Annotated in this window: 112 protein-coding genes, 7 tRNA genes and 2 riboswitches (1 of these 121 running past the window's edge); of the genes, 17 read left to right on the forward strand and 102 right to left on the reverse strand. The window is 30.7% G+C overall.

Annotation, left to right across the window (positions count from 1 at the left end; all coding sequences use genetic code 11):
• From KPL37_RS05800 to KPL37_RS05810, 3 genes are all read right to left on the reverse strand, one after another.
• A partial coding sequence (locus KPL37_RS05800; protein WP_216146480.1) for an acyl-CoA dehydrogenase family protein occupies positions 1-190 on the reverse strand: 190 nt, incomplete at its 3' end.
• A gap of 104 nt (positions 191-294) precedes the next feature.
• Positions 295-1,074, reverse strand: coding sequence for a short-chain-enoyl-CoA hydratase (locus KPL37_RS05805; protein ID WP_216146482.1), 780 nt, complete (start codon positions 1,072-1,074; stop codon positions 295-297).
• 144 nt (positions 1,075-1,218) lie between these two features.
• Positions 1,219-1,857, reverse strand: a complete 639-nt coding sequence (locus KPL37_RS05810; protein WP_216146484.1) for a redox-sensing transcriptional repressor Rex — start codon at positions 1,855-1,857, stop codon at positions 1,219-1,221.
• A gap of 274 nt (positions 1,858-2,131) precedes the next feature.
• On the opposite strand from KPL37_RS05810, the gene abc-f reads away from it, so the two are divergent.
• On the forward strand, positions 2,132-4,057 hold the full coding sequence (abc-f, locus tag KPL37_RS05815) for a ribosomal protection-like ABC-F family protein (protein WP_216146492.1): 1,926 nt from the start codon (positions 2,132-2,134) through the stop codon (positions 4,055-4,057).
• A 96-nt stretch (positions 4,058-4,153) separates the two neighbouring features.
• Here abc-f and KPL37_RS05820 read toward each other — a convergent pair whose 3' ends face one another.
• The 5 genes from KPL37_RS05820 to KPL37_RS05840 form a co-directional block, all read right to left on the reverse strand.
• Positions 4,154-5,425, reverse strand: a complete 1,272-nt coding sequence (locus KPL37_RS05820; protein ID WP_216146494.1) for a M14 family metallopeptidase — start codon at positions 5,423-5,425, stop codon at positions 4,154-4,156.
• 139 nt (positions 5,426-5,564) lie between these two features.
• Positions 5,565-6,815, reverse strand: a complete 1,251-nt coding sequence (kamA, locus tag KPL37_RS05825; protein WP_216146503.1) for a lysine 2,3-aminomutase — start codon at positions 6,813-6,815, stop codon at positions 5,565-5,567.
• A gap of 252 nt (positions 6,816-7,067) precedes the next feature.
• Positions 7,068-7,319, reverse strand: coding sequence for a cysteine-rich small domain-containing protein (locus KPL37_RS05830; protein WP_216146512.1), 252 nt, complete (start codon positions 7,317-7,319; stop codon positions 7,068-7,070).
• A 12-nt stretch (positions 7,320-7,331) separates the two neighbouring features.
• Positions 7,332-7,739, reverse strand: coding sequence for a hypothetical protein (locus KPL37_RS05835; RefSeq protein ID WP_216146514.1), 408 nt, complete (start codon positions 7,737-7,739; stop codon positions 7,332-7,334).
• A gap of 133 nt (positions 7,740-7,872) precedes the next feature.
• Positions 7,873-8,961, reverse strand: coding sequence for a hypothetical protein (locus KPL37_RS05840; RefSeq protein ID WP_216146516.1), 1,089 nt, complete (start codon positions 8,959-8,961; stop codon positions 7,873-7,875).
• A 369-nt stretch (positions 8,962-9,330) separates the two neighbouring features.
• On the opposite strand from KPL37_RS05840, the gene KPL37_RS05845 reads away from it, so the two are divergent.
• Complete coding sequence (locus KPL37_RS05845; protein ID WP_216146518.1) at positions 9,331-9,630, forward strand: hypothetical protein; 300 nt, start codon at positions 9,331-9,333, stop codon at positions 9,628-9,630.
• A gap of 69 nt (positions 9,631-9,699) precedes the next feature.
• Here KPL37_RS05845 and KPL37_RS05850 read toward each other — a convergent pair whose 3' ends face one another.
• Together KPL37_RS05850 and tsaD are read right to left on the reverse strand one after the other, a co-directional pair.
• Positions 9,700-10,407 carry a YoaK family protein gene (locus tag KPL37_RS05850; protein WP_246578149.1) on the reverse strand — a complete coding sequence of 236 codons (708 nt, stop codon included), beginning with the start codon at positions 10,405-10,407 and terminating at the stop codon, positions 9,700-9,702.
• 18 nt (positions 10,408-10,425) lie between these two features.
• Positions 10,426-11,448: a tRNA (adenosine(37)-N6)-threonylcarbamoyltransferase complex transferase subunit TsaD gene (tsaD, locus tag KPL37_RS05855; RefSeq protein ID WP_216146520.1), complete on the reverse strand. Its 1,023-nt coding sequence runs from the start codon at positions 11,446-11,448 to the stop codon at positions 10,426-10,428.
• Between the two features lie 291 nt (positions 11,449-11,739).
• Here tsaD and KPL37_RS05860 point away from each other — a divergent pair, with 291 nt between their 5' ends.
• Both KPL37_RS05860 and KPL37_RS05865 read left to right on the forward strand, forming a co-directional pair.
• Positions 11,740-12,372, forward strand: a complete 633-nt coding sequence (locus tag KPL37_RS05860; protein WP_216146522.1) for a RusA family crossover junction endodeoxyribonuclease — start codon at positions 11,740-11,742, stop codon at positions 12,370-12,372.
• 211 nt (positions 12,373-12,583) lie between these two features.
• Positions 12,584-13,612 (forward strand): branched-chain amino acid aminotransferase, encoded by a 1,029-nt coding sequence (locus tag KPL37_RS05865; RefSeq protein ID WP_216146524.1) that lies wholly within the window; start codon positions 12,584-12,586, stop codon positions 13,610-13,612.
• Between the two features lie 100 nt (positions 13,613-13,712).
• On the opposite strand, the gene glgP is transcribed toward KPL37_RS05865, so the two are convergent.
• From glgP to KPL37_RS05915, 10 genes are all read right to left on the reverse strand, one after another.
• Positions 13,713-15,332, reverse strand: a complete 1,620-nt coding sequence (gene glgP, locus KPL37_RS05870; protein ID WP_281418631.1) for an alpha-glucan family phosphorylase — start codon at positions 15,330-15,332, stop codon at positions 13,713-13,715.
• 263 nt (positions 15,333-15,595) lie between these two features.
• Complete coding sequence (locus KPL37_RS05875) at positions 15,596-16,330, reverse strand: NADH-quinone oxidoreductase subunit B family protein (RefSeq protein WP_216146527.1); 735 nt, start codon at positions 16,328-16,330, stop codon at positions 15,596-15,598.
• Positions 16,331-16,341: 11 nt separating this feature from the next.
• Positions 16,342-17,799: a hydrogenase large subunit gene (locus KPL37_RS05880; RefSeq protein WP_216146529.1), complete on the reverse strand. Its 1,458-nt coding sequence runs from the start codon at positions 17,797-17,799 to the stop codon at positions 16,342-16,344.
• A gap of 11 nt (positions 17,800-17,810) precedes the next feature.
• On the reverse strand, positions 17,811-19,271 hold the full coding sequence (locus KPL37_RS05885; protein ID WP_216146531.1) for a proton-conducting transporter transmembrane domain-containing protein: 1,461 nt from the start codon (positions 19,269-19,271) through the stop codon (positions 17,811-17,813).
• A gap of 11 nt (positions 19,272-19,282) precedes the next feature.
• Positions 19,283-19,894, reverse strand: coding sequence for a hydrogenase (locus KPL37_RS05890; RefSeq protein WP_216146533.1), 612 nt, complete (start codon positions 19,892-19,894; stop codon positions 19,283-19,285).
• A 12-nt stretch (positions 19,895-19,906) separates the two neighbouring features.
• Positions 19,907-20,836, reverse strand: a complete 930-nt coding sequence (locus tag KPL37_RS05895; RefSeq protein ID WP_216146536.1) for a respiratory chain complex I subunit 1 family protein — start codon at positions 20,834-20,836, stop codon at positions 19,907-19,909.
• 12 nt (positions 20,837-20,848) lie between these two features.
• Positions 20,849-22,624, reverse strand: coding sequence for a proton-conducting transporter transmembrane domain-containing protein (locus KPL37_RS05900; RefSeq protein ID WP_343216217.1), 1,776 nt, complete (start codon positions 22,622-22,624; stop codon positions 20,849-20,851).
• Between the two features lie 315 nt (positions 22,625-22,939).
• A complete protein-coding gene (locus KPL37_RS05905) occupies positions 22,940-23,734 on the reverse strand; it encodes a TPM domain-containing protein (RefSeq protein ID WP_216146835.1) in 795 nt (264 codons plus the stop codon).
• A gap of 94 nt (positions 23,735-23,828) precedes the next feature.
• The gene (locus tag KPL37_RS05910; protein ID WP_216146538.1) at positions 23,829-24,398 is read right to left on the reverse strand and encodes a LemA family protein; all 570 of its coding nucleotides are present in this window, start codon (positions 24,396-24,398) and stop codon (positions 23,829-23,831) included.
• A gap of 277 nt (positions 24,399-24,675) precedes the next feature.
• Positions 24,676-25,692: a MarR family winged helix-turn-helix transcriptional regulator gene (locus tag KPL37_RS05915; protein ID WP_216146540.1), complete on the reverse strand. Its 1,017-nt coding sequence runs from the start codon at positions 25,690-25,692 to the stop codon at positions 24,676-24,678.
• Positions 25,693-25,994: 302 nt separating this feature from the next.
• Between KPL37_RS05915 and KPL37_RS05920 the strand changes: the two genes are divergently transcribed.
• Entirely contained in the window at positions 25,995-27,986 is a 1,992-nt protein-coding gene (locus KPL37_RS05920; protein WP_216146549.1) for a fructose-1,6-bisphosphatase, read from the forward strand.
• Between the two features lie 180 nt (positions 27,987-28,166).
• On the opposite strand, the gene KPL37_RS05925 is transcribed toward KPL37_RS05920, so the two are convergent.
• From KPL37_RS05925 to KPL37_RS05980, 12 genes are all read right to left on the reverse strand, one after another.
• Complete coding sequence (locus tag KPL37_RS05925; RefSeq protein WP_216146557.1) at positions 28,167-28,358, reverse strand: hypothetical protein; 192 nt, start codon at positions 28,356-28,358, stop codon at positions 28,167-28,169.
• A gap of 131 nt (positions 28,359-28,489) precedes the next feature.
• The gene (locus KPL37_RS05930) at positions 28,490-29,833 is read right to left on the reverse strand and encodes a S1C family serine protease (RefSeq protein ID WP_216146559.1); all 1,344 of its coding nucleotides are present in this window, start codon (positions 29,831-29,833) and stop codon (positions 28,490-28,492) included.
• 203 nt (positions 29,834-30,036) lie between these two features.
• Positions 30,037-31,263 carry a peptidase T gene (pepT, locus tag KPL37_RS05935; protein ID WP_216146561.1) on the reverse strand — a complete coding sequence of 409 codons (1,227 nt, stop codon included), beginning with the start codon at positions 31,261-31,263 and terminating at the stop codon, positions 30,037-30,039.
• A gap of 30 nt (positions 31,264-31,293) precedes the next feature.
• Entirely contained in the window at positions 31,294-31,884 is a 591-nt protein-coding gene (locus tag KPL37_RS05940; protein WP_216146563.1) for a DUF1836 domain-containing protein, read from the reverse strand.
• A 160-nt stretch (positions 31,885-32,044) separates the two neighbouring features.
• Entirely contained in the window at positions 32,045-32,686 is a 642-nt protein-coding gene (gene nth / locus KPL37_RS05945; protein WP_216146844.1) for an endonuclease III, read from the reverse strand.
• Positions 32,687-32,730: 44 nt separating this feature from the next.
• Positions 32,731-33,441, reverse strand: a complete 711-nt coding sequence (locus KPL37_RS05950; RefSeq protein ID WP_216146564.1) for a lysophospholipid acyltransferase family protein — start codon at positions 33,439-33,441, stop codon at positions 32,731-32,733.
• A gap of 38 nt (positions 33,442-33,479) precedes the next feature.
• Positions 33,480-34,472 carry a tRNA epoxyqueuosine(34) reductase QueG gene (gene queG / locus KPL37_RS05955; protein WP_216146566.1) on the reverse strand — a complete coding sequence of 331 codons (993 nt, stop codon included), beginning with the start codon at positions 34,470-34,472 and terminating at the stop codon, positions 33,480-33,482.
• A gap of 13 nt (positions 34,473-34,485) precedes the next feature.
• Entirely contained in the window at positions 34,486-35,070 is a 585-nt protein-coding gene (gene epsC, locus KPL37_RS05960; RefSeq protein WP_216146569.1) for a serine O-acetyltransferase EpsC, read from the reverse strand.
• Between the two features lie 151 nt (positions 35,071-35,221).
• A complete protein-coding gene (cysK, locus tag KPL37_RS05965; RefSeq protein ID WP_216146571.1) occupies positions 35,222-36,133 on the reverse strand; it encodes a cysteine synthase A in 912 nt (303 codons plus the stop codon).
• Positions 36,134-36,672: 539 nt separating this feature from the next.
• Entirely contained in the window at positions 36,673-37,653 is a 981-nt protein-coding gene (locus KPL37_RS05970) for an NAD(P)/FAD-dependent oxidoreductase (protein ID WP_216146573.1), read from the reverse strand.
• 123 nt (positions 37,654-37,776) lie between these two features.
• Positions 37,777-37,852, reverse strand: a tRNA-Trp gene (locus KPL37_RS05975).
• 44 nt (positions 37,853-37,896) lie between these two features.
• Positions 37,897-37,972 (reverse strand) — tRNA-Trp (locus KPL37_RS05980).
• 205 nt (positions 37,973-38,177) lie between these two features.
• Here KPL37_RS05980 and tsaE point away from each other — a divergent pair.
• The 3 genes from tsaE to rimI are packed head-to-tail and all read left to right on the forward strand — an operon-like array spanning position 38,178 to position 39,788.
• Positions 38,178-38,636 carry a tRNA (adenosine(37)-N6)-threonylcarbamoyltransferase complex ATPase subunit type 1 TsaE gene (gene tsaE / locus KPL37_RS05985; protein ID WP_216146580.1) on the forward strand — a complete coding sequence of 153 codons (459 nt, stop codon included), beginning with the start codon at positions 38,178-38,180 and terminating at the stop codon, positions 38,634-38,636.
• Entirely contained in the window at positions 38,633-39,346 is a 714-nt protein-coding gene (tsaB, locus tag KPL37_RS05990; protein ID WP_216146582.1) for a tRNA (adenosine(37)-N6)-threonylcarbamoyltransferase complex dimerization subunit type 1 TsaB, read from the forward strand. Before tsaE ends, tsaB begins: the two co-directional genes overlap by 4 nt.
• Positions 39,339-39,788, forward strand: a complete 450-nt coding sequence (rimI, locus tag KPL37_RS05995; protein ID WP_216146584.1) for a ribosomal protein S18-alanine N-acetyltransferase — start codon at positions 39,339-39,341, stop codon at positions 39,786-39,788. Before tsaB ends, rimI begins: the two co-directional genes overlap by 8 nt.
• A gap of 214 nt (positions 39,789-40,002) precedes the next feature.
• Here the strand turns inward: rimI and KPL37_RS06000 are convergent, their stop codons facing one another.
• From KPL37_RS06000 to KPL37_RS06010, 3 genes are all read right to left on the reverse strand, one after another.
• Entirely contained in the window at positions 40,003-40,200 is a 198-nt protein-coding gene (locus tag KPL37_RS06000; RefSeq protein WP_216146586.1) for a hypothetical protein, read from the reverse strand.
• A 37-nt stretch (positions 40,201-40,237) separates the two neighbouring features.
• Positions 40,238-40,867, reverse strand: a complete 630-nt coding sequence (locus KPL37_RS06005) for an ECF transporter S component (RefSeq protein WP_216146589.1) — start codon at positions 40,865-40,867, stop codon at positions 40,238-40,240.
• An 88-nt stretch (positions 40,868-40,955) separates the two neighbouring features.
• A riboswitch (FMN riboswitch) is annotated at positions 40,956-41,134 on the reverse strand.
• A gap of 57 nt (positions 41,135-41,191) precedes the next feature.
• The gene (locus tag KPL37_RS06010) at positions 41,192-43,354 is read right to left on the reverse strand and encodes a Tex family protein (RefSeq protein ID WP_216146591.1); all 2,163 of its coding nucleotides are present in this window, start codon (positions 43,352-43,354) and stop codon (positions 41,192-41,194) included.
• A gap of 198 nt (positions 43,355-43,552) precedes the next feature.
• Between KPL37_RS06010 and KPL37_RS06015 the strand changes: the two genes are divergently transcribed.
• The 3 genes from KPL37_RS06015 (at position 43,553) to dhaS (ending at position 47,322) form a co-directional block, all read left to right on the forward strand.
• On the forward strand, positions 43,553-44,896 hold the full coding sequence (locus KPL37_RS06015) for a M28 family metallopeptidase (RefSeq protein ID WP_216146593.1): 1,344 nt from the start codon (positions 43,553-43,555) through the stop codon (positions 44,894-44,896).
• 253 nt (positions 44,897-45,149) lie between these two features.
• Positions 45,150-46,586 carry a proline--tRNA ligase gene (gene proS / locus KPL37_RS06020; RefSeq protein WP_216146595.1) on the forward strand — a complete coding sequence of 479 codons (1,437 nt, stop codon included), beginning with the start codon at positions 45,150-45,152 and terminating at the stop codon, positions 46,584-46,586.
• Between the two features lie 166 nt (positions 46,587-46,752).
• Positions 46,753-47,322 (forward strand): dihydroxyacetone kinase transcriptional activator DhaS, encoded by a 570-nt coding sequence (gene dhaS, locus KPL37_RS06025; protein ID WP_216146597.1) that lies wholly within the window; start codon positions 46,753-46,755, stop codon positions 47,320-47,322.
• A 98-nt stretch (positions 47,323-47,420) separates the two neighbouring features.
• Here dhaS and prfB read toward each other — a convergent pair.
• The 13 genes from prfB to KPL37_RS06090 form a co-directional block, all read right to left on the reverse strand.
• Positions 47,421-48,528 (reverse strand): peptide chain release factor 2 gene (gene prfB, locus KPL37_RS06030; protein WP_246578154.1). Its coding sequence is split into 2 segments (ribosomal slippage): positions 47,421-48,449 and positions 48,451-48,528, totalling 1,107 coding nucleotides; the frame shifts between segments, so codons are not numbered across the junction.
• 206 nt (positions 48,529-48,734) lie between these two features.
• Positions 48,735-51,233: a preprotein translocase subunit SecA gene (gene secA, locus KPL37_RS06035; protein ID WP_246578150.1), complete on the reverse strand. Its 2,499-nt coding sequence runs from the start codon at positions 51,231-51,233 to the stop codon at positions 48,735-48,737.
• Positions 51,234-51,439: 206 nt separating this feature from the next.
• The gene (gene hpf, locus KPL37_RS06040; protein ID WP_216146603.1) at positions 51,440-51,991 is read right to left on the reverse strand and encodes a ribosome hibernation-promoting factor, HPF/YfiA family; all 552 of its coding nucleotides are present in this window, start codon (positions 51,989-51,991) and stop codon (positions 51,440-51,442) included.
• A 496-nt stretch (positions 51,992-52,487) separates the two neighbouring features.
• The gene (locus KPL37_RS06045) at positions 52,488-53,168 is read right to left on the reverse strand and encodes a ComF family protein (RefSeq protein WP_216146605.1); all 681 of its coding nucleotides are present in this window, start codon (positions 53,166-53,168) and stop codon (positions 52,488-52,490) included.
• Positions 53,141-54,169 carry a hypothetical protein gene (locus KPL37_RS06050; RefSeq protein ID WP_216146607.1) on the reverse strand — a complete coding sequence of 343 codons (1,029 nt, stop codon included), beginning with the start codon at positions 54,167-54,169 and terminating at the stop codon, positions 53,141-53,143. Before KPL37_RS06050 ends, KPL37_RS06045 begins: the two co-directional genes overlap by 28 nt.
• A 49-nt stretch (positions 54,170-54,218) precedes the next feature.
• The gene (gene recD2, locus KPL37_RS06055) at positions 54,219-56,444 is read right to left on the reverse strand and encodes an SF1B family DNA helicase RecD2 (RefSeq protein ID WP_216146609.1); all 2,226 of its coding nucleotides are present in this window, start codon (positions 56,442-56,444) and stop codon (positions 54,219-54,221) included.
• 230 nt (positions 56,445-56,674) lie between these two features.
• Positions 56,675-57,850 (reverse strand): methionine adenosyltransferase, encoded by a 1,176-nt coding sequence (gene metK / locus KPL37_RS06060; RefSeq protein WP_216146611.1) that lies wholly within the window; start codon positions 57,848-57,850, stop codon positions 56,675-56,677.
• Positions 57,851-57,936: 86 nt separating this feature from the next.
• Positions 57,937-58,039: riboswitch (SAM riboswitch) on the reverse strand.
• A 108-nt stretch (positions 58,040-58,147) separates the two neighbouring features.
• Positions 58,148-58,232 (reverse strand) — tRNA-Tyr (locus tag KPL37_RS06065).
• A 5-nt stretch (positions 58,233-58,237) separates the two neighbouring features.
• A tRNA-Thr gene (locus KPL37_RS06070) sits at positions 58,238-58,312 on the reverse strand.
• A gap of 32 nt (positions 58,313-58,344) precedes the next feature.
• Positions 58,345-58,420: transfer RNA gene (locus tag KPL37_RS06075), tRNA-Val, on the reverse strand.
• Positions 58,421-58,443: 23 nt separating this feature from the next.
• A tRNA-Tyr gene (locus tag KPL37_RS06080) sits at positions 58,444-58,528 on the reverse strand.
• 5 nt (positions 58,529-58,533) lie between these two features.
• A tRNA-Thr gene (locus KPL37_RS06085) sits at positions 58,534-58,608 on the reverse strand.
• Positions 58,609-58,809: 201 nt separating this feature from the next.
• A complete protein-coding gene (locus KPL37_RS06090; RefSeq protein WP_216146618.1) occupies positions 58,810-59,409 on the reverse strand; it encodes a hypothetical protein in 600 nt (199 codons plus the stop codon).
• A gap of 162 nt (positions 59,410-59,571) precedes the next feature.
• Here KPL37_RS06090 and yyaC point away from each other — a divergent pair, with 162 nt between their 5' ends.
• Positions 59,572-60,135 carry a spore protease YyaC gene (yyaC, locus tag KPL37_RS06095; RefSeq protein ID WP_216146627.1) on the forward strand — a complete coding sequence of 188 codons (564 nt, stop codon included), beginning with the start codon at positions 59,572-59,574 and terminating at the stop codon, positions 60,133-60,135.
• Positions 60,136-60,251: 116 nt separating this feature from the next.
• On the opposite strand, the gene mreB is transcribed toward yyaC, so the two are convergent.
• The 19 genes from mreB to KPL37_RS06190 all read right to left on the reverse strand — a co-directional run bounded on the left by mreB (position 60,252) and on the right by KPL37_RS06190 (position 77,747).
• Entirely contained in the window at positions 60,252-61,286 is a 1,035-nt protein-coding gene (gene mreB / locus KPL37_RS06100; RefSeq protein WP_216146629.1) for a rod shape-determining protein, read from the reverse strand.
• Between the two features lie 125 nt (positions 61,287-61,411).
• Positions 61,412-61,666 (reverse strand): sporulation transcriptional regulator SpoIIID, encoded by a 255-nt coding sequence (gene spoIIID, locus KPL37_RS06105; protein ID WP_216146631.1) that lies wholly within the window; start codon positions 61,664-61,666, stop codon positions 61,412-61,414.
• 123 nt (positions 61,667-61,789) lie between these two features.
• Positions 61,790-62,554: a M23 family metallopeptidase gene (locus tag KPL37_RS06110; protein ID WP_216146633.1), complete on the reverse strand. Its 765-nt coding sequence runs from the start codon at positions 62,552-62,554 to the stop codon at positions 61,790-61,792.
• Between the two features lie 232 nt (positions 62,555-62,786).
• Positions 62,787-63,845, reverse strand: a complete 1,059-nt coding sequence (spoIID, locus tag KPL37_RS06115) for a stage II sporulation protein D (protein WP_216146635.1) — start codon at positions 63,843-63,845, stop codon at positions 62,787-62,789.
• Positions 63,846-64,083: 238 nt separating this feature from the next.
• A complete protein-coding gene (murA, locus tag KPL37_RS06120) occupies positions 64,084-65,349 on the reverse strand; it encodes a UDP-N-acetylglucosamine 1-carboxyvinyltransferase (protein WP_216146645.1) in 1,266 nt (421 codons plus the stop codon).
• Positions 65,350-65,376: 27 nt separating this feature from the next.
• A complete protein-coding gene (locus tag KPL37_RS06125) occupies positions 65,377-66,096 on the reverse strand; it encodes a YwmB family TATA-box binding protein (RefSeq protein WP_216146648.1) in 720 nt (239 codons plus the stop codon).
• Positions 66,097-66,454: 358 nt separating this feature from the next.
• Positions 66,455-66,856: an ATP synthase F1 subunit epsilon gene (gene atpC, locus KPL37_RS06130; RefSeq protein ID WP_216146650.1), complete on the reverse strand. Its 402-nt coding sequence runs from the start codon at positions 66,854-66,856 to the stop codon at positions 66,455-66,457.
• A gap of 111 nt (positions 66,857-66,967) precedes the next feature.
• Positions 66,968-68,365, reverse strand: coding sequence for a F0F1 ATP synthase subunit beta (gene atpD / locus KPL37_RS06135; protein WP_216146652.1), 1,398 nt, complete (start codon positions 68,363-68,365; stop codon positions 66,968-66,970).
• Positions 68,366-68,380: 15 nt separating this feature from the next.
• Positions 68,381-69,235: an ATP synthase F1 subunit gamma gene (gene atpG, locus KPL37_RS06140; RefSeq protein ID WP_216146654.1), complete on the reverse strand. Its 855-nt coding sequence runs from the start codon at positions 69,233-69,235 to the stop codon at positions 68,381-68,383.
• A 169-nt stretch (positions 69,236-69,404) separates the two neighbouring features.
• The gene (gene atpA / locus KPL37_RS06145) at positions 69,405-70,922 is read right to left on the reverse strand and encodes a F0F1 ATP synthase subunit alpha (RefSeq protein ID WP_216146656.1); all 1,518 of its coding nucleotides are present in this window, start codon (positions 70,920-70,922) and stop codon (positions 69,405-69,407) included.
• A 16-nt stretch (positions 70,923-70,938) separates the two neighbouring features.
• Complete coding sequence (locus tag KPL37_RS06150) at positions 70,939-71,472, reverse strand: F0F1 ATP synthase subunit delta (protein WP_216146658.1); 534 nt, start codon at positions 71,470-71,472, stop codon at positions 70,939-70,941.
• Position 71,473: 1 nt separating this feature from the next.
• A complete protein-coding gene (locus KPL37_RS06155; protein ID WP_216146660.1) occupies positions 71,474-71,959 on the reverse strand; it encodes a F0F1 ATP synthase subunit B in 486 nt (161 codons plus the stop codon).
• A gap of 60 nt (positions 71,960-72,019) precedes the next feature.
• The gene (atpE, locus tag KPL37_RS06160) at positions 72,020-72,262 is read right to left on the reverse strand and encodes an ATP synthase F0 subunit C (RefSeq protein WP_216146662.1); all 243 of its coding nucleotides are present in this window, start codon (positions 72,260-72,262) and stop codon (positions 72,020-72,022) included.
• A gap of 33 nt (positions 72,263-72,295) precedes the next feature.
• Positions 72,296-72,976 carry a F0F1 ATP synthase subunit A gene (locus KPL37_RS06165; RefSeq protein WP_216146664.1) on the reverse strand — a complete coding sequence of 227 codons (681 nt, stop codon included), beginning with the start codon at positions 72,974-72,976 and terminating at the stop codon, positions 72,296-72,298.
• A 4-nt stretch (positions 72,977-72,980) separates the two neighbouring features.
• Positions 72,981-73,355 (reverse strand): ATP synthase subunit I, encoded by a 375-nt coding sequence (locus KPL37_RS06170; protein ID WP_216146673.1) that lies wholly within the window; start codon positions 73,353-73,355, stop codon positions 72,981-72,983.
• Positions 73,356-74,013: 658 nt separating this feature from the next.
• A complete protein-coding gene (gene wecB / locus KPL37_RS06175; RefSeq protein ID WP_216146846.1) occupies positions 74,014-75,141 on the reverse strand; it encodes a non-hydrolyzing UDP-N-acetylglucosamine 2-epimerase in 1,128 nt (375 codons plus the stop codon).
• Positions 75,142-75,228: 87 nt separating this feature from the next.
• Positions 75,229-76,257, reverse strand: coding sequence for an MraY family glycosyltransferase (locus tag KPL37_RS06180; RefSeq protein ID WP_216146675.1), 1,029 nt, complete (start codon positions 76,255-76,257; stop codon positions 75,229-75,231).
• A gap of 2 nt (positions 76,258-76,259) precedes the next feature.
• The gene (locus KPL37_RS06185; RefSeq protein ID WP_216146677.1) at positions 76,260-76,748 is read right to left on the reverse strand and encodes a deoxycytidylate deaminase; all 489 of its coding nucleotides are present in this window, start codon (positions 76,746-76,748) and stop codon (positions 76,260-76,262) included.
• A gap of 258 nt (positions 76,749-77,006) precedes the next feature.
• Positions 77,007-77,747, reverse strand: a complete 741-nt coding sequence (locus KPL37_RS06190; protein WP_216146680.1) for an ATP-binding protein — start codon at positions 77,745-77,747, stop codon at positions 77,007-77,009.
• Between the two features lie 134 nt (positions 77,748-77,881).
• On the opposite strand from KPL37_RS06190, the gene KPL37_RS06195 reads away from it, so the two are divergent.
• Entirely contained in the window at positions 77,882-78,577 is a 696-nt protein-coding gene (locus tag KPL37_RS06195; RefSeq protein ID WP_216146682.1) for a Crp/Fnr family transcriptional regulator, read from the forward strand.
• Between the two features lie 202 nt (positions 78,578-78,779).
• Positions 78,780-79,325, forward strand: a complete 546-nt coding sequence (locus KPL37_RS06200) for an NADH peroxidase (RefSeq protein WP_216146684.1) — start codon at positions 78,780-78,782, stop codon at positions 79,323-79,325.
• 66 nt (positions 79,326-79,391) lie between these two features.
• On the opposite strand, the gene upp is transcribed toward KPL37_RS06200, so the two are convergent.
• The 9 genes from upp to KPL37_RS06245 all read right to left on the reverse strand — a co-directional run bounded on the left by upp (position 79,392) and on the right by KPL37_RS06245 (position 86,086).
• Positions 79,392-80,021 carry a uracil phosphoribosyltransferase gene (gene upp / locus KPL37_RS06205; protein WP_216146686.1) on the reverse strand — a complete coding sequence of 210 codons (630 nt, stop codon included), beginning with the start codon at positions 80,019-80,021 and terminating at the stop codon, positions 79,392-79,394.
• A 21-nt stretch (positions 80,022-80,042) separates the two neighbouring features.
• The gene (gene rpiB / locus KPL37_RS06210; RefSeq protein ID WP_216146688.1) at positions 80,043-80,492 is read right to left on the reverse strand and encodes a ribose 5-phosphate isomerase B; all 450 of its coding nucleotides are present in this window, start codon (positions 80,490-80,492) and stop codon (positions 80,043-80,045) included.
• A gap of 75 nt (positions 80,493-80,567) precedes the next feature.
• Positions 80,568-80,765: a hypothetical protein gene (locus KPL37_RS06215; protein WP_216146690.1), complete on the reverse strand. Its 198-nt coding sequence runs from the start codon at positions 80,763-80,765 to the stop codon at positions 80,568-80,570.
• 21 nt (positions 80,766-80,786) lie between these two features.
• Positions 80,787-81,833, reverse strand: coding sequence for an L-threonylcarbamoyladenylate synthase (locus tag KPL37_RS06220; protein WP_216146704.1), 1,047 nt, complete (start codon positions 81,831-81,833; stop codon positions 80,787-80,789).
• A gap of 27 nt (positions 81,834-81,860) precedes the next feature.
• Entirely contained in the window at positions 81,861-82,436 is a 576-nt protein-coding gene (locus KPL37_RS06225; RefSeq protein ID WP_216146706.1) for a hypothetical protein, read from the reverse strand.
• Between the two features lie 28 nt (positions 82,437-82,464).
• Positions 82,465-83,544, reverse strand: coding sequence for a peptide chain release factor 1 (gene prfA, locus KPL37_RS06230; protein WP_216146714.1), 1,080 nt, complete (start codon positions 83,542-83,544; stop codon positions 82,465-82,467).
• Between the two features lie 116 nt (positions 83,545-83,660).
• Positions 83,661-84,539, reverse strand: coding sequence for a peptide chain release factor N(5)-glutamine methyltransferase (prmC, locus tag KPL37_RS06235; RefSeq protein ID WP_343216220.1), 879 nt, complete (start codon positions 84,537-84,539; stop codon positions 83,661-83,663).
• 54 nt (positions 84,540-84,593) lie between these two features.
• Positions 84,594-85,499 carry a DUF1385 domain-containing protein gene (locus KPL37_RS06240; RefSeq protein WP_216146717.1) on the reverse strand — a complete coding sequence of 302 codons (906 nt, stop codon included), beginning with the start codon at positions 85,497-85,499 and terminating at the stop codon, positions 84,594-84,596.
• Positions 85,500-85,501: 2 nt separating this feature from the next.
• Positions 85,502-86,086, reverse strand: coding sequence for a thymidine kinase (locus KPL37_RS06245; protein WP_216146719.1), 585 nt, complete (start codon positions 86,084-86,086; stop codon positions 85,502-85,504).
• Positions 86,087-86,291: 205 nt separating this feature from the next.
• Here KPL37_RS06245 and rpmE point away from each other — a divergent pair, with 205 nt between their 5' ends.
• Positions 86,292-86,510, forward strand: coding sequence for a 50S ribosomal protein L31 (gene rpmE / locus KPL37_RS06250; protein WP_216146728.1), 219 nt, complete (start codon positions 86,292-86,294; stop codon positions 86,508-86,510).
• Between the two features lie 190 nt (positions 86,511-86,700).
• Here rpmE and rho read toward each other — a convergent pair whose 3' ends face one another.
• The 18 genes from rho to KPL37_RS06340 form a co-directional block, all read right to left on the reverse strand.
• Positions 86,701-88,170 (reverse strand): transcription termination factor Rho, encoded by a 1,470-nt coding sequence (rho, locus tag KPL37_RS06255; RefSeq protein ID WP_216146730.1) that lies wholly within the window; start codon positions 88,168-88,170, stop codon positions 86,701-86,703.
• A 239-nt stretch (positions 88,171-88,409) separates the two neighbouring features.
• Complete coding sequence (pyrG, locus tag KPL37_RS06260; protein ID WP_216146732.1) at positions 88,410-90,017, reverse strand: CTP synthase; 1,608 nt, start codon at positions 90,015-90,017, stop codon at positions 88,410-88,412.
• A 346-nt stretch (positions 90,018-90,363) separates the two neighbouring features.
• Entirely contained in the window at positions 90,364-90,651 is a 288-nt protein-coding gene (locus KPL37_RS06265) for a ribose-5-phosphate isomerase (protein ID WP_216146734.1), read from the reverse strand.
• Between the two features lie 126 nt (positions 90,652-90,777).
• Positions 90,778-91,218: a YwiB family protein gene (locus KPL37_RS06270; protein ID WP_425514029.1), complete on the reverse strand. Its 441-nt coding sequence runs from the start codon at positions 91,216-91,218 to the stop codon at positions 90,778-90,780.
• 14 nt (positions 91,219-91,232) lie between these two features.
• Positions 91,233-92,216, reverse strand: a complete 984-nt coding sequence (locus KPL37_RS06275) for a tRNA 4-thiouridine(8) synthase ThiI (protein ID WP_216146850.1) — start codon at positions 92,214-92,216, stop codon at positions 91,233-91,235.
• 103 nt (positions 92,217-92,319) lie between these two features.
• Positions 92,320-93,351: a D-alanine--D-alanine ligase family protein gene (locus tag KPL37_RS06280; protein ID WP_216146736.1), complete on the reverse strand. Its 1,032-nt coding sequence runs from the start codon at positions 93,349-93,351 to the stop codon at positions 92,320-92,322.
• 137 nt (positions 93,352-93,488) lie between these two features.
• Positions 93,489-93,755 carry a hypothetical protein gene (locus tag KPL37_RS06285; RefSeq protein WP_216146739.1) on the reverse strand — a complete coding sequence of 89 codons (267 nt, stop codon included), beginning with the start codon at positions 93,753-93,755 and terminating at the stop codon, positions 93,489-93,491.
• A 26-nt stretch (positions 93,756-93,781) separates the two neighbouring features.
• Entirely contained in the window at positions 93,782-95,152 is a 1,371-nt protein-coding gene (gene ypeB, locus KPL37_RS06290) for a germination protein YpeB (protein ID WP_216146747.1), read from the reverse strand.
• An 81-nt stretch (positions 95,153-95,233) separates the two neighbouring features.
• Positions 95,234-95,863: a stage II sporulation protein R gene (gene spoIIR, locus KPL37_RS06295; protein ID WP_216146757.1), complete on the reverse strand. Its 630-nt coding sequence runs from the start codon at positions 95,861-95,863 to the stop codon at positions 95,234-95,236.
• A 62-nt stretch (positions 95,864-95,925) separates the two neighbouring features.
• Entirely contained in the window at positions 95,926-97,095 is a 1,170-nt protein-coding gene (locus tag KPL37_RS06300; protein ID WP_216146760.1) for a Ger(x)C family spore germination protein, read from the reverse strand.
• Complete coding sequence (locus KPL37_RS06305) at positions 97,085-98,200, reverse strand: GerAB/ArcD/ProY family transporter (RefSeq protein WP_216146762.1); 1,116 nt, start codon at positions 98,198-98,200, stop codon at positions 97,085-97,087. Before KPL37_RS06305 ends, KPL37_RS06300 begins: the two co-directional genes overlap by 11 nt.
• Before the next feature lie 37 nt (positions 98,201-98,237).
• Positions 98,238-99,698, reverse strand: a complete 1,461-nt coding sequence (locus KPL37_RS06310; RefSeq protein ID WP_216146764.1) for a spore germination protein — start codon at positions 99,696-99,698, stop codon at positions 98,238-98,240.
• 34 nt (positions 99,699-99,732) lie between these two features.
• Positions 99,733-99,933 carry a CLC_0170 family protein gene (locus KPL37_RS06315; RefSeq protein WP_216146779.1) on the reverse strand — a complete coding sequence of 67 codons (201 nt, stop codon included), beginning with the start codon at positions 99,931-99,933 and terminating at the stop codon, positions 99,733-99,735.
• Between the two features lie 202 nt (positions 99,934-100,135).
• Positions 100,136-100,978 carry a 4-(cytidine 5'-diphospho)-2-C-methyl-D-erythritol kinase gene (gene ispE, locus KPL37_RS06320; protein WP_216146781.1) on the reverse strand — a complete coding sequence of 281 codons (843 nt, stop codon included), beginning with the start codon at positions 100,976-100,978 and terminating at the stop codon, positions 100,136-100,138.
• A gap of 211 nt (positions 100,979-101,189) precedes the next feature.
• Complete coding sequence (locus tag KPL37_RS06325; RefSeq protein ID WP_216146783.1) at positions 101,190-102,752, reverse strand: DUF3794 and LysM peptidoglycan-binding domain-containing protein; 1,563 nt, start codon at positions 102,750-102,752, stop codon at positions 101,190-101,192.
• A 280-nt stretch (positions 102,753-103,032) separates the two neighbouring features.
• A complete protein-coding gene (locus KPL37_RS06330; RefSeq protein WP_216146852.1) occupies positions 103,033-103,305 on the reverse strand; it encodes a Veg family protein in 273 nt (90 codons plus the stop codon).
• 221 nt (positions 103,306-103,526) lie between these two features.
• Positions 103,527-104,441 (reverse strand): sporulation peptidase YabG, encoded by a 915-nt coding sequence (gene yabG, locus KPL37_RS06335; RefSeq protein ID WP_216146793.1) that lies wholly within the window; start codon positions 104,439-104,441, stop codon positions 103,527-103,529.
• A 119-nt stretch (positions 104,442-104,560) separates the two neighbouring features.
• A complete protein-coding gene (locus KPL37_RS06340; RefSeq protein WP_216146795.1) occupies positions 104,561-105,565 on the reverse strand; it encodes a CotS family spore coat protein in 1,005 nt (334 codons plus the stop codon).
• A gap of 139 nt (positions 105,566-105,704) precedes the next feature.
• Between KPL37_RS06340 and KPL37_RS06345 the strand changes: the two genes are divergently transcribed.
• Complete coding sequence (locus KPL37_RS06345; protein ID WP_216146797.1) at positions 105,705-106,838, forward strand: glycosyltransferase family 4 protein; 1,134 nt, start codon at positions 105,705-105,707, stop codon at positions 106,836-106,838.
• 85 nt (positions 106,839-106,923) lie between these two features.
• On the opposite strand, the gene KPL37_RS06350 is transcribed toward KPL37_RS06345, so the two are convergent.
• The 4 genes from KPL37_RS06350 to KPL37_RS06365 all read right to left on the reverse strand — a co-directional run bounded on the left by KPL37_RS06350 (position 106,924) and on the right by KPL37_RS06365 (position 110,085).
• Complete coding sequence (locus tag KPL37_RS06350) at positions 106,924-107,979, reverse strand: CotS family spore coat protein (protein WP_216146799.1); 1,056 nt, start codon at positions 107,977-107,979, stop codon at positions 106,924-106,926.
• A 32-nt stretch (positions 107,980-108,011) separates the two neighbouring features.
• Positions 108,012-108,776 (reverse strand): hypothetical protein, encoded by a 765-nt coding sequence (locus KPL37_RS06355; protein WP_216146801.1) that lies wholly within the window; start codon positions 108,774-108,776, stop codon positions 108,012-108,014.
• A gap of 69 nt (positions 108,777-108,845) precedes the next feature.
• A complete protein-coding gene (locus KPL37_RS06360) occupies positions 108,846-109,070 on the reverse strand; it encodes a hypothetical protein (RefSeq protein WP_216146803.1) in 225 nt (74 codons plus the stop codon).
• A 4-nt stretch (positions 109,071-109,074) separates the two neighbouring features.
• The gene (locus KPL37_RS06365) at positions 109,075-110,085 is read right to left on the reverse strand and encodes a CotS family spore coat protein (protein WP_216146805.1); all 1,011 of its coding nucleotides are present in this window, start codon (positions 110,083-110,085) and stop codon (positions 109,075-109,077) included.
• A gap of 180 nt (positions 110,086-110,265) precedes the next feature.
• Here KPL37_RS06365 and KPL37_RS06370 point away from each other — a divergent pair, with 180 nt between their 5' ends.
• Positions 110,266-111,396: a glycosyltransferase family 4 protein gene (locus tag KPL37_RS06370; protein ID WP_216146807.1), complete on the forward strand. Its 1,131-nt coding sequence runs from the start codon at positions 110,266-110,268 to the stop codon at positions 111,394-111,396.
• A 189-nt stretch (positions 111,397-111,585) separates the two neighbouring features.
• Here the strand turns inward: KPL37_RS06370 and larB are convergent, their stop codons facing one another.
• The 4 genes from larB to KPL37_RS06390 form a co-directional block, all read right to left on the reverse strand.
• A complete protein-coding gene (gene larB, locus KPL37_RS06375; protein ID WP_216146815.1) occupies positions 111,586-112,332 on the reverse strand; it encodes a nickel pincer cofactor biosynthesis protein LarB in 747 nt (248 codons plus the stop codon).
• Between the two features lie 37 nt (positions 112,333-112,369).
• Complete coding sequence (larC, locus tag KPL37_RS06380) at positions 112,370-113,770, reverse strand: nickel pincer cofactor biosynthesis protein LarC (RefSeq protein ID WP_216146816.1); 1,401 nt, start codon at positions 113,768-113,770, stop codon at positions 112,370-112,372.
• 129 nt (positions 113,771-113,899) lie between these two features.
• Complete coding sequence (locus KPL37_RS06385) at positions 113,900-115,084, reverse strand: glycosyltransferase family 4 protein (RefSeq protein WP_216146817.1); 1,185 nt, start codon at positions 115,082-115,084, stop codon at positions 113,900-113,902.
• Between the two features lie 195 nt (positions 115,085-115,279).
• Positions 115,280-115,343, reverse strand: the 3' portion of a protein-coding gene (locus KPL37_RS06390; RefSeq protein WP_216146818.1) for a glycosyltransferase family 4 protein. The gene runs 968 nt beyond the window's last position; the window shows 64 of its 1,032 coding nt (coding positions 969-1,032); its start codon lies off the right edge, out of view; it ends in the stop codon at positions 115,280-115,282.

The raw sequence follows: 115,343 nt of genomic DNA on the forward strand, positions 1-115,343 counted from the left end.
CGCCAGCTCCACCATATTTAGTAGCAATTGGAATACCCATCATATTGTATTTAGCCATTTTTTCTACAGTTTCGCTAGGAAATCTTTCTGTAACATCTATTTCCGCAGCTAAGGGTTTAACTTCGTTTAATGCGAATTCACTTACCATTTTTTGTACAAATTCTTGTTCTTTTGTCAATGTAAAATTCATGAACCTTCCTCCTCGTTATTCTGTAAAGTAGCTTAGCTAATTGTTTTTTAACTCTTAAAAGAATAGGCAGCTAAGCTACCTATTCTTTTAACATAGTACTTAAATTACTTATTTTTAAAGCATTTTTCGGTTTTTTCAAGAAATGCTGTCATTCCACTGCTTTGGTCCTCAGTCGAGAAACATTCTCCGAATATTTCTGATTCATATGAAAGTGCTGAGTCTATGTCTAATTGCATTCCCTTATTAATTGCTGCTTTACAAAGACTTACAGCAATAGGTGCTTGTCCTGCAATTGTATTTGCAAGTGCTTTAGCTTCTACTAAAAGATCTTCAAGCGCAACTACCTTATTAACAAGTCCAATTCTTAATGCTTCTTCTGCATTAATAATTTTAGCTGTGTATATTAATTCTTTAGCCATTCCAAGTCCTACAAGTCTAGAAAGTCTTTGAGTACCTCCAAAACCAGGAGTTATTCCAAGGCCTACCTCAGGTTGACCAAATTTTGCTTTTACAGATGCTATTCTGATATCGCAAGCCATAGAAAGCTCACAACCTCCACCTAAAGCAAAACCATTTACTGCAGCTATTACGGGTTTTTCTAGTGTTTCTAATTTTCTAAACACTTTATTTCCTAGATTTCCAAATCTTCTACCACCCAATACATCAAGATCCTTCATCTCAGAAATATCAGCACCTGCAACAAATGCTTTTCCAGCTCCTGTTATAATTACTGCGTAAATCTTGTCATCATTAGCAATTTCATCTATTGCTAAGTCTAGCTCTTTTAATGTTTCTGAATTTAATGCATTTAGAGCCTTTGGTCTACTAATTGTAAGTACTGCAACTTTGTCTTCCTTTTGAAGAACAATATTTTTGTATTCCATAACAATCCACTCCTTACGAATTAATCTATAAATCAGCTATTTGTTAATAATATAACAAATAAAACTAAATATACCATGAGGCCATCCACCTCAATTACATTATATATCTTTGAGGTAATTATATCAACAAGAAATAATTGTTTTTTATAAGTAGGTCCTATCATTCATTAAACAACTAAGCGTTAAGAGGCTCTCACTCAAATGTACATTTTCAACAATTATTTCTTTAGGTACATCTAAATCCACAGGTGCGAAATTCCATATACCCTTAACCCCATTTTCTACCATCATGTCACAAACTGTTTGAGCACTGTTTTCTGAAACACAGATTACCCCTATATCTATTGGCGTAGTCTTAAGTAAACCTACTAATTCATCTATGTCGATTACTTCAACGTCTCTAATTTTAAGGCCTATAAGCTTTGGATTAACATCAAAAATAGCCGTCAAATTAAAAGCTAACCTTTCAAAATTGGTATAATTGGCAATAGCCTGCCCAATGTTACCAGCACCTATTATTATCATTTTATATTCTTTTGCTAATCCCAATATGCCATTAATTTCATTTAATAATTCTTTAACATTATAACCGTATCCCTGCTGTCCAAAATCTCCAAAGCAGTTCAAGTCTTGTCTAATTTGAGATGCTGTAAATCCAATTCTCTCACCTAACTCTTTTGAGGATATTCTATCTACATCGGTTCTTAAAAGTTCTTTTAAATATCTATTGTATTTAGGCAATCTTCTAATAACTGCCATCGATATATTCTTTTTTCTTTCCACGACTTACACTCCTCTGTTAATATCATAAATTTCATGAATTTCATATTATCAATTTTAACACACATTATAGGTCAATATCACCTTTTGTTTCAAATTTAATAGATATTATGAAATATTCACCATTTATACTTCTTTTATACTATCACTAAAAATTAATGTTATATATATTTGCTTTTTACTACAATAACTTTAATATAAATAGTACAATAATATATGAAGGTCTTTAATTAATATTTATTAATTTTAAGACTACGCTACAGGGAAGGTGAAAATAATGATAGTTCTAAGTTGCAAAGATATTCACAAAAGTTATGGTATAGATGTTATTTTAGACAAAATAACTTTAAGTATAAATGAAGGTGAAAGAATTGGTTTTATTGGTGCTAATGGAGCTGGCAAGTCTACACTTTTCAAAATACTTACCTCACAATTGGACCATGATGCTGGTGAATTATTTATAGATAAAAATAAAAAGCTAGGTTATTTATCCCAAAATTTATCATTAGATATAACTAATACTATATATGAGGAAACACTTTTAGTATTCGACAATTTGCTAAAGCTCGAAAAAAGTCTTAAAGCTCTAGAAATAAAAATGAGTTTACCTTATGACGCTAGCAAAGAAGATTATCAAAATAAGATAATCAAAGAATATACATTAACTTCTGAACTTTACAATAATCGCGGCGGTTACAGCTATAAAGCTAAGATAAGTAGAGTTCTTAAAGGCCTTGGCTTTTTAGAAGATGATTATGATAAACCAATAAACATATTAAGTGGAGGTCAAAAAACTAGGGTAGCACTTTGTAAATTATTACTTAAAAATCCTGATATACTATTACTCGATGAGCCTACTAACCATTTAGACCTCGATGCTATAGAGTGGCTCGAAGATTACCTTAAATCTTATAAAGGCACTATGTTTATAATTTCTCATGATAGATTCTTTTTAGATACCATTACCAATAAAACTTTTGAACTTATTAATGGACATGTAGATTGTTATAATGGAAGTTATACGAGTTTTATTGAATTAAAAAAGATAAATTATGAAATTCAATTGAAAGCATACCATGTGCAACAATCAGAAATAAAAAGACAAGAAGATATTATAACTAAATATAGATCTTTTAATAGAGAAAAAAGTGTAAGGGCTGCTGATAGCAGACAAAAATCTTTAGACAAAGTTGAACGAATTCACACTCCAGATAAAGATCCGCGCGACACTAGAATTAAATTTGAAACAGAAATTAAAAGTGGAAACGATGTTCTTCATATAGAAGACTTATCAAAACGATTTGGAGACAACCTTTTGTTTGAGCATCTAAATTTAGACATAAAAAGATCAGAAAAATTCGCTCTTATTGGTGAAAATGGACGAGGTAAAACCACACTTTTTAAAATTATAATGGATCAAATCCCCAGTGATACAGGCATAAAAATTTTGGGTAAAAACATATTTGTAGGATATTATGACCAAGAACAGTCAAACTTAAGCCCTAAAAAAACTATAATAGATGAAGTTTGGGATGAGTTCCCAAAACTTACTACCACAGAGGTTCGTACAGCGCTCGCTGCCTTTCTATTCATAGGAGAAGATGTGTTTAAAATTATTGAAACATTAAGTGGTGGCGAACGATGTAGAATTAATCTTTTAAAAATCATGTTATCTAAAGCAAACTTCTTATTATTAGATGAACCAACAAATCACTTAGATATTATGTCCCGTGAAGCCCTAGAAGATTCAATACTAGGATATGATGGCACCGTTGTTGTAATTTCACATGATAGATACTTTTTAAACAAAGTAATTACTAGAATACTTGAATTAAATCAAGACGGCCTCAAAGAGTATTTAGGAAATTATAGTTATTATATAGAAAAAAAGAAAAACCCTTTAAGATTTAAGTTAGAAGAAGAACAAGAAGGAATGTCAAAAACTAAAATTAACTTTGATAAGAAAAAGAAGCGAGAAGAAGATAAACTTGAGAAACAAAAGAAACTTGATTTTAAAGAACTAGAAGATAAAATTGCATCACTAGAAAAAGAAATAGAAAAATTAAACAATGACCTTTGCCTTGAAGAAGTTTATTCAAGTCCAAGTAGAAGTGTTGACACAAATAATCAACTAATAAGTGTAAAAAAAGAACTTGAAGAACTTTACGTAAGCTGGGAAGTCGCTGTATCAAAAGAAGAATAAAACATAATAACTAATGAAAGTTCAGCATGTAGGCCTTAAACAAGTATTAATTGTTTAACCTCCAACATGCTGAACTTTTATGATTACATATAGTGACTAAATCGTTGACCCTTCTAATAATACTTTAATGTTGTCACTATAAATCTTATCAAACTGACTTATTGGAAGAGGGTTTTGTCCAAGTCCAACTTCAATGGTGTAACCTGGTCTTCTAAATTTTTCAATAAACCAGTCTTTATATCCTGCATAGCTCGTAATCCCAGTGGTTTCTCCTAGATTATACCTGCTTAGTTGTGAAAATATTACTGCTATTGCTTTAGCTTCAGGACTTGCTAAATTTTGAAAATTCCAGTATATTATTTCACCTTGAGTATGATATGCTATTACTAATCTAAAGTTATTACTTCTTGTAAAATTCGCTACGGCTTTAGACTCTTTTTCTGATTCTGGCGCCGTACCTGAGTATCTTGTGGGACCTGGTCCATATACTCCATAACTTTCTTCTGCATTCTTTGATTCTTGCCACATAGCATCATAGTTATGATTAAGATCTACGCCTCGAATATTAGCACTCCAATTTTTAGAAAAATCTAAACTTCCATTATTCCACTTAATTAAATCATTATAATACGGATTACTTCTCTCTAGACCATTAAGAACTAAATCTACTCCGTCTGGATTAACCATTGGCATAACATATATAGTACTTTTACGAAATATATCACGAATATTATAACCTTCTATATTCTGGCTCGTTGCATAGGCTTTAGCAAAGTTCTCAATAAATTTCATTAAAAGTACAGAAGTTATCCATTCAATAGCATGGTGAGAGCCATTATAAAATACTTTGTTGGGTCCATTACCTAATTTCGCATAATAAAGTTCTTTTCCAAGCTCACTCCTACCAGCACTCTCAACTTCAATAAATGGATATCTAGCTTTTAATCCTTCTAAATCTTTTTTCATAATTTCATAAGTGTAATCAATATTTGTATAAACCACATCCAGCGAGTATGGAACTATGATTACTTCACCAACTCTCAAACTATTAGCATTTATTTGAGGATTTGCAGTAATTATACTTGTAAGTGGCGTGTAATAACGTTTTGCTATAAGGTATAAAGTGTCACCCGCTTTAATTCTATAAGTATCATAACCTAATAAAAATCTATTCATAAGTTTATAAGTATCAGCATCCACTTCACCTGTAGGTAATAATCCAAAATATTTCTGAAACTTTTTTACTGCACCTGCAGTTTGTGGTCCATAAATCCCATCTATCATTCCAACATCATAACCTAACTTGTTAAGTAATGCTTGTATTTCTGATACCTTCGTTCCTTTTGAACCTATTTTTAGGGTTCCCAAATTTACCCTCCTAAAATTTCTTATGATACCATCCTATTCAATTGAATAGGAGATGTTACAGCTTAACGAGATAAATGTAAAAAATAATAAGCCTAGAGAAATTAATCTCGAGGCTTATTATTAATATATTTTAGTTTTACTATTCTTGTCCTCTTAGATTTCTCTCAAGTCCAACTGGTTCCATCGCCATCTTCTCATTATTTAATAAACCGGCAACTCCTACTCTGTGAACCTTTTTCTTGCCTTCACAAACATCACAGTGACAGCCTGAAGTATAGCTAGTTGGTTGCTCATATGTAGTTATAACTCCTTCAAAGTTTCTAAGTACTACTTTTTCAGGACTTTGAGATATAATATATCCTGGCATTACTGGGATTTTTCCACCACCGCCTGGCGCATCAACAACAAATGTCGGTACACAAAATCCTGAAGTATGACCTCTTAAACCCTCAATTATTTCTATTCCTTTAGATACAGGTGTTCTAAAGTGTTCAAGTCCCATTGAAAGGTCGCATTGATATATGTAATAAGGCCTTACTCTTATTTTAACAAGTTCCTGCACAAGCTCCATCATTATGTGTGTACAGTCATTAACTCCTCTTAGAAGAACTGATTGATTTCCTAAAGGAACTCCTGCATTTGCAAGTCTTTCGCAAGCAATCTTTGATTCCTGTGTAATTTCATTTGGATGATTAAAATGTGTATTTAACCAAATCGGATGATATTTTTTTAACATTTCAACTAATTTAGGAGTAATTCTTTGCGGAAGAACTACGGGTGCTCTTGAACCTATTCTTATTATTTCAACATGCGGAATTTCTCTTAATTTTTTTATTATATATTCTAATTTATCGTCTGTTACGAGTAGAGCATCCCCGCCTGATAATAATACATCTCTAACTTGCACCGTATTTCTTATATACTCAATTGCTTTATCTATTTTTTCAATTGCCATAGAATTATCATTTTGACCTGCAAATCTTCTTCTTGTACAATGCCTACAGTACATTGAGCACATATCAGTTATTAGTAGCAATACTCTGTCTGGGTATCTATGAGTAAGCCCAGGCACTGGAGAATCCGTATCTTCATGCAGTGGATCCAATAAATCAGCATCCGCTTTGTGTAATTCAAGAGCTGTTGGTATAGCTTGTTTCCTTATTGGGTCATATGGGTCATTCGGGTCTATTAACGATAAGTAATATGGAGTAATTGCCATCCTCAATGTTTGAAGACATTTTTTTGCTCCCTCTTCTTCTTCAATAGTTAATGGTATATATTTTTTTAGCTCTTCCACAGTTTCGATTCTGTTTTGAACTTGCCATTCCCAATCATCCCACTCTTTATCTGTTACATTTTTAAATAATTCTAATCTTCTATTTACTTTCACATTTGTACCTCCGCATTGTATTATTTTTAAGAAAAACTTATATCAACATAATTTAGGGTAAAAAAAAGGCGCTGAATTGACAGTGCCATTTTTTACAGACTTATTTTTTTATGTTAAGTTATTAACTTTTTTAATTAATACTTTAATTATAACCCATAAGTGCTTTAAATACAATCTTGTCATCAGCGAATAATAGTTCTTCATAGGTTATTATAATTTTATATGAACAATAATAGCTTATTTTGATAGTTGCTATTTTCTTTTTATTTTATTTACTTCCCTTATTTTACCTACAATATATTCATAACCATTTTCAGAATGTGGTATCAAACAAGATGAACAATCTTTAATTCCATTCACAAATTTTCCATTTCCCCCACACTGCTTAAGAAAATATAAGGGGCAATAGCAAAATAAGCAATTGAATTTTTCATTATTTTCAACCTCATGACAAGGAAAATATTCACATTCTTTATTTCTAAAAAACTTATAATTATTATCCATATTTAATACTCCTTACCCAATTAATTTATAAATACCTTGTCCTAAATAAGTTATTAATATAATTATTAACATTGATAATACCACTTGAAGCGTTCCTTTCTTTAGAGAGAAAGAAAAGTTTATTTTATGTTTTTTGTAAACTATATTTTTTTTACTACCTACTTTATCACCCTTATGTACTACTTTAGGATGAGGATACATAATTTCACTTTTCAAGTATGCAGCTATGCTTATAATTAAGATAAATATTGATAGAATTCTTGTAATAGAGAAAAAGTTCAACTTCATAGCATAGGCTATCAATATAGATATTGGTATAATACAACCTAGTAACATAAGTAATTTACTAACTATTAATTCTGGTATCGTCTTCACATGAATTTTCGTTTTCTGAAGCCTATAAGAATTTTCCTTTTTCATAATAACCCTTCTTCCATAATTTTTCATAAACATAAGGTTATTATACCAAATTTTTAAATATTTGTTAACAAGATTTTAACAAATTTCATAAATAAAAATTATATTTTACTAATTCCTATATTTGTTTTAAGTCCTAAAAAGCTACCATATTATATATATCTATATCTTCTAATACTGTTTGATCTGAAATAGTCTCTTTAGGAAATTGTTTAGCCAAAGTTTGTCTAAACTCTTTAAGTTGAAGCGCCGAAAGTTCTTTTTGCTTTGGCAGCGTATTTCCCTCCTTAATAATCTTTCCATCTTTTAATTTATATATGAATTTTTCATCAATAATACTTAAATTATTTTCATCATCAAATTTTAATTCGCCAGCTATATCACCACTTATAATTATCTTCTTTAGATCGTTTATCTCATTTGTGTTACTACTAATTTTAGCTACGTTAAGATATGAGCTTACTTTACCATTTAAATTCTTTTCACCTGTCACCCCACTTCTAAATGCAATTGTTTTGCCATCTTTAGATATTACACCATCAAATATTTGTTCCTTATCATTATTAATTTCAAAAACTTTCTTACCATTAATATATAAATTAGCTTTTGGTCCTGGGAATATATGGGGTGTGTTGCTATAAACAATGTTTTTTTTACCTAAACTAACATCCCGTATGGTTCCAACGCAGGAAATTAACTCTGCTTTGCTTTTTATATTATATACTGTATAACCTGAAACTGAAGGATTAATGTGCCCTGTAACCAAAATGTTTTCATTATCTATCCATTTAAGCTCGACAATTTGTTGTACATTTTTATTATTAATAACAATATCTGTTAGCTTCTCATCTTTAATGTTATAAATAATTACATGAGGCGGATATATAGGTTGACCTTCATTAAAATACCTAAATACAATTTTCTTTTTATCTGGAGAAAGTTCCAATAAATCCTTTGATTTTGAACTATCTCCAAGTGACTTAATCTGCCTATTTATTTCATCATAAAGATACACACTATTACCTTTTAAAAATGCTATTTTAGTTAACTTGATGTTTTTTATATTTTGATTTGTACCATTAATATCAGTACCTTTATTAGACGTATTATCTTTGTTTTCATTTCTATTTGAATAAGATATCACTGTAAATATGCCTAGAAATAAACAAATTGTCACAATGAGCAGCTTAAATAATTTTTTTGTCATTTTGGGATGGGTTATCATAATATTGCTCCTCGTTTAAATTCGTAAGAATAATCGTTATTTTAAATCATTGAAACTCAGATAATTATACTCTACTTATATTATTGTATCAACTGGCAACATTCACTTTTGTAGTTATTTTCTATAATTATATTTAATTGTTTTACATATATAAATATAAAAAATGGCATCAGATTATTTAACCTAATGCCCTATAATTATTTAAAAACTTTTTTATTTATTAAAAGGTTAACTTACAGCTTTTAAAATCATATCATCAGTTAAGTATGATAATTTCACATGATACTTATAATAATGTTAAAATATAATCTACACAACATTTGATAAATGAATATACTATAATATATCAATATTCAAATGAGGTATTATATGAAAAAACTAGAAGAATACAGCCCTACTGAATTGGCTACAATAGCTACAATCCTAGGAATTATTATTGCATCTAAGTTCGACGTTGACCAACAAAATGTAGTAGCCAATTTTTTATTCAGTGTGGCTCAAAGCATTTTTATAATTGCAGCTCAACTTTCTAATCTTCAAGCAAAAGAAGAAGCTCAAAATGCAAGTAATGTAAATACTGTTTCAAACAGTACAAATAGGGATTTGCAAAAACAGATAGATGAACTTAAGAATCTTATGAAAGACTTTGGAGATAATACCATTCTTTAAGCTATTACGCAAAATGGAGGTGTACATGTAATTTTACAATATTAATAATTCATAAATATTGAAATATATTTATGAATTATTAATATTGTATAATACCAAAGCCCCTATTATTATAATCGCAGCACCCCATATTGCTTTAACACCAACATTTAATGTTAATATTCCGCCTAATAATGCTCCCAATAAAAATGAAGAAACAATTGTAAAAAGACGAATAGTACGAATAGCCGCATCATGATCTTTTTGGGTGAAAGCAATATATGCCTCCCTTGCAGCTGATCGTAAATTACCTGTGGACATAGTTGAGCTATATGGAGAGTCCGCAATTTTAGAAAATGAACATACTTGAATCGAAGCAACAAACGATACTATAACATTTACAATAAGATTAGGAATGGTACTAGGTATAAATCCTATTGCAAAAAGGACTATAATTTCAAAAATTAAAACTGCCCGTGGCCAGTCATTTATAAATAACCGTGATGAATCATTTTTTATTGATTGAACAACAATTACTCCGATTACGAAAGCTACTATAGCTGGAATATTAGCAAACGCTTGCACCCATTCTCCTTTTGCAGCATATATGGCAACAAGTACAATATTACCAGTTTGAGCATTAGCAAAAACTCCTCCTCTTCCTATGAAGGTATAAGAGTCCAAAAATCCTCCTGCAATTGCAAGAAGGATTCCAAATCTAAATGACTCATGTATAACATGTTGTGAATGTAATTTTCTAATTCTTCTTTTCATTATTCTTAAATTAACTTTGATCAAATTTAAAGACTCCTTTTACTATCTTTCACCAAGCTTTAGATTTGGTATTGCATTTAAAGTTAACGGTGAAACTCTTCCTTTTATTAATTCAAAGTAGGCTGCGCTTCCAATCATTGCAGCATTATCAGTGCAGAGTATCATCTCTGGGAACATAACTTTTATATTTTTCTTTTGCCCTTCTTTTAGCATTGTCTCTCTAAGACAAGAGTTTGAAGCTACTCCACCTGCTATTGTTATTTTATCTACCCCTTTAATTTTACATGCCTCAAAGGCGTTTTCTACCAAAACATTAACAACTGCCTTTTGAAAAGATGCAGCCACATCCGGTACACTAATTGGCTCATTTTTCATGTTCATTTTGTTTAAATAATTTAACACCGAAGATTTAACTCCACTAAATGAAAAATCTAAAGTAACATCATGGAATTTAGCTTTTGGAAACTTTATAGCATCTGCATTGCCAGTCTTTGCTATTTTATCTATTTTAGGTCCACCTGGATACCCAAGACCTATTGCACGCGCTACCTTATCGAAGGCTTCTCCCGCTGCATCATCTCTAGTTTGGGCCATAACTTCAAAATCACCATGGTCCTTCATGTATACAATAAATGTATGTCCACCTGAAACTACCAAACACATAAATGGTGGCTCAAGCTCCTTATATTGAATAAAATTAGCACTTATATGCCCTTCTATATGATTAACTCCAATTAGCGGTTTATGAGTTGCATATGCAAGTCCTTTAGCATATTGAACGCCTACAAGCAGTGCCCCAACGAGCCCAGGTCCATAGGTTACTCCTATTGCATCTATATCATCTAATGTAACTTTAGCTTCATCTAGTGCCTCTTGAACCACTGCACTTATTGCTTCTATATGCTTTCTAGATGCTACTTCTGGAACAACACCCCCAAATTTTACATGTGTGTCTATTTGAGATGCAATTATGTTAGATAAAACATCCCTACCATTCATGACAACTGAAGCTGCCGTCTCATCACAACTTGATTCTATTGCAAGTATTTTAATATCCTTTTCCATTGTTTTTACCCACCTTTAACATAGTCTATATGATTTTTTTCAATATATTCATAAAAATATTATAAGAATTTATTTTTCTATTCTAAAAAAGCTAACATCTACTAATAATACATATTAATTATACTTTATTAGCTTTGTCATATCAAATTTATATATACCTATTCTAGTTGTTCACGATTAGACATGTATCATTATATGATATAATTATATGTGAATGTTTATTATAGAAAAAAAAGATTAAAATATATTTAATAATAATCATCTGTTTAATATAGATCCTAGGGGGAACATATGAGTAACACTTATGCAAAAGTCATTATAAAGGGTTCACCTATTTCAAAATCCAATTTTAAACTTTTCAATACAAATGGTCGAGCTATTTTACCCTATAATTCTGGAAAATACCACGATAGATATGCTTTATATGAAGAAGAAATTGCTTATCAATGTAGGAGCCAAAATCCCAGTATTTTTTTAACGGAATCGCTTATTGCCGTTTTAAAGGTATATTATAAAAGTTTCAAAAGACATCCTGATACAAACAACATAACAAAAAGTATTTTTGATGGTATAGAAAAAAGTGGTCTTATAGTTAATGATGCTCAAGTTACAAGACTTATTATTGAGGAATTTTACAGTAAGGAGAATCCCAGATTCGAACTAGAACTTTTTGGTGAAAGTACATATGCAATGAAATATTCAATAGTTGAAAAAGAAGAAAAACAACCACCTATAAATTATGATCCACCATCAAATAAAAAAAATACTATGGGTTCTAAACTAAATAAAACAAAATCTAATAATAAATGTAAAACAACTTTAATTTGTGAAGTATGTGGTAAAGTAGTACAAAGCGATGGCTGTATTTCAGCTAACAAGGGTAAAACCTCTTTATGTAAACAATGCTTTAAGAAATTATTTTAATAAACTTTTTTATTCGTTATAAATTTATTTTGAATTCAATTTATTAAAATACTGATAATATCATTGTTATACATATTATATGTTATAATAGAACTTATATCTTGTATTGTACGAATTTTTACAACATTTAGAATATAATGTCATCTTTCTAATATTGTATAAAATATATTTTAATTATAATACGGTTTTTAAAATAATAGGAGGGATAAATATGAGCACAAATGTTAACATCGATTGGAACAAATTAGGCTTTGCTTATAGCAAAACAGATCTTAGGTACATATCAATATGGAAAAATGGTAAATGGGATGATGGAAAATTAGTTAAAGATAACAATCTTTCTATAAGTGAAGCTTCAACATCTCTTCATTATGGTCAACAGTGTTTCGAAGGTTTAAAAGCTTATCGCACAAAGGACGGTAGCATTCAATTATTTAGACCACTAGAGAATGCAAAACGTTTGAGAAACAGTTGTTCACGTGTTTTAATACCTGAAATTTCAGATGAAAAATTTCTTGATGCATGTTTGCAGGTAGTTAAAGCAAATGAAGCTTTTGTTGCACCATATGGAACTGGGGCGACACTTTATCTAAGACCTTATGTAATAGGAATTGGTGACAACCTCGGAGTAGGACCAGCACCAGAATTTTTATTTGGTCTATTCTGTTGTCCAGTCGGTGCTTATTTTAAATCCGGGCTATCTCCTGTAAACTTTATGACATCAGATGAATATGATAGAGCTGCACCATTTGGTACCGGTGATGTAAAGGTTGGAGGAAACTATGCAGCAAGTCTTCTTGCTCATGAACATGCTGCATCAAAAGGTTTTGCAGACTGTATATACCTTGATCCTGCAACACACACTAAAATTGAAGAGGTTGGTGCTGCAAATTTCTTTGGTATTACAAAAGATAATATATTTGTAACTCCAAAATCACCATCAATACTTCCTAGTATAACTAAAAAGTCATTGATTTATATTGCAAAAGAGTATTTGAAAATGGAAGTACAAGAAAGAGATGTTCCAATAGATAGCCTAACAGACTTTAAAGAAACAGGTGCCTGTGGAACTGCAGCTGTAATTACACCTATTGGTGGCATTGAACATAAAGGTAAACTTCATGTTTTCCACAGTGAAACAGAAGTAGGCCCAGTTACTAAAAAACTTTATGATACTCTTTACGGAATTCAATTTGGAGATGTATCAGCACCAGAAGGTTGGATTATAAAAGTTAAATAAATCAATTGCAAAAATTTTTATATAATAAAAACAACTTCAAAATTTATATTTTGAAGTTGTTTTATTTTCCTTGTATTTATAATTGGTATATAAACTACAATTATTTTATATACATTTTGTTATAGTATTCATCAAGCATTCTCTCAACTGAGAACTCATAACTTGTAGTTCTAATACTCTCTCTCATCATTTCTACCCACTTTTCTCTATTCCCATAATAAGTAGCCATAACTCTATTAATTAAAGTATCATAAAGAGCAAGCGTATCATGTTTATCTAATTCTACTTCTGTTAAATCGTCAAGGCCTACCCCGTCTCCAAATTGCCATCCATTTACACCATCGTTGCAAGCCTCTGGCCACCATCCGTCTAAAATAGAACAGTTTAGTACAGCATTCATCGCAGCTTTCATTCCTGATGTTCCACTAGCCTCAAGAGGTCTTCTAGGATTGTTTAGCCAAATGTCTGAACCTCTGGTTAGCATCCTTCCTATATTCATATCATAATTTTCAAGGAATACTACGCTATTTGGATACTTTTTCATCATTCTTATAAGTTTTGCTACTATTTCTTTTCCTGTATCATCAAGTGGATGAGCTTTTCCAGAGAATACTATTTGAACTTTACCACTTTTAAGTAAAGGTGAAATAATCTCCTCATTCGTAAATATTAAGTCACTTCTCTTATATGGTGCAGCCCTTCTTGAAAATCCAATAAGTAACTTATCGACGCAAAGCGTAGTCCCCGTTCTTTCTTTAATAAAATCTATTAGTTCTTTTTTAATAGTTGTGTGAGTTTCAAAAAGATCTCCATTATTATCGTAAGCCTTCGTCATTCGGTCGTCAACCCAGGTTGGTTTATGAATTCCATTAGTTATACCAATAATTTCAGGTCTTCCAGCAACAGTTTTCCACATTTTATTTGCAGTTTCCATATGAAGTTGTGCCACAGCATTTGCTTTTCTTGATAGCCTAAGCCCCGCTACAGTCATATTAAATGGTTCTCCACCTAGTCTGACCATTTGCTGCCTAGTCAATTCATTAAATGCTCCCATATACTCTAATTTGTCAATAGAATGTGATTCATTACCTTCAACTATTGGAGTATGTGTTGTAAATACTACTTCATCCCGAGTTTTCACCCAGCTATCTTCAAAACTATATCCAGATTGCATTTTTTCTTTTATAAGCTCTGTAGCCGCAAGTATAGCATGGCCTTCATTAAAGTGATATACATCTATTGGTATATTTAAAGCTCTTAAAGCTTTTACACCGCCAATACCTAACACCATTTCTTGAGCAATTCTTTCTTCTCCAAACCAACCATATAATTGTCCTGTTATCCACCTATCACCATTTTCCGGTATATCAGTATCTAAAAGATATATTGGATTATTACCAAACTCTTCTAACTTCCAAACCTTACATACCACTTTTAAATTTCTGATATCAACAGTTACTTTTACCCCTGTATCTTTTAAAAATTCATAATGATAATTATGATATGTATCATATACTTCACCATTTTCATCTATAATCTGTTCAGTATACCCTTGTTTCCATTTAAGCCCTATTCCAATAAGTGGTAAATTTAAATCCTTTGCCCCTTTCAAATGATCGCCTGCAAGTATTCCTAACCCCCCTGCATAAGCTTTAAAATCTGAGCTTAGTCCATACTCCATACAAAAATAAGCAACTCTTGGAAGATTATTAGTATCCAATATATTCCCCTCCTATATTTTTTGTTAATAGAAAATAATTAACAATTGTATTGTTTGATAATTTAAACTTTCACATTTTATTATAATTTCACCTTTTATGTTTATTATACATAATTATCTAGTTTAATGCAAGCGTTTGCACAAACATATTTATCTAAAATTATTTTATTAATATTTGATTAGTAGATAAAAAAGTGCCCGTAAGAAGTGCTTGTACTCAAACAAACACTTCTTACGGACACTTAAATTTTGCTTATTGATTATTAATCTATTTTTTTAATTTTATCCATTATTTTAAGAAGTCCAAAAATAATTGCCTGCGGAGATGGAGGGCAACCTGGAATTACAAGATCTACTGGCAATATATCGTGAAGTGTCCCATAGACCCCATCTCCCTCTTTAAATATTCCGCCATTATAAGCACAACTACCAACAGCTATTACTATTTTAGGTTCGGCCATTGCCTGGTAAGTCTTCTCTAAAGCCTCTTTCATATTTATAGTAACTGGTCCAGTTACCACTAGTCCATCTGCATGTCTTGGAGATGGGGATACATTAATTCCAAATCTTGAAATATCATAAAAAGTATTTGAAAGTGCATTAAGCTCTGACATACAAGCATTGCATGAACCAGTATCGACTACTCTTAGTACAAGCGATCTCCTAAAGGTCTTATATATTTTTTCCCTAAGTTTATCACCTGCAAGTTCCAATTCTGACATTTTATAATTGGATGTCATTTTCAAAACAGATTTTGGACAAATATCAACGCAATCTCTACAATAAATACATTTTTTATCATCTACACTTACTAGATGCTCTGCATTTGTAATAGTATTTATCTTTATGGCATTCACAAGGCATACCTTCATGCACTTTCCACAATTATCACATACATTTTGCTCTGCAACAATTTTCCCATAAGAAAATTCATTATTTTCAAGTGGATCTTTTACTGTTTCTGTTCCATATTTTATTCTATCAATTATATTATTCATTTTAATACTCCCTACTTGTCATTCTCAGAATAAGACATATTAAAGCTTTTATTAATAAGAGGAAAATCAGGAATAATTTCTCCAAGAACCGCTTCACTCATACCTGTCCAATTAGTAAAAGAAGGAGTTTTAAAGTAGATTCTGTCAAACTTATTATCTTTTCCTGTTAACCCATAAACTACAAGTTCTCCCTTTACTGTTTCAACTGAAGTTATTGCCTCTAACCCCTCTTTTAAACAAAATTCCTGTTTTTCTCTTTTTATATCAATATTTATATATGACATTGCTTTTTCTATAAAAGCAAAAGCATCTTTAAGCTCCTGGGCTTTTAATTTATACCTTTCAAAAACTCCGCCCTTTGTTTCTATATTTATATCTCTTTTTATTTCCTTATATAGCTCATACGGGAAGGAAACTCTAACATCATATTTCAAATTACAAGCCCTTGCTACAACGCCTGTCATACATAATTTCTTAGCCATAACGCGACTAACCATCCCTGAATCTTCTACCCTATCTAAAAATGAAACTGAATTTTCACTCATTTTTATTATGCTAAAAACCCTTGATTTAAGACTTTTTAAAGTATCTAAAATATCTTTCTTTTTCTTTTCATCAAAATCTATATTTATTCCGAGAGGAACAATAGAATTTCTAATATACCTGCTTCCACTTATCCTCTCACATAGCTGATGCACTACTTCTGAAAAATAACCAAATTTTTTAGCTACATAACTATAACCTATATCGTTGCCTACTCCACCCAAATCATCCATATAATTATACATTCGTTCAAGCTCTAAAAGAACTACTCTAAACGCTTTTATCTCGATGCTAACATCAGCGCCTAAAAGTTTTTCTACAAGAATAGCATAAACTTCACCATAAGCTACACTTGATTCTCCAGAGATTCGCTCAACCATAAGATTCAATGTATTTGCATTTATATCTTGACATAGATTTTCTATTCCCCTATATTTGTACATAAGTTTTATTTCAAGATTTTCTATTGGTTCTCCCATAACACTAAACCTAAAATGACCCGGTTCAATAATTCCTGCATGTACGGGACCTACTGCAACTTGATATGCACCTGTACCTGATACTTCTTTAATCTTGTAATCATATTCTTTATTAATTTCTCTTTGAAATAATTTGCTTTGATAAATTATATTACTAAGATTAATTGGTTTTTTATCAGTAACATAACTACATATTACATAATAACCTTGCTTACTATTTGAAAATACACAATTTATTGTAGTTTCTTTATCTTTTAATGATGTTTCTTTTTCAACTACAGAAAACTCACAAATATAATTAAATTTATATAAATCAACGCAAATAAGCACAATTTTCCTTATTTGATCTGATTTTACTCTAACATATAACTCATTTTTATTCTTAACTTCATATTTTAAATCAAAATTCAATTCTTGTAAACTATTTATAACATCTGTTATTTTCATATTTTCACTTCCTAATCACATATAATTAAAACTGCATTATTTATCATATTTGACAAATAACCATTCATAGTTAAACTCATAATAACAATTGAAACTAAACATAAAGCGAGTGGCAATATATTTTTTTTATCTTCTTTCATTCTAACATATTTTACGCCAGGTTCCGTGTTGAAAACTATCTTAATGAATACTCGTAGAAACCCTGCGAAAACTAATAGGAGACAAAAAGTATAGAGTGCAGTGACAATGTAATTTCCACTCTCAACAGTTCCTACAATTATATAGTATTCACTAAAAAAAGCTGGGAATGGAGGTGCTCCGGTAATAACAAGCATACCTATAATAAAAAATACTGCATTTATTGGCATAGTCTTTATTAAAGCATCAATCTTGTCTATACGTTTTGTTTTATATGCACTTAATAAATTTCCTGCAGTTAAAAACAACATAGACTTTCCAAAGGCATGTACTAACGAATGAAGTATTGCACCAAACACTGCAATTTTACTTCCAACTCCAAGTCCCAGTGCTATAATACCCATATTTTCAACAGACGAGAATGCAAGCAATCTTTTATAATTAAGTTGTCTTAAAATACTAAATGATGAAATTATAAGTGATACACAACCAAAAACTATAAACAACCACTTGGTATTTTCAAGGCCCGGTATATGTTTTGTTATAATGTAAAATCTTAAAATTACATATAATGCAAGGTTTAAAAGGACACCCGACATCATCGCACTAACTGGTGATGGCGCCTCACTATGAGCATCAGGAAGCCATGTGTGCATAGGCGCAAGGCCTGCTTTGGTACCAATCCCAACAAATATTAATGTAAAAGCTATTTTAATAGCATATGTACTTTGTGGATTTTGGTTATTTACAAGATGAGACCATTTTAGTATTTGGTCAGTATCTTGATTACTATAAGCATTGACGAAAATTAGTATACCGATTAAACCTATACCTATACCAATTGAACAAATAATAATATACTTCCAAGCGGATTCTAAGGAATTTTTATTAATGTTAAATCCAATTAGAAATGCAGTTGTAAGTGTTGTCCCTTCAAGGCCAATCCACATTGCTACAATATTATTAGTTAGTGCGATAAATAGCATGAAAAATACAAAGAAATTAAATAAGAAATAATAAAATTTTCCCATTTTAAGAGTGATTGTTTTCTCCTCTACCTCATCTATGATATACCTATATGAGTAAATACTCACAATTATATTTATACAAGATATAATCAAAAGTTGCACAATACTCAAACTATCAATATAAAAAAATTCATTAAAATAACTAAGGGAATACCCTCCTGAAACCATCGTAATAATTTTTAGTACAATACCCAAAACTAACACAGCTCCAAATATTGTAACAAGTCCAGTGGTTTTTATGTTTTTAAAAAGTAAGGGTGTAACTATTAAAAATAAGAACAAAATACCAAGTACTGTAATATACATTATTTCACCAACTATTCTTTTAGATTTTCAAAAAAGTCTGTATTTATTGAATCAAAAGTTTTATTAATACGGAAAATCATTATACCCATAATAAGTGCAAGCATTAATGTTTCAAAAACTATTCCCGCCTCTATTACAAGAGACATTTTAGATAGAGACGTTTCAAAGAGCACAATACCATTTTCAAATATTAAAAATCCTATCATTTGAGTAATAGCTTTTTTTCTTGCAACCATTAATAAAATGCCTATAATAAATAGTGCAATTCCAGTCTTTAAAAAGTTATCTTGGCTCTTGTTTAAAAGGCCAAAAGCTATCATTATCCCAAGTCCTGTTATAAGATAAGAAACAAAAGCATTTACTATTAACTCCATTTCTCTTTTTATCTTTAATTTTTCTACAGATCTATTTATTATTATTGGTATTATAATAACTTTAGTAACTATTGTTAAAATTCCCAGAATATAATAATCCACTTTTCCGGTCTGATACCCAAGCTTTAAAACTATAAGCCCAATAGCCGCTGACTGAAATATAAATCCTGCTGTAATAAGTTTTATTCTTCTTACTCCAGACATAAATATGCTAGATATTAATATAATTGTAAGTAAAGCTTCTATCATAATCTCTCTCCTTTATAAAATATAAATTAATGTAATTGCGACTATTCCTAGAGATATCATAGCTGGAAACAATTCTGCCCCTTTGAATAACCTAGATTTAGCGAAAGTTGTTTCTATTATAGCGATTCCGAATAAACAAATTAAAAGTTTAAATATAAATGTTACGAGTCCTATAAAAATCGCTGAAACGGTAAGCGTTGTTGCAATTCCAATAGGTATAAAACAATTAATCAAAACAATTAAATATACAATTAGTTTGATATGTGATGATAATTCAACATATGCTAAATCACTACCTGATAAATCCAAAATCATTGCTTCATGCATCATTGTAAGTTCTAAGTGTGTTTCTGGATTATCAAAAGGTATTCGAGCATTTTCAGCAAGTATTGCAATAATAAAAGTTACCATTGTTATAAGGTGTGCAGTATCATAATGTACAATTTTACTATTGATAAATGAAATATGAAATATGTTAAAATCATTTGTTTCTATATATAAAAATATCAACAGAAACAATACTAGTGGTTCTGCCATCATTGAAATAAACGACTCCCGACTTGATCCCATTCCCCCAAAGGTGCTTGAACTATCAAGTCCAATTAGTACTGTAAACATTTTTACTATTCCAAATGAAAACATAAGAATAAATAAATTTCCGACGCTCTGCTCCATGCTCGTATAAAAAACCGGTACAAAAAATGCTGTTGTTATAGTCGCCGCAAGTATTACTATTGGACCAATAGCTGTTATAAATGAGCTTCTATTTGATATTACTTTCCCTTTTTTTAATAACTTACTTAGATCATAATAAGGTTGAACAATAGATGAACCAATATAACCCCTAAGAGTTGCTTTCATCTTTTTTAGAATTCCTATAAATAATGGTGATAAAACTATAATCAATAAACTCTGAATAAAATAAATCAAATTATATTTCAAATGAGAACCTCCTTACACAAATTTTAAGACTAAAACAAGTGCAATTATTACTGATATAAATATATATAAAATATGTATTTGAATTTTTCCATAATTAATCTTTAATATTTTTGTTGTTACGTAATTGACTGCTTTTAAACTTGTTTTATAAAAATAATCCTCTACTACATCACTAGTAGTTTGGCTTATATGAATCTTTTGTTTATAACTAACTTTTTTGTTGTAATTTGAAATAGGTCCGAATATTTTTGCAGCAGGCTGAACAAATCCGCTACCAGTGTACTGTATATAAGGTTCGTCACTCGCGAAGCCGCATGCCCATGTATCATTAATTTCTTGCTTTTTGTTTAATGAATTTATTTTATTAAACATATAAACAATAAATGTGATACTAATTAATATTAAAGTAAACACTATTATCTCTGTTTCATTTTTAAATCCAGGCCCTTTGGTATTAATCTCGAATAACCCATTAGTAAAATATGATATTTTACTTATTATAAATGGTGAAAATATACCCGTAACTATAGCAAGTATAGCAAGTAACCCCTGCCCAATGTTCATTGATAACGGAATACTTTTTATATGTTCTGCTTTTTTAGTTCTTGGTTTTCCAAGAAAAGTGATTCCAAAAGATTTTGCAGTAGCATAAAAAGCCGCTCCACTTGTTATTGCGATAATAACCCCACAACAAAAAATCAATATTATAACCCATATATTGCTTACCTTCGTTATCGCTTCAATGAAACTTCTAAGAATAAGTATCTCACTTGCAAAACCATTAAATGGCGGAACTGCCGATATTGCACAAGTTGCAATAAATGTACAAATTGCAGTAAACTTCATTTCTTTATGTAGTCCACCAAGTTCATTCATATTTTTAGTACCTGTTGCATACAAAACGCTCCCTGCATTTAGAAACAAGAGACTTTTAAAAATTGCATGATTTAAGCAGTGAAGCAATGCTGCAGTTAGCGCTAGTGAAGCTAATACTTTTAAATTATAATTTATAAGTATCATAGACATCCCAAGGGCAGCAAAAATTAGTCCTACATTTTCTGCACTAGAATATGCTAATAGTTTTTTTATATTGTTTTGTAATAAAGCATTTAAAATTGAAAAGATAGCGGTAATAGTTCCAATTATAAGTACTATCACTCCACAATTTAGTGGCGTCACTCCAAGAAAAATAAATATGACCCTGATAAAGCCATATAAAGCAACTTTAAGCATTACCCCTGACATCAAAGCTGACACATTGGATGGCGCTGCTGGATGAGCCTTTGGAAGCCATGCATGAAGTGGGACTATACCCATCTTTGCTCCAAACCCAAATAATGCGAGCATGAATATAATGTACTTTTGTTTTGTAGTAAAATTCGCAGAAACCTTAAGAATCTCACTAAAATCAAAACTACCACTGTATTTATACAAGAACGCAAACATTATCATTAAGAATAATCCACTTATATGTGTCATAATAAAATAAAATATTCCTGATTTCAAACTTTCCTTATGCATATACTCATAAATTACTAAGAAAAATGATGATATAGACATTATCTCCCAAAAAACAAGAAAACTTATAGCATTATTAGAAACTACCACCCCTATCATTGATGCTACGAATAATATTATTAAAAATAACATATAGTTTACCGAGTAATGTTTCTTATATTCCATTATGTAGCCCTTAGTGTAAATTGCTACTGGTATAAATATTAATATTATAATAAATACGAAGTATGCCGAAAGCCAATCGTTTTGAAAATTAATTAATGGTAACACTTGTTATCAACTCCTATTTAGATTTAGTTATCATTCGAATGTTGAAATGTGACACTTTATTATACCTTATTTTTCGAATGATAACAACTGAATTTAATTAATTGTTCGTGTTATGTATTGGTTAACACTCCTAAATTTTGTATTTTTTAAATTATTTATTAATTTATTTTACAAAATATCTTATTAAATATAATTTTTTTACTATATCGCTAAAAACAAAAATCACTCCCTAACCTTATAAATTAAATAAGCTTCGCGAGTGATTTTTTAGTCTGCTAACATAATTAACTACTTTTAATTTTATCAATTATTATATTAATATCCACCTGAGGAACCTCCTCCACTTGAGGAACCTCCTCCAAAACCTCCAGAGCCACCGCCTCCTGATCCTCCAAAACCGCCGCCATTGCCTCCACCACGTCTACCAAGAGAACTCCAAAATAGTAATGTTACCATAAATTTAGTTATTCTTCCTCGATTAAGAATAAAATCGAGCAAAATTAACACAATAAACCCTATTAACACTATACCATTACCCTTTCTAGGAATGTTTTGTGTTTGAACTTGTTTTGGAATATTAACATTCTTATCTAGTTTTACGTTGTATTCTTTAGCTATGCTACCTACAATAACCGAATATGATGCACGAAGTCCTTCTCCGTATTGATTTTGTTTAAATTTCGGCACTGCATAATCATTCATAACTCTTGAGGAGTATATATCAGTAACAGCGCCTTCGAGCCCTGTACCCACCTCTACTCTCCACTGTCTTTCTTTTACCGAAAGTAAAATTAACAGACCATTATTTTTATCCTTTTTACCAATACCCCATTCTCTAAAAATACCAGTGGCATAAGTTTCTATAGGTACATCTTTTAGTGAATTTATAACTACCACTGTAGCCTGAGCTCCTGTTTTAGCCTCTAGTTCCCTGCCAACTGATAAAATATATTGTATTGATTTATTATCTAACACTTTGGCATAATCATTAACATATTTTAGCTGAGTTGGAGCAGGATATATTTTATCAGTTTTTGCATTTACTATATTCGTAGCTATTAATAGACTCAGTAAACCCAGACTTATTATACATACAAATAAAATCCTCATTTTTTTCTTAGTTTTTGTAGATACACCCAATGTAATATTGTAAATTTTTATTTTTCTAATAAAATTAATTAAATAAGTCTTCATATTTTAGCTCCTATTTAGTAAAGTCAACTTTAGGTACTACTTTAGCTGATTCACTAGCCTTATAAAGTGGTTTTTTATCAAACCCAAAAATACCTGAAATGATATTATTAGGAAAACGCTTTATTGTGGTGTTGTACTCTCCAACACTTGTGTTATAGTCCTGTCTTGCAGTACCTATTCTGTTTTCGCTGCCTTCGAGCGCTACTGTTAAATCCTTGAAATTAGCACTAGATTTTAGATCTGGATATTTCTCAACAACTACTAAAAGCCTTGAAACTGCACTTCCAAGTTCACTATCTGCCTTAGCTTTATCTGTTACATTTGTAGCACCTGCAAGTTTTGCTCTAGCCTGTGCTACTTTTATAAAGATGTCTTTTTCTTGAGAAGCATAACCTCTAACCGTTTCTACTAAATTAGGAATTAAGTCAGATCTTCTTTGTAATTGTGTATCTATATTTCCCTCTGTCACAGTTACCTTTTGCTCTAAGCTTACCATCTTATTGTAACCTCCAATAATAGGCATTATTATTACAAGAAATATCGCGACAACAATTGCAATTGTCCTTACTTTTTTGCTCATTTCTATACCACCTTTTTGTTTTATATTTTACTGTATTGATTTTTTTAAATATAATAATCATTAACTACTTAACCATCTAATTATTAGATCAGAATTGTTCCTATATCATAATCTATGAATTTAATCATATTACTATACTAACTTGCTGTTTATTATATAAAATTATGTATTATTTATAAAAAAAGTTTAATAACCATATTAAAAATACGCGTAAAAAAATCCCTATAACTAAATATAAGGACTCTAAACTATATTTTTCAAAGTATAAATCATATCTCTACTCTTTAAATATTTTACTTTTAATAATAACAATAGTTTTTTTTATATATTCTTCTGATTTATAATTTTCGAGTTTATTATTCATCCGTAGCAAGAGAACATTTAAATTTAAAATATCTTCATGGCTAATTTCTTTTAATTCTTTAAATATCAGTAAGGTCTTTTGGTTTTTATTATAATCATCTATTATTAAATTACCACCTCGCTCTGATATATCTAAATAATGGGCATTTTTAATTAAAGCTTTTTCTTTATGAATAAATGATTTACTATATAAGTTTTTTACTATTACATGAACAGTAGAGGGTGACCAAAAACTAATTTCACTCAATTCACGTGATGTTACACCTGGAAATGCTGCAATTATCCACAGAGCTCTAAGTTGGGCATATGTTACATTAAACTCCTTTAGTGGTTCACTGTGACTACTTTTTATCGTTAAAATAAATATTCTTAACAAATTATATAAAGCAATTGTTTTTCTTATAATAACAATTGTGTTAATATCAAAATCAGTTACATTAATTTTTAAATTTAATTCATTTATTTTATCAATGTAATCAAAAATAAATTCTTTTTTTTCTTTTATTATAATTTTCGTGAAAATTTCTATAATAAAATCTAATTCTTCACTTGAAAATAAACCTATTAAATCAAAAAGGTAAACCTTGTTCTCCTTACCTTGTTTATTAACATTAATATACCAATTACCAAGCTCCGTTAATTGGAGTTTATATAGCTTTTTATTAATTGTTTCTTCTTTAAATATTAGTTTTTTATTTATTAGAATTTTGATAATATTGCTAACTGTAGGCGAACTCCAACACCCAATCCTAGCGATGTTACTAAGCGAGATTCCTGGAAACACCTTAATAATCCATAAAACTCGAAGTTGTGGCAGAGTTATACCTGAAGTTTCCACAGTCCTTGCATAATTAGATTCAATTTTTAGGAATGCATATCTTGCTAGATTATATAATGAATGTATACTTAGCAAATAATCATTTTGCTTCATAGAATTTCCCCTTATATGCGGCTTAACTTTTTATAAATTTCAGCTTTCATGTATTTAGACACCATAAAACATTGTACCAAAAATATTATATCAAATCAACAAAAGGATTTTGCCTAATTCTAGATGCATTAATTACTTATAAAACATATTTATAGTTAACCTAATATATGCATAAAATATAACATAGTAAATAATATTTTATTTTTATAATAAAATGTCCTATAATAGTATAATATACTATTATAGGATTATGTTAAACCATTACATCCATAAAATTTATGCAATATAAAGGAGATTCAAAAATGATATTTTCTAGTGAGACACCAATTGAAACTATAGAAAAAGATTTGAGGTATCTTGAATTATTGGCTAGCAAGTATCCTACAATTCCAGATGCTTGTACCGAAATCATAAATTTACAAGCTATCTTAAATCTACCTAAAGGAACTGAACATTTCCTTACAGATATTCATGGTGAGTATGAATCCTTTTCTCATGTTCTTAGGAATGCTTCTGGGGTAATCAAACGAAAGATTAACGATATTTTTGGTAATTCACTTAGAGATATCGAAAAAAAAGAACTCGCAACTATTATATATTATCCAGAGCAAAAGTTAGATATAGCAATTAGAGAAGAAGATGATATAGACGATTGGTACAAAATAACTTTTCATAAACTAATTAAAATTTGTAGAACCATCTCCTCTAAATATACTATATCTAAAGTCCGCAAAGCACTACCACCAGATTTTTCATATATTATAGAGGAATTACTTCATGAACAACAAAGCACATTTAATAAACAAGAATATTACAATGGTATCATTCAAACCATAATTAAAATTGGGAGAGCTAAAGAATTTATAGTTGCTATTTCAAATTTAATTCAAAGGCTTACTATAGATAGGCTTCATATTTTAGGAGATATTTATGATAGAGGTCCAGGAGCACATATAATCTTAGATACACTAATGAACTACCACTCTATTGATATACAGTGGGGTAATCATGATATACTTTGGATGGGCGCTGCATCTGGATGTGAAAGTTCTATTGCTACCGTTCTTAGGATTTCAACAAGATATGCAAATTTAGATACAATTGAAGAAGGTTATGGTATCAACTTATTACCACTAGCAACTTTCGCTCAAGATTTTTATAATAATGACCCATGCACAGCATTTAAGCCTAAAGTTTTTCCAGAAAATAATTATGCAGATAAAGACCTTAATTTAATATCAAAAATGCATAAAGCTATAACTATAATTCAATTTAAACTTGAAGCTGCAATAATAAAAAGGCGTCCCCATTATGAAATGCAGTCTAGGTTACTTCTTAATAAAATAGATTATGAAAAGGGTACTATTAAACTTGATGGTAAAGAATATATTCTAAATGATTTTAATTTCCCAACTATAGATCCCAGTGACCCATATAAATTAAACAAAGATGAAAGACAACTTATAGACAAACTTAAATCTTCTTTCTTAAATAGTGAGAAGCTCCAACAGCATATACGTTTTTTTTACTCTAAAGGTAGTATGTACTTAAAATATAATTCAAATTTGCTTTTTCATGGATGCATTTCACTAAGCGAAGATGGAAGTTTTAAAAAAATGAAAATAGATGACACCATTTACAGTGGAAAGTCCTATATAGATAGAACTGAGCGTTTAGCCAGAGAAGCCTATTTTGGTAAAGAAAATTCGGAATCTAAACTTTACGCACTAGATACAATATGGTATTTGTGGTGCGGTTCAAATTCTCCACTTTTTGGTAAAGATAAAATGACTACTTTTGAAAGATATTTTATAGATGATAAGAGTACTCATAAAGAAGTTAAAAATTCATATTATAAATATAGGGATGATAAAACAACTTGCAATAAAATACTATCTGAATTTGGATTAAATACTAACGATTCACACATTATAAATGGTCATGTTCCGGTAAAGACTAAACAAGGTGAGAGCCCTATAAAAGCTGATGGCAAACTATTGGTTATTGACGGTGGTTTTTCTAAGGCGTATCAGCCAGAAACAGGAATAGCTGGATATACTCTTATTTATAACTCCTATGGACTACTCTTAGCATCCCATGCACCATTTGAATCTACCCAAAAGGCAATAGATGAAGGAAAGGATATTATATCCTCTACTATTGTTTTAGAAAAATCTACAAATCGTATACGTGTTGTAGATACTGATATAGGCTTTGATATTAAAGATCAAATTAAAAATTTAGAGTCGCTTCTTACAGCATATAGAAAGGGCTTCATTAAAGAGCAACGCTAATCTTATAAAAATCATTTTAAAAAGGATTTAAGACCATTTGGCGCCCAATGTACCAAGTGACCTTAAATCCTTTAATATATAAGAATATTAAGCATAATATTGGTTATGATTAACTTAATTACCGCAGCCTTAATCTACTACGTAGCTATTGTCTGCTACGGTCTGCTACGCAGTTTTTACCTACTTTCTGTCATATACACTTAACAATTCTTGTAGTTTATGAGCCTGCATTGCTGATTGCTCTGCAAATTCCCTAAATGTATTACTAACTGTCTCTTCTGATACTTCTCCTGCAAATGATTGATAATCCCTAGTATCTTCTTGTGCATCTAATAATTTTTTCATAATAGTATCTCTAGTATTCATTTCCATTTTTATCACTCCTTCAAAAGTATTTTCCCACTAAAGATATTTTTTATGTATTTTAAATTCGAAATATATTAATAAATAAAGGAGATTAAGAATTGTACAATTCTTAATCTCCTTTATTATATACGTCTAATTTATACAGAAAGTGTTATATTTATTTTTATGGTCTTTCCATTTCTCACGAGTTCTATTTTAACTACATCACCAGCTTTATGTGTAGCTTTAATCTTATTTATTTCTGCGACAGTTTTAATCTCTTTACCATCAAATTTTATGATTACATCTCCGGATGTTATACCTCCTTTTTCTGCTGAACTAAACTCTTTCACCTGCGAAATATACACTCCTACTGGAATATTATATTGTTTTGAAATATCAGCGGTTATATCTCTGCAAGATATACCAATGTTTAGAATTGGTTTTATTAAATTCTCCATTTTAGGATTTACTGTATTAATTGGTATTGCAAAGCCTAATCCTTCTACCCCTGTTTCACCTATTTTAGCAGTGTTTATTCCTATAACTTGACCCTTAGAATTTACTAACGGCCCACCACTATTGCCCGGATTAATAGCTGCATCTGTTTGAATAAATTTGAGATTTTTATCTTCAATACTTACTTGCCTATTAAGTGCACTTACAACCCCTGTAGTAACAGACCCTATAAATTCTGTTCCTAGAGGATTTCCTATTGCAACAACCGATTCTCCCACCTCAAGCGCATCCGAATCTCCAAATACAGCTACACCTGGCACTACAGTATTTGCAGCTAACTTAATAACGGCTACGTCCGCTGCTGCATCATAATTAATTACTTTAGCAGAAACTTCCTTTCCATTATTTAAGGTGACTTTAATATTTTGAGATCCACTTATAACATGATAATTCGTCAATACATATCCATCTTTATTGAAAATTATACCAGTGCCTACTCCTTCTTGCTCAGCAGTATCCCCCCTAACATCACTACTTACAGCAGTTGTTTTGGTAGAAATTGCAACTACAGAAGAGCTTACCTTCTTTACAATTTCTGGTACAGTTAAAATATCTGTACTGGTACTTGTAATAAGTTTTGCTTTTGCGGTGCTAGCAACCTTTGTATCAGATACTTTAGGTGTTGTAGCAGTACTTGTATCTTTCATCATATTCATTGTCACAATAGCTGATCCGATACCCCCAAGTGTAGAACATATTACACCTACTATTACGTAGGCAACTATTCTTTTTCTCATACCGCCTTTATTCTTTTTCACTTTTTCATTATTTATATTTGAGTAATTAGTATTTTCTAATATAAGTGGAATATCTTTACTTCCTTTTTCTTTATAATCTTCACTAGGAACTTGCATTTCCATTGTAAGATCTTTATCATTGTCTTTCTTAATATTTTCATTTGTATTATTGCTTTCACTACCGATTATATTATCATTTGTATCATTTGTTTCATTCGTATCATTATTATTTGAATCATCATTCATACTTTTTTCCTCCTTATTTATTTTCCAGGGCATATCAGTAACTAACTGTTATTATCGTATAAAATATGATTTATTTATATCTTTTTACAGACCAAATTATGTTTTATCTTTAATTATATTTTAAAACATTTATATTGCAATTTGGTGACAAATTTGTGAACAAACTTTTAACTAATCGATATTTTCCCTAATATTCACTTATATTATTTGCAAGCGTACAATTCAACTATTTTTAATATTACATCAACAGCCTTTTCCATAGCAAATGTAGGTATAAATTCATATTTACCGTGGAAATTATGGCCACCAGCAAATATATTAGGTGTAGGCAGCCCCATAAATGAAAGCCTTGCGCCATCTGTGCCACCTCTTATAGGTTGCATTATAGGATTTACCCCCACTTCCTTTAAAGCCAAAAACGCCGTGTCTACTATATGCTTTACTGGTTCTATTTTTTCTTTCATATTAAAATATTGATCCTTAATTTCTAATTCAATCGTTCCACTACTGTATTTATCATTTAATTTATCAACTATATTTTTAATAAATATCTTTCTATTTTCAAAATTTTCACTATCAAAATCTCTTATAATATATTGAAGTTTTGTTTCCTCAACCTCACCATTAATACTGATCAAGTGATAGAATCCTTCGTAACCCTCTGTAGTAGCTGGAGTCTCATTACGAGGCATTAAGTTTATAAACTCATTAGCAATAAGAGATGAATGAATCATTTTTCCCTTTGCGGATCCTGGATGAACGTTTCTTCCATGAATAGAAATTTTTACTCCTGCAGCATTAAAATTTTCATACTCTAGTTCACCAATAGGTCCACCATCTAAAGTATATGCAAAGTCTGCACCGAATTTTTTCACATCAAAGATATCCGCACCACGACCAACTTCTTCATCTGGTGTAAATCCAATACGAATTGTACCATGCTTAATGTTAGGATTCTGCATTAAATACTGCGCAGCTGCCATTATCTCTGCAATTCCTGCTTTATCATCAGCCCCTAAAAGGGTTGTTCCATCTGTTGTAATAATAGTTTTCCCTATGTAGTTTTTTAATTCAGGGAAATCTTTTGGAGATAATACTATATTATTTTCTTTATTTAATATAATATCTTTACCATCATAATTGTAAACAAATTTAGGCTTAACGTCTTTACCAGAAATATCTGGCGCAGTATCCATATGAGATATAAATCCTATAGTTGGTACATTTTTCTCTACATTAGATTCAATAGTAGCCATTACGTATCCATTCTCATCTACGCTCGCCTTACTTAGTCCCATTGTTTTTAATTCTGCTACTAATTCTTTAGCAAGTACCATTTGTCCAATTGTACTTGGAACAGTTATTGATTCCTCATCAGACTTAGTATCATAACTTATATATTTTAGAAAATTTTCTACAACTTTTGACATATTGACATCTCCTCATTTTTTAATGATTTGTTATTGTTTTTTTAAAAAATTATCAATTAATTTTTCCGCCATTCTCTTTTGCATATTTGCTTTATTAGTAAGTAACAGGATCATTAATATTAATTCTATTAACTCTCCATCTTCTTTTCCCATTTCTTTGATTTTCTCTTTTATAAATTTAGCATCTTTATCCGTATCACGTGCAAACTCTTTATTTTGGACCTCTTTTATATCCAAAAAATCATTATATAAATCACCTAATGGTATATTTATGCTTTGTGGTGCTTTTATATCAATAATAGGATCAAATAACGTATAAATATCACTAATTGATATTGTTTGCTTTAGATTATAAATAAGCGTAAGTAAAATAATATGCTCATTAGTATATTTTTTATTTTTAGCTGGCATCAAAACCTTACCTTTAGTGTAGTTATTGATCATTGTTTTTGTAAGGATTTTATCCTCTTCATTTCGTTTAAGACTACCAAGCTTTTCATTAAAAAAAGTTGTAACTTGATCCATATATAAATCTACACATGGTATTTCTACTAAACTAATATCTTTTGCTCCTATAATTTCTTCAACTAATTTATTTAAAGTTTCCTCGTTATAATTCATTCATTCCACCTCACACTCATTATATAGCATTAATTACATTGAATCTATAATTACCAGTATTATTAAAAATATAATTATATAAAAAGAAAGCACATATTAGTATAAATGCATAAATCTTTGATAAAAGATTTTAATGCTTTTTAACCAACATACACTTTCTTTATATATTCTTAGATTTACCATTTAAAAATTCGCAATAAGGTGCTATAGGGCACACCTCACAATTAGGTTTCCTTGCCTTACATATTTCTCGTCCATGCCATATAATAAAATGATGAGCATCACTCCACATTTCCCTTGGAATGTTTTTCATAAGTTGCTGTTCTACAATCTCAACATTTTTCCCGTTGGCAAACCCAATTCTTTTTGAAACTCTAAAAACATGAGTGTCTACAGCAATAGCGGGAATTCCAAAAGCATTAGACAATACTACATTAGCGGTCTTTCTACCAACTCCTGGAAGCTCTGTTAACTCTTCCATGGTACTTGGCACTACGCCCCCATATTTTTCTAATAAAAGTTTTGTAGCGCCCAATATATTTTTGCTTTTATTATTATAAAACCCACAACTCTTAATTTTTTCGCCTAATTCATCACTTGATAATGTAATCATAGCCTCTGGTGTATTGTATTGTGCATATAACTTCTTTGCAACAATATTAACCCTTACATCTGTACATTGAGCCGATAATATTGTTGATACTAAAAGCTCATAATGATTTGTAAAATCAAGTCCACACTTTACACCTGCATATGTTTCGCTAAGAATTTTAAGAACACTCTTAATTGTTTTTTTATTTATATTAATCACCTACTTCTTACTAATTAAATTATATAAAGTTATTACTATCTATTTATTTTGGAATATACTCCTCTATACTGTTCAGGAAGTAGCACTGCTACACCCGACATTATTTCATTCATAACTCTGTCATAATATTCATCACGAGCTTCGTCTTTATCCTTAGCTTGTAGCATAATAGGATCACCAATGCTAATATTTACATCAGCATGATGAAATTTTTCTAATGCCATATCTTTTTCGCTAATTGGCAACAATTTCTCTGTTCCCCAAATACCCATTGGAAGAATTGTTGCTTTTGATAATTTAGCCATTAATATAATGCCTCTCTTGCCCTCTATCATCTTTCCACTTCTACTTCTTGTCCCTTCTGGAAACATCATAATATTATTGCCTTGTTTTAGCGTACTTACTATCTTAGATATAGCGTCTTTATCAGGCGAATTAGGATGCACTTGTATAGTTTTCGCTACAAAAAAACCTAACTTAGTAAGCCTATTATCTGTTAGCTTTACCCCTGCTAAAAAAGTTACATTATCATCCTTTAATAACTTGTTAAGAATTATACCATCCGCATTACTTAAATGATTGCATATGAAAATTATAGGCGACTTTATATCCTTAATTTTCTCCATTCCCTGGGTTTTAATGTTTGCATATTTGTTAATGTATGAATCTAATAATCTTTTTGCTATAAATGAAACAACTCTATCTGGTAAAACGTTTATTATTCCTAACGCAGATTTCGAAAGCATCTGAATTCCACCTTTCATAAATAATGACTATAAAAATATTATAATTTGAAATACTTTAAAAGTCTATAATAATAATCTCTTATATAAGGTGATGTATCCTTCTCTACAGTTATAATTTTAACCTTTTCAATAAAAAGCGAATTAATAATTGCATTCCTTTTAATAATATTTTTACCTCTCCACCCACAAGAAGTTATTTTATAATTATCTTTAAACAATTTATTATCAATATTCATTAATTCTTTCAAATTAGGTGTTCTCATATGTTCATATGGTTTAAATTCTTTAATAACACTTAATTCAACTTCTTTATTGTAGGGACAAACTCTCTGACAAGTATCACAGCCAAATAACCTACCATCTAATTTATCAAACCAGAAATCCTCTATATCTTTTTTCTGAGTTATATAGGATAAACATATATTAGAATTATTATTTATTCCAAACTTCCCTTTAACTATAGCACTTGTAGGACATGATGACAGACATATTTCACAATTACCACATTTTTGCGTAACGCTTTTATCAGGGTCTATCACTAAATCTGTTATAATTTCTCCTAAAAAAACATATGAGCCATACCTTTGAGTTATTAACATATTATTTTTGCCTATAAATCCCACTCCACTTAGACTTGCAATATATCTCTCAGGCAATGCATTACTATCTACAAAATACATAGCTTTTGCACCCATACCCTCAATAAATGTGCAAATTTTTTTCATATATTCAATTAATACAAGGTGATAATCTCTTCCCCTAGTGTAATTCGAGAAATATAATTTTTTATTAATATCGTTATCATACAGGTATGGAAATGCAATAGAAATTATAGTTTTCCCATCTTTCATATATATAAACGGATTTATCTTTTTATTTAAATCTCTTTCTTCAAACTCATTTTCTAAACCTAGTTTTTTTCTCTTATCAAAATAAGGATTTAGCTCATGAAAAATTCTACATTCGCTAAACCCTATTGTATCTAAACCATTTATGCTGCAAAATTTAATTATGTCATCTTTAACACTCATATCCACAGTCCCTTTATATAACCATATCATTGTATATTCTTTTAGTATTTCCTGCATAATCTTTAATCTCAATTATTGTTAATTCATTTACAAAAATCACTCTAGCAGGTATCCCTACAGCAGTGGCCTTTGGTAATACATCTTTTAAAACTACAGCATTTGCACCAACTTTGCTACCCGTACCTATTTTAATGGGACCAAGAATCTTTGCACCAGCACCTACAATAACATCATTTCCTAAAGTAGGATGTCTCTTACCAATATCTTTACCTGTTCCCCCTAGAGTAACCCCTTGATACAAAGTTACATTATTACCAATTTCTGTAGTCTCTCCAATGACAACTCCCGTTCCATGATCTATAAAAAATCCTTTCCCTATTTTAGCCCCTGGGTGAATTTCAATTCCAGTAAAAAATCTGGCTGTTTGAGATATAGCTCTGGCTAGAAAAAATATTTTATGATTATATAATATATGGGCTATTCTATATATTATTACAGCATGAATACAAGGATATAACAATATTACTTCAGCCCAATTTTTAGCTGCTGGATCCTTTTCTAATATATTATTTATATCATATCGCAATGTTTTAAACATACATTAATTCCTCCTATAGAATTATAGTTTGTAAACATACAAATTCATATTTTAAAATATGAATTTGTATGTTCTTAAACCCTCACATTAATCTATTTCTATGTGCTTTTTTATCTATAGAGTAGAAATAAATGTTTAGATTTTCCCTTAATTAGTCATAAATACCCATGGAAATATACTTTTCTCCTCCGTCTGGAGCAACTGTAACAACTTTTTTGCCTTTACCTAATTTTTTAGCAATTTTTATTGCTGCTGCAACATTAGCTCCTGTTGAAATCCCTACTAATATGCCTTCTTCTTTAGCAAGCCTCTTTGCTATATCAAAAGCCTCTTCATCAGATATTTGCATTATTTCATCAATTACACTGCTATCATAAATATCTGGTGTAAAGCCTGCGCCTATACCTTGTATTTTATGTGGTCCGGGTTCTCCACCAGATAATACTGGCGATTTTGCTGGCTCAACTGCAACAATTTTAATTTCCTTATTAAATTCTTTTAATTTTTTGCCTACTCCAGTAATTGTTCCACCAGTTCCGACTCCTGCTACAAAAACATCTACATCTGCTATATCACTAAAAATTTCTTCTGCAGTAGTTTCATAATGTTTTTCTGGATTTGCTATATTAATAAATTGTTGTGGTAAAAAGAATTTAGAATCTCCATTTGATATTTCTTTTGCTTTATTTATAGCACCCTTCATTCCCTTTGAACCATCTGTAAGAACGAGTTTTGCACCATATGCTTTTATTAAGCTACGTCTTTCAACACTCATACTATCTGGCATTACAATAATTACATCATATCCCTTGATTCTACCAATCATTGCCAAGGCTATTCCCATATTTCCACTAGTTGGTTCAACTATCGTAAAACCTTCCTTTAGTAATCCTAATTTTTCAGCTTTTTCTATCATACCAAGAGCTGCCCTATCTTTTATACTTCCAGCTGGATTATATTTTTCTAATTTCACATATACATCAGCTACGTCATCACTAACTAATCTATTCAACTTTAGAACTGGTGTTCCACCTATCATATCTAAAACATTGTTATACATCATATTAATACCCCTCCAATTTAAAATAAGTAATTTTCCTTTAAAAGTTATCCATATTTTTGCATTTGTATAATCTCATAATATGAAAAAGCGACACATATATGTTTATTTTTGTAATTTTCTATATGATTTTGGGTACAAAAAAAACTTCCTCTACTATTAGAGACGAAGTTTTACTTCGTGGTCCCACTCTAAGTTATAATCACCAAAATGATTATAACGCCACTTTTTCAAGCACAACGTTATGCTCTATCACTATAACGGGTGAATCCCGATGCAGCCTACCAGAGGCAAACAATAATAAATAACAACAATATGTTTTACTTGTTATATACTATCACATGACTAGTTCGGTGCATAACTCCAAAGGGCACTTCATATAATTTTCCTATAAGAGTCTTCTCAGCTTTGGACTCTCTCTCTGTATATTCTTCCTATATTACTTTCCTTCTTCTTAGTATTTCCTAGTATTTCAGTATGAATTGCTTTTCTTTATTATATTCTTAACATTAAAATATGTCAATAGTATTTCTTTTCTTTTATTAAATTTCAAAATTGTTTGCATATACTGATGCACTTGCACCTATAGTATAGCTTTGTTTTACCACACTTTCATGAAAATCATACCCCTGAACTACCCCTCCACACGCAAACACACCGTCTATATTTGTTTGTGATTTTGAATTCAATTTAATTTGTCCTGTTGATGAATTAACTATTATCCCAGCCTGTTTTGCCAGTTCATTATCAGGATATAAGTCTACTGATAAAAGTAATGCATCACAAGAAATACGTTCCTCACTACCATTTATAACTTCATTATTACTATCAAGTTTTACTAAAGTAATACCTTCGATTCTACTTTTCCCTTGAATATCAACAACCCTATACATCATTTTTAATGGTATGTTGAACTCCTTTAGTGAATCACACAATTTTTTATCAACTGCATCAATAACATTTTTACTTCCAATTACCGCCTTAACATTACCACCTTCAATTAATAGTCTTCTTGCGACTATTAATGCAATATCTCCTGTGCCTAATATAACTATTTCTTTTCCTGGCATATAGCCTTCAATATTCACAAATTTCTGTGCACATCCTACCGTATAAATACCTGCACATCTACTACCTGGTAGATTTGAAAATCCTCTTGGCCTCTCTCTACACCCTGTTGCAATTATTATAGTTTTTGCGCTAATTTTGAAAGTCCCAACCTCAGAGTTCACTGCATTAATTTCTTTAGTATCACTTAAATTTAAAACAGTAGTATTTAATTTATATGAAATATCTAGTTTTTTAATTTTATCTATTAACTTCTGTACAAATTCTGGTCCCGTCAAATCCTCACTAAAAACATTCTTACCAAATCCATTATGAATACACTGGTTTAAAATTCCACCTAATTGTTTTTCTCTTTCTAAAATCAAAATCTTACCTTCATAATGTTCTTTAGCTGAAATAGCAGCTGCAAGGCCTGCTGGACCTCCTCCAATTACCACTATGTCATATTGTTGCATTATATACCTCCAGTTGCAGGCATCTTAACCTGTTTCTTATTTTTTGAAATACTTAATATTAAATTTAATACTTTATTATAATAAAACGTAAAAACCCGTGAAAATAATTTCACAGGTTTTATTTGGCAGGGGTAGTAGGACTCGAACCTACAACCAATGGTTTTGGAGACCACTACTCTACCAATTGAGCCATACCCCTTTATTAATTTTTAAGACGAAAATATAAAACATAAAATGTAAAAATGGCAGGGGTAGTAGGGCTCGAACCTACAACCAATGGTTTTGGAGACCACTACTCTACCAACTGAGCTATACCCCTAAAATACATTCAAATCATATCATGTCTTGTAATAAAATGCAAGAGTTTTTATATATTTAACCTATTTAAAACATAAAATAAATATATCATGTATTATTTATATGTTACTAATGTTGCTATATTAATAACAAATTACTCAGCTTTAAAGCAAGAACCCTTTTCTTTTTTTATAATTTAGGATAAAATATTTAATGAGGTGAAACTTATGGAATACATAGTAACTACAGTTGACGAAACTTATAAAATAGGAGAATTAATAGGCTCCCTTGTGAATTCAGGTGACATAATTTGCTTAATTGGTGACTTAGGCACTGGTAAAACTCATTTAACTAAGGGAATTGCAAAAGGATTAGATATTAAAGACAATATTACAAGTCCTACTTTTACTATTGTAAATGAATATACTGGCAGATTAAAATTATATCATTTTGATGTCTACAGAGTAAATGACCCCGATGAAATAGAAGCTATAGGCTTTGATGAGTATATATTTAGTGATGGAGTTAGTGTTATTGAATGGGCTAATTACATTGAAGAAATAATTCCACCCAATAAATTAACCATAACTATAGAAAAGCTCCCTACTCTTGGCGATAATTATAGAAAAATTAATATAGAGTATTCTGATAAAAGATATGACTATATAAAGGAGGTAATACTATGAAAATTTTAAGTCTAGATTCTGCTACGCAATCTGCCACTTGTGCAATCCTCGACAATAGCAAAGTACTTGGTGAAATAACTTTTAATTACAAAAAACAACATTCCCAAATACTCATGCCCATAATCGATGAATTATTTAAGAATACGCAAATGAGCATAGATGATATTGATGCTTTTGTAGCCTCTAAGGGACCAGGTTCTTTTACAGGTCTTAGAATAGGTATGGCTACCATAAAAGGATTAAGCCAAGGTACAAATAAGCCCTTTGTGACCGTATCTACCTTGGATTCTTTAGCATATAATTTAGCATATACAAATGGAATCATTTGCCCCATACTAGATGCCTTAAGAGATAATGTTTATACTGCCCTTTATACCTTTGAGGATTGCGAGCTTAATCGTATTAGTGACTACATTAATATATCAATTGATGAATTGATAACTATGCTTAAAGATAAAAATTGTAACATATCCTTTGTAGGAGATGGAACCACAAAATTCAAAGAAAAACTTATAGCTAATTTACCCAATGTAAGTTTTGCACCTGATCATTTAAATCTAGCGAAGGCTTCATCTCTCGGAGAATTAGGACTTAAGCTTTTAGCAAATGGAATAACCGATGACATCTATTCATCAGTTCCTATTTATCTACGGAAACCTCAAGCTGAGCGTGAGTATGAAGAAAAGATGAGGCAAAAGAAAAATGAATAACGACTTTAAAATTTACCCAATGGATGAATCATCTATTAAATCCATACTCAATATTAGTGAGTTAAGCTTTCCTATTTCTTGGAGTTTAGACTCACTCCAAAGTGAACTAGATAATAAGTTTGCTAAATACGTTGTATTAAAAAAAGGCAATACAATAGTAGGCTATGGAGGAATGTGGGTAATTATAGATGAAGCTCATGTAACTAATATTGCAGTTCACCCCGAGGCTCGTGGAATTGGTGCTGGCAATATTATTGTGGAGGCATTATTTAGAATTTGTAGAAAACATAAAGTTACAGCAATAACTCTCGAGGTTAGAAGTTCAAATTTTATCGCTATAAACTTATATGAAAAATATGGTTTTGAACAAGAAGGTTTAAGACGCCATTATTACGAAGATAACGGTGAGGATGCTGTGATCATGTGGAATAGGAACCTATAGAATAAAAAAGAGTGCATCCGTATGAAGTTTCTCCTACGTGACGTGAAATAAGAACTTGAAACATGAAATCCCATTAAGGAATTCAATTGTTTCTGTGCTTCTTATTTCACGTCACTTCCGGAGAACTTCATACTGCTATTTATTTACATAAGGAAAATGTTAAATCTCAATAACCCCCACAAAAAAATCTTTTAGCCGGTAGGTTGCAGATATGTTACATATGCTTTAGTTTAGAAATTGAATATTCATTATTAAAAGCTGAAAACGCCATTGTGATTTTCCAACGTAAAATGCAATCATATTTATATTTTTCATAAGACTTTATAAATTCTTTAACAACGAAACTTTCTTTATTAATATCATTATAAAAACATAAGAAACCTATCGCGTCAACAACTATAATAAAATACAAAAGACTAGCAAATAAATGCTAGTCTTTTGTATTTCTATTAATAATTTTGTTGTTTACTTTTGTATTCGCTCTCCATATTTTCTTTATGAAGTATCGGAGAAACACTCTTATATAAAGCTAAGGTCATTGCTGATAGTACAATTCCCTTAAGAATATTAAAAGGAATTATCATCCAAATTATAAATGAATTTAAATCATTTATGTTATGATTTATTTTTGACCCCATTGCTACAACCGCAGTTATTGGGAATCCTAATACTGTCTCGTATAACGGTAGAACAACAAAATAGTTTAATACGCCTGCAAAAACTGACATAATAATTACTCCTGTTAATAATCCAACAATAGCTCCACCCTTACTTTTACGAACCTTATATATATATCCAGATACCAATACTAAACATGAACCTACTAGGAAATTTGCGAATTCTCCCACTAGTCCAGTACTACCTGCAAACACTCCATGTAATATATTCTTAACAAGTTCAATAATAACTCCTGCTATTGGTCCTAATGCAAATGCCCCTAAAAGTGCTGGCAAATCACTGATGTCAATTTTTAAGAATGAAGGAAATATAGGTATAGGCAATTCAATATACATTAAAAGAAAAGCTATAACAGCTAAAAGTGAAATTTTAATCATTTTAATAAGTTTTTCGTCTCTCATTTTATACCCCCTATTTAAACATATCTTTAAGGGATGGATATAATAAAAACCCTGATATAATAACTATATCAGGGCAAATTTACATATATCACATCTTCTTTTATCCAGACTTTACTGTCGGCTTCGGAATCTAATCAGCACTTAAAGGTGCTGTGTTAATGTCTTTGGAATCAAAAACGCATTCCAAAATGTCATTAAACCGAATCTGCCTTACGGCTCGCGGGCTTTACCGCCGGTGGGGAACTTCGCCCCGCCCTGAAGATTATTAAATTTTATTTTATAACTTGATTATATACACGTTTTATAAAAAAAGCAAGATATTCATTATTGATTTTTCATTGATAATGATATTCTTTTTCTTTTCTCATCAACTTCAATTACACTAACTTCAACTATATCTCCAACACTAACCACATCTAATGGATGTTTTACAAATTTGTCTGATAATTGGCTTATATGTACTAGTCCATCTTGATGAACTCCAATATCAACAAAAGCACCAAAATCAGATACATTCCTAACTGTCCCCATAAGTTTCATGCCTGGTTTAAGGTCCTTCATTTGAACTACACCTGTCTTTAATATTGGTTTTGGTAATTCTTCTCTTGGATCTCTACCTGGCTTTTTAATTTCTTTAATAATATCCCTAAGAGTTGGAGCACCTGTTTCTAGTTTTAATGCAAGTTCATTAAAATTAATATCTTTTATTCTCTCATCCATATCCTTGAAATTTAAAGATTTAAGATCATCTTTTGTATAGTTTAAAAAATCCAATAATTTTTTAGTAGCACTATATGACTCAGGGTGAATTGAAGTGTTGTCTAGAAATTCCTTACTCTCCATAACTCTTAAAAAACCTGCACATTGTTCATATGCCTTTGCCCCAAGTCTTTTAACCTTTAACAATTCTTTTCTAGCCTTGAATTTACCATTTTCTTCTCTATACGCTACAATATTCTGAGCTATAGTAGCATTTATTCCTGATATGTATGAAAGAAGCGCTGGCGTTGCAATATTAAGATCAACACCAACAGCATTAACACAATCCTCAACAACTCCTTTTAAAGATTCATCAAGTTTCTTAGGTGCCACATCATGTTGATATTGTCCAACGCCGATAGCTTTAGGATCGATTTTCACAAGCTCCACTAGTGGATCTTGAAGCCTTCTCCCAATGGAAATAGCTCCACGAATTGATACATCTATATCTGGATATTCTTTAGATGCAAGTTCAGAGGCTGAATATACAGATGCTCCCGCTTCTGACACTATAACATAGTACAAATCTCTTGAGCATTCTTGCTTAAGTTCTGTAATAATTTGGGCTAATATTTCTTCTGACTCACGACTAGCCGTTCCATTACCCAGTGACACCACTTCTACATTATCTTTAATTACTAAATCTTTAATAATAGCTATCGATTTTTTAACGCCATCCTGACTTCCTGCAGTAGCATATACCGTAGCTATATCTAAAACCTTACCCGTGTCATCAAGCACCGCTATTTTGCACCCAGTTCTAAATCCAGGGTCAAAACCTAACACTACTTTTCCTTTTATAGGTGACTGCATTAGCAAAGCTTTCAAATTAGCTTTGAAGATATCTATTGCTCCAATTTCACCTTTCTCAGTTAATTCAGACCTTATTTCTCTCTCAATCGATGGGAATATAAGTCTTTTTACTGAATCAGTTATACTTAGTTCAATAAATTTGTCTGTTTCACTATTACCCTTTAAGCATTTATTTCTTAAATACTCAATAATCTTATCATTATCAGCCTTAATTTTCACAGAAAGTATCTTACTTTTCTCTCCTCTATTAATAGCAAGAATTCTATGTGGTGGTATAGTTCTAATTCCTTCTTTATACTCATAATACATTTCAAATGGAGTAGTGTCCTCAGAGCTACCCTTAGTCTCTACACTTCCAAAGTTATGTACCTGCCCTCTAATCCACTTTCTATAATCAGCTTCATCTGAAATCATTTCACTTATAATATCGCAAGCGCCCGCAAGTGCATCTTGAGAATTACTCACTAATTTATCATCGCTCACAAATCCCTGTGCATACTCATTTATATCGCCTTTAAATTCACCACTAAAAATAGTTTCAGCTAGTGGCTTAAGCCCTTTTTCTATTGCAATTATAGCTCTCGTTCTTTTTTTAGGCTTATAGGGTCTATATATATCCTCAATTTCTGTAAGGGTTTCACATTTATTTATTGATTTTTCAATTTCCTGCGTTAATTTTTCTTGCTCACCTATAAGACGTATTACATCTGTTTTTCTTTCCTCTAAATTTCTAAGATAAATTAATCTCTCTGTGAAATTTCTAAGTATTATATCGTCAAGTCCACCAGTTCTCTCTTTTCTATATCTAGCTATAAAAGGAACTGTATTCCCTTCATCTAATAATTGAATTACACTTTCCGCCTGCTCCATAGTTATTGCAAACTCTTTAATTAATCTACTATTTATATTCTCCATATTTTTGGGCTACCTACAATCCTCATAAACAAAATAAATACCAGTATCTTAGTTTATTTATTCTCTTATAATTAGCAGCCAATCCTCCTCACATAATTTATATTTTTAAGTTTAAATAACAAAATTTAACTTGTTTAATCATACCACGCTTTCTACCAACATATCTATATGTAATATAGAAATTTTTAGGAGAGATGTATGAAAAAGCTAATGAGTTCAATTTCTTTAATATTTTGTCTTTTATTATTATTTTATAGCGTCCATATGTATTATACCTTATATAGGTTCAATCCTACAAATGTCTACCAAAATATAAAGTATATCTCATCTGATCAATTTAAAGGAAGACTTCCTGGCACTTTAGAAAATCAGGAAATCGCTACATACATTAATACTGAATTAAAAAAGATCGGTTTAAAACCTTATAAAGGCAAAGAATTTCAAAACTTTAAAATAAAGTATCCTAAAATAATTAAAGGTAGTCCCTATTTAAAAGTATCAGGCAAAGACGGAAGCTTAATAAAAGATTTTGTTTATAGTAAAGATTTCAAAGAAGATATGGTAAACTTTCGAACAAATCATTTGACCTTTAACAAAAGTAATGTTACAGCAATAAATAAAGACTACATAAAAGTAAGTACCACGGTTGGACCATTCATATTGTTCGTTCCTCCTAATAATAATTTATCTTTTAGAAGCTCTTTTATTAATGGAGCAAAGTACAACATGTATATTATGGTTACTAAGGACGCCCTTGCAGGTCTTAAAACTTTAATAGCTAATAACAATACAGTAGATTGTTTTATTCCTTATGAGGTCTCAGAAACTAATATAAATAATGTTATGGGCTATTTAGAAGGTAGCGATACCTCTAGTCCACCAATAATTGCTTCTGCGCACTTTGATCATATAGGTACAGACTTAAATGGTACTATATATAACGGTGCTCTAGACAATGCATCGGGCATCTCATTTATACTAGAAATGAGCAAGTACCTAACTTCACTTGGCAAACCAAATCGCAGCATTCTTTTCATAGGCTTTAATGCAGAAGAATTCGGTTGTTTAGGTTCAACCCAATTCATCACAAAATATAAAACTGATATAGCAAAGAGTAAAGTTTTTAATTTTGACATGATTGGGAGTAATAATAACATCCCCCTTTGCATAATGGGTGCAAAAAAAGATACCGCTAAAACGCCTTTTATAAAATCAATTTCAAACACATGCAAAAGCGAAAATATCTTTTTCAATTATCTTTTTGAAGATGCAAGCGACCACGAAGGCTTTAGAAAACAAAACATTGACGCTATAACCTTTTGTGATAATGATATGACGCGTATACACACACCAAAAGATACTTATGATCATATAAGTCTAACTGCCATAGAAAGATGTTATGATGTAGCATCTAAAGCGATAGTTAAATGTACTTTTAAGGACGACTTCATTATCTTATATTATAAAAAATGTTTTCTTATTTCTATAATTGGGATTTTAATATTCTCATTGCTTTATAAACGAAGTAATAAAAACCTTTAATAGATATTAAAGATAATCATGAATTGTTTCTTGACATATTATTATTTTTATTCTATGATTAATTTTAAAGTGCCCTATTATTAGAGGTGAATGTACCCAATAGAAAGAAAAGTATTAATAAAGAGTAAATCTTTTCTTAGCTATTTTTTTATATCAACTAGGGTGGTGCCGTAGGTAATACTCGGTCCCTTTTCGGGATGCGGGTTTTTTTGTATTTATATTAAATTTTTTATTAAATAGGAGGAAAGTAATTATGGCAAAAGGAAAGAAATTTGTAGAATCTATTACCTCTATGGAAGAAGATTTTGCAAAATGGTATACCGATATTGTAAAAAAAGCGGAACTTGCTGATTATGCAAGCGTTAGAGGTTGCATGGTAATACGGCCTTATGGTTATGCAATATGGGAAAATATCCAGAAAATATTAGATCAGATGTTTAAAGATACAGGCCATGAAAATGTATATATGCCAATGTTCATTCCTGAGAGTTTACTTGAAAAGGAAAAGAACCATGTTAAAGGCTTTGCTCCAGAGGTTGCTTGGGTAACACACGGAGGAAATGAGCTACTCGCAGAAAGACTTTGCGTAAGACCTACTTCTGAAACATTGTTTTGTGATCATTATTCAAAGATAATTCAGTCATATAATGATCTTCCTAAATTATATAATCAATGGTGCTCAGTAGTGCGTTGGGAAAAAACCACAAGACCTTTTCTTAGAAGTTCAGAATTTTTATGGCAAGAAGGCCATACTGCACATGCAACTGAGGCTGAAGCAAAAGAAGAGACTCTTAAAATGCTTAATATATATGCTAAGTTTTGTGAGGAAACCCTTGCTATTCCAGTTATAAAAGGTAAAAAAACAGAAAAAGAAAAATTTGCTGGAGCAAATGAGACTTACACAATTGAAAGTTTAATGCACGATGGTAAAGCACTACAATGCGGAACCTCTCATAATTTTGGAGATGGTTTTGCAAAAGCCTTTAACATACAGTATTCAGATAAAACTGGTAAACTTGCTTACGTACACCAAACTTCTTGGGGCATGTCTACAAGACTTATAGGTGCTTTAATTATGGTTCATGGTGACGATAACGGACTAATACTTCCACCAGCTATAGCTCCAATTCAACTTATGGTTGTGCCCGTTGCACAACATAAAGAAGGTGTAATTGAAAAAGCAACAGAACTTAAGAATATGTTATCAAAAGTTGCTAGAGTAAAAATAGATATTAGCGATAAAATGCCTGGCTGGAAATTCAGCGAATATGAAATGAAAGGTGTTCCACTTAGGCTTGAAGTTGGACCAAAAGATATAGAAAAAAATCAAGTAGTATTAGTAAGGCGAGATACCCGTGAAAAATTATTTGTCCCTATGGATGAATTAGAATCAAAAATTCCAGAACTTTTAATTGATATTCAAAAATCTCTTTTTGAAAAAGCTAGAGATGCACAAAATATTAGAACTTTTAGTGCAAAAACTGTTGAGGAATTAAAAGAAATTCTTGATAAAACTTTAGGTTTTGTTAATGCTCCATGGTGTGGAGACCTTGCTTGCGAGGAAAAAGTTAAAGAAGTTGCTGGCGCATCTTCTAGATGTATGCCATTCGAACAGCCAGCGGACTCTGGCATTTGCTTATGTTGTGGTAAACCAGCTAAAGCGAACGTTATTTGGGGAAGAGCTTATTAGAAATAACTTATAAATTTAAAAAACGTCTCACTTTTTAATAAGTGAGACGTTTTTTAAATGAGTTCCATTTTTGTTGAATGCTAGTATTGATTTTGTTATAATAATATTAGTAAAAGTTAATATTATTATTTACTTTTATTAATACATATGTTTGTAGGTGATAATAATGTCGGAATCACAAATAACAAAAAAAGCTCTTGCACTATCAATTAAGAAATTAATGGAGACAATTCCACTGGCAAAAATTTCAATTCGCCAAATTGCTGATAATTGTGGCGTCAACAGACAAACCTTTTACTATCACTTCAAAGATAAATTTGATCTTGTAAACTGGATTTATTATACTGAGGCCATAGAGAATTTAGCCGGTGGCACAAACTATGCACATTGGACTGATGCCATGTATAAAACTTTAACATATTTAGTAAACAATAAATCATTTTATACTAACGCTCTTAATACACCTGGTCAAAATGCATTTGATGGTTATCTTTTTAAGGAAACCTATGATCTTATTATGGGAGTAGTAAACGACATTTCCTCTGGCATAAAAGTTTCAACTACTGATAAAAGTTTTATTGCAGATTTTTATACTCATGCTTTTGTAGGCATAACAGTACAATGGATAAAAAATAGCATGAAAGAATCTCCAAAAATAATGGTAGATAAATTAAATGATGTAGTAGAAGGAAGTATGCTTGGCGCTTTAACCAGATACACTATTTCATCCCTGTAAATATAATTGCTTTATATACAAAAGGTTGTGTCAATTTATTTTGATACAACCTTTTATAATGAAAAACCATAATACACTTACCAAATACGGTTCCTTTTCTATTTCTTGCTTTGCCTTAAATACTCTTCAATGAAAATATCAATATCCCCATCCATAACTGCATCTACATTTCCTACTTCAATATTAGTTCTATGATCCTTAACCATACTATATGGATGAAAAACATATGATCTAATTTGACTTCCCCATCCATTCTCTTTCAAGTCTCCGGCTAAGTCTTCTATCCTATCCTTTTTCTCTCTTTCTTTTAAAATCAAAAGTTTTGCCATAAGCATTTTCATTGCAGTTTGTCTATTGCTATGCTGGCTTCTCTCATTTTGACATTGCACTACAATGCCCGTAGGAATATGCGTAATCCTTATAGCTGAGTCAGTTTTATTTACATGTTGACCTCCTGCACCTCCGGACCTATATGTGTCTACTCTAAGGTCATCAGGCTTAATATCAATATCTTGCTCCTGCGTAAGTTCAGGAAGAACTTCACAAGATGCAAATGAAGTTTGCCTCTTGCCATTTGCATTAAAAGGTGAAATTCTTACTAGTCTGTGCACGCCCTTTTCAGCCATTAAATATCCGTAGGCATACTCTCCCGTTATTTTTAATGTGACTGCTTTAATGCCTGCCTCATCAGATGATTGATAGTCTAAAACTTCAACTTTATATCCTTTTTTTTCACACCATCTTGAGTACATTCTATAAAGCATTTCTGTCCAATCTTGAGCATCACTTCCACCCGCACCGGTATGAAGTGTTAAAATAGCATTATTTTTATCATATGTTCCAGATAATAAAATTTCTAACCTAAACTGATCAGCAATATGTACTAAATCTTTTAATTCAACTTTTATTTCTTCTAAAGCTGAATCATCTTCTTCCTCGGAGCTTAACTGGGTTAGCATTTCTAAGTCTTCTATTTTACTAATCAATAGATTATATCTATCAATTCTATCCTTAATTCCCTTAGCCAACTTAGTAATTTGTTGAGCTTTTGTAATATCTTCCCAAAAACTAGATTCTTGCATTTTAAACTCATATTCCTTTAGCTCTTTTTCCATAGATGTTACGTCAAAGAGACACCCTTATTTCTTCGACATTGCCCTTTAATATATTTAAATCACTCCATATTTCTTCAACTAATATTACCAATATTAACACCTCTTCTATTATATTAATCATCTCCTTGGTCGCTGCAACAGCTTAGAAGAAGATGAATTGATGACTTCAGAAGGAGATTTGTACTCGCACTTATATAAGTGGAGGACTTTCCTTCTGAAATGTCATTAAAAAGAGGCATGCAACGTAAATTGTATGCCTCTTTTTTAACTTCTAATTAAATCCTAATGTTATATCTATTATCTACCACAACAGTTTTTATACTTTTTCCCTGAACCACAAGGGCATTCATCATTTCTTCCTGTTTTAGCTTCTTTTATAGTTGGTTCTTGTTTAACAGAATCATCATGATTGGTTGATGTAATTTGTGCAACCATTTCTCTTTCTGGTGCTCTTTCTATTTGAACATGGAATAAGTATTTAATAGTTTCTGTCTTTATGTTATATATCATTTCAGCAAACATGTCGCTACCTTCCATTTGGTACGCTTGTGTTGGATCTTGCTGCTTATACGCTCTAAGTCCAATACCTTGCTTTAAATGTTCCATATCATCAATATGATCCATCCATTTGCTATCTACTACTCTTAGAAGAATAACTCTTTCAACTTCTCTTATTTGTTCATCACCAAAGTCTTCTCCTCTTTGAGCGTAGATTCTCTTAGCAATTCCTAAAAGCTTTTCTTTAATTTCTTCATTAGTTAATTTACCAAGTTCATCTACTGTAACCATATCTTTTGGAAGGAATATTTCCTCAAAATAGTTAATTAATTTAGCTAATTCTGCGTCAAGTTCCTCTTCAACATCAGTGATATGTGAATCAACTGTTGTAAAAATAATATCTTTTAACATATCTTCAATTTGTTCTTTAGTATTTTCGCCTTGAAGAACTTCCGTTCTTTGTCTATAAATTATTTCTCTTTGTTGATTCATTACATCATCATATTGAACAACATTTTTTCTTATATCAAAATTATTTCCTTCAACCTTCTTTTGAGCACTTTCTATAGCACCACTTACCATTTTGCTTTCAATAGCATCTTCATCTGTTAGTCCTAACTTACCTACAACACCTTGAAGTCTTTCTGAACCAAATATTCTCATTAAGTCATCTTCTAGTGATATATAAAATCTTGTACTTCCTGGATCCCCTTGACGACCAGCACGGCCTCTAAGCTGATTATCAATACGTCTAGATTCATGTCTTTCAGTTCCGATTATCTTGAGTCCACCGACTTCAATAACACCATCGAAAAGTTTAATATCCGTACCACGACCAGCCATGTTAGTTGCTATAGTAACCATCCCAAGTGACCCTGCATGAGCTATTATATCTGCTTCTTTTTCATGATATTTAGCATTAAGCACTTGATGAGGCACTCCTTTTCTTTTAAGCATTTCAGATAATAATTCTGATTTCTCTATACTTACAGTACCTACAAGCACAGGTTGATTTATTTTATGAGTTTCAACTATTTCATCTATTATAGCCTTATATTTTCCTTTAACAGTTTTAAAAACTAAATCTGCATTATCAATTCTTGCTAGAGGCTTATTTGTAGGTATTACTAATACATCAAGTCCATATATTTCTCTAAACTCATTTTCTTCTGTAAGCGCAGTACCAGTCATGCCTGCAATCTTTGTATACATTCTAAAATAGTTTTGAAATGTAATTGTTGCAAGAGTTTTTGACTCTTTCTCAATTTTTACGCTCTCTTTTGCTTCAATTGCTTGGTGAAGTCCATCACTATATCTTCTACCTTCCATAAGTCTTCCAGTAAATTCATCTACAATAACAATTTCTCCATCTTTATCCATATAATCTTTGTCTTTTCTCATAATAAAGTTTGCTTTTAGAGCTTGAACTACATGATGCTGTATATTCATATTTTCTGCATCAGCATAATTGTCTAAACTGAAAAACTTTTCAGCTTTATCTATACCCTCATCAGACATTATAACAGCACTAGCCTTTTCATCTATAGTGTAATCTTCTTCTTTTACTAATGTCTTTACAAAATGATCTGCTACTTTATAAAAATCTGTAGATTTTTCTCCTTCTCCAGATATTATAAGTGGTGTTCTAGCTTCATCTATTAATATAGAATCAACCTCATCCACGATTACAAAATTTAGCTTTCTTTGAACTCTTTCTTCTTTATAAACAACCATATTATCCCTTAGATAATCAAATCCAAATTCATTATTTGTACCATATGTTATATCAGCATTATAGGCCTCTTGCCTTTGATTTTGATCTATATCATGAATAATTACGCCCACTGTCAGACCTAAGAACTCATGTATTCTACCCATCTCTTCTTTATCTCTTTTTGCAAGATAGTCATTAACTGTAATTACGTGAACGCCTTCTCCTGTTAGCGCATTTAAATATGATGGGAGAGTAGCTACAAGCGTCTTACCTTCACCAGTCTTCATCTCTGTTATTCTTCCTTGATGAAGTATTATTCCACCAATTAGTTGCACTCTAAAGTGTTTCATATTAAGAACTCTCCATGAAGCTTCTCTAACTACGGCAAACGCTTCAGGCAAAATATCTTCTAAAGTCTTCCCATTACTTAAACTAGTTTTAAATTCTTCTGTTTTTGCTTTAAGCTCTTCATCACTTAAACTAGTCATTGCCTGATCTAATTCTTCTATTTTATCAACTGTTGAAATTATTCTTTTTATCTCTCTATCACTATAACTACCAAATACTTTAGTAAAAAATTTCATATTTTTCATCCTCACAATTCGTTTTAATACTTCCAAAATACACACTTATAGAATTATAACACTTAATTTACTTCTATTCAACTTATACAATTTCATAATTTATGTTAATTTTTTATTATTAATTTTTTATTATTAATTTTATGTTTTACTAGTTTCAAAGTTAAAAAAGGATTAAAGTAAATATAATTACTTTAATCCTTTAATCCTTAAAATTGTGGTTCTATTAAACCATAATTTCCATCTTTTCTTTTATACACTACATTTACTTCTGAATTACCATTTACCTCTGAACTGCCATCGCTCATATATACAAAGAAACTATGACCAACTAGTTCCATTTGAAGTACTGCTTCTTCAGCTGACATAGGTTTAAATGCAAACTTCTTCGTCTTCACTATTTTAGGTTCTAACCCACCATCTTCAGTATTATCATATTGTGGTATACCCTGAAATTTAAGAGATGTTCCTTTGTTTCTCTTTTCTAATTTTGTTTTATTTTTCCTTATTTGTCTTTCTAATTTGTCTACAACAAGATCTAAAGACGTATACATATCATCATTTACTTCTTCTGATCTCAAAACGACCCCATTAAACGGTATTGTAATTTCTATAGTATGTCTGTTCTTATGGACACTCATGGTTGTCTGAGCTTCCACATCTGGATTAAAATACTTATCCAATCTAGATACTTTCTTGTCTATCATATTTTTTAAAGCTTCCGTTACTTCCATGTTTTTTCCTACTACTTTAATTTTCATACGTACAACCCCTTTCTAATATCCACATAATGCTTTATATACAAGCATGCTATATGTTTTGTAACTCAATTCTATTACAATTAATACTAAATAGCAACTATAAAATCAGAATTTACTTAATATTAAAGCAATTTAAATTACAATCCCTTAATATTCCTAATTGTTACTCTATTTATTTATATTAATTGTGTATTGACTATACTCAGCTTTTATTTTTTAATCGTTTACACGTTAAATAAAAATAAGAACTCCTAATATAATATTAGGAGTTCTTATATAGTAAGTTAGTTGACCTGGTCTTTGCCCCCACACTCGCCTGCTGGAGCTTTTGCTACCCAGAATTACCTTCTCACTACTAACACTCTCGCCCGTTAAAACGGCAGGACTAACCTCTAAGCCGCACCATGCTCACTAAACTTTGTTTAACTTACGTGGATCGTTTCGCCTGCGACTGGCCTCGACTTTCAACCACAAACCTAACTTACTACAATAAGTATTATACATTACTTTTGGCGATAGTCAATATAAAAATATTAGTTGCACCACTCTCTTTTAGCATATGTGCGCAATGAAATGCTGTAGCTCCAGTAGTTATAACATCATCTACAAGTAAAATATTTTTATTTTTTATAAACTCGTTTCCTTTAATTTTAAAGCATTTTTTCATATTATCCCATCTTTGGTCGCCACTTAGACCTATTTGATCTTTAGTATCTTCTATTTTAACCAAGTTACAAATAACTGGAACGCTTAAAAATTGTGATAAATATTTTGCAAAAAACTCGCTTTGATTATACCCTCTACTTTTCAAAGCTTTTTTTGTCATAGGTACATAAGCTATTAAATCAAATTCTAATTCATTATTTTTAACAGATTCTAGCATATACTTAGCCATAATTTCACCACATATAAAATCATTTTTATATTTAAGTCTAATAATTAGTTCTTTAACTATGTTGGAATAATAAAACACTGACCTTGCAATATACTCTTCCGCGCAACGTCCTATATAAAAACTTTCCTCAGAGCGTCTAAGTTTCTTCCTACACACAGTGCAAAGTGCTTCACTTTCCTCACTATATCCGTTGCATATCACGCATGACTCATCACCAGAATATATAATTTGAACTAAACAGTAAAGTATCTTTTTTATATATTTAATAATCCTCTTTCCCACGCTTTCTCATTAAATTTACTAGCCATACTTTTCGCTTTATCCATTTGAACAGTTTGGTCATTGGCTAAAAATATAGCCTCTCCCCTTTGTATATTTTCAAATCTTCCAACTTTACTCGATAAGAAAAACAATTGTTTATAGTCAAATTTAACATCATCAGCAAAGTAAACAATAACATCAACAGAATGGAATTCTAAATAGTTTTCTTCAAAGTCATTTGTTACGAGTATTCCCTTATCTTTATTCATAAAGTTTATTTTAATACTATAATCACTTCTACTTTTAACAAATAAAACTATATTTTCACTTAACTTTTTTTTAAAATTGCTTAGGTACGCAAATACTGACATAGCATTTTGTGCATCTGGTATAAATATTATTACCTTTCTGTTAGATATTATTGACCAATTTAAATATTCATAAACCACTAAAGGTATATCCAAACTAAGATTTATTCTAGTAGTTATAATTCTTGGTTCAATAATTGGGATATTAGCATTTTTAAGCGGAAACATAATAGCGTTAGTCTCACTTAAAACATTTTCTACGCAGTATGCTATAGCCAAGCCCTCTTTTGTTCTCATTTTCAGTAAAATATTTTTTATTTGTTCTTTATTAAACTTTGGGAAACTTCGGATATCATTATAAATAACAAGATTAAATTTACCTTGTAATTTTAATGCATTATCATGACTACATATATACAAATGCCCGTTTTCACCATTATAATTTGTTGAAGTTGAATACACATATTGGCCTAAATTAGTAAATTTATTAATATAATAAAGAATATCAATGTTACGTTCATCTTCATTAGTTATATATAATATATTTTTGTTTTCATTTGCATATGCTACTATTGTTTTTAAGAATATATCAGAGGAATTGTAAAACACAGATACAACGTCAGTATTATTTTTACCATTTATATAAGAATTAAAAATTTCCTTACTAATTTTATCTTTTTCCTCACTAAGGTTTAGTTTTTCATAATAAACCATATAAAATCCCCTTTATAATTAAATATATTTTTATAAAACTAAGTTAATTTTAATCTAGACTCATATTTGCATCTACTATTTGTTTTATTCTAAAGCCCAGTGCAGAATACCGCTCGAAGCTTCTGTTATTATCTTTCATGAAACTGATAGCTTTTCTCTCGCCTACTAAGACAACCATATTTTTCGCTCTAGTTATACCTGTATAAAGCAAATTTCTGTTCATTAAAAGTGGCGGTCCCATAAACATAGGCATAATTACAACTTCAAACTCACTTCCTTGACTTTTATGTATCGTTATAGCATAAGCGAGCATTAGTTCATCTAAATTTACACCTTCATATTCTACACGCTTATCATCATCAAAAATAACAACAACATTTTCATTATCTTCATTAATATCTTCTACATACCCTACATCACCATTAAAGATTCCAGTGCCGTCTTCTGCTTTTGCACTCATTTTATGCCATTTCATAGAGTAATTATTTTTTATTTGCATAACCTTGTCACCAACCCTAAATATGGTATTTCTATATTCCTTTTCTTTTTTACCCTTAATTTTAGGATTTAATATTTTTTGGAGCTCAATATTTAAATTTTCTATGCCGAGTATTCCTTTCCTCATAGGTGACAATATTTGAATATTCTTCATTTTATCCCATTCTTTATTAAAATTAGGCAGTCTTGTATTTATTAAAGTTATTATACTATTTAAAATTTTCTCTGGTTCATTGTTTTCAATAAAATAAAAATCTTTACCCTTTTTATTTAGAAGAGGCATCTCACCATTGTTAATCTTATGGGCATTGACAATAATCATACTTTCTTGTGCTTGCCTAAAAATCTCCTTAAGTTTAACCACCTTAACACTTTTACTATCAATAAGGTCTCTCAGAACATTACCCGGACCCACCGATGGCAACTGATCAACGTCACCAACTATTATAAGTCTAGTCCCTATGGTAATAGCATTTAGCAAACTATTCATAAGCATTATATCTATCATAGATGCTTCGTCAACAATTAATACATCACAATCGAGTGGAGATTCCTCACTTTTGGTAAACTGCGAACTATCATCTCCACCTATCCCTAGTTCTAATAACCTATGTATTGTTTTCGCTTCCCGTCCAGTAGCTTCAGTCATTCTTTTCGCAGCACGTCCTGTAGGTGCAGCCATGTACACTTTAAGTCCCGCTTTTTCAAACATCTCTATAATACAATTAATTATAGTGGTTTTACCTGTTCCTGGCCCTCCTGTTATAATCTCAATACTATTTTCCATAGCACCGCAAATTGCAGTCTTTTGAGAGGACGCAAATTGTATTTTTTTCTGTTTTTCGAAGTTATTAATTTTTTCTTCTATATCTATTTCTAATTCTTCATATTGTTCTATTGATAAGGTTATGATCTTTTTAGTTATACTTAATTCACAATAATAAAAAGGCATAGTAAAAACGCAGTCTTCTTCATCTATATTCTCAATTTTTAATTTTCCATTCAATACATTATCATAAATATTTTTCTCAATTTCCTCATCAGTAACTCCAAGAATGTTTTTAGATTGCTTATACAATTTTAAAAGAGGCATATATGTATTTCCCATAGAACAAAATTCGTTAACCACATAATTAATTCCACTTTGTATTCTAAAAGGAGATTCTTTATCAATACCTAAACTTCGCGCTATCTTATCTGCAATTTTAAATCCTACACCAGAAATGGTCTCAGTTAACACATAAGGATTATCTTGAACTACTTTTATAGAGTCTGCTCCATATTTTTTATATATTTTTACGCATTGACTAGGAGTTACTCCGTATGTTTGAAGAAATATCATAATATTTTTAACTTCTCGTTGCTTTGCATAAGATTCAAATATTAATTGAATTTTTTTTTGCCCTATACCATCAATTTCTTTTAATTTTTCTATTTCGTTATCTAATATATTCATAGTATCTTCGCCAAAGCGCTGCACAATTTTTTTAGCAGTTACAGGTCCAATTCCCTGAATAACTCCTGAAGATAAATATTTTTCTATACCTATAAGTGAACTAGGTATAATTTCTTCACATTCAATTATCTTAAATTGCTTTCCAAATTGAGGATGGTTAACCCACTCTCCATTTAGCTTTAAATTCTGACCTTCACTTATGTATGGCACAATGCCAACCACTGTTATTTGTTTTTTATTATCATTTAAATGAGCAATTATATATCCATTGTCTTCATTATGAAATACTATATCTTCGATTGTTCCTTGTATTTCTGACATAAAATCTCCCCTATTTATAAATTTATATAATAATATTATTATATCATATGTGTTATACAACTTTTATCAATAGTATACCCCTATCTTAACTTTTATCAAAATACAAATAATTAAACTGTATATAAATAAAATTTAATACTCATATTATTACAATTATTTTACTTAATAATTAATAATTATATACGCAAAATAAGGATAACAATTATTAATTGTTATCCTTATTTTTACTATTATATATATTTTTTTATTTCGTCTACTTTATTTAATCTTTCCCAAGTTAAATCTAAATCAGCTCTTCCAAAATGTCCATAAGCTGCTACTTGTTTGTAAATAGGTTTTCTAAGATCTAGCTCTCTTATAATAACTGCCGGTCTTAAATCAAATACTTTTTCAATTATTGCAACTATTTTATCATCAGAAATTTTTCCTGTTCCAAAAGTTTCTGCTTCTATAGATACTGGTTTAGCTACACCTATAGCATAAGCTAACTGAATTTCTAATTTATCTGAAACCCCTGCTGCTACTAAGTTTTTAGCAACCCATCTTGCAGCATAAGCAGCTGATCTATCAACCTTCGTTGGATCTTTTCCTGAGAAACATCCACCGCCATGTCTACCATATCCTCCATAAGTATCAACTATTATTTTTCTTCCTGTTAAACCAGAGTCCCCTTGTGGTCCTCCGATTACAAATCTACCTGTAGGATTTATATAATATTTCGTATTTTCATCTAATAATTCACTTGGAACTATTGGTTTTATTACATTCTCTATTAAATCTTTTTCAATTTGATCATGAACTACATCTTTTCCATGTTGAGTTGAAATAACAATAGTATCTATTCTCACTGGTTTATTGTCTTCATACTCTACAGTTACTTGAGTTTTTCCATCTGGTCTCAAGTATTTTAATGTACCATCTTTTCTTACTTCGCTTAATCTTCTTGCTAATCTATGTGCCATAGATATTGGAAGAGGCATATACTCTGGTGTCTCATTAGTGGCAAACCCAAACATCATGCCTTGATCTCCAGCACCTATTGAATCAACCTTTGATGCACGGCCTTCCTTAGACTCTAAATCTTCATCAACACCCATAGCTATATCTTGCGATTGTTCATTAATAGATGTAATTACTGCGCATGTACTAGCATCAAACCCATATTTTGCTCTAGTATATCCTATACCTTCAATAGTATTTCTAACAACTTTAGGAACATCTACATAACAATTAGTCGTTATCTCTCCCATAACTAATACCATTCCAGTAGTAACTGCAGTTTCGCAAGCAACTCTAGCATAAGGATCTTGTTCTAATATAGCATCAAGTACAGCATCTGAAATTTGGTCACAAATTTTATCTGGATGCCCTTCTGTAACTGATTCTGATGTGAATAATCTTTTCATTTTAATTCTCCTTTCTAATGTTAAATAATATTTTTTTATAAAAATAAAACCTCTTCCAAAAATAAGAAGAGGTGTACAAAACATCTCCCTTATCTTGCAGATTATAACTGCAGGAATTGGCACCATGGCGCATAGCACCGGTTGCCGGGTTTCATAGGGCCTTTTTCCCTCCACCTCTCTTGATAAGAGTTATCAATATTAACTTTTCATCATACTACCATATGCAATCATCAGTGTCAACATAGCCTAATCATTTTTAAATTAAATAAGTAAAAAAAGACATCTATTGATGTCTTTTGGTGGAGGAGGATGGATTCGAACCATCGAAACATTACGTAACAGATTTACAGTCTGCCCCCTTTGGCCACTCGGGAACTCCTCCATATTTGGAGCTAGCAATAGGAATTGAACCTACAACCTGCTGATTACAAGTCAGCTGCTCTACCGTTGAGCCATGCTAGCATATACTTATTCGATTATAAAAAATATTGTTATGGTGGGAACAACAGGGTTCGAACCTGTGACCCTCTGCTTGTAAGGCAGATGCTCTCCCAGCTGAGCTATGCTCCCAGAATTAAATAAAATACAATAAATGGTGGAGGAGGATGGATTCGAACCATCGAAACATTACGTAACAGATTTACAGTCTGCCCCCTTTGGCCACTCGGGAACTCCTCCATATGTGGAGCTAGCAATAGGAATTGAACCTACAACCTGCTGATTACAAGTCAGCTGCTCTACCGTTGAGCCATGCTAGCGCATTTTGTTAATACAGTTTTACCGTGTCAACAAGAATTATTATACAACTTAAAATAATTAATTTCAAATTTATTTTCTTTAAATATACGACTCCTTCTCTACATTACTATATCATTCTCATATTTGCTCAGTATTAAACACTAGTTTAACTTTTTTATTTATGAGGTTAATAATCTTTTTTATAACTTACCTAAATATAGTTAGTCCAGTTCTTCTGCCAAGTTCATATCTATAAACCTTCCAGCTAATTTTCGAACTTTGTCATATTCTTTTTCTGATAAATCTTTTTTTAATAATTTAAGTGCTTTCAGAACTCCATCCTCTGCATCCTTAGCATATAAATATCCTTGCACTTTCTTATACTCCTCTTTATTAAGCTTCATACTTATACATAGTAACTTGATTTTATCAGAAGAAGTTAACTTTTCTTTTATTTTAGATGCAGATACTTTAAAAACCGATTTTTCATTTTTTTCTATATAGTTATAATAATTCTCTAGACTATTCTTATCCCCATCATTTTTTTTAATATCAACATCCGATGAAATTATGTTTGAATTACTACCATATCCCTTTTTATCTTCACTTTTATAATTATTGCTCAATTTTTTATCCTGCCTATTATCCTTTATCATAACTTTAACTGCATTATTATTAGTTATTCTTGAATTAGAAAGTTCCTTATACTCAGCCACTTCAGATTTATGCAAATTATTAACATAGTAATCACTTGAAACCATGATAATCACACTTACTAAAGTAGAGAATATAATAATGAATAATGAATTTATTCTTTTCATTACAATATCACCTCAAATTATTATTATATATAGATTACTTGCCAATTAATAATTTTTTTATTCTTTATCATAATAATATTCGGAATTTATTCATATAAATGATTCATAGGTAACTAAATAAAAATTGTTTTTCAAAGGTAGAAATACAAGGAGGTATATTTCTTGAGTAAAGCTAAAACCCATTATAAAGATCCTTTAGCATACTATACAATTTCTAATTTTTTAAAAGACTATATTGACGAAAATACTCTAATTGTTTGCATAGGTACCGATAGATGTATAGGTGACTGCCTCGGACCTTTGGTTGGTACCTTTTTAAAAAACAGCTCCTTTCCATTGCCCGTTTATGGCACTATAGATAATCCAATTCACGCCTTAAACATAGATAGTAAATTATCTGAAATAAATGCAAAACACCCAAACTGCACTATAATAGGCGTTGATGCATGTCTTGGAGATATTTCAAACATTGGTGAACTCCAAGCTAGAAATTATCCAATTCATCCTGGTAAAGGCGTAGGTAAAAATCTTCCTAAAGTAGGAAGTGTTTCATTAATTGGCATAGTAGATTCAAGTGATAATAGTGAATTATTCACTAATAGAAACATAAGGCTTAGTCTAGTAATGGAAATTGCCAATGTTTTAAGCCGTTCCCTTATACATTCATATTATTTATATTCACTTAACAATGATCAAAATAATTTAATTCCCATTACTACACTCTAATTAATGACATAGTATTATTGGTATTCTCTTTGATTTTTATTTTAAAAATATAAAAAATAAGCAATACAATTATTGAAATAATTGTATTGCTTATTTTTATAGCTTGTTTACACTTTTTACTTTGATAAATAATTATTATATCCACTAGCTGAATTTTCTAATTTATCCATATATTCCAATACTTTACCTGTTCCCAGTGCTACACATGATATCGGATCCTCAGCCAAATATACTGGAACTTTAGTAACTTCTTGTATTAGCTTGTCGAGTCCCTTTAGCAATGAACCTCCACCAGTCATAACTATACCTTTATCTGCTATATCAGCTGATAACTCAGGTGGTGTTTTTTCTAACACCGAATGTGCACATCCCGCTATTTGTGATACTGCCTCTTTTAAAGCTTCTCTCATTTCTTCGGATGTTACTGCGAGATTTTTCGGAAGTCCTGTAACTAAGTCCCTCCCTCTTATCTCCATACTTTCTTCTTCATCTTGTCTATAGGCACAACCTATATTGATTTTTAAGTCCTCTGCGGTTCTCTCACCAATCATTAATTTATGCTTTTTCCTAATGTATTTTATGATATTTTCATCAAATTTATCTCCAGCTACTTTAATGGACTCACGTACAACCATGCCCCCTAAAGAAATAACTGCAATATCAGTAGTCCCTCCACCAATATCAATAACCATATTACCACTCGCTTTACCAATGTCGAGTCCTGCTCCTATTGCTGCCGCTAAAGGTTCTTCTATAAGTTGAACTTTTTTAGCTCCTGCATTTCTTGCTGCATCTTCAACCGCTCTTCTTTCCACTTCAGTTGACTCACAAGGGACGCAAATCACAACCTTTGGGGCGGATATTCTTCTTTTACCACAAGCCTTCTTTATAAAGTGCTTTAACATTTTCTCAGTTATATCATAATCTGAAATAACCCCGTCCCTCATAGGACGTATTGCCACAATGTTTCCTGGCGTTCTTCCTATCATTTGCCTAGCTTCTTCTCCAACTGCTAGTACCCTATTGCTATTTCTATCTATGGCAACAACAGAAGGTTCTTTTAAAATAACGCCTTTTCCTTTTATATATACAAGTACTGTTGCTGTTCCTAAATCAATTCCCATGTCTGTTCCCATTTTTAAAAAAAACATCTCAAAACTCACTCCTGCTCTTTAGTATATTAGATAATTAAATTATACTAAACTCTATTACATAAATCCATAAAAATATCCTTTTTTACCAATAATATTTTTTTGTAGTTATAATTTGAAATGTTTTACCCTTCAATTGCCTTATATTTAAGTCTAGTTGCCCTTCCACCCCTGATATGTCTTTCAGCTTTATTTAAATCTAAAATTGTTTTTGCCTGACTAGCAATTTTAGGATTTAATGTCGGTAATCTCTCCGTCATATCCTTGTGTATAGTACTCTTGCTAACCCCAAACACCTTTGCGGTTCTTCTTATTGTAGATTTTGACTCAATAATATACTTAGCAACTTCTAATACTCGGTCTTCAATATAGTCTTTCAAAGTGTTACCTCCTAAACCCTTCTATATTAATAAATATGCAATACCTTGCTTTTAAATTCCATTCCAATTAGTCATCTGACCATATATTTCGGAAAAACAACTAATTGAGATGGTTATTGGTTTTTATTTTGTTTTTCCAGGTTGGTATTTATCATATTTTACATATTTCGCAGGATCGATATTCGAATTGTTTTGCAAAACTTCAAAATGTAAATGAGAACCATATACTTCTTTATATGAATTTAAACTAGTGTTTCCCACTGTACCAATTTGCTGTTTGCTGCTTACTTTATCACCCTTTTTTACTAATATTTCTTCATTTAAACTAGTATATTTAGTAACCAGGCCATTTTGATGATCTATTACAACCATCTTTCCATTTTGACCTGCAACATCAGTACCAACTTCTTTAACTATTCCGTCCATTACCGCAACTACAGGTTCACCTGTTTTAGCTTGGATATCAATTCCTAAATTTGTTCTATAGCTTGCATCAGTCTTGAACACTACTGAATCAATTTCTTTTGAATATGCTCTTGCGAGTAGCCCATTAGCTACTGGATTTGCAAATTGAGCATTAACTGAACTAGAAACTGCAGCGGTTGCTACATTTTTCGTGTTAGGTACCGGTTTAAGTTCTTTAGTCTTAGCTATATTTTCTTTTTTCACTTGAAGAGCACCATCATATTCCTTTTGGTTCACTTTAGCTACATTACTTGCATTAGCTTGTTCTTTTTGTACTGCTTCCTGAGTACTTGTAATTTTCTTGTTGTTATTTGCTGTTATAGATGCCACTGTAGCTACTATACATAAACATACAAATAAAATTACGTAGAAGCCCTCCTTCTTGAAAAAGTTTAACGCCTTATTGTTTGAGTTTTTATCCATACAAACACCTCCATTTGTATTTTTGTCCATAATTTAATAAAACATACATTTTTTATTAAATTATTTTACTTTTATTTAATATTTTAGATGTTTAATCCTTTTATAAATCAAGATATTACCATTTCCTGATTTAAATATTTAAAATTTTATTTAAATATGTGGATTTATCCACATAAAATTTTAGGCCGGTTAAACCTCTATATAGGATAACCAGCCTTATTTATATGATTTTTTATTTAGATATGGCAGTGCCTTGATAATAATGAGTTAAAATATCAATATAATTTTCTCCTTTTTTCGCCATAGCATCTGCGCCATATTGACTCATTCCCACATCATGACCGTATCCACTACAATCTATTTCTAAACTACTTGAATTAAACTTTATTATAAAATTTGATGATTTTAAACCAAGCATTGTTCTAAATTTACTTCCTGTCATAGTTATGCTTCCTACCTTAATGTTCTTAACACTTCCAGCCTGAGTTCTATCAATTATTATTACCTGATTTCTAATGTTAGAAGCGTATACTCTCGCATTGTAGTAATTGTTGTTTATAATTTGACTTAACTCTTTATAATTAAAAGTTTTGCTACTTTTAGTATTTTTTAATTTTTCTTCGCCCGGGCTTTCTACACTCCTTAAATAAGGCACACTCGTAGTGAATACATCCTCAGAATTTTCTGTTTTACCACTACTTGTAGAAAAATAATATGGCTCCATTACCAAGTTATCATTATATGTTAAAACTTCACCTGCCGTTGCTTCAACTGCATTCTTAATCTTATTCCAATATCCCTCACCTTTAACTCTTCCCCATACTTTTATACGTTCATTTTTGGTCATATAAACTTGGCAGTGAACTGTATCACATACATCAGCTCCTTTTCCGTTTTTACATCCTGCTCCACCTAATTGAGCAACATGAGCTAAAGCATAAGTTCTCGCAGCCACTGCTTGAGCTTTTATTGCTTCTATCTCAAAACCAACAGGCATTTCCGATGCTACAACCCCAGTGACATAATCTTCTAAATTAACTTCTTTTATAGTGTTTTCCTTTGTAATAAACACCTTAACTTTAGTAACCTTTGGCATTAAATCATATTTTATAACGCTTTTATTATCTACTGATTTAATTACAGTGCTTTTATTTTCATCTTTGTGTATATTTATATTTTTATTATTTCCAACCCCCACTATTAACAAAGAAGTTATAATTATAAACGCAATAAATGCAATGATTAATATAAAAATATTTTTTAAATGTATTGTACTAAAAACTTTTCTCATTTTTTTCTCCCTCTCGTTATAAACAAGTTTTACTCTATACATATTAAATAAATACAAAAAGTATTACTTTTTAAATCCGTTGAACCTAGATCGGATAATAAACCTTATAGAATTTTAAATAACATTATAAAAAAATCGGAATATATGGTTATCTTATATACTCCAATTCTCCTATTTTAAACTAAAATTTTTTTCATATTTGTTATTTATTTAAACTTCAAATTTCACTAAACTTATATTATTTATTAAAATGCACTCTTTCTATATCTGCGCCTAAGCCTCTTAATTTCTTTTCAATTGAGACATACCCTCTATCAATATGATATATATCCTTTATCGTAGTCGTGCCCTCTGCTGTGAGCCCTGCAAGTATCAATGCTGCCCCAGCTCTCAAATCTGTAGCTGTAACCTCTGAGCCTGTAAATGTGTCTATACCTTCAATTACCGCACTTCTACCATCTATTTTTATATTTGCTCCCATTCTCTTAAGCTCTACAGCATGCATGAACCTATTTTCAAAAATGGTTTCTGTAATTATACTTGTACCTTTTACTGTACATAATAAACTCATCATCTGCGCTTGCATATCAGTTGGAAATCCGGGATATGGCATTGTTTTTAAATCTATAGGATTTAACATTTGCCTGCCATCAACTATTACACTATTTTTATTAATTTCTATCGCTACTCCCATTTCTGTGAGCTTTGCTATTATTGGCTTTGAATGGATTTCATCAACCCCATTAATTTTAATTACGCTTTTTGTTATTGCTGCAATTATCATAAATGTACCTGCCTCTATTCTGTCATATATCGGCTTATGAACAACTTCTTTAAAATCTTTTACTCCTATTATCCTTATAGTATCTGTTCCTTCTCCATCAATTTTCGCTCCCATCGCCCTTAAAAATATTGCTAAATCAACAATTTCTGGTTCCTCTGCTGCATTTCCTATTATTGTTTCACCCTGAGCAAGTGTCGCTGCCATCATTATATTTTCCGTAGCACCAACTGATGGGTAATCTAAATAAATATTACTTCCTATTAGTTTTTTTGATTTTGCTTCTACATATCCATGGCCTACCGACACTTCTGCACCTAATGCAGATAATCCCTTTAAATGAAGATCAATTGGCCTAGTTCCAATATTACATCCACCAGGAAGAGAAATTTTAAAACTTCCAAATCGCCCAAGCATTGGACCCATTATTAAGAAAGATGCTCTCATCTTCCTTACTAATTCGTCGTTAGCTCCGTTATCAAATATATTAGCAGTATTTATTTTAACCCTTTTATTAATTTTGTCTATACTAATATCAGCCTTAAGAGATTTTAAAACATCACAAATTACAAATACATCTTCTAGCATTGGCGTATTTTCAATAGTACAATTATTACCATTTAATATAGTTGCTGCAAGTATAGGAAGGACAGAATTTTTAGCTGCACTTATATTTACTTCACCTGCTAATTTTTTTCCACCTTTTATAATCAATCTATCCATTCATTTCCTCCATATTATTGATAATTTTTAATAAGTTGTAATTATTTCAGGTGTACCTATAATAATGTACTTTCCTGATGAATAACTACATACAGCATAATTAAAATCAATTAACTTGTTATTAATTACCTTCTCATCATATCTTGCTGTATATGCCATAGTACTTAATCCATTATTTAAGCTAACAGTCTCAATATTTTCAGTCCCATGAGATTTAAGAATTTTTATTATTTTTTGATTAATAGCTTTAATATTATTTATTTCTACATTTTTAGTGTTTTCTTCAATTTTAGCCTTTAAGTATTGAAAATATTTAACATTTTTACCTCTATAGCCAATGCTATCACCAACTTTATTTTTAAGAGATACCAATCCATTTTCACTACTTACGTTACTTATGTTTATCGTTATAAGACTCTTGTTTTTGAATTTCAAAGCCTCCACGTATCCATTTGAACTTTCACTTGAGAAATATACACAGTATGAATCTTTATTATCAGATGTACTTAATATTATTTTTTTATTATTAAGATTTAATGCTGAAATTAAATAGTTACAAATCTCCTTCGGATCCTCTTGAGTTTCGAAACATGTTTTTAGACCATATTCTACAGTTTTACTTTTAGTTTGGATTAATATTTCATCAAATAAATTAAGATTTTCATGTGCATTAGTGAGTCTAACATTAATTTGCAAAATAATCATACTTAGTACTATACACAAAAGCGTTATACCTTTTTTTCTCATTTTAGTCCCCCTACCCTTTAATTTAAATTACTATCAATACTCAAATTCTTGACAATAATTTACTTTTTTATTCTATAACTAATTGTTTTTATTTTTCATCCAATTAATAAAATTATCCCCCAGCACAAGTGCAAAGAGGGCTATTTTATTTAAAATATAGGTAGGGTGTATAACGTTAATTAAACTTTATATATATCTTTTCTTTATACTACTAATATATATAATTTCAATTAAAATGTGCTTAAAATAATTTGATCTTAACCGCTTAAATCATTTGAAAATTTCTATCAAATCAACTTTAGTTTATTTTTAAGCATAAAAAAATGAAGATAAATTAATATCTTCATTTTTTTAGTTTCTAATTTTTTGTCTTAAGTCTCATAATCGACCTTAAAACAGCACCCTCTGCTCGTTTTAAATTAATTTCTTGACTATCATCATTCAATCTTTTCTCTGCTCTTTTTTTAGCCTCATTTGCTCTTTGAGCATCTATATCTTCTGGCCACTCACAGGCACTACATAACATTTCTACTTGGCCTTTGAGAACTCTTAAAACACCAGTTGATGTAAAAGCTTTCAACTCTTTACCATCAACCTGTGTGAATGTTGTAACAGTTGGTTTTAATTGAGATATCATAGGGATATGATTCGCAAGAATTCCAAATACACCTTCATCACTTTGCGAGTTAAGGACCACAACATCACCACTATAAAACTCCTTTTCAGGAGTAATCATAGTAAGCTTTATATGATTTTTCATAAAATAACACCGACCTTCCTATGTACATATTCTTAAAGATTAATTAATAATTTTTACTAGTTATCTTAAATGAAATAAGTAACATAATGGCTAATTGCTTACCAAAAAACATTATTGATTAGCCAAAGTCTTCGCTTTCTCTACTGCCTCTTCTATAGAACCAACAAACATAAATGCAGCTTCAGGTAATTTATCATGTTTTCCTTCAAGAATTTCTTTAAAACCTCTCACGGTTTCTTTTACTGGTACAAATTTACCTTTCATTCCAGTAAACTGTTCAGCTACTGTAAATGGTTGAGATAAGAATCTTTGTACTTTTCTTGCTCTTGTTACTACTAATTTATCTTCTTCAGATAATTCATCCATACCAAGTATTGCAATAATATCTTGAAGTTCTTTATATCTTTCAAGTATATGCTTAACCTCTATCGTAACATCATAATGTTCCCTACCAACTATTCTAGGATCAAGCATCGTTGATGTCGATTCTAATGGATCTACTGCCGGGTATATACCAAGTTCAACTATTCCTCTCGAGAGTACTGTAGTAGCATCAAGATGTGTAAATGTAGTTGCCGGAGCAGGATCTGTAAAATCATCTGCTGGTACATACACTGCCTGAACAGATGTAATTGAACCTTGCTTTGTAGATGTGATTCTCTCTTGTAATTGTCCCATTTCTGTAGCAAGTGTTGGTTGGTAACCAACAGCACTTGGTATTCTTCCAAGTAGTGCAGAAACCTCCGAACCAGCTTGCGTAAATCTAAAAATATTATCTATAAACAATAATACATCCTTACCTTGATCTCTAAAATTTTCGCACATAGTAAGACCAGTTAACGCAACTCTCATCCTAGCGCCAGGTGGTTCATTCATTTGACCAAAAACCAAAGCAGTTTTTGAAATAACCCCTGACTCCTTCATTTCATTATAAAGATCGTTTCCTTCTCTTGTTCTCTCACCAACACCAGTAAATACCGAAAGACCATTATGCTCTTTTGCAATATTATTCATAAGTTCTTGTATGAGAACAGTTTTGCCAACTCCTGCACCACCCAAAAGGCCAATTTTTCCACCTTTTTGATATGGCGCTATAAGATCTATTACCTTAATTCCTGTTTCAAATACTTCTGGTTCAACCGATTGCTCTGCAAATGTTGGAGCTAACCTATGAATAGGCATATACTTATCTACCTTAACTTCACCCATTTCATCCACAGGTTTTCCAAGAACATTAAATAACCTTCCAAGAACCACATCTCCAACTGGCACCATTATTGGGTGCTCTGTATCAATAGCATCTAGTCCTCGTCTTAAGCCTTCTGTACCTTCCATAGCTATCGCTCTTACAATATCATCACCGATATGTTGTTCAACCTCAGCTACAATTACTCTATCTTTCATCTGAATTTCAATACTATTATAAATGTTAGGAAGACTGTCTGAGTCAAACTTTATATCTATAACCGGTCCTATTACTTGAACTACTTTGCCTATATGTCCTGCCATTAATCTCGCTCCTTTCTACTTTAGAGCCTCCGCTCCTCCGACTATTTCTGAAATTTCTTGCGTAATTGAATATTGTCTACTTCTATTATATTTCAGATTAAGTTTATCAAGTATGTCATTAGCATTTTCAGTGGCTGATCCCATAGATTCCATTCTAGATTTGTGCTCACTTGCTTTTGAATGTAACATTGAATTTAGTGTTTTACCACCTAAAAATAAGGTCGTTATTTCATATAATGCTTTTTCATCTATTGCTTCAATATTTACATACTCTTTATTCGTATTTTCTTCATCTTCAAAATTTAGAGGAAGTAACTTTTCAATTTTAACTTCATTTTTCAGTGCTGTTATAAGTTTTTTATAAACAATATAAACCTCACCTATTTCATTATTATTGTACATGTTGAACGCATGATTAATAATGGTAGTGGCTTCTTTTTGAGTAGGAACATCTGAAATATCGACATATTCAGCCACAGTTTCAATATTGAGCTTTTTAAATATAACTCTTCCCTTATGACCTACTACAATTATGCTGTGTTCTTCCTTATTACTCTCTAATTTACTTGTCAATTCATTTACTATTGCCCAATTAAAGCCGCCACAAAGACCTGTATCCGAAGTCAAAACAACATACATTTTCTTACTACTTTTGTTCCCTTTTATATAGATACTATCCTCGCCATAATTACCTTTAACTTGTTTCATAACTTCCTCAAGCTTATCTACATAATTATTATTAGCATCCAATTTTTTTCTTATCTTTTGGTATTTAGATGTCGAAACTAATCCCATTGCTTTTGTAATTTTCGTAGTATTTGTTATAGATCTTATTCTTCGTTTAATTGCAACAAGCCCTGCACCTGCCATGTTTCACCTCTCTTTAGTCTTGACTATATATTATCAATGCCATTTAGCTCTGATAATATATAGTCAAGACTAATTAATTATAGCTTAAAAGTGCTATATTAATTGATTACTTATATTTTTTTAATTAAATTCTTCTCTTTACTTATCTTTATAGATTAAACTCTTCGCTTTACTTATCATCAATAGAGAATGTTTCTTTAAATTCATCTATAGCCTCAGTAAGTTGTTGTTTTAATTTATCATCTAATACTTTGTTTGTAATTATTGTTTTACCTATTTCTCCATGATGTGTATCCATAAACTCAAAAAATTCTTTTTCAAATCGTGTTATTTGAGATACTGGAATATCTGCAAGATGGTTACTAGATCCCGCAAAGAAAATCATAACTTGTTTTTCTACCGGTACTGGCGAATATTGATCTTGCCTTAATATCTCCATTAATCTTTTACCCTTTTCCAGCCTCATTTTAGCATCTTTATCAAGATCCGTTCCAAATTGAGCAAAAGCCGCAAGTTCTCTATATTGAGCAAGCTCAAGTCTTAAAGTTCCTGTAACTTGTTTCATCGCTTTAATTTGTGCATTCCCACCAACTCTTGATACAGATATTCCAGCATTAATTGCTGGTCTTTGCCCTGAATGGAACAATTCAGCTTCAAGGAATATTTGTCCATCTGTTATAGAGATAACATTTGTTGGTATGTATGCAGTAACATCCCCTGCAAGTGTTTCTATTATGGGAAGTGCAGTTAATGAACCTCCACCTAATTTATCTGAAAGTTTTGCAGCTCTTTCTAACAATCTTGAATGGATATAAAATATGTCTCCAGGATATGCTTCTCTACCTGGTGGTCTACGAAGTAATAATGACATAGCTCTATAAGCTACAGCATGTTTAGATAAATCATCATAAACTATTAATACATTCTTACCATTATGCATAAAGAATTCGCCCATTGTACATCCAGCATAAGGTGCCAAATATTGAAGTGGCGCTGAATGCGAAGCTGTAGATGCTACAACTATTGTATAATCCATAGCTCCCATTTCAGATAGTGTATTAACAATATGCGCAACTGTAGATTGTTTTTGACCAATGGCAACATATATACATATAACATCTTTGCCCTTTTGATTTATAATAGTATCTGTAGTTAAAGCAGTTTTACCTGTTTGTCTATCTCCAATTATAAGTTCTCTTTGTCCTCTTCCAATTGGCACCATAGAGTCTATTGCTTTAATTCCAGTTTGAAGCGGTTCTTTAACTGATTGTCTTGAAATAACTCCAGGTGCTATTACCTCAACTGGTCTTGTCTCTGTAGTTTTAATTGGTCCTTTACCATCTATTGGTACACCTAATGCATCAACAACTCTCCCTATTAAAGCATCACCTACAGGAACTTCTACAACCTTACCAGTTCTTTTTACTATGTCACCTTCTTTGATTCCCTCTTCTGGTCCTAAAAGCACACATCCTACGTTATCTTGTTCCAAATTCAATGCCATACCAAATACGCCACTAGGGAACTCTAAAAGTTCATTTTCCATACATTCATCTAATCCATAAACTCTTGCAATTCCATCACCTATCTGAATTATTGTTCCAGAATCGACAGTTTCAATTGTTTTTTTATAACCTTCGATTTCTTTTTTTATTATGGATGTTATTTCTTCTGGTTTTATATTCATAAACTCACCTCTTTTCCTATTTAAACATTAATTTTTTCATTTCATCTAATTTGCTCTGTATTGTACCATCAATAACGTCATCGCCGATTCTTATATATAATCCACCAATAACTTTTTTATCTAATTTTTCATCGAAAATAATTTTTTTATTATACATCTTTGCTAGTTTAAGTCTCAAATTTTCCCTTTCAGTTTCTATAAGAGGAATCACTGTTTTAACTTCTGCGAGTAGTGTATTGGTACGCTCTAGATGTATTTTTTCCATTTCTTTAAGGTTTGCATCAAGAAACAATATTCTATCTTTTTCTATAAGTATAAGCAAAAATGATAACAAACCATCATCGATTTTACCTTTGAAAATTTTAGTGAACATTTCCTTTTTTTTAGATGTGCCTATCTTAGGATGTTTAATAACATTTAGGAAATCAACATCATTTTTAATAAGTGAAACAATTTGCCGCATATTATCTAAATATTCTTCTACTTTACCTTTTTCCTGTGCAACTTCATATAGTGCTAATGCATATCTTTTATATAAGTATTCATACATTTTAGCTACCTACCTTAACAATAAAATCTTCTATTAATTTTCTATGCTCTTTTTCATCAATATGCTTTTCAAGAGCTTTTTCAGATAATATTAAAGATAAATCTATAACTTGCTTTTGAATTTCACTTATTGCCTTTTCTTTTTCTCTTTCTATTTCAATTCTAGACCTCTCAATAATTGTAGCTGACTCTTTTTTTGCATCATCAATGATTTCTTGAGAAACACTTTGCGCTTTAACCTTATACTCTTCTACTATGTCTCTTCCTTTTGTCTTTGAATCATGTAATAATTTATCTTTTTCTATTCTTGAAATTTCTGCTTTTTCTTCATTATCTTTAGCATTTTGAATAGATGTGTTTATTCCATTTCTTCTCTCATCCATTATCTTATTTAATGGCTTGCTAAAAAAGTGCTTTAAGATAAATAACAATATAATAAAATTTATTATTGTGAATATAATTGTAGATACATTTGCGTTTAAATTCATAATCTATTAAAGCCCCCTTTAGGCCTAATTTCAAAATTTTTCGTTTTGATATATACCATATTATTTAAATGCTAAAATTAATGCTATTAGGAATGCATAAATAGCTGTAGCTTCTGAAAATGCTGCACCTATAACTAATGTACTAATTATAGACCCTTTAGCTTCTGGTTGTCTTGAGACACCCTCTACAGCTTTAGCTGCGGCATTACCTGTTCCTATTCCTCCACCTATACATCCTATTGCTGCAATACCTGCACCTATTGCAGACATTCCTGTAATTATTGCTGCTGAATCTAAAACCATAATATATTCCTCCTTAATTTTTAAAAACTAAATTTAGTGTTCTGCTATGACTTTTATATTAACCATAGTTAACATAACAAAAATAACCATTTGTATAAGTCCATCAAATAAATCAAAATAAAAATGTAATGGTATTGGGACTAATAGTTGAGCAAATCCATTCAAACTAGCTAAACTTGTATATGCCAAATCTAATATTACAACACCTGCAGTCATATTTCCAAATAACCTAAAACTCAACGATACTGGAAGCATTATCCTTTCCATTAGATTAATTGGTAATATAAATGCATATGGTTCAGCATATCCTTTAAAATAATGACCTACTCCTATCTTCTTAATAGCAAACCACTGAACAACAACGAATGTTATTAATGCTAGTGCTAATGATACACTATAATCTACTGTTGCAGGTGCAAAACCTACCAATCCAGTTACATTTAAAAAGCCTAAAAAGATTGCTAGCGTTCCTATATAAGGCACAAAGCCCATATATTCTTCTCCCATATTATTTCTAACAAGGTTGTTTATTGCATCCATAATCATTTCTATTATGTTTTGCTTCTTATCAGGAATTATTTTTAAGTTTCTTATAAAGCATACACAAAATATTGCTATTAAAGCTATTATGCACCACTGAATAAATATACTTTCTACAATCCCAATGCTGTAACCAAAGAATTTAATATGAAATAACGGCACTATTTTTTCCATTATATCACTTCCCCTCAATGTCTTTATTTTTTATTCCGTAATACACTAAAGATATAAACTGCGCACTATACCCGAAGATATAAGCAATTATATTGAACATATTGTGTCTACCAATAGCAAACCCAATAACACTCACTAAGAAAACTCTTATAAAAGACCCTGCTACAATCATGCCTTTACCTTTTAAATTTTTACTATTAAGAGAATACTCTACCGTAATACCATTAACATAAAGATTCATTAGTGCTATTATTATCCCTAACAAAAAAAATAATGCATATGATTTAGCTGTAAAATAAATTATTATAATAAAAATCAAAGAAATAAAGAAATCATATATAGCAATTTTTTTAAACATGTTCCGAAAATCACTATTCACTTTTACTTCTCCTTATTTTCTAACAATATTGTAATTATAGTCTACTAATTTTCATAAATAAAACTCCAAAATGTTTTATATATTGGATTTTAAAGTCATATTCGTTAACTTTTTCGTTAAAATAGTGTCATTCCTCTATATACCTCTATATTATAGTTTATTACGACTAAACAACAAGTTTATACTTATATTATTCAATTAAACTATTTTTTAGTAATATTGTGAACTTTCTTAACATTCATAATATTACATCGCACGTTCCAATGTCAATGGGTTTTATTAACTTTGTTATATTCATTTTATTTAGTTAAACATTTACAAAAGGTTTAACTGTGTATATATTACCACTTTATTATATTGTTTTTTAAGAACAATTGCAACTTATGATTTTTAATAATTCACTTTTTTCTTTATCTAATTGACATTTCATATTATATTCACAAGTCTTTACTTCATATATACATCTCTTTTAGCATATTTAAATAGTACTAGGCTTTCAAATACCTTATATTAAGATAAGACATCTGGTCTGTTATTACACTTGATATGACTTATACAGACTTACGAACTTTTATTTTATTTATTAATATTATGAAAAAAAATAAAACTAAGGATTTAATTCTTAGTTTTATCCAATAAGATTTAAATTGAAACGTTGTTAAATCTTCTCCTTGGTTGCTGCACTGTCGTTAAAGTAGTTTACCAGTGCATCCACTATCTTAACTGAGGCATTTCCATCGCCATAAGGATTAATTGATTTACTCATGTCGTTATACTTCTGTGCATTTCTAATTAACTTATTGGCTTCTAGTACTATTGTGTCTATGTCTATTCCGACCAGTCTTACTGTTCCTGCGCTCAGGGCTTCTACCCTCTCCGTAACATCTCTAAGAACTAAGACTGGTTTTCCTAAATGAGGCGCCTCTTCTTGAATTCCTCCTGAATCGGTCATTACAAGATAACATTTTTTCATTAAATTATGAATTTCCCTAGTATCTATAGGACTAAGCAGGTGTATTCTAGAAACATCCTTTAAAATACTGTAAACCACGTCTTTAACTACTGGATTGGGATGAACAAAATACAATACTTCTACATCTATGTTTTCTTCAACAATGATTTTCAAAGCTTTACATATATTTTCAATTCCAATTCCCCAATTTTCCCTTCTATGAGCTGTAACCATTATAATTTTTTTGTTTTTAAAATCAATTGAATTTAGCTTACAATTTTCAAAAACATAATTATCTTTTATTGTATATTTCATAGCATCTATAACTGTATTCCCTGTAACAAAAATGTTTTTTTCGTCTATTCCCTCTCGTAATAAATTTTCTCTAGAGATAGTTGTTGGCGCAAAGTGTAACTCCGTTAAGGCACCAGTCAACTTTCTATTAATCTCTTCAGGATAAGGTGAATATTTGTTGTGGCTTCTAAGACCTGCTTCTACATGTCCTACGGGTATTTTTCTATAAAATGCTGCAAGCGCTGCCGCAAAAGTAGTAGTAGTATCTCCATGTACAAGCACCATATTCGGTTTTTCTTTATCAAAAATTTCCTCAAGTCCAGAAAGTACAGAACACGTTATACCCGTTAAACTTTGTTTTGTCTTCATTATGTTTAAATCATACTCAGGTTTTATGTTGAAAATTTCAAGAACCTGGTCCAATATTTCTCTATGCTGCGCTGTAACACACACCTTACATTGTATTTGAGGAACTTTTTCTAATTCCTTAATTAGAGGTGCCATCTTTATGGCTTCCGGCCTCGTACCAAATATGACCATAATTTTAATATTCTCCACCAGATACCTCCTAAATAAATTTAAATTATTATCACATATAAACTACGAAACTATACAATAATATATAACTTAATCCTTTTGCTCAAATATACCATATTTCCAAGCGACTAAAACAGTAATAACTCCTACCGATGCTAATAAAAAATATGCCCTTTGTGTACTGATTTGCATAGCTATTATGGCAATTCCACCTAGAATAGCACTTATAAAATACATGATAACAACTGCTTGTTTTTGGCTGAGTCCCATGGCTAAGAGCCTATGATGCAAGTGTCCTTTATCCGCTTGCATTATAGGTTTACCATGAACTTTTCGTCTTATCATAGCAAAAAGTGTGTCATAAATAGGTAATGCAAACGCTAAAATAGGTACTGCGATTACAAAAGCCGTCGCAGATTTAATTGCTCCTTCAATTGAAATAGCAGCTAAAAGAAACCCTAATAATTGAGAGCCGGTATCCCCCATAAATATAGATGCTGGATTAAAATTATATGGTAAAAAGCCTAAAATCGCACCACTTAAGACCGCTGTTAGAAATGCAGGTTCGAGTCTTCCGCTAAGTATTGAAACTATCATTAAAGTAACACATGATATAAATGCTATACCTGCTGCTAATCCATCTAATCCATCAATTAAGTTAAATGCATTAGTAACACCTACAATCCATATTATAGTTACTGGTATGTCAATCCACCCCATGCTTATAAAAGGATAAAACTCCCTAAAAGGATTAGTTATCATTGATATTTTCACACCTGACATAACTAGACATATAGCCCCTATAATTTGTATAAGGAGTTTATATCTAGGCCTTAAATCTTTAATATCATCTATAATTCCGCCAATTACAATTATAGTCGCACCAATAATTATCCCCGTTTGAGAGGTTGTTAAAATCCCATTATATAAAATTACTCCTAAAACAAAAGCTATATATATGGCTAGACCACCCATAACTGGAACAGGCTTCGTATGAACTCTTCTTGCATCTTTAGGAATATCAATGGCATTAACCCTTATTGCTAATTTCTTAACTAAAGGTGTAAATATAGCAGAAATTAAAGCTGTAATAATTGCTAAAATATAGAAATTACTCATAATTAATATCCACCATCACCTTGAATTGAGTCATCATTTTCTATCCATTCCTGTACAAATACGCTCTTGTATTTTATTTTATCTTCTCTAACTATAACTTTCTCTATCCCTGCATTAATTATAAATCTCTTACACAAAGAACATGGAGATGCATTTTCAACTAATTCCCCGCTGCTTACTTCTTTACCCACCAAATAAAGCGTTGCCCCTAACATATCACTTCGCCTAGATGATATAATTGCATTTTGCTCTGCATGAACTGATCTACAAAGCTCGTATCTTGTCCCTCTTGGAACTTTTAATTCTTCTCTTCTACATACACCTAAATCGCAACAATTTTTTCTTCCTCTAGGTGCTCCCGAATATCCGGTAGACATAATCTCATCATTTTTCACTATAATAGCAGCAAAATTTCTGCGCAGGCAAGTTCCTCTCTCTAATATAGTTTCGCATATATCCAAATAATAATTATGCTTATCAATTCTCTCCATAATTATACCTCATATAACATATTTTAATTATAGATAAAAAATCAAATATTAAATTTATACTTTAATATTACATTTATAATCTAATAATCAATCTCTATTATTTTACACTAAAACAATAAAAATTTAAAGTGTTTGATAAACTATATATGTTAAATTACTATAAAGTAAAAAAAGCCTATATTATTATAACTATATAATATAGGCTTTTCTCAGCAGGCTTACGACTAAACTAGTTATGATTTTATAATTAAAACAAGACTATATTATTACTCCATTTATACCAATAGTTATCTCTTTATACGGAACTATTACTCTAGTTTTAAGCATAGCTTCCTTTACAGAATTAACAATACCAGCACAACAAGGTACTTCCATTCTAACAACAGTAATACTTTTTATTTCATTATTTTCTAAAATTTCAGCAATTTTATCTCTATAATATTCATTATCATCAAGCTTCGGGCAACCTATTAAAGTTATTTTTCCTTCAATAAACTCCTTATGGAAATTTCCGTAAGCATAAGCAGTACAATCTGCAGCAATTAATATATCTGCACCTTTTAGAAATTCTGCCTTTGAGTTAACTAACTTTAGCTGTACAGGCCATTGATTTAGCATTGAAGTCGCAGATTCTTCTGCGTTCGTGTTTACTATGGCTTTTGCTTGTTTTAAATTAGAATTTATATTTCTTTTTATAGATTTTTCCATTGTACCAGGGCATCCAAAATGTAGCTCACCCTTCTTATCTTCTTTATTATTACTTTGCTCTTTTTTATTTAAAACAGCTTCAACATCATAACTCACAGCGTCTCTCTGAATTATTTTAATAGCATCAACTGGGCATTCCGGCAGGCAATCACCTAATCCATCACAATATTCATCACTTATTAATTTAGCCTTACCATCTAAAAGTTCTATAGCTCCTTCATGACAGGCATTTATACATAATCCACAACCATTACATTTACTTTCATCTATTTTAATGATATTTCTTTTCATTTTAAAACCTCCCAAATTTTTAAATATATTTGCTTACTAATTAGTTTTCGATTGACTGTATATGATTATTATATTAAAATTACTTATGATAGTATGTAACTCATGTTACCAAAATAATATTTAAGGGTGATTTTATGGACAATTTAGTAAACAATTTAAAACACTGTATTTTATTTAAAGGTTTAACTTCTCTAGAGCTTCAAAATTTAATTATAAATATAAACTATTCAATTTCTGATAACTCTAAAAATAGTGATGAATTCAACACATCTATAGTAGCCCTTGAGGGTGATATCTGTAACTCATTAGGAATTGTCATAGAAGGTGAACTAGAGGTTCAAAAACATTATGCTAGCGGAAAAATTGTTACCCTAGCAAAATTAAATAAAGGAAAAATTTTTGGTGAAGCAATAGCTTTCTCAGAGACAAATATATATCCCGCTACTATAATCTCATCTATTGGTTCAATAATACTCTATATTTCAAAAAAAGATGTTATATCTATGTGTAGCTCATATCCTATAGTATTGAATAATTTCATGCAATTGTTATCTAGTAAAATCCTTCTATTAAATCGAAAAATTAAAGAACTATCTTTTGAAACTTTAAGACAAAAAATATCTAACTATTTATTATCTCAATATGAAATTCAAAAAAATTTAGATTTAGTACTTCCTATGTCAAGGAAAAATTTGGCTGAGCATCTTGGTGTACAAAGACCATCTCTTTCAAGGGAACTTGTTAATATGAAAAGTGATGGGTTAATAGATTTTAATAAAAATCTGTTTCAAATAAAAGATTTAAATGGAATTGAGGACATTCTAATTTGATCCAATTGTCGAATATTGCCGAACTCTTTCTTAAAAGACATTAAATTTTACTTGATAATTATTATCCGTTGTTGTATAGTAGTAATTGTAGCAAAGATAAATATTAATTTTTATTCTATTTAGCAAATTATATAACTAATATATGAGAGGATTCAATTTATAATTGTTATCTTACTCAAAGAAATACGAGGGGGAAATATATATGAAGAAATTTGTTTGTACAGTATGTGGATATATCTATGAAGGGGAATCTGCACCTGATGTCTGTCCTGTTTGTGGAGCTAAAAGTGATAAATTTGTAGAGAAAACTGAAGGCGCAATGGAATGGGCAGATGAACATAAAGTTGGAGTTGCCAAAGGAGTAGATGCTGAAGTTGTAGAAGGATTGAGAGCTAACTTCGTTGGAGAGTGTAGTGAGGTTGGTATGTACTTAGCAATGAGTCGTCAAGCTGATAGAGAAGGTTTCCCAGAAGTTGCAGAAGCTTATAAAAGAATTGCCTTTGAGGAAGCTGATCACGCTTCAAAATTTGCAGAAATGCTTGGAGAAGTAGTGACAGGTGATACTAAGAAAAATCTTGAAATGAGAGTTGATGCAGAACATGGCGCTTGTCAAGGTAAAAAAGATTTAGCTACTTTAGCTAAAAAACTTAACTATGATGCTATACACGATACAGTACATGAAATGTGTAAAGATGAAGCTCGTCATGGTTGTGCATTCCAGGGATTACTTAATAGATATTTCAAATAAGACAATATAAATTTAAAAAGCAACTTACAGAAATTTTTCTGTAAGTTGCTTTTTATTATTACCTTTTTATTTAGTTCCAAATAATCTGTCTCCAGCATCCCCAAGACCTGGCACAATATATCCTTGTTCATTTAGTTTTTCATCAATTGAAGCTGCATATATATCTACATCTGGATGCGCGTCACTAATAGCTTTAATTCCTTCAGGTGCTGCTATAAGACACATAATTCTTATATTCTTTGCTCCTCTTTTCTTAAGAGCTGAAATTGCATCTATTGCAGAACCACCAGTCGCAATCATAGGATCCGTAATTATTACATCTCTTTCACTAATGTCCTGAGGCAATTTACAGAAATACTCAACTGGTTGAAGTGTTTCCTCATCCCTATACATTCCTATGTGTCCAACCTTAGCTGCTGGTATAAGCTTAAGAACACCATCAACCATTCCAAGGCCCGCTCTAAGTATAGGTACTATAGCCATTTTCTTTCCAGCTAGAACTTTACATTTAGTCGTGCAAATAGGAGTTTCGATTTCTACTTCTTCGACTTGTATATCACGTGTAACTTCATAAGCCATAAGCATAGCAACCTCTTCAACTAGCTCTCTAAAATATTTCGAACCTGTATTTTTGTCCCTTATGTATGCCAATTTATGTTGTATAAGTGGGTGTGTGATTTGTGTTACTTTACTCATAATGTATTTCCTCCTAATATTTTATTTACTATATTTTTTTTCAATTTCAGTAATTTTATCAATTCTTCTTTGATGCCTTTCTCCTAAGAATTTAGCATTTATAAAAGTATCTACTATGTCTATTGCTAATCCTATTCCGGTAGTTCGTTCTCCAAGTGTAAGTATGTTAGCATTATTATGTTCACGCGTTGCATGGGCACTAAAAGTATCACCACATAATGCAGCCCGTATTCCAGGTACTTTATTAGCACAAATGCTTACTCCAATCCCTGTACCACATACGAGTATTCCAAGTTTAAAGTTTCCTGCTACTACTTCCTCCGCAACCTTTAGTGCATAATCCGGATAATCACAGGAATCTTCAGTATGAGTACCAAAGTCTGTTACCTCAATATTTTTACTCTTTAGGTGTTTAATTATTTCTTTTTTCAAGTTCAAACCACCATGATCACTACCCAATGCTATTCTCATTATAAAGCACCTCCAAATTTTTTTTGTTATAATATATAATATTACAAAAAAAGAAGATATCGGCATTTAAATAAACTATTCAAATGCTACTATCTTCCATATCTTATCAAATAATAAATACACATTATTTTTTGAAGCTTTAATTTGTTTTGAAGAAAATAAAATATTTCTAATTTGGGGGACTATATTATTTACAATACATATTTTATTGAAAATAGCTTCTAATATATAGCTTCTTTTCATTTTTTCATTACAAACATATAATATATCCATAGTCATCCTCCTTATATTTTCCTATACGTAAGTTATATCAAAACCTGCAGATTTCTTAAGCCTATTCATTATAGCATATCCTAGGCCCTTTTCCTCAAAGGCTTCTGATAATATTAAATCTACATCTATAGCATCAAAACTCCTTAAAACTTCAAATAGGTTTCTACCCACGGTCTCTAACTGTTTTCTATCTCCTAAGGAAACAACAGTGCCAAAAGGATATCTATCTTTAGTTTCGTCTGTTGCAATAATCCCTATTTTTTTGTTGCCCATATTAGTTTGCACTATTTCATTGATTTTTGCAATAGTTTTCTCTATGTCTCCACATATAATTTTTACTGGAGCTTTTGGTGCATAATGTCTATACTTCATACCAGGTGCCTTAGGCTTAAAATCTTTTTTTGGTTTAGACATTACATTCTTATCAATATATATATCCTCATCTATATCTCTTAGCATCTCAATAGTTATAGCTCCTGGTCTAAGTATACAAAGTGGAGTGCAAGTGCAATCAACTATTGTTGACTCAATGCCTATTGGGCTTTTCTCTCCACCTAGAATATATTCTATCTTTCCACTTAAATCTTCAATACAACTTTCCACCTCTGTAGGGCTAGGTCTACCAGATATATTAGCTGATGGAGCCGCAATAGGTGTTCCAGCTGCTTCAATAAGTTTTCTCGCAATAACGCTTGATGGCATACGTATGCCTACAGTATCAAGGCCCGCACTTGTAGTATTTGGAACCAAATCAGATTTATTGAAAATTAGTGTTATTGGTCCTGGCCAGTATTTACTCATTATTTCCTTAGCTATATCGGGTACTTCTTTAACTAAGCACTCTATATTGCGATTAGCTACATGTACAATAAGTGGATTATCCTGTGGTCTACCTTTAGCCTTAAAAATTTTTTCTACAGCTGTCTTGTCTAATGCATTTGCTCCAAGGCCATAAACCGTTTCTGTTGGGAAAGCAACTAATCCACCATTTTTTATAACTAGACCTGCTTCATTAACTATGTCTTGCGCTATATTATTTACATCTAAAATCACAATCTTTGTATCCATCCTTACACCTCTTAGTTTTAGAAACACTTAATCTCTATATTCTTTTATATTTTCTATAGCATCATCTGAAAATACTGCTTGATCACAAGTTTTATATAAAACATTTAATAAACTATATTTTTTAAATCCACCGTTATTAATCACAAAATAGAAATATGTTTTTTCTGGATTTTGAAGCTTAATATCAATATACATTTTAGCTACATAAGGATATTTCATAAAAAAATTTATATCCACAGGGCGAATTTTTTTATTTCTAAACCCAGATTTTGTTATTATAATGATCCTTAAATTCCTACCATGGCCTTCTGTATGTACTAAATCAACCTTTTTACATATAATAATAAATTTAACCTTTGTTATTCCACACAATATACTTATTTTATAACCATTCTGCTTAAAATCAATATATTCTTCATTAATTCTAAGCAGTAGCACAAAAGTAATCATTACCTCAATGAAAATTAAATAAATTGCAAAAAAAGCATTCATAATTTTTGATATCATTAGTACAATTGGTAATAAAACAAAAATAAAGCACATTGATAGCATAAACCCTTCATAAGTTTTTTTTTGCTTTCTAATGGCTTTATTTATATTCATAATTTCACCTTTCACTCATAATAATATTTTAGTTATTATTATTACCCATTGCTTTCATCTTTTCTGCTTGATCAGCTGTTATTAAGCTATTAAGCATTTCATCTATGTCTCCATCAAGAAAAGCATCTAGTTTATACAAGGTTAACCCGATTCTATGATCAGTTATCCTGCCTTGAGGATAATTATATGTTCTTATTCTCTCACTTCTATCTCCCGTACCTACTTGACTCTTTCTCTCTTCAGCTATCCCTGCTGATCTCTCAGCTTCAGCTCTATCAAACAATCTAGATTTTAGTATTTTAAGAGCTTTTTCTTTATTCTTTAACTGGGATTTTTCATCCTGGCAAGAAACTACAAGTCCTGTTGGAATATGCGTCATTCTTACTGCTGAATCTGTTGTATTAACGCATTGTCCTCCATTACCAGATGCTCTAAACACATCTATTCTTAAATCATTAGCATTAACTTCAATATCCACATCGTCAACTTCAGGTAAAACTGCTACAGTAGCTGTAGACGTATGAATCCTTCCACTTGACTCTGTGTCTGGAACCCTTTGGACTCTATGCACTCCACTTTCATATTTGAATTTACTATAGGTAGATTCACCTTTTATCATAAACACTATTTCTTTGAATCCACCAATATCAGTTTCATTAGCGCTCATAACTTCAACTTTCCATCTATTACGCTCTGCATATCTTGTATACATTCTAAAAAGATTTGCTGCAAATAGTGCGGCTTCATCTCCACCAGCCCCTGCTCTAATTTCCACAAATACATTTCTCTCATCATTTGGATCCTTAGGCAAAAGTAAAATTCTTAATTCTTCTTGTGTTGTTTCCTTAATTTCATTTAATTCTTTAATTTCCTCTTGAATCATATCTTTCATTTCTTTATCTGATTCTTCTTTAAGCATTTCTTTATTTGTTTCTAAATCTTGTTTAGCTTTTTTATATATTCTATATTTTATAACAATTATTTCGAGTCCCGCGTGTTCTTTGCATAGTTTTTGCCATTCCTTTTGATTAGCTATAACCAATGGATCGCCAATTTTCATTGAAAGTTCATCATACTTATTTTCCGTAAAATCCAGTCTATCTAACATTTTTATCACTCCGTATATATATTTTCACATTACTTAATTATATCATAATCGGATACAATATACAAATTACTTCCACCCGCTTATTACCTTTATTTAACATCTGATTTGCTAGGCAACTAATCCATTATAGTGGCCTTAATAACCCTATCATTTCCCGATAAATCTTTAATACATTCTATATTATTAAATCCTGATTTAGATAATATACCCGTAACTAATTCCTTTTGATCGTATCCTATTTCAAAAGCTAAAATTCCACCTTTTTTTAAAACCTGTTCACTTTCTTTTGTGATTCTCCTGTAAAAATCAAGACCATCTTCACCACCACATAGTGCTATAAATGGTTCATATCCCTTTACATCTTCCATCAAAGTAGGTATAACCTCTTCTTTTATATATGGTGGATTAGATACTATTACATCAAATTTTTTATGTTGTTTAATTGCTATTTGTAACAAATCACCTTGCCCTATGTTAATTCTTTTAGATAATTTAAACCTTTCTATATTTAGTTTTGCAACAGCTAAAGCCTCTTCTGATATATCATAAAGCGTCACTCTAGCCTCTTTAATAAATTCAGCTATCGATATACCAATAGCTCCACTCCCAGTACAAACATCACATATCTGCGTAAAGCCTTTTTCCTTTACACATTTTATTACTTCCTCAACCAAAATTTCAGTATCAGGTCTCGGTATTAATACTCCTGGTTTTACTATAAAATCCATACCCATAAATTCACACTCGCCAAGAATGTATTTTATAGGCATTTTATTTTTTCTAATCTCAATTAACATAAAAAACTCATTTTCTTGCTCTATATTAAGTTTAAAGTCTCTATTAATCATTATGAACAATTTATCCTTATTTAAAACCTTACCAAGTAAAAGTTGTGAATCTAACAAATAACTTTCAATATTAACCTTTTTTAAAATTTCATATGACTCTAAAAGTACTTCTTGTATAGTATTTTCTTTAATTATATTAATTTTCACAACCTCCATTCATTCTTTGCAAATATTCTTAATATTTTCAATATTTCATATTAATTAATCTACAATTCCCTCTGCAGCTTTAAGTGCTCTTATTGCAACCTCTAATTGAGATAAATTCGGTTCTCTTGTGGTTAAGTTTTGTAATTCAAGTCCTGGATAAGAAAGAATTTTAGCTAAATTACTATCGCTTTTCCCCATCCATCTAATAATTTCATAACTTATACCTGAAATCAAAGGAAGTAATATAATTCTATACATTATTCTCTCCCCAATTGAGTTCCAACCAGTTAAAGAAAACACTATAATGCTAACTATCATAACTAAAAATAAGAAATTCGTTCCACATCTTGGATGTAGTCTTCCAAATTTAGATGCATTTTCTGGAGTTAATTCAACTTCGCTCTCATAACAAAATATAGTTTTATGTTCTGCACCATGATACTCATACACTCTCTTAATATCTTCCATTTTTCCTATTAGATACACATACAACAAAAATATCAACACTCTAATAATTCCCTCTACAATATTCATGCCCATAGTGCTTGCACCCAATTTACTAAACAAATTAGCTACAAGCGTTGGTAAAATAAAAAACAACCCTACTGAGAAGACCAAAGAAATTACAAGAGATATCCCCATAATTACATCATTACTTTTATCTTTGAACATTTTTTGTATAACTTTATCTAATTTCGAAGGTTCTCCTTCCTCTTCAAAAAAAGAAGCTGAATAATTCAGAGTTTTTACGCCTATAATTAATGATTCAATTAAAGAAATGAATCCTCTTATTATTGGTAGTCCTACTAATTTATTTTTTTTAGTATATGAGGTATAGCCTTTTTTCTCTATCACGATTTCCCCCTGCTCAGTTCTCACCGCAGTTGCAATTCCATCGCTCCCCCTCATCATAACTCCTTCAATTACTGCTTGACCCCCCACACTCGTCTTTCTAGCCATAGTTAACCCCCCTCTTTTGGTACTATATGACACTTTCTGCATCTTGCTTCATAAGACTCCGTAGCTCCAATTAATACAATTTTATCTTCGTATTTAGCTGGTTTTCCATTAATTAAACGTTGGGTTCTAGTAGCAGGATTACCACAAACCACACAAATCGCCTGAATTTTATCAACAAATTCTGCTATTGCCAGAAGTGCTGGTATAGGTCCAAAAGGTTCACCTCTAAAATCCATATCCAGACCCGCACATATAACTCTTTTATCATCATCCGCAAGCGATGTAATTATATCTATAATACCCTCGTCGAAAAACTGCACCTCGTCTATGGCAATAACTTGTGTATCAACATCTAAAAGTTCTAATATTTGTGAGCTATCCTTAACCCTGACTGCCTCTTCCTTTTCTCCACAATGAGATACCACATCGTCTTTACTATATCTATTATCGATTTCTGGCTTAAAAACCTGTACTTTCTGCTTTGCAATTTTAGTTCTTCTTATTCTGCGTATAAGTTCTTCAGATTTTCCACTGTACATAGGTCCTATGATAACTTCTACCCAGCCATGATTCTTTGGTCCGTACATATTTATTCCTCCAGTTTATTAATCCATATCTCAAAATTACAGTTAATTCAAATAAAAATTTTAACCATATATATTTTATCAAATATATACTATATAATAAAGTAAAAAAATAATTTTATTCTTATTGACTTAATTATTAATTATATGATAAAATTGAATAGTTGACAATACGGGTATATATTTATTTTAAAAAGAGGTGAAAAATATGCAAAAAGAAATACAACCAGAATATCATCACGATACAATTGTTAAATGCGCATGTGGAAACACTTTTACTACAGGATCTACTAAACAAGAACTTAAAGTAGACGTATGTTCTAATTGCCATCCATTCTATACTGGTAAGCAAAAGAATATTGATGCCGGTGGAAGAGTTGATAGATTCATGAAGAAATTTAACATAAAAAGAGAAGATGCAGAATAATATAGCAATGGAAAAGATTTAATTATCTTTTCCATTTTTTCATTTATAAAAATAAGTGGCATATAATAAGATTAAGCAATAATTATACCATCTTATTATATGCCATTTAAATACTTTATATTAATCATCTCTTTCAGAGCTGCTAATCATCTCTTTCAGAGCTGCATGTCATCTCTTTCAGACCTGCGTATTATCTAGCTAATAATTCAAAATTCTTATTTATCATTTCTAAAAATTCCTTATTACTCTTAGTCGTAGATAATAAATTCAGAAGTTTCTCTGTTACGCCCAAAGCATTGCCTTCTCTATACATTATCTTTCTTAGATTATATATAGTCTCCATCTCAATCTTTGTAAGTAATAAATCTTCTCTTCTTGTCCCTGATTTGTAGATATCCACAGCTGGAAATATTCTTCTTTCTTGAAGTTTTCTATCTAAGTGAACCTCCATGTTACCTGTACCCTTAAATTCTTCAAAGATCATATCATCCATTCTGCTTCCTGTTTCCACGAGTGCTGTTGCAAGTATAGTTAAACTTCCACCCTCTTCAATGTTTCTAGCTGCTCCAAAGAATTTTTTTGGCATTAAGAGTGCACTAGGATCAAGTCCTCCAGATAAAGTTCTTCCAGAAGGTGTTATAGTTAAATTGTAGGCTCTAGCAAGCCTAGTTAAACTATCTAGTAGGATAACTACGTCTTGACCTTGTTCCACCATTCTTTTAGCTCTTTCAAGCACCATAGAAGCTACTTTCGTATGATGATCCGGTTCTTCATCAAATGTTGAATATATAACCTCACCTTTAATTGATCTTTGCATGTCAGTTACTTCTTCTGGTCTCTCATCTATTAAAACAACTATTAATTTTACTTCTGGGTGATTTATAGAGATACTATTAGCGATTTTTTTAAGAAGTGTTGTTTTCCCTGCTTTTGGCTGTGCTACAATTATACCTCTCTGTCCTTTACCTATAGGAGAAATAATATCCATCATTCTTGAAGATAAATCAGCTGCATTAGTTTCAAGTATCAGCCTTTGTGTTGGATAAATAGGTATTAGCTTTTCAAAAGGTTTTCTACCTACTGCTCTTTCTGGATTTTCTCCATTTACCTTTAGTACGTACAGTAATGCCTTAAATTTTTCGCCTTCCTTAGGTGTTCTGACCTTACCTTCTACCTCATCGCCTGTCTTTAAATTAAATCTTCTAATTTGAGATGGTGAAACATAAATATCATCAGAACCTGATAAATAATTGTGTCCTCTTAGAAAACCATAGCTATTATTTTCAATTATTTCGAGAACTCCTCTTGCCGAACCCGATTCATTTATCATTTCTTGCAATTGTTCTTTTTTATTTTCATTTTGATTTTTAAAACCTGTATCAATGTTTTCATTCAATATAGGTTTAGTCCTTTGAACTGGCTCTGTTTCGATATGTTTTTCTGAATTGTCTATAACATTATCTTCAACTGCAGAAGAGCTTTTGGGACTTATCTTTTCTCTTAAAATTACTCCATCTTTTTGCATAGAAACTTGTGATGTTTTATTTATCTCTCCAATTAGCTCACTTTTCTTAAGCTTAGAAATATTTTTAATGCCAAGCTCTTTACATCGCTGCTTTAGCTCGACTACTGTCATATTTTCGAAATCTTCATTTATCAAAATCTGCACCTCCGAAGGGTATTTCATATGTAATATCTATTTTATAAATATCATGGGAATTTAAAACGAGTATACTATCCAATGAATTTTTTGAAATGATATATTGTGTTAATTATATCCTATTTCATAATTTTAATCCACTCTATTTAAGATTCTCAACTTGTTCTAAAATTATTGAAAAAATATCCCATAGTGTAGACTTTTTTTCATTTGTCCACTCCATAGGATATATTTTAATGCTATCTATCGTTTTCTATTGCTGCTTTAATAAAATCACTAAATAGTACATGAGGGTTATTTGGTCTAGATTTAAGTTCTGGATGAAACTGAACTCCAACAAACCAAGGGTGATCCTTAATCTCAACTATCTCAACCAATTTTCCATCAGGACTTGTTCCTGTAAGTGAAAGTCCTGCATCAGTTACTGCTTTTCTATATTCATTATTAAATTCATATCTATGTCTATGTCTTTCATATATCACTTCATCTGCATAAGCTTCATGAGCGTTCGAATCTTTTGCTAATTTACATGCATATAATCCAAGTCTCATAGTGCCACCTTTTTCATCTAAATCCTTTTGATCTGGCATTAAATCTATTACCGGATGCTTAGTTTCTGGATTGATTTCAGAACTATTAGCTCCACTTAATCCAGCAACATTTCTTGCATACTCTATAACAGCACACTGCATACCAAGGCATATTCCAAAATATGGCACTTTATTTTCTCTAGCATACTTCGTTGCCTCAATTTTACCTTCTATTCCTCTGTCACCAAATCCACCTGGAACCAATATTCCGTGAACATCACCTAGTATTTCGTGTGCATTCTCAGCTGTTACATCACAAGCATTTATCCACTTAACTTCTACATTACAATCATTAGCAAGGCCTCCATGACTAAGTGCCTCAACAACAGAAATATATGCATCATGAAGTTCTACATATTTTCCAACTAATGCTATCTTAACATTTCCAGATAGGTTTTTTAATCTATCAACCATATCTATCCATGCAGTATTATCTATTTCATGACAATCTAGTTTTAATTTTTTACATACTAAAGTGTCTAACCCTTCATTATGAAGCATAAGTGGTATTTCATATAAATTATCAGCATCTAAATTTTGAATTACAGAGTCCGCTTCTAAATTACAGAACATAGCAATTTTAGCCTTCATATCTTCAGATATTTCCTTTTCAGAACGACATACTATGATGTCTGGTTGAATACCTATACTTCTTAATTCTTTTACAGAATGTTGAGTAGGTTTTGTTTTAAGCTCTCCAGCTTTTCTTAAATATGGTACTAATGTAACATGGATAAAGCAAACATTTTCTTTTCCCACTTCATATTGTGCCTGTCTTATGGCTTCTAAAAAAGGTAAAGATTCAATATCTCCAATAGTTCCACCAATTTCAGTTATAACAACATCTACATCTTTTTCTTTAGCTACTCTATAGACTCTTTCTTTTATCTCATTAGTTATATGTGGTATTACTTGTACAGTACCGCCTAAGAAATCTCCTCTTCTCTCTTTAGTTATAACTGACCAATACACTTTTCCTGTAGTTACATTACTACTCTTACTTAGATTTTCATCAATAAACCTCTCATAATGTCCTAAATCTAAATCTGTTTCAGCACCATCATCTGTTACAAAAACTTCTCCATGCTGATATGGACTCATGGTACCTGGATCTACATTTAAATATGGATCAAATTTTTGAATAGAAACCTTAAGCCCTCTATTTTTCAAAAGCCTACCTAATGAAGCTGCTGTTATTCCTTTACCTAGAGATGAAACTACTCCACCTGTGACAAATATGTACTTAGTACTACCCATAATAACTCCTCCTATGATTTATAACTGATTGTGAGATAACCTTTATTTTTCATATATTGTTGATGTATTCCTATAAAAAACTTTTGAAAGTTTATATTAATTACTTTTAAAATAGCTTGACAAATGTCGTTTACAATTTTATAATAGAAATTACCCTATAAATATAATGGTATAGGTTTTTTTAAAAACAATATTAATATCTTATCACATTTTTTTATCATTCACCAGTGTTTTTTTGTTTTTTCGACTTTTAATTTTATTTTTAGAGCTTAAAATTCATATAAATGTAATTCTCATTTACTTTATAATCAGCCTTATACTTGCAAATTTCATCATATGCCTATCTTTATATCCCTAATATGTTCTCTATTTCAAAATACATTTCTCTAAATTCTTTATTAATAAAAAATCGTTCTTCTGCTTTTTTTACCCCATAATTAACAGCTCTTTTGTTAGAAATTAGAAACTTTTTATAAGCGATTTCAACATCATCACATTTATGCTTTTGTAATAATAGGAATAATATGTATTTGCATTCTCTATCTTTTAATATTTTTAATGATTCATGCCTTTTAATACCTTTCACATAACAGATAGCTTCTATTATCTTTTCATAATCAATATTTTTCAACATTAAACCACTCCTAAGTTTTTTTGAATTATTGTATCAATTAAATTATTGACATTTATTCATAAAAACTATCCATAAAATGAAATTTATAATTTAAAGCTATATTCTAAATAAAACATAGCCTTATTTTTATTGTGCTTTAATCTTAATTTCCAAAATCGTACTCAAAACTTGTTGGTTTCCTATTATCATATCATAATCTATAAATACATCTCCGCCACCATTATCTACATTCATTTTTAGTTCTCTAGTATCAACTGTAAGATCTAATGCTCCATGAGGTGTATTATATAGAGTTAAGTCTCTTGAATATTTTTTAAAGTTCATCTCAGTGTTAGTGGTTCCAGTTCTTATAAGTGTAAATTTTTCTTCATCAATTTTAAATGTAGTAGTGGTTCCTTCCATTCCTGAAATTTCTGTTTCCTCGTATACTGCATAATAGCAATCGCCTTCCTTGTAAAATTTTCCAGGTGTTACCACCTCAATTTCATCACCATCTTCTTCACTATCGGACTGTCTGCTAACTACTGAAATTACAGCATTCTTCTCCATAACCTTGCTCTTTTGCATAAACTTACTCCTCACTAATTTATAATATAGTTATTTATTTCTTCCTGCGTTGCAGGTATTGCATCTATAACTCTGTCTAGACTCTCATAATCTTTTCCATAACTAATAGATACAACTTTCTCGCCTTGCCCTTTACAATACCTGCCCGTTATTCTTGCTGCAAACTCAATGTCTTCATTTGTAGCAATACCTATTATAGCAACTGTAGAACCATTATAGTCCTTAGCTAAAAACATCAAATCTTCCTTTGTTAAAAGTTGTTCTAGAAGATCTCCTTCTTTCTCCGTTCTTGTAGATATAATCTTTGAATCTTTAGATAACCTAAATTGCCTTCCTATTCTTAGTAATTTAAGATCTCTTTTCGTTGGATTTTCTTTATGATCTAAAAGATCCTTAAGCCTTATAGAATAATTAGGTTCTGTAAGTTTACAACCACCGGCAGGTGATGGATAATCTAAAATACCCCACTTACTTGCAAGCTCCATTTGAACCTTTCTATTTCTTCCTTCTATATTCATAAGCGCTTCTCTATCGATTAGACCATCTATCTCCATTTGAGTTGGATTAAGATTCCTCGCACATAATGGCCTTAATATTTTATCTCCTATTCCGGATTCATTTTTTACTACGTCTAAAGATGATCTGTTTTGAGACATAGGTCTTTGATTTAAAACTTCTCCCGTAATAATAAAATCAGCATGGAATTTTTCGAGTAAATCTCCACAATACCTCATCATCATGGCATGGCAATCAATACAAGGATTCATATTTTTACCATAACCATGTTTTGGATTTTTCATCATTTGAAAATGTGCATCTGAAAAATCTACAACTTCTAGCGGTATATCTATTTGTTTAACCATTTTCAGTGCATTCTTTTCACCAAAAAAGTTGGATTTAAAACATATACCAATAACTTCTATTCCTTGTTCTTTCACAAGTTTTGCTGCAAGAGCACTATCAAGGCCTCCAGAAATCATAGCTAAAGCTGTGGTCATAAGTATTTCGCCTCTCTCCACTATATTCATCTGTTATCACAGCTGTATTCATCTGTTATCTCAGCTATATTCATCTGTTATCTCAGCTGCATTCTACCAGTAGCTATTTATTGTTTCTTTCAATAGCTAATTTAATAAGCTCATCAATAAGTTCAACATAAGTTTTCCCTGTAGCTTGCCACATTTTAGGGTACATACTTATTTTAGTAAAACCTGGTATAGTATTAACTTCATTTAAATAAACATCTTCTGTTTCTTTGTCTACTAAGAAGTCGACTCTTGCCATACCAGCGCAATCTAATATTTTATAAATTTTTATAGCTATCTCTTTAATGTTCTGTAATTTTGCTTCATTAAATGCTGCAGGTATTAAAAGCTTAGATTCCTCATTTTTATATTTAGCTTCATAATCATAAAACTCTTTTGCTGGAATTATCTCTCCTGGTATAGTCGCCATTGGATAATCATTGCCAAGGACTCCTACTTCAATTTCCCTTGCATTAATAGCATGTTCAACTAGAACTTTTCTATCATATTTTAGAGCTTCTCCTACTCCAAATATTAGTTCAGACTTGTTGTGTGCTTTTGTTATCCCTACAGAAGACCCCCCATTAGACGGTTTTATAAATACCGGATAACCTAATTTTTTTTCTACATTTTCTGTTAGAGTATCTTTATCTTTTACATATTCGCTAGCATTTATTACAACATATTCAGCTTGCTTTACATTAAATTTTTCAAGCAAATATTTTGTATAAATCTTATCCATGCAAATAGCAGACGACATTACTCCAGGACCTACGCAGGGAATATTAGATAATTTACACATACCTTGAATAGTTCCATCTTCTCCAAAGGAACCGTGTAATACTGGGAACACAACATCTACTTCTTTATTAAATATAAGTTTTTGCCCTTCTGGCACTTTAAAGTACTCGTCCGTTTCCCATTCTCCATTATCTATATTTTCTACCTTACCAGTATATTGAAACCATAACCCATCCTTAGTTATTCCTATAGGGTATATGTCATATTTCGTTTGATCAATATTTTTTAATACTGATGTTGCTGACGCTCTAGAAACTTCATGTTCTGTAGACTGTCCACCAAATAATACCGCTAATCTCTTTTTCATAAACATTCTCTCCTTATAACCATAATTACTATTATACTAATATTAAAAACATAAGTTTACTAAATAAACTTAATATAATTCTTACCGATTTTTTTAATATAGTTCATATTATATCATTGTGCATACTACTTTGTATTTTAATTTTTTAACTTCACCGTATATAATAACACAACTTGAAATTTTAACAACATTTTGGAAGCTTCAAATCTGCCATCTTCTATAATTTGCAGTTGTCTAGCCCAGTAAAATTGCTTTGCTGGCAGTCTAAATCTGCTTCCAAAGTTGTTAATTTTCAGCGACCCAGGAGATGATTTAATGGTAATTTCAAAATAATTAAATAGAAGAAAGGATATATCTGCACTTTCTACACATATATCCTTTCTATAAGTTACTATCCTAAACATTTATGCCCATATAACCTTCCATATTGCTAAATTGTTAGCTTTCCATTAGGTGTATCAATTATTTCTATTATTCTTTGTTCATAACCAGTACTAGCATTAATATATACTATAAAATCCTTTCCCTTATATGACCCCAAGAATTCATAACACAAAACTTCTTTATTAGTCTCCGTAGGTATAATAACTAAACTAACTTTATTTATTTTTAGCCTTGCACCAACTTTTTCTCGTGCTTTAGTTTCTGTTATTTTCGGAGTAATCATTTCCCTCTTTTCTACATGTGAAACTAAAAATTTTTCAGATTCAATTCCTATAATACTACCATCATCTAGAGCAATTTTAAGTTTTACTTGATCTGTATAAATTGCTACATTATTTTGTTTATACACATAACTTACCACCGCTGTATTCCCATAGTTCAGAGTATATGTAGGCTCCATGTTTTTATATCCTATTTTGAAAAGAAACTTACTTCCACCTTCTATTGCTTTTGGGATATTTAATGTTGGTTTACCCAAAGTTCTATTATCCAATAAATAAACTACCTTACCACCATTTTTGCTTATCTCTATTACTGTTTTAGTATCACCTTTATCTCTCCCTTTAAATGATATATAAAACGTATAAGTTGGTATCTTTGTCTTTCCAGCTTGTGACTTATATTCAATCTTTTCAATTTTGTCCTTTCCAAACATATTGTTTATAACTTCAACCGCATTTTTTTCACTAACTTCCTTTTGGGACAATACTTTAGGCTTTGTTTCGACGATATTATCAGAAAAAGGCCCATCATAAATTAATGCCGGATACTGCACTATTTGCTTTTGTATGCCTGTAAACTTTTTAGTCACAAGATCATCTTCTGTTTTTGTAAGAGCTATGCTACTTTTTTTCCTGATTTCTCCCCATTTAACTTTACCATCATTAATTTGCGAAAGAACACCATTTAATTGTTCTTGAAGTGTGTATGATTGTATTTCCAAAGTATCAATTAATGCATACTGTTTATCATTAAGTTTCTTTCCTTCCGATGCTGATTGAGCTAAAGTATAACAAAAGTCTCCTACTTGAGTTAAAAATTTACTAGTATCCCCAACAACTGATTGATCAATTGGCAACGAATGCAATTTATCATTTGCAGTAGCAGAATATCTGAAAATTTCTTCAAATACTATTATACTTTGCTCAGGGGAACCAACAATAGCGGACTTACCTAAATTTACTCTTATATTTTGTACAGAGTCAACAAGTTCATACATATTTTTACTATACTGTCCCTGAAGATAATTTCTATAATCTAGTCTTTCCAAAAACATTAATATAGCAAACGTAGTTGAAAACACAATAATTATAGTTACAACACTTGTATACAAAATTCTTTTCTTTGACATTTTCATATGTTTTCCTCCTGATATTTTACAAGGTGGTATATAAAAATCATTAATTTTTATATGCCATATTAGCTATTTGATTTATTCTTAGCCAAATAATTTAGTAAAAATTTCTCCTAGTTTAAATTTTACAACTATTTTTTTGCTACTAACAGTGTTATCTACCACACTATATTCATCATCTGATAATACTGTTTTCATTTCTTTTTCAGTTTTTTCATAAGACACATTACCTTTTGTAATATCTACAAAACATAGCGGAGGAAACATTACACACCACCAGTTTTGCCCTGTGCCCGTTCCAATAATTATTCTGTATGCCTCATATTTGCCTTGAGGTAAAGTTATATTTCCATAGGTTTTAACCGGGAAATATTCTTCTGATAGAGAGGTAGCTACTGAATATTTAAACCCATTTTCTTTTATAACTTTCTGCGCAATTATTTTGATATTTTCGTTTTCATTATTTATAATTTTTCTTGATTCTTTTATATTTTTACAATCCACAATTTTTGGTGATATATATTTTAAAACAGAATCTCTTACTTTTAATTTTATATTTTGATCTATTTTATCATCACTATTAGCTATTACATGAAATCTTATAAGTTTACTCGCAACATCGCTTTGGCTTGCTTTCCCACTTGTACTCGTTGAATTTAGAGCTATTAAAATTATAATCATTACGGCAAAACTTGTTAATATAAATTTTTTCATGTTTATCCCCCCCGGATATAATAAATCTATATTAATATCATTACCATATTATGTAATTGTATTCATTGAACCGCTCCAATTCTACGAATTTCAGTATCAACAATTACTTTTACTGATATTTTTTTATACTCTTCATCCCATTTATTTCCTATTTTTTCCCACAAAGCTGGTTTAAATTTTTCTATATATTCTCTGGTACCAAAGGGATCTATCCCAAATTCTTTTATAGCAATTTCCATAATTTTTTCACATTCTTTACTAATAGACTTATTAAAATTATTTTGTAACCTTTGTAACTCACCTTTATCAAGTATTTTTTTACCTACATAATATTCACTTATCTGCCCCTCAAGGTTTATATTTACATTGATAACTAATTTGTTTCCTTCTTCAACAACTTTCATTTTTCTTGTATATCCATCTATCACATAATCGACAGGATGACCATCCACATATATTACTTTTTTACCAACCTTAAACTTACCATTTAGCAATTGAATATCTAATAATTCAATTGGCGTAAAATATCCTTTTAACTCATAACCTTTAATTATGGCAGCCCCCGTTAACATCAATTCATTTTTTCCCTTATCTATCGTTATTCTAGGCAATAGGGCATTGCCATTTTCACTTAATAATATAAGCAATTCATTTAAAGTAGTGCTCATAATTCTAGAATTTCTTTTGCTATTATCCATAAGTCCTGAAATATAATATTGTGAACTATTTTCAGTCATAGGTTTAAATTTTACATAATCTTGTGCTGAACCGTCCGAAACAACAACCTGCATCATCCTATTTATATTAGGATTTCGCTGCATGTAATCTATTATTTCTTTAACAGTATCCTTATGTTTTAATAAATTACTACTTAATATTAAAAGCTTGGTATGTCCCATGTATATATCTCTACTACTTTTAGCGGTAGCTTCAGAATATGCATCCTCCATAGAATAGGCGTCAGTATTAATATACTTATCCAAGGCACTTTTACCTGTTACGAGCATACTCATGTCTGGAAATCCATAAGTTACATTGATTTTCTTAATTTGCCTCTCAGCAAATGGCTCATCCGACTTAATACTTTTTAACACCTTCTCTTTACTAATATCTTCTCCAGCATCAACAGCTATAGTAGATATGAAGTTCCGCCTATCTATTTCCACTTTATCCCAACATCCACTCAATAAAATACAACTTAGAATTATTGGTAAAATCTTTTTAAATTTCATCTATGCTCTTCCCCCTTCCGCGTTCTTTACTTTTACCTATAATTAATATAAGTATTGGTAACACTACAAAAAGAAATATTGCTGTTAATAAAACAGGGTTAGTTTTGAATTGCAAATTATAAATTTCAGCTATATTTTTTGGATATAAAGCTATGACATAAATAATAGGCATAATTAACAGTGAGGATAACTTATTATCTTTTAACTTAGCTACATTTTTTACAATTTCACATGAGAAGAAATACGTATTAACAAATGTTGTGAAATAAAAAAATATCCAAAATGCCATAACTACTCCTTCCCAATGTTCTATAAATGTGTCTGGTATAGAAAGTGACTTTATCATGGTAATAGTTGGCCATAATATCACTTTACTCTGTGCTTTGGAAAATACCGCTAAAACAAGAATCATTATTATAAAATAAAATATTGTTACAAATGTTATGCTCTTTTTTAGCACACCCAAAGAAGTTTTCTTGTTTTTAGCATAGGGAAGAACGAGGTATACTATTTCTATTCCACCAAAACTAAACAGAATATATTTAGAAGCCTTAAAATATTCAAATGGTTTATTGTGAAGTACTGGCAATAAGTTCGTGAAGTCCGCATTTATTACTGTAAGAATTAGCACTGCAAAGGCTGGAATAAACATAACCCAAAATGATATTTCATTAAACTTAATTAAATCACCTATTTCACCTCTTACTAAATATGTCCCCGTCAAAATAGTAATCATTAAAATAAATTCTGTAGGAGTTCGCCTTAATAAATATAATTTAATTACTTCGACAAATTCCCTCATCCCAAGGGAAACAATGAATATGCTATAAATTGAAAAAGTAACAGCAAATATCCCTCCGAGGAGCTTACCAAAATTATTTTGTAATATACTTGTGAGATCCTCAAAGTTATTCCTCTTCATTACTCTGTATATAAGATGCAATAATAAAAAAATTACTATCCCACAAATTATAGTAAGTATCCATGCATCACTACCTACTTTATCTATGACTTCCCTTGGCGCTGAAAATATTCCTACACCAACTATGGCTACCACAACGGTTGTAAATATTCCAAAATCCTCAACTTTTTCTCTATCTGTCATATTATAATATTCACCTCCAAATAAAAAACGGTTCAAACTATTTCTGTCTTATCTTATCTCCTGTTTCCATGTATTTAGGCCTTTCTTTTAGCTCAGATATGGGCTCTCTAATATACATATCTTTTAAATCTTTAATATTAGTATTAACTGCTGGAGCCAAATAAGGCACTCCGAAGCTCTTCATTCTAACCAGATGAATAAGAAGTACAATGAGACCAATCATTATCCCATAAAAGCCTATAATCGCTGAAGCTATAATAAGTAAAAATCTAACAAATCTAAAAGCTGTTGCCACCTCATAGTTAGGAGTTACAAATGTAGTAATAGCAGTAATCGCCACAATAATTATCATTATTGGACTAACTATTCCTGCACTTACTGCCGACTGGCCTATAACAAGCCCTCCAACAATACCGATAGTAGCTCCAATAGGCCTTGGCAATCTAACCACAGCCTCCATAAGCAGTGCAAAAAATATTTCCATCATTATAGCCTCTATAAATGCCGGGAATGGCACACCTTCCCTTGAGGCTGCTATGGCATAGGCTAATTTAGTGGGTATTATCTCTGCATGATAAGATGTAATTGCTACATAAAGTGCAGGCGCAGTAAGGGAAATAAATATAGCTAGCATCCTTATAAATCTAACTATAGAACCATGCATCCATCTTTGATAATAATCATCAGGTGATTGAAACAAATTAGGCAATGTTGCTGGTACTATAATTGCAAATGGAGAATTATCCACAAGAATTGCTATTCTTCCCTCATATAAAGCTGCAGCGACTACATCCGGTCTCTCCGTACTTTGTATTTGAGGAAAAGGAGAATATTTATTATCCTCTATTAGCTGCTCTATGTATGCACTATCGAAAACTGCATCAATGTTTATTTTATCGATTCGGTGCTCAAGTTCATCGAGTACTCCTTTATTTGCTATATCATCAATATACATAATAACCACATCTGTTTTAGATCTAGTCCCTAAAGTATTACGCTTAATTCGTAGCCTCGTATCTCTAATTCGTCTTCTAATTAAAGCAGTATTAAATCTTATAGTTTCTGTAAACCCTTCCCGGGCACCGCGAATTACAGTTTCACCAGATGGATCACCCACCCCTCTAGCAGGCCAAGAACGTGAAGCAATAACATAGGCACAATCTAAATTATCTATAAACATTAATGTGTCCCCTGAAAGTGCAGCATTAACTCCTTCACTCATTTTTTTGACTTCTCGCATATCAGTTACCGCAAGAATATTGTCTTTTATTTGTTCTACATCCTGTATTCCCTTTGAGGCAAGCATTAATGGCTCTAATACATAATGATCAAGCAGCATTTTATCTGCCATTCCGTCTATATAGACCAATGATGCCTTCCACTTTTCCACATTGAAAGTTCTAAAAATCATATCTGAGTTATCTTGTAAAAGATCTTTTAAGTACTCAATATTTTTTTCTGCTTTTAATTCAATTTTATCGTTTATTGTTTCCTTCATATGCTTCACCTCCTTATGTGTGTAATCTAACTATTCATATTTTTAAAAATATCCACCTGAGTACAAATAAAGTAATAGCTATAATAATTGAGGCCCATCCTAATATATGTGCTTTTCTGCTAAGGATTACTACGCCAGACTTTTTAAAAAATCTTACGTCTACGCTAAGTACCACACTACCTTCAATTAGCATCATTATTAAAAAATATATATCAAACAAACCTAATATTCTCATTTTCAACTCCTTGTTTTAGTATAATTAGAAGAATAATTCATGTTATGAAAAACCTATACTGCAATATTATTTTTATTACCTAGCTAGTTTTTACGACACTTGCAAAAAATATTCACTTAGATACATGATAATAAATATAAAGAACGTGTAAAAATCACAAATGATTTTTACACGTTCTTTATGTTTTCCTAAAAAATTATATTTAAATTGTTCTTGTTAAATATATTTCTTTATATTGAGTTTTAAATTTATCATAACACCTTTGGGCTTTTAACATATCATCAAAGAAAGCAAATATCGTAGGTCCACTTCCACTCATCATAGACCCCATTGCACCCATTTTAATCATATCTTCTTTTATCCTTTTAAGCACAGGATATTTTCTTAAAGTAACATTTTCAAGCAAGTTTTTCATGCCATTACACACATTCTCTAACTTTTCTTCTTCCATAGCCTTAATTATTGCATCAGTATCTGGATGCTTAAAAATTTTGGTAACATCTAAATTTTTAAAAACTTCCTTTGTTGACACTCCAAAATTAGGTTTAACCAATACTAAAATTTGATTTTTAAAAGGCGTAAGAGGAGTAATAATTTCTCCTATCCCTTCACAGAGTGCTGTTCCTCCCATTATGCAATAAGGAACATCTGCCCCTATTTTCACGCCTAGCTTCATAAGTTCATTAATATCTACATCTATTTTAAAGAGCTCCGGGAGCGCTTTTAAAACAGCTGCTGCATCTGCACTTCCACCTGCCATACCTGCGGCAACCGGAATGTTTTTTTTAAGATATATGTTTATTCCTTCATGAATATTATAAGTATCCATAAAAAGTTGTGCAGCTTTATATACTAAATTTTTCTCATCTGTAGGTATGTAAGGTTTATTACAGCTTATATTAATACCTTTATTACATTTTTGAAAGGACATAGAATCATATAAATCTACATTTTGCATAATCATTTTTAGTAAATGATACCCATCTTCTCTTTTACCTACTACATCTAAAGATATGTTTATTTTTCCATAAGCTTTTACTAACATGCTTTTCCTCCAACTCTTATTACCAGTTTCTCAAGTTACCGCTTAACTGAAATGTCATTAAAATTAGTATATTACAACATAATTAATATTGCTACACATAATTTAAAATAATATACTATAATTAAAGCCCCAATGTGTTATTTAAAGCACATTGGGGCTAATTATATCTAAAAGAAATATCCATCTTTTTTAAGATGATAAAGCATTTTAGTTATATAATTATTCTACCTGGTATTATAAGTTTTTGTGAAACTTTTATAACATTAGGGTCTTCTATTTGATTAACTCTTGCAATGTCTTGAATTGTAGTATTATATTTTTTAGCAATTTTCCACAATGTATCCGCAACTTGAACTACATAAATAGTAACGCTAGCTCTTTTCGCAGGTGCTTCGCCCTCTATTGGATACACATCAACCAAGAATTTCTTTTGCACCATATAATTTACACGTGCATACACTTTTACAACAGCCCTAACTGCTATATTTCCTGCCTCAATATCTACGTTTATATTCTCCATCGATACTTTACACATGCTGCTCATATTTATCTTGGAACCTAATATATCAGCACCACAGGTGAAAGGGATCTCCTCAGACACAGCGGATAAATATTTTTCTTCATCATCACTTCTGTATAACACTGTCACATTCATTATGCCATCAATTATAACCTTATCATCTATTACCTTTTTATCCGTTATACAAACAGTCGCATTAGTCATAATAACCTTACTTGGTGTGCTTCTACTACTATCTAATTCTATATCACCCTTAACTAATGTCTCCGTTAATAGTTGTCCTTGCATTACATTAAGACCAAAATCTTTTTTATCCATCTCAAGCATCGTAGTTGGTGAATATACATCTTCAATCATATCTACTTCTTCTTTATACATGCCTCGTGTATTAGTTTTTATTATAAACTCTACATCAATAATTCTTTTTTCACCTAAATCATCTTCCTTAACATCAAACTCCATGGCATCTACCTTAAAGTCAGTATAATTATCCATATAAGGCTTTACCTCTTCAAAATCTAATTCCTTATTTACCATAACTTCGTGTTCAACATAAGTCAGTTCCCTGCTATCTTTGCCCTTATATATCATATTAATAAATGCATAGGCATTAAGTTGAATTTTTCCTTCGTATAATTTAACTTCTTTTTTATGAATGTTAACATCGCACTTTATAATTCTAGCAATCTCTGGTTTGTCCATTGGAATTTTTATATTAGCTTTCCCAATAAGTTCACCTTCAAAATTCCTTGTTACCTTGTCTATACTAGTAGGATTTTTTAAATATTGCACATCCTTTACTGCTTCGATATCCTTAACTATTTGAAAATTATAATTTTTGTATATCTCAGATTTTGATTTCAATATACCCTCTAGGCATATTTTTCTCTCATTAACTATTCTGCATTCCATATGTTCTACAAAACACTCAGCATCACAAAGCATTTCAGGCATTGCACCCATTATATCTATTGTATTTGAAAATTTAGAATTATATACAACATTCTCTACATCGCTGCGATCTTGATCTTTTGTAATATAAAGTACATTATATTGAATTTCACCTTCTAAATATACTTTATCTTGAATTATTTCTTTAGAGTTTATAGAAGTTTTAACATCTAACATAAGAATTTCTTTAACATCTGGGTGAGTATCCGGTATCACATATTCCTCTTTCACCACTGTATCAACAGTGTTTTCACCTAGTAATTGTTCATATTCAATATTTTCTCTAACTAAATTTATTTCCATATTATACCTCCTTGTATTTCTATTGGGGTAACATTTACGTATCGCTACCCTCCTAAAATACCTACTATATAATATATATATAAATAGTGATCAAAATATGATATTTATTTCTTATAATCGTATAACATAATTCATCATATTTTTTAAATAAAAAAACATATATTATATAAAACGCACTGTTATTGCTAACTAAATACATTTCATTTAATATATGCCTTGTTAATCTTAAATTCATAAGATAATTTATAAATATAAAAACGATACTATGATACAGTATCGTTTATCCTGCAAAAACTATTTGAACCGTCTTTGTCAAAACATCTGAATAACTATACGTCACAGTCCTGTGGGTGTCTTTTTCTAATCTAATAACAAAAATATTAGGATATGTCTTTTCAATAACTCCATTATCCACAAGAATTTTTCTTCTTCCACCATTGGCTTTAAGTGTTACTCTTTCGCCAACATGACTTTCAATTTCATCTTTTATTGAGGTCAATACATTAATTTTTTCCACTGCAAACACCCTCTTTCCACATTTTATATTATACATCATATTTTTATTTTTGTCAAGTAGGTATAACATTTTATCACTACTATAACAATTTTGTCAATGTTGATTTTGTGTTAATAAAATTCATTTTTCATAGATTATTAGTCATATAATTAATATTTATCTACTTTATGGGCCTTTACCCCCTAAAATCTCAATATAATGTTATTTGTATTATATTATATATAAATTTCTCTAATGACCATTTTTGTTACATATAACTATATATACTGTGATTTAGGAAATCCCTCTCTATACTTACCTCTAGTTTGTAATCCGCCTATACCTGCAAGTCCTGTTATAGTATTTTCTATAACATCTTCTATAGCTACAATATTTTCTATATTTGTATAAGCAATCTTCTCAGAAACTAAAACGGGATCTAAACAATGGATTAGAACACGATTTGGGGCGCTAGCAAAATTAGCACCAGCATCTAAAATCGCCTCATAACATGATTGGCATGCACCTGCAAATATAACTAAATCATCATAGTTACTATTATAAGATCTAAGGGCAATAACTGTTTCTACAAAATATTTTGAATTTCTATAATTATCTAAATTCATATAATCGGTTATTCCCTTCACCATGCCATCATGCCCTGTAATCACTACTATGTCAGGTTTAACTTCTTTAACAAGATTCACTATCTCATTCGGTTGGTCTTTTTCAGATATTACTCTACCTACAGCATCTAAAGATAATTGTTTATAAGTCTTTAGACAAACTTCTAAGTATTCCGCATCCCCATCTACATGTAATATTTTCCCTGGTCTTCCGAAAGTCATATTTTTATTTTTATATTCTTTGTATTTTTCTTTTTTTGATTGTAGTTCTTTAATTTTTCCTTTAAAATCAATTGCTTCTGATTTATCTCCCCTAGTGCCTTTAACCCTATTATTTAATATTTTCTTAATAGATGCATTTACCTTTTTATTAAAAACCCTATCACTTTCATAAATAACATCTTCTGATACTAATTGCAAATCATCACTTGTTGAGTCAGCTTCTATCCTTAAATTTATTCCCTTAAGTAAAAACACGTCTTTATCATCTCTTATCACAACATCCATTATTTTAAAAGTAATGTCTCCCCCGTAAGATTTCCTTACCACAATATCTCCTATTTTCATAATACCACCTCCGCATTTAATCTCATATTATATATTATGAAATTATAGCTAATAGGTGAGCATGAAAAAGTTATGTAAATATTTCATCTACATAACTTTAATGAATAGTATGATTTAAACTATCTCTGATTGAATACTCTTTTATAATCTTCAATAAATACCATAAACTTTTCTTTTTCAGAAATCAACTCCTCCATCTTCTTGTTAAAGGTGTTTTGAATCCACGTAACTTCATTATAGTAGTATCTGTTACAAAGTCTCCAGTAACGTTGTGGGAATACTAGAAATGCATATATAAGTCTGTACTCTTCTAATGACAGAGGATTTACACTACTATATGCCTCTAATACTATTTCAGCATACTTTATGTCCCAATCCTGCTTTTTAAGCATTTTGATCAAAAAATTAGATAAATCATATGCTTTTACTTCTCTTTTGCAATAATCAAAATCAATTATATTTACATCATTATTCTTATCAACAATAATATTATGATAAGTATAATCATGATGACAAAACCCTTTTTCGGCTTCTGTTTGTCTACATATATCAAAATACCTTGAGTCATCGAGTATTTCCATAGCTCTTTTTCCGAGTATCTTTTGATCCTCCACACTCCTAATATAGTTCATATCAAAATCCGATTTAAAATTCTTCTTTTTTCTAATCATGCCCTGCATTTTATCAAATGACTTTATTCGTTTTTCCATTAAATGTGGCCATCTTCCGAGATCTGTTTTTAACTTACTATTTTCTGGTGGATCATATCCTTTTGATGCAATATGCATCAAAGCTAAGTTTTTTGCAGCTAAAATTAAATCCTCTTCATTTCGAAAATCACACTCACGACCATCTATCCACTTTGAAAGTGTATAAATATCTTCATTAACTAATGCATAAGGATTTCCTTCAGTATTTAAAAAATATCTATCCACCTTGTCAAAGCCATTATTTGCAAGATGTTCTTTAGCTCCGTATACAAACAAAAGTTTTTGTGTGCCGTAACTTATTTTCTTTAGACACTTAGTTCCATCATCTGTCTTTAATAAATACACTCCCTTATTGGGACGTATACTTTCTATTTTAATTCCGTACTGTCTTTCGATTTCAAATTCCCTCATCATATTACTCACCCCCTCTATCATTTATATTACTAATATTTCATTTTAGAATAAATTATTGAATATTTTAATAACATTTATGATTTCTTTTAATATAATAAAATATATAGATATATTAAATCGTTGTTTAAGGAGTCTTAAAATGAAAATTGGAATTGATGCTAGAGCTGCAAAGTGGTATAGAGGAACTGGTATAGGCACTTATTCTTACCAACTAATTAACTCTTTAAATAAAATTGATAATTATAATGATTATTCGCTTTTTGTGCCAAACGACTGTAATCTAGCTATACCATTCAAAAATAATTTCCATATAAAAAACATTAAACAGGAAAAACAAGATAACTTCTGGAATGAGGTAAATGTCTCTAACCCCTTACTAGACAAGTCTATAGACATATACCATGTTCCTCAAAATGGTATCGGCTTACCTGTTAGCAAAGATTGCCCCTTCGTTATTACTCTGCATGATATTATTCCATATAAAATGCCCGATACAGTAGGCGATCAATACCTTAAAATTTTCAATGAAAAGTTACCAAATATCATTTCTATGTGCGATGGAATAATTACTGTGTCCCAGTATTCAAAAGAAGATATTATTAAAGCATTTAATTTTCCACGAGAAAAAATATACGTTACTTATTTAGCTAGTGAGGATATTTATAAACCTTATGACAAAATTCTCAGTAAATCTATAGTTGAAAAAAACTATTCTATTTCTGGAGACTATATTCTATATATCGGAGGATTTAGTCCTAGAAAAAATATTCTTGGATTACTTGATTCCTTTAGCATGCTTCTTCCAAGATTAAAGAAAGATATTAAATTAGTCATTGCAGGTAGCAAAGGTAAATCCTATGATATATATATAAAAAGGGCACAAGCACTTCACATTGAAGATAAAGTAATCTTTCCAGGGTTTATATCCATGAACCATATACCCTTCATGTACAATGCTTGCGAACTCTTTGTGTATCCTTCATTTTATGAAGGTTTTGGCCTACCACCAATTGAAGCAATGGCTTGTGGAGTTCCTGTAATAACCTCAAATGTCACATCTATTCCTGAAATAGTTAAAGATTCAACGCTACTTGTAAATCCTTATGATATTAATGAATTAAGCGAAAAAATGTATAATGTACTTCACGATGATACCTTAAGGCAATCCCTTATAACTAAAGGATTAAAAAGAGCCTCTACCTTAACTTGGGATAGTACAGCTACAGACACTCTAATTGCTTATCAAAACATACTAAAAAGAAACAAAATATAATTTCCCACTTTAATAGAAAAGAACCCCCATGTAGTGTATTTATCACTAAATGGGGGTTTTAACAGCATCAAGGATATTAATTTTACTAGCAATTATAATAATTTTTAAAGTCTTCTAAAAACTTATCTCTATCCTCTTTATACTCTACTTTCTTCTTTAATCTGCTTAAAAACATTTCTTCACTCCACTGTTTTTTTCTTGTATAATAGTCTTTCGCTATACTATAAAAATCCTCAGGGAAGCTAAGCATACCATAAAGCACCTTGAGTTCCCTATCATCTAATGGATTTATCTCAGTATATCCTTGTAAAATACTCCTACATTTATCTATATCATAGCAAAAGTTTTTTATGGCCTTATTAATAAAATTACAAACGTCATGAACCCTTAAATCTAAAACAGCATAATCAAAATCTAAAAAATATACTTCTTCCTTATTAATTAATATATTATGATGAGCCAAATCATGATGGCAAAACACAATCTTTTCTTTTTCGTCGCATAATTCGTAATAATTTGATCCTTTAAGAATATTTATACTTTTTTTTATATTTTCCGCGTAGTATTGTACATGCTCTAAAAATATATCATCGAATTCATTTTTATTTTCATTTAAAGTTGCTATGCTTTTAAAAAATATAAGTTCATCTAATTTCCTTTTATAATTTTGTATAATCTTACCGCTTAAGTATCGCTGCTGATTCTTTGCAAGTAGTCTTTTAAATTCATCCTTATCCATAAGGCCTTGTGATGCTTTATGAAGCGCAGCTATTGCTCTAGACGTAAGCATTACATCAACTGGATTACTATATTCACACTCCCTTCCTTCTACTAGATTCATAATGCAATATAAATCACTTTTCCAGGGAACATATATTAATTCAGATTTTGTCTTCTCAAATTGGATAATTCTATCAAAATTATTATTTCTAATGTACTCAATGCCACAGTTAATAAATTCAAGTTGCTCTATCCTATAGTTTACTTTTTTTAAAACTTTATCCCCCTTATTTGTATCAAGTATAAAAACCTTTCTTACTGGTATAACATCATAAACTAAAAGATCAAATTTACTAAATAAATTTACATCTAGATCATATTTACTTAAATACGTCTTATCTTTGTATCTAACATCTAACATATTGTCACCTCTCTAGTTTCCATTTTACTAATTTAAAATAACGGATCTCCATCTTGAACTAAAGCTTTTACTATCCTCTGGGAAAACTTATCCTCATGCCACATTCTTTTACCTGCTCTATACCTATTACAACATTTCATGAACTCATGAGGATATGAGATTAATGCTATTAAAAATCTTTCACTATTAACATCTAATCCTTCGATATAACAAAATTCTTTAGCAAGCTTACAAAAATTTAGTTTCGCTCCTTTTCTCTTTAACCAGCTAAGTAAAGGAAAACAATCCATCTCTACCATGTTGTAACTACAATTTTTAAAATCAACCACGTAAATAAAATCACGCCTACTAAGGTTTTGAAAATCTGTATTCCCTAAACATATTTCGGAGCGTCTCATACTTCTTGTTATGATTTCTAAATAATTTGAACCATTTACTTCCCTTATACATTCTTCTCCTCTATTTATAACCTTTTCCCCATATTTAATAATTATTTCTTCAAAGGAATTTTGAGGTCCATTTATTTTAATGTTACCTATATCTACATTAAGCTTTTTAATAGATTTTTTATACTCTTCTATCGTTTTACCTGTATTGTTATTTAATCTATTTCTAAGATATCCGTTAAACCCCATACACTTTTCATGCACTTCATAAATAGCACCAAACTGCTTTATTATTAATTCTTCCGGTATATCTATCACTGTGTTTTTATATTTAAAATCAATAACATCTACCTTTTTAATATTTTTAAACATCATATAGTCAGAAAAATCATTATAGATACTTATTGCCACTTGCACCACCTCAAATTCAATCTATTAATAGCTATACTGTAGCCTCGTGCTATCTACTATAGCATCGTGCTATTTATTCTTTTTACAGTTTTTATCCATTTTTCTTAAAATTTCCTTTTGCTGAAATTCTAATTCATTAAGTTTCTTTTGTCTTCTCCTTATTTTCTTTAGTTTCTTGACTTCATCCTTCATATTGTCAAGCTTCATATCATATTCCTCAACTGTTGATTCTTGTACTTCACTTATGTCGAATTCCGGCTCATCCATATACATCTCTTTTTTACTTTTCCCCATAATATTACCTCCCATATTTTATTTTTCTAAACTTATCAATAAGAATTTGCCTATCCACTTTGTCCTCATTCATCTTTTCAAGCTTCTTTAAGAAAAATTCTTCTCCCCAATTCTTTTTTTCCCAATAATATTGAATTCCTATTTGCCAATATTCTTGAGGGAATTCCATAAATGCTGACATTACCTCTATGTCACTTTTATATATTGGAAATGTGTCATCATACTCATCCATTATGAAAAATGTATTTTCAAGGTTCCATTTACCGTTTTTCATTCTCCTTATTAGAAGACTACTTAAATCATGTAAATGAGTGTCTAAGATGCAATAATCAAAATCAATTACACTCACTCCCCCACTTTTCTCAAGTAACACATTATGATGAGCATAATCATGATGGCAGAATCCCCTATGTTTAATTTCTTCTTTCATCTTACTTACGTATTGGCTTTTATATAAATTGTGTATTGATTTATTACACCTTGCAAGCTCACCCTCCATAACCTTTAAATAATTACTATCAAATTCTGTAATACATTTTTTTTCACTTATCCTTCTCTTAAAATCCAATATTTCATTTCCGCGAGTTTTAAAAGTTTCTATCCACTTAAGCCATGCTATTCTAGGTTTCATATCAGGTGTGACTTTAAAATTCAGACTTTTTTTATGAATCTGCGCAAGTTTTGTTGTACATAATTTTATTTCTACTAGGTTATCGTAATCGCATTCCCGTGCATCTACCCAAGGTGTTAAATATGCGTATTTATTTTGGAGTCTTATATACTCCTTTTGATCAATAGTTTCAATAATTTCAGGTATACTTTGAAACCCATTATTTTGCAAATGTTTTATAGCACCAATAATAAATAAAAAATGCCCAAGTTCATAATTAACTATTTTCAAACAATACATATTATCTTTTGTTTCTATCCTATAAACGTTTTTTATTTTTTCTATATCATTAATACTAAGAGAGTAATTATTCTTTACTATCTCCTTTACCTCTTGTATTTCCAAATCAATGCCTCCGAATTATTGTTCTATTGCAATATATGAACCTTTAGAATGATTTGTGCATAATTATATTTACTCAAATGACACACTTTATAAGATAAAATAATATAATAATATATATATTATTTTTAATAGATTCTTTTAAACATAAAGCTTTTCTAATAATTTTAAGGAGTGAATCCTATGAAGATTGCAATTGATGCTAGAGGTGTCAATTTATATAATGGGACTGGTATTGGAACTTATACAGAAAATGTACTTAAAAATTTAATCAATATAGATTCTGTTAATAATTACCACGTTTTTTGGTCAGGCAGTAATTTTGAAAGCATAAAAAAAGAGAACTGTAAAGTAATAATGACATCTAAAAAACATCAAAGATTCTTTGAGGATTATTATTTCCCAGAAAATATTTCAAAAGAGAACATAGATATATATCATATGCCACAAAATGGTATAGGTTTATCTCCAGAAATATCTTGCAAGAAAATAGTCACTATACATGATTTGATTCCATATGTTATGCCTGAAACAGTTGGGCGAGGATATTTACTGAAATTTTTAAAAGAGATGCCAATAATTATAGGTAACTCTGATGGAATAATAACAGTGTCTGAATTTTCAAAGCGAGATATCCTTAAATATTTCCCAATAGACGAGTCTAAAATTTTTGTAACTCCACTCGCTGCAGACTCAAAATATACTCCGCTAGATAAACTTCACTGTAAAAACTTTTTAGCAAAATCATACAATTTAGCAAATCCCTTTATACTATATCTAGGTGGTTTCAGCGAAAGAAAAAACGTGGCATCTGCAATAACTGCTTTTTCTAAAGTATACAAAGATCTAGGCGAAAATTACAATTTAGTTATTGTAGGTGATTATAAAGACTCCAGTCAGAAATTAGTAAAACTTACAAATGAATTAAACATGCAATCTCATGTTATTTTTGCAGGTTTTATACCTGAAGATCATTTACCTCTTTTTTATAACTCCTGCGAAGCCCTCATCTACCCATCTTTTTATGAAGGCTTTGGACTACCCCCACTTGAGGCAATGAATTGTGGCACTCCTGTAATCGCCTCTAATCTCACTTCTATCCCAGAGGTTGTAGGAGATGCCGGTATTTTAATAAATCCCTATGATATTAAAGATATCTCGCTTGCTATAGGTAACCTATTAAGCAGCGAGAAGTTGAGATCTGAACTTAGTTCTAAGGCACTACTACGAGCTAAGCAATTTTCATGGGAAAACACTGCAGGTCTCACTCTTAAAGTCTACGAGAGTATTTACAATAGCGCTTCTACATCATAATTAAAAAATAAAAGACACACAGATATATTAAAATCTGTGCGCCTTTTAAGCTGTAATAAGTTCGCTTATTGATTTAAAATAATTTATCCCTAACTAAAAAACAGTTACTAACTTAACTGAAGGCTATAATAACCCTCGGTTAGTGGGTAACTTGTCTTTATAAATATAAGAATTGATTCTAAATATAATTTATAACTTATTAATGATGCTTGCTAAATATCCTGCACCAAAGCCATTGTCAATGTTAACAACACTGACTCCACTAGAGCAACTATTTAACATACTAAGTAGTGCAGCAAGCCCTTTAAAGCTAGCACCGTAGCCTACACTTGTTGGAACAGCTATAACTGGTTTATCAACTAATCCCCCAACAACGCTTGTTAGTGCTCCTTCCATTCCTGCCACAGTTATAATTACCTTAGCGCGCCTTATAACATCTAAATTGTCAAAAAGCCTATGAATGCCCGCTACACCCACATCATAAATTCTTTCAACCCTATTTCCAAAAATTTCAGCAGTAACAGCCGCTTCTTCAGCTACAGGTATATCAGAGGTTCCTCCTGTTACTAATGCAATATATGTACTCGAAGGTTCAACTGACTTTCTTTTAATTACAATTGTTCTCGCAAGTTCATTATACTGCGCATCCCCACATATTTCTTTAACACCTTCATACATAACCTTAGTAGCCCTTGTTCCAAGAATGTTAACATCCTTAGTGAGCATTAGACTAACTATTCCTTTTATCTGCTTAACAGTTTTACCTTCACAATATATAACCTCTGGATACCCAACTCTAAGTTCTCTATGATTATCTATTTTTGCAAATCCTAAATCTGAATAAGACAGATCTTTTAACTTATCCATACCATCTTCAATAGATATATCGCCATTTTTTATGTTTTTAAGAAAGTTCTCCATCTCTTTTGAATTCATATGTCACCCACCTTTTTAAATTTAAAGTCCCATTATTTTATACTTTAGTATAATATTGTATTTCATTTCTTAATTTCTCGTATACTTCACTTATAGGTACACCGACACTTTTAGCTATTCTCTTGCATTCTTCATATTCAAACTTGCTTTTTATTTTTTCTCCTTTATAGTAAGACTCTTTTACAGTAACTTCGCCATAACTAGTATTTACTTTAATAAACTTCCTTTTAAGTTTTGTTTTATCTACTTTAAAACTTCTTACTCCAAGGGTAGTAGTTTCTCTAAACAGTATTTCCTTCATCCTTGTAGTTTTATCTTCCTCACATAAAATACTTATTTTTACGCTTGGTCTCCCTTTTTTCATTATAATTGGAGTTATATATGCATCCAAAGCGCCCTCGTTAAAAACCATATCAATAATATACTCATATAACTCAGGATTCATATCATCTATATTACATTCAATAATTTGCTCAACTGTTTCATCATCATATTTCGTGCTAATTATTTGTTTATCTACTTCCTCTACTAACATGACTCTTAGTACATTAGGTATTTCAGTATCTCTGTTTCCTATTCCATAACCAATTTTATTTATAATAAAATTGTTATCATCTTTAAATTCACAGACGTTAGCTGCAAGAATTGCAGCTCCAGTAGGGGTTGTAGTTTCAAATGGTACTGCTCCAAGTTTTACTGGAATTCCCTTCAAAATCTCAACAGTAGCAGGCGCTGGCACTGGTATAAGGCCATGTGCACACTTAACGAACCCGCCACCAAGTTCCACAGAAGAACTCATTATTTTATCAACATTTAAACAAGTTAAACAAATAGCAGCTCCCACTATATCAACGATAGAATCTACCGCTCCTACCTCATGAAAATGAATTTCATATAATGGTTTTCCATGAACCTTTGCCTCAGCTAACGCAACCTTCATAAATATTTTCATACTTAATTCTTTAACTTTAGAACTTAACTCACTTGAATTTATAATTTTCTCTATATCATTAAGATTTCTTTGGTCCTTATGAATATGCTCAATGCCTGTATGTACATGCGTATGAGCGCCTTCATTGTCATTGTGGAGATGTTCATGATGGTGCTCATGAAGATGTACCTCACTAACTTCCTCATGAGAATGTTGATGATTATGCTCACATTCATCATGATTATGCTCACCTCCAGCATGATCATGCTCACCCTCAGCATGATTATGTTCACTTTCAGCATGATCATGCTCTTGTAAAATTACATCCACCTTCGTTCCCTCTATGCCTTTTCTGATATCCCTTGAAACTTTTATTTCATATCCATTTAAATTGAGCTTACTTAACTCATCTACTAAATATTTTTTATCTATACCTAAATCTAGTAATGCCCCTAAATTCATATCCCCACTGATACCTGAAAAACAATCATAATAAAGTATTTTCATTCTAACCCACTCCATTTCTTTTGTATTTATTACATTGTACCAAATAAATAAATAATATAGCATAAATTTTTCTTTAAAATAAAAGAAAAGAAGAAAATTGTGTTTTACAATTTTCTTCTCATAAATTAATTATGTCACTTTTTGGTTTTGTAACATACAGCTTTGTTTTTCAACTTCCATATAAATTTTCTCAACATTTTCACCAAAACACTTAGAAGATAATGGTTCTATTCCATCATAAGCATTTTTTACCATTGAATCACGTTCCTCTTTATTAATTAGAACTTCAGATAATATGTTGGCTAAGTCTTCATCTTTATAAAATACTCTTCCATTAATTTTATCTTTAATCATACCATCCAAGTTCTTATCATACTTAGCGACAACAGGAATTTGTGCCGCCATTGCTTCTGCAAAAGTTAATCCTTGTGTCTCAGTAAGAGATGCCCCTACAAACACATCGCCCATCTGATAATACTTTCCAATTTCAGACCAAGGCTTTTCACCAGCAAATACTACAGATTTCTCAATACCTAGATGCTTAGATAACATTTCTAAGCTTTCACGCTCCGGTCCATCACCAACAAGAAGCAATTTACAACTTGGTATTTTGCGAATTAATTCTTTAATGCTATTTATAATTACATCTATGCTTTTTTCTTTCGCTATACGCCCAATATATAATACAACTGGTTGGGTTTCATTTATTCCAAAAGATTTTTTTTCTTCGTTAATAATTTTGTCATCAAAGTTACCTTTTCTGAAGGGTTCAATATTAACTCCTGTAGGTATTACATCGATATGTCTTCTTAAACCGTACTGTTGCAATGCATCTTTCACTTTTTTGGTAGGTACTATTATAGCACTGCAATCTCTACAATATAGCTTACTTACCTTTTTTGCGAATTGTGATGCAGGCTTAAGCATTATACCACTTGATACATAATGAATATAATCTTCATACATTGTATGGTACGTGTGAACCACAGGGATATCTAATCTTTTAGCAACTATTCTCCCAAATATACCTATACTAAATTCTGTTTGTGTATGTATTATATCTAAGTCTAGTTTTTTTATCTTATTCATAATTTTATGTGAATATATTATTCCCACCCTTTGAGAAGGTAAAAGAAAGAACGGTAAACTAGGTAATCTTATTATGCCTTCCTTCTCTTCTACATCTGGGTGCGTAACTGTAATAATAGTTACACTATGTCCAAGTCTAATTAACTCATTTCTTAGTATCATAGTAGATGTAACCACTCCACTTACTTGCGGATAATAAGCATCAGTAAAAATTCCAATATTCATAATCAGTCCCCTTTAATTACTATAATTTTCTTATGAAAATTCTTTCATTTAATAAGCATTAACGTTCTTGCTTATTTATTCATAAATGCAGAAAAATCAAAGATTAACAGGAGTAAAAGGTAATTAATTTCCATAACCGTATAGTAATAATTATATTAATACATTTGAAGAATAAATCAAAAATCATTTAATAATTTACCTATTTTTTTTTGGCCATATCTTCTTATAAAAACTTTTCCACATGCCAAGCACGCTCTCT

It is taken from the genome of Clostridium frigoris, assembly GCF_018861865.1.
In the GTDB taxonomy this organism is placed as follows: Bacteria; Bacillota; Clostridia; order Clostridiales; family Clostridiaceae; genus Clostridium_AD; species Clostridium_AD frigoris.

What these genes read in the sequence shown, in the direction of transcription:
- KPL37_RS05950 (WP_216146564.1), bottom strand. Translation starts at nt 33,441, where the DNA reads ATGCTTTCGAAATCTGCGTTAGGAATAATAAACGTTTTACCAGATAGA.
- KPL37_RS06340 (WP_216146795.1), bottom strand. Translation starts at nt 105,565, where the DNA reads ATGATGAGGGAATTTGAAATCGAAAGACAGTACGGAATTAAAATAGAA.
- yabG (WP_216146793.1), bottom strand. Translation starts at nt 104,441, where the DNA reads ATGAAAATAGGAGATATTGTGGTAAGGAAATCTTACGGGGGAGACATT.
- KPL37_RS06005 (WP_216146589.1), bottom strand. Translation starts at nt 40,867, where the DNA reads ATGAGAGACGAAAAACTTATTAAAATGATTAAAATTTCACTTTTAGCT.
- atpA (WP_216146656.1), bottom strand. Translation starts at nt 70,922, where the DNA reads ATGAATATAAAACCAGAAGAAATAACATCCATAATAAAAAAAGAAATC.
- mreB (WP_216146629.1), bottom strand. Translation starts at nt 61,286, where the DNA reads ATGTTTTTTTTAAAAATGGGAACAGACATGGGAATTGATTTAGGAACA.
- KPL37_RS06275 (WP_216146850.1), bottom strand. Translation starts at nt 92,216, where the DNA reads ATGACCACAGCTTTAGCTATGATTTCTGGAGGCCTTGATAGTGCTCTT.
- atpE (WP_216146662.1), bottom strand. Translation starts at nt 72,262, where the DNA reads ATGGTTTTAGATTCAGCAGCAATAATTACAGGAATGTCTGCAATAGGT.
- dhaS (WP_216146597.1), top strand. Translation starts at nt 46,753, where the DNA reads ATGTCGGAATCACAAATAACAAAAAAAGCTCTTGCACTATCAATTAAG.
- upp (WP_216146686.1), bottom strand. Translation starts at nt 80,021, where the DNA reads ATGAGTAAAGTAACACAAATCACACACCCACTTATACAACATAAATTG.
- hpf (WP_216146603.1), bottom strand. Translation starts at nt 51,991, where the DNA reads ATGAAAATTAAAGTAGTAGGAAAAAACATGGAAGTAACGGAAGCTTTA.
- tsaE (WP_216146580.1), top strand. Translation starts at nt 38,178, where the DNA reads ATGGAATACATAGTAACTACAGTTGACGAAACTTATAAAATAGGAGAA.
- ypeB (WP_216146747.1), bottom strand. Translation starts at nt 95,152, where the DNA reads ATGAAAATGTCAAAGAAAAGAATTTTGTATACAAGTGTTGTAACTATA.
- KPL37_RS05920 (WP_216146549.1), top strand. Translation starts at nt 25,995, where the DNA reads ATGATATTTTCTAGTGAGACACCAATTGAAACTATAGAAAAAGATTTG.
- KPL37_RS06185 (WP_216146677.1), bottom strand. Translation starts at nt 76,748, where the DNA reads ATGGAGAGAATTGATAAGCATAATTATTATTTGGATATATGCGAAACT.
- metK (WP_216146611.1), bottom strand. Translation starts at nt 57,850, where the DNA reads ATGAAAAGATTATTCACATCAGAATCAGTTACAGAAGGGCATCCAGAT.
- KPL37_RS06270 (WP_425514029.1), bottom strand. Translation starts at nt 91,218, where the DNA reads ATGCAAAAGAGCAAGGTTATGGAGAAGAATGCTGTAATTTCAGTAGTT.
- KPL37_RS06330 (WP_216146852.1), bottom strand. Translation starts at nt 103,305, where the DNA reads ATGTATAATATAAAATGTGGAAAGAGGGTGTTTGCAGTGGAAAAAATT.
- KPL37_RS06325 (WP_216146783.1), bottom strand. Translation starts at nt 102,752, where the DNA reads ATGGAAATAAATTTAGTTAGAGAAAATATTGAATATGAACAATTACTA.
- KPL37_RS05835 (WP_216146514.1), bottom strand. Translation starts at nt 7,739, where the DNA reads ATGAAAAAGGAAAATTCTTATAGGCTTCAGAAAACGAAAATTCATGTG.
- KPL37_RS05915 (WP_216146540.1), bottom strand. Translation starts at nt 25,692, where the DNA reads ATGAAGCAAAATGATTATTTGCTAAGTATACATTCATTATATAATCTA.
- recD2 (WP_216146609.1), bottom strand. Translation starts at nt 56,444, where the DNA reads ATGTCAGAAATACAAGGAACAATCGAAGATATAGTATTTCATAATGAA.
- spoIID (WP_216146635.1), bottom strand. Translation starts at nt 63,845, where the DNA reads ATGAGAAAAGTTTTTAGTACAATACATTTAAAAAATATTTTTATATTA.
- larC (WP_216146816.1), bottom strand. Translation starts at nt 113,770, where the DNA reads ATGAAAATACTTTATTATGATTGTTTTTCAGGTATCAGTGGGGATATG.
- KPL37_RS05930 (WP_216146559.1), bottom strand. Translation starts at nt 29,833, where the DNA reads ATGAATGATGATTCAAATAATAATGATACGAATGAAACAAATGATACA.
- KPL37_RS06315 (WP_216146779.1), bottom strand. Translation starts at nt 99,933, where the DNA reads ATGAGAATATTAGGTTTGTTTGATATATATTTTTTAATAATGATGCTA.
- KPL37_RS05940 (WP_216146563.1), bottom strand. Translation starts at nt 31,884, where the DNA reads ATGAATTATAACGAGGAAACTTTAAATAAATTAGTTGAAGAAATTATA.
- larB (WP_216146815.1), bottom strand. Translation starts at nt 112,332, where the DNA reads ATGAATTCAAAAGAGATGGAGAACTTTCTTAAAAACATAAAAAATGGC.
- ispE (WP_216146781.1), bottom strand. Translation starts at nt 100,978, where the DNA reads ATGTTAGTAAAAGCTTATGGAAAAATAAACATATCTTTAGATGTAGTA.
- KPL37_RS06245 (WP_216146719.1), bottom strand. Translation starts at nt 86,086, where the DNA reads ATGTACGGACCAAAGAATCATGGCTGGGTAGAAGTTATCATAGGACCT.
- KPL37_RS05875 (WP_216146527.1), bottom strand. Translation starts at nt 16,330, where the DNA reads ATGAATAATATAATTGATAGAATAAAATATGGAACAGAAACAGTAAAA.
- KPL37_RS06220 (WP_216146704.1), bottom strand. Translation starts at nt 81,833, where the DNA reads ATGGATACAAAGATTGTGATTTTAGATGTAAATAATATAGCGCAAGAC.
- KPL37_RS05970 (WP_216146573.1), bottom strand. Translation starts at nt 37,653, where the DNA reads ATGCAACAATATGACATAGTGGTAATTGGAGGAGGTCCAGCAGGCCTT.
- KPL37_RS06385 (WP_216146817.1), bottom strand. Translation starts at nt 115,084, where the DNA reads ATGAATATTGGAATTTTTACTGATGCTTATTATCCGCAAGTAAGTGGA.
- KPL37_RS05905 (WP_216146835.1), bottom strand. Translation starts at nt 23,734, where the DNA reads ATGAGGATTTTATTTGTATGTATAATAAGTCTGGGTTTACTGAGTCTA.
- KPL37_RS05805 (WP_216146482.1), bottom strand. Translation starts at nt 1,074, where the DNA reads ATGGAATACAAAAATATTGTTCTTCAAAAGGAAGACAAAGTTGCAGTA.
- KPL37_RS06345 (WP_216146797.1), top strand. Translation starts at nt 105,705, where the DNA reads ATGAAAATTGGAATTGATGCTAGAGCTGCAAAGTGGTATAGAGGAACT.
- atpC (WP_216146650.1), bottom strand. Translation starts at nt 66,856, where the DNA reads ATGAAAAATCATATAAAGCTTACTATGATTACTCCTGAAAAGGAGTTT.
- KPL37_RS05880 (WP_216146529.1), bottom strand. Translation starts at nt 17,799, where the DNA reads ATGAAAATAACAGATGTTATAAATAGTTTACAAGAATTGAATTTTGAT.
- epsC (WP_216146569.1), bottom strand. Translation starts at nt 35,070, where the DNA reads ATGTTTAAAACATTGCGATATGATATAAATAATATATTAGAAAAGGAT.
- KPL37_RS06110 (WP_216146633.1), bottom strand. Translation starts at nt 62,554, where the DNA reads ATGGATAAAAACTCAAACAATAAGGCGTTAAACTTTTTCAAGAAGGAG.
- KPL37_RS06305 (WP_216146762.1), bottom strand. Translation starts at nt 98,200, where the DNA reads ATGACAGATAGAGAAAAAGTTGAGGATTTTGGAATATTTACAACCGTT.
- rpmE (WP_216146728.1), top strand. Translation starts at nt 86,292, where the DNA reads ATGCAAAAAGAAATACAACCAGAATATCATCACGATACAATTGTTAAA.
- KPL37_RS06300 (WP_216146760.1), bottom strand. Translation starts at nt 97,095, where the DNA reads ATGAAATTTAAAAAGATTTTACCAATAATTCTAAGTTGTATTTTATTG.
- KPL37_RS06215 (WP_216146690.1), bottom strand. Translation starts at nt 80,765, where the DNA reads ATGGATATATTATATGTTTGTAATGAAAAAATGAAAAGAAGCTATATA.
- KPL37_RS06150 (WP_216146658.1), bottom strand. Translation starts at nt 71,472, where the DNA reads ATGTATGAATACTTATATAAAAGATATGCATTAGCACTATATGAAGTT.
- KPL37_RS06285 (WP_216146739.1), bottom strand. Translation starts at nt 93,755, where the DNA reads ATGTTTAGGATAGTAACTTATAGAAAGGATATATGTGTAGAAAGTGCA.
- tsaB (WP_216146582.1), top strand. Translation starts at nt 38,633, where the DNA reads ATGAAAATTTTAAGTCTAGATTCTGCTACGCAATCTGCCACTTGTGCA.
- KPL37_RS06015 (WP_216146593.1), top strand. Translation starts at nt 43,553, where the DNA reads ATGAAAAAGCTAATGAGTTCAATTTCTTTAATATTTTGTCTTTTATTA.
- rimI (WP_216146584.1), top strand. Translation starts at nt 39,339, where the DNA reads ATGAATAACGACTTTAAAATTTACCCAATGGATGAATCATCTATTAAA.
- secA (WP_246578150.1), bottom strand. Translation starts at nt 51,233, where the DNA reads ATGAAATTTTTTACTAAAGTATTTGGTAGTTATAGTGATAGAGAGATA.
- KPL37_RS06240 (WP_216146717.1), bottom strand. Translation starts at nt 85,499, where the DNA reads ATGGCTAGAAAGACGAGTGTGGGGGGTCAAGCAGTAATTGAAGGAGTT.
- KPL37_RS06180 (WP_216146675.1), bottom strand. Translation starts at nt 76,257, where the DNA reads ATGAGTAATTTCTATATTTTAGCAATTATTACAGCTTTAATTTCTGCT.
- atpG (WP_216146654.1), bottom strand. Translation starts at nt 69,235, where the DNA reads ATGGCAGGTGCAGGGCTTGTTGCAATTAAACGAAGAATAAGATCTATA.
- KPL37_RS06200 (WP_216146684.1), top strand. Translation starts at nt 78,780, where the DNA reads ATGAAGAAATTTGTTTGTACAGTATGTGGATATATCTATGAAGGGGAA.
- atpD (WP_216146652.1), bottom strand. Translation starts at nt 68,365, where the DNA reads ATGGCAGGACATATAGGCAAAGTAGTTCAAGTAATAGGACCGGTTATA.
- KPL37_RS05910 (WP_216146538.1), bottom strand. Translation starts at nt 24,398, where the DNA reads ATGAGCAAAAAAGTAAGGACAATTGCAATTGTTGTCGCGATATTTCTT.
- KPL37_RS06190 (WP_216146680.1), bottom strand. Translation starts at nt 77,747, where the DNA reads ATGAAAAGAAATATCATTAAAATAGATGAAAGTAAATGTAATGGTTGT.
- proS (WP_216146595.1), top strand. Translation starts at nt 45,150, where the DNA reads ATGGCAAAAGGAAAGAAATTTGTAGAATCTATTACCTCTATGGAAGAA.
- KPL37_RS06225 (WP_216146706.1), bottom strand. Translation starts at nt 82,436, where the DNA reads ATGAATATAAATAAAGCCATTAGAAAGCAAAAAAAAACTTATGAAGGG.
- KPL37_RS05925 (WP_216146557.1), bottom strand. Translation starts at nt 28,358, where the DNA reads ATGGAAATGAATACTAGAGATACTATTATGAAAAAATTATTAGATGCA.
- prfA (WP_216146714.1), bottom strand. Translation starts at nt 83,544, where the DNA reads ATGTTAGATAGACTGGATTTTACGGAAAATAAGTATGATGAACTTTCA.
- tsaD (WP_216146520.1), bottom strand. Translation starts at nt 11,448, where the DNA reads ATGGAAAAGGATATTAAAATACTTGCAATAGAATCAAGTTGTGATGAG.
- wecB (WP_216146846.1), bottom strand. Translation starts at nt 75,141, where the DNA reads ATGGTCATATTTGGTACGAGGCCGGAAGCCATAAAGATGGCACCTCTA.
- queG (WP_216146566.1), bottom strand. Translation starts at nt 34,472, where the DNA reads ATGAGTGTTAAAGATGACATAATTAAATTTTGCAGCATAAATGGTTTA.
- pyrG (WP_216146732.1), bottom strand. Translation starts at nt 90,017, where the DNA reads ATGGGTAGTACTAAGTACATATTTGTCACAGGTGGAGTAGTTTCATCT.
- KPL37_RS06350 (WP_216146799.1), bottom strand. Translation starts at nt 107,979, where the DNA reads ATGTTAGATGTTAGATACAAAGATAAGACGTATTTAAGTAAATATGAT.
- KPL37_RS06370 (WP_216146807.1), top strand. Translation starts at nt 110,266, where the DNA reads ATGAAGATTGCAATTGATGCTAGAGGTGTCAATTTATATAATGGGACT.
- KPL37_RS05830 (WP_216146512.1), bottom strand. Translation starts at nt 7,319, where the DNA reads ATGGATAATAATTATAAGTTTTTTAGAAATAAAGAATGTGAATATTTT.
- cysK (WP_216146571.1), bottom strand. Translation starts at nt 36,133, where the DNA reads ATGATGTATAACAATGTTTTAGATATGATAGGTGGAACACCAGTTCTA.
- KPL37_RS06310 (WP_216146764.1), bottom strand. Translation starts at nt 99,698, where the DNA reads ATGAAGGAAACAATAAACGATAAAATTGAATTAAAAGCAGAAAAAAAT.
- spoIIR (WP_216146757.1), bottom strand. Translation starts at nt 95,863, where the DNA reads ATGAAAAAATTTATATTAACAAGTTTTGCCGTAATGATTATAATTTTA.
- KPL37_RS05890 (WP_216146533.1), bottom strand. Translation starts at nt 19,894, where the DNA reads ATGATAGAAGCTTTACTTACAATTATATTAATATCTAGCATATTTATG.
- KPL37_RS06050 (WP_216146607.1), bottom strand. Translation starts at nt 54,169, where the DNA reads ATGGTTTATTATGAAAAACTAAACCTTAGTGAGGAAAAAGATAAAATT.
- KPL37_RS06360 (WP_216146803.1), bottom strand. Translation starts at nt 109,070, where the DNA reads ATGGGGAAAAGTAAAAAAGAGATGTATATGGATGAGCCGGAATTCGAC.
- rpiB (WP_216146688.1), bottom strand. Translation starts at nt 80,492, where the DNA reads ATGAGAATAGCATTGGGTAGTGATCATGGTGGTTTGAACTTGAAAAAA.
- KPL37_RS05845 (WP_216146518.1), top strand. Translation starts at nt 9,331, where the DNA reads ATGAAAAAACTAGAAGAATACAGCCCTACTGAATTGGCTACAATAGCT.
- abc-f (WP_216146492.1), top strand. Translation starts at nt 2,132, where the DNA reads ATGATAGTTCTAAGTTGCAAAGATATTCACAAAAGTTATGGTATAGAT.
- KPL37_RS05885 (WP_216146531.1), bottom strand. Translation starts at nt 19,271, where the DNA reads ATGTATATTACAGTACTTGGTATTTTGTTCTTATTTTTAATAGTTACA.
- pepT (WP_216146561.1), bottom strand. Translation starts at nt 31,263, where the DNA reads ATGTCAAAAGTTGTAGAAAATTTTCTAAAATATATAAGTTATGATACT.
- KPL37_RS06265 (WP_216146734.1), bottom strand. Translation starts at nt 90,651, where the DNA reads ATGTTGAAAAATATTGATTATGAAAAGATAATAGAAGCTATCTGTTAT.
- KPL37_RS05860 (WP_216146522.1), top strand. Translation starts at nt 11,740, where the DNA reads ATGAGTAACACTTATGCAAAAGTCATTATAAAGGGTTCACCTATTTCA.
- murA (WP_216146645.1), bottom strand. Translation starts at nt 65,349, where the DNA reads ATGGATAGATTGATTATAAAAGGTGGAAAAAAATTAGCAGGTGAAGTA.
- KPL37_RS06280 (WP_216146736.1), bottom strand. Translation starts at nt 93,351, where the DNA reads ATGAAAAAGAGATTAGCGGTATTATTTGGTGGACAGTCTACAGAACAT.
- KPL37_RS05865 (WP_216146524.1), top strand. Translation starts at nt 12,584, where the DNA reads ATGAGCACAAATGTTAACATCGATTGGAACAAATTAGGCTTTGCTTAT.
- KPL37_RS06090 (WP_216146618.1), bottom strand. Translation starts at nt 59,409, where the DNA reads ATGAAAAGAATAAATTCATTATTCATTATTATATTCTCTACTTTAGTA.
- KPL37_RS06010 (WP_216146591.1), bottom strand. Translation starts at nt 43,354, where the DNA reads ATGGAGAATATAAATAGTAGATTAATTAAAGAGTTTGCAATAACTATG.
- KPL37_RS06195 (WP_216146682.1), top strand. Translation starts at nt 77,882, where the DNA reads ATGGACAATTTAGTAAACAATTTAAAACACTGTATTTTATTTAAAGGT.
- KPL37_RS06155 (WP_216146660.1), bottom strand. Translation starts at nt 71,959, where the DNA reads ATGAATTTAAACGCAAATGTATCTACAATTATATTCACAATAATAAAT.
- KPL37_RS05840 (WP_216146516.1), bottom strand. Translation starts at nt 8,961, where the DNA reads ATGATAACCCATCCCAAAATGACAAAAAAATTATTTAAGCTGCTCATT.
- KPL37_RS06165 (WP_216146664.1), bottom strand. Translation starts at nt 72,976, where the DNA reads ATGGAAAAAATAGTGCCGTTATTTCATATTAAATTCTTTGGTTACAGC.
- KPL37_RS06125 (WP_216146648.1), bottom strand. Translation starts at nt 66,096, where the DNA reads ATGAGAAAAAAAGGTATAACGCTTTTGTGTATAGTACTAAGTATGATT.